Below are 114,572 nucleotides of genomic sequence, written 5' to 3' on the forward strand. Positions count from 1 at the left end.
TCCGCTTACTTGAACGCCAAATTTATACATGAAAAAAAACAAAGAACATGAGAACAAAACTTAAATACGAACTCCAACCCATCCGAGTACCAAGCGGATGGACAATCACAATCAACAATCTTTACGAGGTTGATCTCACTCCCGAAACTGCAGAGTGGTTTAGCAGTTCAGTTTTACTAGGTGGTGCACGACAAACTACGGGACACTGCTTTGACTCCAGAGTTGAACCAGAAGGAGACCCATCGGGGGAGTTTGTAATTGAATTCCTAACGATCAAGTACGACAATAAAGGGAACCCTTTAAAAAACTCTGAGACACTCCTAGGGAAATTCAAAACAAAAAACAAGATGGAATTTATTAAAAAAATTGAAGATTTTATGCTTGAAGCATAACAAACCAATACAACACGACCAAAAGATAGAAATCTATTTTTTCGTTGAAAAAAATAAACCCGCCCCCTTTTCAACCCATTTCATACATTATGTTCTTGAAGACAATCCACCACTGCCCTCAGATGCGGAATGGAATGAAGAAGATTAAAAATCTTCCATCTCCAACATCTTCTCCAAACCGGTGTATTCAGTTCTCGCTGGAGAGCACGATGATTTTCTCAATTGATGTTACAGAGTGTTTTGGCGCGATCGACTCCGATAACGCAGGTGGACTAATAACTTATATCCGCATTCTACCCATCGAAAACCCTCAGAAAAAATTTAGCCTTACATTATCAAACTTCGTACTAAACTTAATCGACGAGCCCGTTATCTCCTCGATCAACAGACAAAACTCAACTTTTCTGGAAAACATGACCGATGACGGTTTTCTCATAATAAAGCATGCCAGCATTTCCTTTGAATCAATAAAGGGCTACGAAAAGCTTTTGCGCTCATCAAATCGAGATGACGAATATATAATCCACGAGCAATATGGCCAGGATTTAAGTACAGGAGATAAAATTTACGATATCAGCGGAAGACTTTTCTCGGCTCCAGACATTTCTATCAATCTCGCCTTAATTTCGCCAAAAAATATATCACTTGAATTCAACTCATCAGAATACATATACATAGAAAGCTATCCAAAACTTCAAAAATCTTTAGAAAAATTAAATTCAAGAGAAAAATTTTCTCAACCACCTCTTACAGGTCTATTTGATTCCACATATAGCAACACTCACACCACCAGTAACTTTGATACCGGATATCGCATTTACAAATAGCAAATTACTTTATAACCATAAATCGAAAAACATTACAGCATTGACCTTCACCTCAACCAACGATTAAAAATCATGATCTTCAAATCAGAAAACAAAATCATCGACCCAACCTCGGTAACCTATCGCAGCCTTGGCTTCGGTGAACCTCTCTCTAACAATGCAAAAAAATATGCTTTATCAATAAAAATTCACGAACTACCAGAGCAATTCTACGAGCTAACAAATGCATTCATCGCCGAATGTATACAAGACGATAACAAACAAGGCTACGCCGATATCCCTGAATTACGAGATTGCAATTACCCGCCATTTTCAACCCTTATAAAAAGCCATCCAGACGTAGCAGCGACCCTCATCAAGGACCATTTATTCTTTGAGTTGTTCTATTTGCTCTTCCCATCAAAGGGAAAGCTGGAACTTGTAATAAACTCGATTTCCGGAGTTTATTATCTGGACGATACCTTTCACCTATGCGGCGAAACGTATCCCTACCGAAACCTGTAATTTCGTTATTTCCGTCACCCGCTCAAAACCTAAGAAAAAAACACAACTTACTGCTGCCTTTCAATGATTTGCTCCTCCACCGCATACTTAACCACCACCCGATTCCCATACAACTTCTCCCTCACCACCAACGCCCCCACCTGCCCCTTCTCCCGCACCTCCCGCCAGATCTCGTTCTCCCGAAACACCCGCTCCCCCTCCCGCACAAACCGGTGCCCCACCTCAAACACGTGGTACCGAAACTCCCGTTCCCGGTCGCTCAACAATTCCCCCTCCAGTTGCGTTTCCCCGACTTTCAACTTCAGCTGAAAGCTCCGGTCCGTCGGGTTGTGCAGTACCAGGTCGATGTAGTTGTAGAAGATCGCCGCGCCCGAGCCGAATGGCAGGACGCGGCCATCGTCCGGGAAGGGGTCGAAGCTGTGGTTGGCGCGTTCGATGACGTCCAGGGATGAGTGAATGGCCATCCAGTGGATGAGGTTGCTGAGTTGGCAGATGCCGCCGCCGATGCCGGTGCGGGCCTGGCCGAAGGACAGTTCCATGCCTTCGACGTAGCCGCGTTTTCGGGTCGGGCGGCCGACAAGGCGGCAGAAGGAGAAATATTCGCCGGGGGCGATGGTGACGCCGTCGAGGGCGGCGACCGCGAGTTTTAGGTTGATGACTTTGTTGTGTTGCAGCGCAAGGTCGGAATCGCCGAGTTTGCGGATCAGTTTTGAGGTGTGTTTGAGGTAGCGATACGGCAAGCGTTCAGCCGTCGCGGCAGGCCGTGCGTAGCGTTTGCCCGAGCAGTGCCAGGCGATGTGGCGGAACAGTCTTTTTTGCCACACGCGCAGCCAGTACAGCGCCGGGTGGTAGAGGGAAGTGGTTTCATCCGTGGCGAACGGCGCAGGCCGTTGTCTTCCTTGATCCGAACAGGGCGGCGCATCTTAACCGAAATTAAGCTTGAACTAAGGTTGCGTCCCTACCATCCGGGCCACATCGCAGCGGGTTCTGTGTGTTGATCACCGCCTGCGAAACCATTCGATCCGATGTGAGCCCTGACCATGAGAGCGTTTGAATTCCCCTCGGAAAAACAGCCCACATTCAGTCTGGTATTGGTCAATTACAAGACACCGGACATGACCCGGATGTGCCTGGAGTTTCTCGAACGATACGTGAAGGACAACCGGATCCCGGTATGGGTCGTGGACAACGATTCTGCCGATGAAAGTCTGGCTTACTTGCGCACCCTGGACTGGATCAACTTGATCGAGCGACCTTCTCCCGGCAAAGAAGCCGGTCATATCGCTCACGGCAAGGCGCTTGATCTGGCACTTGAAAAGCTTGAAACCGATTATCTTTTTTTGCTGCACACCGACACTTTCGTTTACGACGGCCGTGTCTTTTCAATGATGATGAAAGAGTGCATGCAATCTTTGGATACAGCGGCAGTCGGTTGTGTCGAACAGCTTGACCGGGGTGTTTTAAGAGAGGCCTGGCGCTTGTCTTCACGTTACTTCAAACACTATTTCCGGCGGGCGAAACTGCAGTTGGGCCTGCGCTCCCGGGAGCCAAAGCCGTATCGTGAAACCCACCTCAAAAGCTTCTGCACCTTGTGGAATGCCCGGTTGATCAAGGCCCATGGCCTGCATTTCTCGATGGATGACCGGGTCCCGGGATACACGCTGCAGGATCGGTTAAGCAGCCTTGGTTACGGCATCAGGTTTCTGTCGCCGCGTACGATTTTCCGTTACCTGGATCACATCCAGGCCGGCACCGTCGCGGCTGCCGGTGGCTACGCGAAAAACCATCGCCGCACCACGATGTATCAGCAGACACTCAGGCGTATTCAGATACAGCAAGGCATGTGAGCGGCGAAATTCCGCAGACAATAAAAAAGGGCGACTTTACAGTCGCCCTTTTTTATTCGAATTCTTTGGTCCTCTGTTCTGAGGAGGTGTCCGCCCAGTGTAATGGCCTGGCAATCCATGCACCGGTAAAGAGCCCTGACACTGGGCGAACGGGAAGGATTTTAATGGAAGTTGGCAGATATGTCGTGCTAATTGAAAATGAATTTTATGTACTAAAACGTTAACAACCACTGATCATCGATATTTCCCGACAAACTTCGCGAATACCCCGCTCGGGAACACTTTATATGACTGTTTTCATACCACTATTTGTACAAGAACAGTCACTCTGTAGAGTTAATACTCAGCCTTGATGCTCACTGGTCACTTTTAATACATCCTTGGAAGTGCCTGAAGGGTTTCCAGCCTGACCCGTTTTTTCATTGAATCAATTCTGGTGATTTTCAGTTGTACCTGACTCTGGCGAAACAACTCGCCACCCGGGTTGCTGCCGCCCACGGCGTTACGCAACTCACCGATCCCCTCGGCTGAGCCAGGCAGACCTTTATCCACATCGGTGTCGAGACACTTGGCGACGGAATGCACGACCTGGTGGCGCCTCCCCTCCTTCCCTCTCAAGCCGCCAAGGAACCTGGATGCCGCTTAGCGCTGTTTCGCGGTTTCTTGGGCTGTCGATTCGCCGCTCGGGGTGCCTTTGCCGCTGTCCTTGCGACGGGTGGGATCGGTCGGACGCAGGGCATCGTTATCCCGTTCGGTTTCGCCCGGTGGCCGGGGCTCGTCCGGGTGAGAATGGTCGGTTTTGCTGTTCATGGCTGACTCCTCAGGCTTCAGGGTCGTCGAGTTCCCGGGCGACGTTGGCTTCAGGCGAATGCTTGTGCCGCGCCCTGGCCTTGTCCGTCAGGTCCTGCCATTGATCCAGGTCGATGGCGCCCTGACCGAACAGGTCATCGGCCAGACGCTGCAAGTCCAGAAAATACGCATCGGGAGATTGTTGCCAATAGGCTTCATCGTCGAACAGACGCTGCCAGGTGGCGAGGTCAGGGGGCTTAAGGTCGTCGCTCATGGGAGTCCTCGACTCGGTCGCGGGTCAAAAGTCGCGCCGCGTTCCCGATAGAGAACGGCAAAGGCCGCAGAGTTCCGACGTATTTCAAAGGGATCAATACCCGGTCATCTCCAGATACCCGCGCCCGCCTTGGCTGCCGCTCAAGCGCACCGGACCTTCCCAGTACGGAATGCGCAGTCCCATCCAGGCATCGTGATTGATTGCATCGAGGGTAATGTCCAGGTGTTTGTCCGGGATGCCGATCGACCAGCGCACCGGCATCGAACGGCCGGCGATATTCGCATTGTCTTGCGCAGTCAGTTTGATCTGCCCGGCGCGCAGCGTTTCGGTCTGGCCATCGGCGCCAATCCAGGTGCCGGTGAGGTACGGCGCGCCCTCCTTCTGGCGCATGCGATAGAGCATGACGTGGGCGCCGTCGTCCAGATGCAGGGAGAACCAGTCCCAACCGGTCTGGTTGGCGGTTAGTGGCTGGCTGCTCCATTCGCGGTCGAGCCACGCCGGGCCGCTGACGGTGTAGGTCTTGCCATCGATTTGCAGGGTGCCGCTGGCCTGGAAAAACGGCTGGCTGTAATAGTAAGAGGCCTGACCCTGTTCGGACTTCTGACTGAAGCCATGATCGCCTTGCAGCACCAGCGGACGGCTGGAAGTCAGCCTCAACTGATAGCTGAAATTCTTGTCCTTTGCGCTGAGCTGCATGTCGCCCAGCGGATCGCTTGCCTGGCTGACGAAACGCCAGTCATCGATCCACGCCTCGAAGGGCACCGCACGCACACCGGCCTGGCCGACGCCGCCCCGGGCGTAGCGCTCGGCAGCGTGATGGACGTTGGCCGATGTCACCGCTGCATGACCGAGCCAGATCGTTTGACTGGCCCAGCCCGGCTGTTGCGGCGAAGCGTTCAACGCACTGCGAAACAACGTCCACTGCACGCCGAAATCATTGCCCTGGGTGTCCTTGAGATTGGCGGTGACATACCACCACTCGATGCGAAAACCCTCGTGGGCGCCGTGATCCGCCGGAAAGCTGAATGCCCGCCCCGGCACCACCGGCGTGAAGGCCTCGGCCTGAGCGCCCATCCCGGCGAAGCCTTTCTGCTCCGGTGCCGGGTTGTCACAACCACCGAGCATCAACAGCAGCACCAACGGGACGAATTCAATCCTCATGGGCAAACGTCCTCAGCAGATCCGCCGGTTGTGTACGGTACAGCGAATACAGCGGCCACGCCGAAGCCAGCAACGTCGCCAACAACGCCAGCCCGGTCAGTTGCAGCAACTGCCACGGAAACACCCGCAGCGGCAGGCGCCAGCCGAAGGCCTGCACATTGATCACCGCATCCAGACACCACGCCAGTCCGATGCCCAACGGCAACGCCAACACCAGCGTCAGCACCGCCAGCAACCAGGTCTGGCCGAGGTTGAGCAGCATCAGTTGCCGTCGTGTCACGCCCAGTGCCCACAGTGGTGCCAGTTGGCCGAGGCGGCTCTGGCTCTGGGTTAGCAGGCTGATGAACAGCGCCACTCCGGCGACCGCGAGCGTCAGGCTGTTGAGCGCGGCCGTCGCGGCAAAGGTCCGTTCAAAAACCTGCACCGACCAGCCCTTGAGCCGCGCCTGGTCGACAATGCGGCTGTCGTCGAGCTGGAAACGTGCCTGCAAGGCGCTGAGCAATGCCGGAATCCTTGCCGGCTCGATCCGCAGGTTGAAGCGGTTCGGTGTCAGTTGCGGCCAACTGCGCAACAGGTGATTGCTGTTGACCAGCACATGCCCTTTGGGATTGCCGTAGTCGGCGTAGATCCCGACGACACGAGGCGACCACGACAGGCCCGGCGTGGGAATCGTCAGGTGATCACCCGGCCGCACCTTGAGCCGGCGCGCAAGTTGCTCGCTGAGCATCACCGCGTCATCCGTGGCCAGCAACGCCCATGGATCGGCGCCGCGGGATTCGAGCAGCGGCCAGTGCTGGCGATAGTACGGATGGTCGATGATGCCGAACACATCCGTCGGCCAACCCTGCAATGTCACCGAAATCTGCCAGTTGGGCAGGATCGCCGTGACATCCGACTGTTGCTTGAGCCAACTGTACAGCTCGCGAGACTGCGCCGGATTGTTCGGATTCAAATACAGTTCGGCGGAGAGCCGCTGCTCGAGCCAGTCGTTGAAGGTCTGGCGAAAACCGGCGGTCATGCTGCCGGCACCGATGTTGGCCGCCATCGCCAACAGCAGCGCCATCAACGCCAGACTCAGCGCCGGCAATTGTTGCCGGCAGTCGGCGAGAAACCACTGTCCCAGCACCGAACGGCGGCGCCCGGGCAAGCCGTTCAACAGCGCACTGAGCACCACTGGCAACGCCAGCGCAGCGCCGAGCAGCAACCCGGCCATCAGCGCAAATCCGCTGGCCAGACTGTTGCCCCACACCAGCGCGATCAAGGCAATCACCGCGAACACCCCGGCCACCCGACCCTGACGCCGCAGCCAGCGCGCATGCTGTTCATGCCAGGCCTGCGGATCGGCCACCGCCAGCAATGGCAGCCGCGCCGCCCGCAGCAGGCTGCTGGCGCCAGCCAGCAACGCGCCAAGCAGGCTCAGACCGATACCGCTGAACCACCACCAGGGACTGAGGCGCAACTGCCCCGCCACTTCCGCACCGTACAACCCGCGCAGGCTGGCGGCGACATCCGGCAGCAACACGCTCGCCAGCCAGTAACCGCTGACGACGCCGAACAACCCGCCGATCAACGCCAGCGCACCGAGTTCGACGGTCAGGCAAGCGATCAGCATTCGTGCACTGACACCACAGGCGCGCAAGGTACGCAGCAATCCGCGACGCTGCTCCAGTGCGAGGCCAATGGCGGCATGCACGATGAACAGGCCGACGATGAACGAGAGAAATCCCAGCGCGTCGAGATTCAGGTGAAAGCTTTCGGTCAGCCGCGCCAGGTTGTTTTCTTCACCGCTGCTCTTGAGCTGCAACTGACCCTGGAACGCTGCCGGCAGATCCGCGTGAAAATCCTTGGGCAGCAGCAGGCGCGACAGTTGATCCGGTTGCTCAAGGATTCGCTGGGCCGCGCCGATGTCTACCAGCAACACACCGGGCGCCATGTCCTTTTGCGCCAGCAGCGGTGGCAATGTCTGGCCGGTTACGGTTTGCGGTGTCGCACCTTCGGACAGGTTCAGCGCTTGCAAGGTGTCGGGGGAAATCCAGGTGCTGCCCGGCGGGCTGAAAAATTCGACGATGCGTTCGATCGGCATCGCCTGCCCTGCCACCGCGCTGTCGGCGGGCAGGGATACCGGTTCGATGCCCATCAGTTGCAGGCGTTGGGATTCGTGCCCCTTGAGAATCAAACGCCCTTGCAGCACCGGCGAAACCGGCCAGCCCTGACGGCGCAGATCGACAAACCACTGCTGGGAAAACGTCGCGCCATTTGGCGTGCCGAGGCTGGCCTGGGGTTCGCCGCCGATCATCTGGCTGGCGCGGGCGTAACTGCCCCGGGCCTGACTGTTGAGCGCTTCGACACCGGTCAGCAGGCTGGTGGCCAGCCACAACCCGGTCAGCACGCTGAAAAATTGCACCGGATGTCGTCGCCAATGACTGAACAAGGCGATCAGGGTCTGCCGCAAAACCCTCACGTCAGACGCCCGCTGGACAGCACCACGCGCGCAGCCAGCCGAGCGGCCACGCGCCGACTGTGCGTGACCATCAACAACGTGGTCGGCGTGTCGTCGAGCAGTTCCAGCAACAGCCGCAGCACTTCATCGCTGGTCGCTTCGTCGAGACTTCCGGTGGGTTCGTCCGCCAGCAACAATGCAGGCCGCGACGCCAGTGCCCGGCCGAGCGCGACCCTTTGCTGCTGGCCGCCGGAAAGCTGTTCGGGATATCGCTTGAGCAAGTCTTTCAGCCCCAGACGCTGCACCAGATGATGCTGCCAGCGCGGGTCATGCCGCCCGGCGAGTCGCGCCTGAAACGCCAGGTTGTCCTCGATCCGCAAACTGCCGATCAGGTTGTACTGCTGGAACACCAGACCGATTTCCGTACGGCGCCAACCGGCCAGTTGCGCTTCACTCATTTCGTCGAGTCGAAATTCGCCGCTGCGTATGCTGCCGCTGTCGGCCTTGTCCAGACCGGCGATCAGATGCAGCAATGTGCTTTTGCCGCTGCCCGACTCGCCCATCAGCGCCAGACTGCTGCCGGGTTCGAGCGTCAGGTCGATGCCTTGCAGCACCGGCAACGGGCCTTGCGGAGTGAGATAGCTTTTGAAGACGTTTTGAACCTGCAGCATGCCGCCATCCGATCGTTGCGTGTCGGGCAAGGATAGCGGATCGCGATGAGTTACTGCCCTGCTGCAACACTGGTCGACGCCTCACCCGGCGTCACAATGCTGTTCAGGTCGATGTGCTTCCACTCGGGCCTGGCCCCCAGTCGCGCATTGAAGCGGTAGTTGAAGGTGAAGTCGTCCGCCGTCGGCACGCTCAGCGGTTTGCCGTAGATCGGCTCGATCCCCGCCAGGTCATAGCCCATCAACTGCAACAGTGTCGGGAAGATGTTGTAGTGACTGGAGCGATCCTTGTTCGCCGCCAGTTGTGCCGACCAGTCCAGCGTGTGCAATTGATCGCCCTGAATCACCACCAGTGGCACCAGCCCTTCCTCTTCTACCGGGTCGCCGCCGCAATGGGTGTTGAGCCCCGGGTTGCCGCGTTCGTGCAGATCCTGGCCGTGATCCGAGGTGTAGATCAGCAGCGCGTTGCTCAGGTTGGCCTGGGCGAACACCCGCGAAAAAAACTCGCCGACGTTCCACAACACGGTGTTCTTGTAGGCGTTGCGGTAAAGCACCCAGTCATCCGGCTGGCCGTTGAAACCGTCGCGTTTGCCGGTGTCGGCGATTTCAGTGAATTGGCCGCGCGGCAAGGTCGGACGGTAAGCCATGAAGGCGTCCGGGTATTTGTCGTGCACCGGGAAGTGCGCGCCGACCTTGTTGATCACCACCAGCTCCGGTCTGTCGTCGTTGAGCAGCTCGATCAGTTTGGCAGCGGCGGCCATGTCGCGATCGCGGACACTGGTCTGGTCGAATTGCACGAATTCGTCGATGTCCTTTTTCTCGCTGTCGGTCATCAGGTTCTGCAGGTTGCCGCCGGTGCGCTGGGCATCGATGTAGACCGTGCGCAGGCCGGCCTTTTTCGCGTACTGCCAGATCGACGGTTTGGTGCTGTTGATACGCATGTAATCGCCACGGGTGCCGCCGTAGCGCAGCGTGACGTTGGTGTCGGCGCTGCAGTTGGCGATGGACGCGGCGTAGCCGTAATTGAAAATGTCCACGCCGGGATGCGCTTGCTTGAGGCTGCTGTGCACGCCGAACGGCGTGTTGATGTCCAGGTAATTGCCGGAAATGCTTTCGTCGATGATCAGCACGATGTCGTGACTCACTGCGGGGCCGATGCGCGCCAGTGTCACCGGTTCACGGGGCCCGACAGTATTGTGCAGCGCCTCGTAACCGAACAGGTTGAGGTAGGCCAGCGGTGTGTACATGATCGGCAAGCCCCGCGCCCCTTCTCCGGCCCGCACGAACAGCACGGCGCTGAGCAGCAACACACCCATAATCGGCGCCGCGACTCGCAATGGGCCGGGAACCGGAATCGAATGACGCGGCCGCAGGCCGATACCGAGCAGCAGCAACAGACCGTTGAGCACACCATGAACGATCGCGTCGCGGTACTGGTAAGCCGCTTCCTGAATGAAGCCGCCCGAGTACACCAGCGAGACAAAACTGCTGTACGTCAGGTAGTCGGCAGTCACCCGTGTATACACATCAAAGAACACCGCCGAGACAAACATCGCCAATGCGAACAAGTGCCGGATGAAAGTCTGCCTTATATAGGCCGTTAGTAATAATGCGAAAGTCAGCGCCAAAAACATCGCGCCAAAAAGCAGTACTGCCGAACCGATTCCTATGGCGTTTAAACGTTCAAGGTAATAATCGGAATAAAGCAGTAGATAGATAATTAAAAGCAGTTCTTTCAAATATCGAAACATGGCGATTCCAGGCACTGGCAGCAGGTATTGTCAATCGCTTGTCGGTCAATTTCTGACACTAGCAGCGAGCCTTCAAAGCGCAAGAATTGTCGGACTTTGGCCAAAAGCGTCAAAAAAACATTGACTCAAAACTGACACACCCAAGTCGCTACAGGCCTTGAATTTTGTGGCCTACGACCGTTTATCGCTTTCTTGGAATTGTGAAAAACATGTCAAGGACGGGACAAATCCAGATACAGCAAGTACTTGATGGCTATTAGCCCAAAAAAACGGGGGTGTTATACACATGCAACATGTCATTTTGCTGACACGCTTTTCCCACCCTGCGCTATACCCCTTTTGACAGTTCCAATTCGATCTTCCTCCACCGTCTTGCGAGGCACGCCAATATGGACGTGAGCGTATTTGGTACGGGCTATGTTGGCCTGATACAAGCTGCGGCACTTGCCGATGTCGGACATCGAGTACTGTGTGTCGATATAGACCCGAACAAGATTAAACAACTGCAACAGGCGGTTCCGCCTATCAGTGAACCGGGGCTGTCGGCCACTCTGGAAGAAAACATCAAGGCCGGGCGCCTGTTGTTCACCACCCAGGCCAGCGATGCCGTCGAACATGCCGAACTGATCTTCATTGCGGTGGGTACACCGGCTGACGAGGACGGTTCCGCCGACCTCAGCCACGTGCTCAATGTGGCGCAGCAAATCGCAAGCTTCATGGAGGCCGATCGCACCTTGATCATCAAGTCCACGGTGCCGGTCGGCACGGCGGATCAGGTGCTGGACACTGCCCGCAACGAATTGCGCCGGCGCGACAAAAGCGGCGTGAACGTGCGGATCGTGTCCAACCCCGAATTTCTCAAGGAAGGCAGCGCCCTCGCCGACTGCATGCGCCCGGACCGGATCATCGTCGGCACCCTTGACCCCGAGGCCCGTGCACAGTTGAGCGAGCTGTACGCGCCGTTCTGCCGCAACCACGAAAAACTGATGTTCATGGACAACCGCAGCGCCGAGCTGACCAAGTACGCGGCCAACGCGATGCTCGCCACCCGTATCAGCTTCATGAACGAACTGGCCAACCTCACCGAACGGCTGGGCGCCGACATTGAGGCGGTGCGCAAGGGTATCGGTTCCGACCCGCGCATCGGTTATCACTTCATCTACCCTGGCTGCGGTTTTGGTGGCTCGTGCTTCCCCAAGGATCTGCGCGCCCTGCTGCACACCGCCGAGCACAACGGCATGCCGCTGAAACTGCTGCGCAGTGTCACCGAGGTCAATGACAGTCAGCGGCACATCCTGTTCAGCAAACTCAAGGCACAGTTCCCGCAGGGGCTGGCCGGCAAATCCATCGCCATCTGGGGCCTGGCGTTCAAGCCCAACACCGATGACATGCGCGAAGCCCCCAGCCGATATCTGATGGATGCGCTGTGGGCCGAAGGTGCGAGCGTGCAGGCCTACGATCCGGAAGCGATGTCCGAGTGCCGGCGCATTTACGGCTACCGCGATGACCTGCACCTGTGCGCCACCCGCGACGACACCCTGGAAGACGCCGATGCGCTGGTGATCTGCACCGAATGGAAGAACTTTCGCGTGGTGGACTTCGAGCTGCTGGCCGAAAAACTGCGCTCCAAAGTGATCATCGACGGACGCAACCTCTACAACCCGGAACAAGTGGCCGCCGCCGGCCTGCACTACAGCGGCATCGGCCTGCGGCATATCGCGCCTGACGGGTTGCGGCCATGAAGATCCTGGTCACCGGTGCGGCCGGCTTCATTGGCGCTCATTGCGTGTTGCGCTTGATGCGCGACGGGCATCAGGTCGTCGGCCTGGACAATTTCAACGCCTACTACGACCCGCAGCTCAAGCATGACCGCGTGCGCTGGGTGCGCGGTCAGGTCGGTGAATTCCAGATCGCCCGAGTCGATCTGGCCGACGCCGCCGCCGTCGATGCGCTGTTTGTCCGCGAATGCCCGCAAGTGGTGATCCACCTGGCGGCGCAGGCCGGGGTGCGTTATTCGCTGGAAAACCCGCAGGCCTACCTGAACAGCAACCTCAGCGGTTTCCTGAACATTCTGGAAAGTTGCCGGCACCACCCGGTCGAGCATTTGATCTATGCCTCGTCGAGTTCGGTGTACGGCGCCAACCAGCACACGCCTTACACGGTGCATGACGACGTCAATCATCCGCTGTCGCTGTACGCCGCGACCAAAAAGGCCAATGAGCTGATGGCCCACAGCTACAGCTACCTGTTCGGCATTCCCTGCACCGGGCTGCGCTTTTTCACGGTGTACGGACCCTGGGGCCGGCCGGACATGTCGCCGATCCAGTTCGCCCGGGCCATCACCGAAGGCCTGCCGCTGAAGCTGTTCAACTACGGCCTGCACCAGCGGGACTTCACCTATATCGACGACATCGTCGAGAGCATCGCCCGCCTGACGACGCACCCGCCGCATACCCGTCCGGAATGGGACCGCGAACACCCGGACGCGGGCAGCAGCATGGCGCCGTGGTGCCTGTTCAACATCGGCGGCCACCATCCGGTGGAGCTGAAAACCTACCTGGCCCTGATGGAAAAACACCTCGGCCAGAAAGCCATCGTCGAGCTGCTGCCCCTGCAACCGGGCGATGTGCTCAACACCTGTGCCGACACCGACGATCTGGCCCAGGCCACCGGGTTCCAGCCCCGGATAGAGCTGGATGAAGGCCTCGGGCGTTTCATCGCCTGGTATCGCGATTACTACCCGACAGCCTGTCGCCCACGCGCCGTTCGCGGCTGAGCACCAGCGGAGGACTCCATGACTGGACATGAGAAAGGCGTACCGATCCAACACCTGGTTCGCGACAAACGCATGGATCCGGAACATCGAATGCGCCTCGACGCGGCCATCCACCGCCAGGGGCAAGGCTGGGTGACCGGACGCGAGGGTGGCCGCCCCTGGCAGCTGTCGCGCACCAACCGGGTCCTGGCCTGCATTGGCGCGCTGGTCATTCTGCTGATGCTTTCGCCACTGCTGATCGGCCTGGCCATCGCCATCAAGCTCACCAGCAAAGGCCCGGTGATGTTCGTGCAGAAACGCACCGGTTATCGCGGACGCAAGTTCGGCATGTTCAAGTTCCGCACCATGGTCGCCAACGCCGAAGAACTCAAAGAGTCGCTGCGCCACCTCAACAAGCACGGCGCCGACGCGATCGACTTCAAGATCGATCAGGACCCGCGCATCACCCGCATCGGCGGTTTCCTGCGGCGCACCAGCCTCGACGAACTGCCCAACCTGATCAACGTAGTGACCGGTGACATGCGCCTGGTCGGCCCTCGCCCGACCTCGTTCAACGCCTATCGCTACAAGGACAAGCACCTCGCCCGTCTGGCGATCTACCCCGGCATGACCGGCCTGTGGCAGATCTCCGGACGCAGCAACATCGACTTCGACCAGCGCGTTGAGTTGGACCTCAGCTATATCGCCGAGCAGAGCCTGTTGCTTGATTTGAAGATCCTGTTGAAAACCCCTTTCAAAGTATTCAGCGGCCACGGAGCAAGCTAATGGACGGTTCAACCAACAAAAGCCTGAGCATTGCCAGCCCCAGCGAGTCGAACCTGGCGTCGACCGTGCTGGACCTGGATCTGCGGATCCTGTTCCTGACCGCCGCCAACCCCGGCGCCGGCACCACCACCAGCGCCCTGGCCATGGCCAGCCAACTGGCGCAGATGAGCAGCGGTCTGGTGCTGTACGTCGACGCCAGCCAGTCGGCGAACAACCTCACCCAGCAATTGAACCTGAGCAAGGAGCGCGGTCTGCGCGACCTGCTGTTCAACGCCGAGAACCCGCCATTGTTGCAGGACTGCGTGGTGCAGGTGTCGAGCCTGCCCTTCCACGTCCTGCCCAACGGCCGGCCGATCCGCACCATGGAACACCTGACCGCCGAACGCCTGAGCCCGTTGCTCGACCAGTTGGGCAGCCAGTACCGCTTCGTGGTGATCGACGGCGATGCCGTGTACTCCGCCGCCGACACCCTGGTGCTCAGCACTCAGGCCGATGGCGTGGTGTTCGTGGTGCGCGCCGAGGACACCCGCTGGGAAGTCGCCCAGGCCGCCGTGCAACGGCTGACCCAGGCCGGGGCGAAAGTGGTCGGCAGCGTGTTCAACCGGCGCAAGTACTACATGCCCAAGTGGCTGTACAAAAACCTGTAAGCAACGCGAGGGATGACGCAATGAACGCCAAGATACTGGTTCTGCTGATGCTGCCGCTTGCAGGTTGCTCCAGCAATTCGGAAACCCAGACCATGCCGGTGAACATCCTCACCGCCACACCGGCCAACGCCCAGGCCACCGACATGCCGAGGATCGAGCAGACCCTGCGCCCGCAGGATGTGCTGGATGTGATCTTCCACATCAGCACCAGCGGCTCGGACGCTTACCGCGTGCAGTCGGGTGACCAGATCGGCCTGAACTTCACCGCTGCCAGCCAGCTCAACGGCAACCAACTGGTGTTGCCGGACGGCACCATCAATCTGCCGGGCGCCAACACCTCGGTGAAGATCGCCGGACTGACCAGCGACGAGGCACGGGACGAGATCCAGCGCGCCTATCAGCGCAAACAGTTGTTCCAGCCCAACCGCAATCAGTTGACCGTGCAGGTCATCAGTCCGCTGACCAACGAGCAGAACCTCAAAAGCGCCCTCAACCATCCGGCCACCGGCATGAGCCGCGAGATCACCGTGGGTAACGACGGCTACGCAAGCTTCCCGGAAATCGGTGCCGTGCCGCTGCAGGGCATGACAATCAATCAACTGGAAACCTTCCTCAACAAACGCTACGCGCAACTGCCAGGAAGAATGACCGTGGACGTCATGCTCAAGTCCACCTCCGGCAACGAAATCTACGTGCTCGGAGAAGTCGGCCAGCCTGGCTCCTACCCGATCCGCCGGCCGGTCTCGGTGCTTGAGGCGCTGACCCTGGCCCGGGGCACCAACGTCAAGGCGCGGCTGGACTCGGTGATGATCATGCGCCGCAACGGCAATCAGGTGCAGGCCGTGCGCTATGACGTCGAGAAGGCACTGGCCGGTGACGCCTCGCAAATCGCCTACCTGCAACCGGACGACATGCTTTACGTGCCGAAGACCAAACTGGCGAGCGCCGGTGATCTGGCCCGGCAACTGGCCGACGTCGTGCTGTTCCAGGGCGTGGGGTTCAGCTTCGGCTACCGCGTCGACAACAAAGGCAGCAACAACAACTGACTCTCGGGTGACCTGACATGAATCCAAAGGAAAACTACCTGCATGAGTTCTTCAGGATCTTCTTCGCCAACAAACGGCTGGTGAAGCGTGTCTTCCTGATCTTTGCAGTGATCGCGCTGGTGCTGCCGCTGGTGCTCAAACAGAGCTTCGATATCACCGCCCAGGTGATCGTGCAGTCGAAAAAACTCTCCCAGGGCGACGCCACCACGTCGCTGACCGTGGACAACGCCACCTTCATCCCGCCGTCGCTGGCGGACATGGAAACCGAAAGCAACATCCTGCGTTCGCCGGCGCTGATCCGTCAGACCATCAGCGAGCTGCGGGACAAGGGTGAATACACCCCGCCACCCGGGATGTTCGCCAGGCTGATCGGCGATCCGTTCCGGCGCTTCATCACCTCGCCCCTGCGCCAGTACCTGATCAACCCGCTGCGCAACCTGCTGGGCCTGGAGACCGATCCGGTGCGTGACACCGTGCTCGACGGCCTGACGCAACAGGCCATCGACAGCCTGAAGATCGAGACCCTGCCCGGCTCCAACGTGATCTCGATCATCTACAGCTTCCCCGATCCGCATCAAGGCACGACCTTCGTCGCCGCCCTGCTGCAAAACTACCTGGTGAGCCGTCAGGCCCTGCAATCGATCGACCTGCCGCAGTCTTTCTACGAGAGCAAAAAGCACTTGTATCAAGTGCGTCTCGACGGGCTGGAAGCCAATCGCCAGGCCTTGCTCGAGAGTGTCGGCGCAGCGGATCCGAAGGAGGAAATCACCTTCCGCCTGAACGCGATCAACACCGAAGAACAGGCGCTGAACCTGTATCAGGATCGCCTGTTGCAAAGCCAGCGCTGGCTGGAGTACCTGAGAACCAGCCTGGCCGCCGCTGCCAACAACAAGCTGAACGACTACACCTTTCCCTACACCTTCACCACCACCGTCGACAACGTGGCGTTCGAAGACCGCGAGATCAAACAGCTGGGCGAGCAACTGACCACCCAGGTCAGCCGCTACATGAATGATCTGGCGGTGTTCCAGCCCGGCAGCGAGCCGATGCTGCTGACCCGCGAACAGATCGCCCGGACCCGCCAGCAATTCCTCAAAGTGGTGAGCAACCGCATTCAGGAACGCACCAACGATCTGGCGGTGGTGCAACAGGTGATCGATCAGAAGACTGCGCGCATCGCCGAGTTCAAGGCGCGCATCCGCGATCTGCAGCAGACCCAGAGCAAGCTGCGGCAGATGGACACCGAAATCGATGCCCTGCACGCCGCGTTCTCGACCTACGCCCAGCGCTTCGCCGAAAGCAGCACCACCCGTGCGTTGAACGACGACCTGTCCAACGCCCGGGTCCTGAGCCCGCCGTTCGAGCCGACCGAGGCCGCGTTCCCCAAACCGTTGCTGATCATTCCGTTCGGTCTGTTCACCGGCCTGCTGCTGGCGATTGCCCTGGTCTACGTGCGCGAGTTCTTCGATCACCGCTTCAAACACCCGGCGCAAATCAGTCACGAACTGGGTGTGCCGGTGCTGCTGGTGATCAACGACGAGAGCACCCAACCCGGCAACCCCTACAAGAACTGGACGGTGCCGAGCTTCATGCACTGGGTGCGCAATTGAACACGCCGTCCTCCCCGAACGCCGCGCTGCCGATCATTCATTTGCTCAGCAGCGGCGGCTTCTATGGGGCCGAACGGATGTTGCTGGATCATTGCCTGGCGACACCGGGGCAGCATCAGGTGCTGTTTCTCGATGCGCCAGCGGAGTTGATCGAGCGTTTTCGCGAAGCCGGCGTCGATGCACAGGGTTGCGCCGGTCTCGGCGCCCTGCTCGGGCATCTGCGCCAGCGCCGGGCAGAGCGTCCGTTGATCAACACCCATAACTTCAAGGGCCTGCTGTTCGGCTGGATCGGCGCTTCGCTGTTGCGTCTGCCGCTGGTAATCACGCAGCACGGTTTCACCCCGCGCAGCCGCAAGCAGAAGTTCTACACCTGGCTCAGCCTGCAACTGTGCCGAACGGCGTCGGTGGACCGGGTAGTGTGCGTGGCCGAGAGCATTGCGGTGCTGCACCGCCAGGCCAGCGTGCGGGCGGAGAAGCTGCAAGTGATCCCCAACGGTCTGCCGGCGGCGGTCGCCGAGCGCACCCTGCAAGCCGAAAATCCGCGCTGGCTCGCCGGTTATGTCGGCCGACTGAGCAGCGAGAAAGGCCCGGATCTGTTCCTCGACGCCCTGATCCCGCTGTGTCATCAGCACCCGCAGCTCGACGCGGTGATGCTCGGTGACGGCCCGGAACGCGAGGCGTTGCGGGCACGGATCGACGCCGCGGGACTGCAGCAGCGCATTCGTCTGCCGGGTTATCAGACCGACATGCGCCGCTGGTGGCAGCGACTCGACGCGCTGGTGATCAGCTCGCGCACCGAAGGCACGCCAATGATTCTGCTGGAGGCCATGCAGACCGGGGTGCCGGTGGTGGCCTTCGGTGTCGGCGGGATTCCCGATGTGCTGGAACACCGGCACAACGGCCTGCTGGCCGCGCCCACCGACAGCAGCGCGCTGAGCCGTCAGCTCGACACACTGCTGAGTGACCCAGGGCTGGCGCGCAAACTGCGGGACAACGCAAAACGCACGCAACAGGACCGCTACGACCTCAAGGCCCTGGCTGAACGCTGGTCGCAGCTGTATATCCGCACGGCACGGGAGGCACGCGCATGATTTTCCCGCTCTCGATCGTCAGCTTGCTGGGCCTGGTCTGCATCGCCCTGCTGGCCAGCCCGTGGCCCTATCTTGCGCCGGGTGCGGTGCTCGGCCTGGTGGGGTTCGCCGTGCTGTACCGCAAGCCGACCTGGGGTCTGCTCGGCATCGCCGCGCTGGTGCCGTTCGAGGGTTTCTTCAAGGACAGCTCGCTGTCGGGCAGCAAGCTCATCGGTGCATCGCTGGCGGTGATCCTGATGCTGCAACTGGCGATGCACCAGATTCCCTCGGAACGCCTGCGCAGCAATATCTGGCGCTACCTGGTCTGGTTCATGGTGCTGTACTTCCTGAGCCTGCTCGACACCGATGATCTGGGCATGTCGCTGGGTCATCTGCGTGAACTCAGCGTCGGTCTGATCCTGTTCGTCATCACCTTGCTGATCGGTCGTGAGCTGAACCTCGACCTGTTCGCCCGCCTGGTGACGCTGGCCGTCAGCGCCACCTGTGCGATGGCGATGTTCTCGACGAAATTCCAGGATCAGGGCCGCGCCGCCGGCCTTCTCGAAGACCCGAACGCCTTCGCCATGCTGATCGCCTTCGCCGTACCGCTGGGCCTGCTGCTGATCATTCGCAGCCCGAACCTGTTGCACCGTTTGTTCTGGGGCGGTTGCTGCCTGTTGCTGCTCGGCGGCATGACCAAGACCGAATCGCGCTCCGGGCTGGTGGTGCTGGCATTGAGTCTGGTGATCGGTTGCTGGCATTACCGGGCGCAACTGACGCGCATCCGGCCCCGGCACCTGGGCTTCGCCATGCTCGGCGCAGCCATCGTGATTCCGCTGGCGATCTACGCCATGCCCGCCGGCTACCTGGCACGAATCCAGTCGCTGAGCGTGTTGAGCGCCGGCGCCCGTGGCCACGATGACGAATCCCTGGGCCGCCGCGCTTCGTACATCGTGGTCGGCAGCCAGATGATCCGCGAAAACCCGCTGCTCGGTTCCGGCCCCGGCACCTTTCCGCTGCATTACGCCACCACCGGCTACGCCAAGACATTCTCTGCCAACCGCAAGATCGGCGACCTGTACCGCCGGGCCCATAACACCTACCTGGAAATCTTCAGCGAACTGGGGATTCCCGCCGGTCTGCTGTTCGTCGGCATGCTCGGGCTGGGCCTGTACAACATGATGCGTGCGCGCCGCGCCTGGATGCTGCGGCGTGACTGGGAGCAGGCCGACATACTGACCCATCTGGGAGTGAGTTACCTGTCCCTGACCCTGTTCCTGATGTTCCTCAGTGCACCGAACCAGAAGTACGTGTGGATCATGCTCGCGCTGACCAGTGTCCTGCGCCTGAAGGCCGAGCAAGCCCCGTTGGTGGAGACCAGGGCATGAGCCGGATCAGTGTCGTCATCCCGATGTACAACGAGGGTCGCCACATCGGCCGTACCCTGCTGGCGGCGCAGAAAGCCGCCCACGCCGCCAATGTCGAGTGCGAACTGATCGTGGTCGATAACGGGTCCAGCGATGACGGCCCGCAGATCGCCCGCCAGTTCGGCGCGCAGGTGCTGGTGGTGCCGGGCGTTTTGATCGGCGCCCTGCGCAATCGCGGCACCGCCATCGCCACCGGTGACTGGCTGGCGTTCATCGATGCCGACATTGAAATGCCCGAAGACTGGCTGACCGGGCTGTTCGCCCTCGAAGCCGAGGGCCACGCCGATGTGTTCGGCCTGGATCTGCACACGCCAGCGAGCGCACCGTGGTACGCCGTGGCCTGGCAACGCCGCACCCTGCGCCCGGTCAGTCATCAGGCCCATGCCGTGGACTGGCTGCCCAGTTCCAACCTGCTGATGCATCGGCGCTGGTTCGACAGGGTCGGTGGCTTCAACGAATCCCTGCGCACCGGCGAAGACAAGGAATTCACCCTGCGCCAGAGCGAACAGGGTGCGCGGTTGCTGTCGGTCAATGAAACCGTGGCCCTGCACTGGGGTTACGAAATGAACTGGCGGGAGTGGATGGGCAAGGAGATGTGGCGTCAGGGCAGCCATTTGCAACTGCTGCGCACCCACGGTTTCAGCCTGCGTCTGCTGCGTTTTCCGCTGTTGTCGCTGTTGGCGTGGCTGCTGGACCTGCTGGCCCTCTCTGCACTGCTCAACGGTTTTCCCCATCACGCAGCGATCATGGTGACCTTGACCACGATTCCGGCGCTGGTACTGAGCATCCGTCAGAGTCGTCGCCAGCACGATATCGGCCTGACCCTGCAACTGTGGGGGCTGCATTGGGTACGCCTGCACCTGGCCGGCGCGGCGTTCATTCTCAGTCTGTGTCATTGGAACGCCAGGAGGCCTGCCCGTGGCTGAGTTCATTTTCTGGATGTGCCTGTTGCTCCCGGTGTACGCCTACGTCGGCTACCCGGTGCTGCTGACGTTGCTGGCGCCGTTGTTCCCGGCGTGGCGCCACAGCCCGGCGCCACCGCTGAACATCAGCATCGTGATCGCCGCCCACAACGAAGCGCGACATATCGAGCACAAGCTGCGCTCGTTGCTGTCCCAGGACTACCAGCCGGCTTCCCTGCAAATCATTCTGGCCAGCGACGGTTCCAGCGACGACACCGTGGCCTGCGCGCACAAGGTCGTCGATCCACGGATTACCGTGCTCGATCTGCCGCGTCAGGGCAAAGCCGCGACACTCAATGCCGGCGTGGCCCTGGCCACCGGCGACATTCTGGTGTTCACCGATGCCGACAACCAATGGTCACGGGAAACCCTCGGCTACCTGCTCGCCCCCCTGAGCGATCCGCAGGTCGGCGCCTGCGCCGGGCACATGGTGATTCCCGTCACGGGCGGCGGTTTGAGTGTCGGCGACAGTCTGTACCGGCATTACGAAGGCTGGCTGCGCCGGGTCGAGAATCGTACCGGCTGCATGGTGTCCGCCGATGGCGCGCTGCTCGCCCTGCGCCGCGAACTGTTCGAGAACGTGCCGGCGGAAGTCAACGACGACTTTTTCATCAGCACCTGCGCACCGGCGAAATTCAAACGCATCGTCTATGTGCCTGACGCCCAGGTCATCGATCACGGCGTGGATGAAGCGGACAAACAGTTCCGTCGTCGTCAGCGGGTCACCGTCGGCGGCTTGCAAAGCCTGGCCCAGCGCAGCGAGCTGCTCAATCCGCTCAAGCACGGGTTGTATTCGATTGCGCTGATCAGCCACAAATTGATCCGGCGTCTGGCGCCGATCCTGTTGCTGCCGCTGCTGTTGAGCAATTTCTGGTTGTGGGATGACCACGGTTTCTATCGGCTGAGCCTGATCGTGCAATTGATCGGCTACACCATTGCGATTGCCGGTCTGCTGGATTCGCAGCATCGCCTACCCAAACCGTTCCGTCTGGCGGCATTCCTGCTGGTGACTCTGGCCGGGATGAGCATCGGCCTGTGGCAGTTCCTGCGCGGCCAGCGCTACGCCCAGTGGAATCCTGACCAGAACCGTTGAGAGGGCTCGAGCCATGGCGATCAAACAACTGATAAAACGCACCAGTGGCTGGCTCTATCTCAACTCGCCCGTGGGACGAAACCAGTTGCACGGCGCCGGGGTGATCCTGATGTTGCACCGGGTGCTGTCCAACGACCGCGCCGCCGACCTGCCGCATCGCAATGAACTGTGCGTCGGCCCGAAAGCCTTCGAGCACTTGCTGGTATGGCTGCGCAGGCACTTCGATTGCGTGCCGCTGATGGAAATCCTGCAGCCCAACGCCCTGCGCCGCGAACGCCCGCAAGTGGCGTTGACCTTCGATGACGGCTGGCGCGACAACGCCGCCAACGCCTTCCCGCTTTTGCAGAAACATCAGGTGCCGGCGAGCATTTTTCTGTCCACGGATTTCATCGGCAGCCGCCAGCGCTTCTGGTGGGAAAGCATCGGTGAAACCCTGTGGGGCAGCCACGGTGAAAAGTCACGCATGCATCTGATCGAATGCCTGCAGGCCACGCACCATCCCTTGCCGGTGCTGCTGGATGATATCGACGTGGATCGCCGCAGCCTCACGCTGCTGCACTATCTGCAAGGCCTGAAGAGCTGCGACCCCGCACTGCTCGAACGCCTGACCGGCGAATGCCCGCCAGAGTCTCTGCCCCAGGCGCTGGACTGGCATCAGGTACGGGCAATGGAAGCTTCCGGCCTGGTGAGATTCGGCCCCCACGGTGCCAGCCACGCGATCCTCACCCAACTTGACGATGTGCGCCTGGGCGAAGAAATCAGCCGCAGCCGCACTGCCCTGAACAACGGCTGCAACCGGCCATTGCCGGTTTACTGCTACCCCAACGGCGACAACGACGCACGAGTCCGCGAACAGATTGCCCACCACGATTATCCGTTCGCCCTTGGTACTGCCACCGGTATCTATCGCGGTGCCGGCGATCCGCTGAACCTGCCGCGCTTCGGCGTCAGTCAACGTACCGCGCGCAATCCCGAACTGCTGTCGTGGCGGATCTTTCGCGGGGCGCGGCCATGAGTCGAAGCCGTTACCTCAAGCACCTGGCGCTGAGCATGGGCACCAAACTGGCGATGATCGCCCTGCGCCTGCTGAGGAACGTGTTGCTGGCGCGGATCCTCGGTCCCAGCGAGCGCGGTTTGTTCGCACTGCTCAGCACCCTGCCCGATCTGATCAGCGCAGCCACCAGTGGCGGTTTGAATTCCGCCGTCGGTTATCAGGCCGCCAAGCAGCGGCCGATGGGGTTGTTGCTGGCCCAGGTGCTGGTATTCGGTTGTCTGCTGGCGGGGCTGTTGACCTTGCTGGTGGTGGCGCTGGTGCGTGAGTTCGGCAGTGAACTGGACGTGACCGTACAACTGGGCCTGCTGGCGTGGCTGTTGCTGCTGGCGGTGCCGCTGACCGTACTCAAAAGCGGCTTGCTGACACTGCACAATGCATCCGGCGGTGTGGTCGCCTTCAATGCCTTGCGCCTGGTGGAATCCCTGGCGCCGCTGCTGCTGTTTCTCGCGCTGTTCTGGATGTGGAAAGAAGCAGCACTGGAAGCCGCACTGATCAGTTGGCTGGCCGGGATCAGTCTGGTGGTGCTGGCCGGTTGGGTCTGGCTCAAGCGCGCACAGCCGTTGCAGCTGCAATGGGATCGCGCCAGCCAGCACGAACTGTTGCGCTACAGTGCCCGCAGCCATCCGGATCTGCTGTTCCAGCAAGTCATCCTGCGTTCCGATTACCTGTTCATCGGCGCGCTGCTCGGCAGTGCCGCGCTGGGGCATTACGCCATGGCCAGCGCTGCCGCCGAACTGCTGCTGATCGTCCCCGAAGCGGTGACCACACCGTTGATGAAACGCCTGTTGCAACAGGACGACGGCATGGACAAGGTCACCCCGCTGGCCCTGCGCCTGACCGCCACGGTGATGCTCGGCGCCTGCCTGAGCATGGCGGTGATCGGCGAATGGCTGATCGTCACGTTGTTCGGCATCGCCTACCAACCGGCGTATCCGGCACTGCTGGCGTTGCTGCCGGGCCTGTTGGGCCTGTGTTACGCGAGCATTCTGCGCCTCGACCTGTTGGGCAAGAATCGCCCCGGCACCGTGTCGCTGCTGATGGGTCTCGGCGCCCTGCTCAACCTGGCGCTGAACGTGGTGCTGATCCCGACTTACGGCATCGTCGGCGCCGCGGCGGCATCATCTATTGCCTATCTGGCGGTGACGCTCGCCATGCTGGTGTTGTATTGCCGGTTGAGCGGCGTGCCGTTCTGGCAAACCCTGATCATCGTGCCCAGTGACATCGCACCGATGTGGCTGATGTTGCAGCGTCGCTTTTTACAACGGAAATCCGCATGAAAAGCCTGGCCCTGCTGCTCGGACTCGGCCTGTCGCTGGACGCCTTCGCAGCGTCGATGCGCTGGGGCGACATTCGCGACGGCAGCCTGTACCTGCAAGCGGATCGCCCCGACACCGTGACCATACGCTGGGCGCCGGCGTGGCAGGCGGACGCCAACGAAGAGCATCTGTACCTGCTCGACGGCCAGGGCAGATTGCAGGGCGACCGGTTCATCAAGGCCAGCGAAACCCGTGGCAGCCAGAGCTGGCCTTTGCTGCCGGGGCCGGCGAGTTATCAACTGGAGATTCCCGGCTATAGCTTCCGCAATTACCGGGTCGAACACGACGAAAACACCGTGGCGCTGTTCGCTCCGGCCAAGGTGCATTTCAGCGCTGAAACCCGTGACGGGGATGAGCTGTTTTTCAAGATTGCACCGGGTGAACACGCCGTGCTCGCGGGCAAGTTCCACGGCGGCGTCAGCGCCTTGCAGGCGCAACGGGTCGGCGACGGGCAACAGCTGTCGCTGGCGCTCAAACCTTATCGCGCCTATTGGCAATTCGATCAGGTCGCGCTGCCGGTCAGTGACCGAGAACAAATCTGGCGCCTGCGTCTGCAATGCAGCGGTAAAGCGGCGTTCTGGCTCGACGGCACGGCCAATCTGTTTGCGCAGAACCCGCAACAGCTCAAACCGCTGCGCGAAGACGACGGCCAGACCCGCCTGACCCTGCACGACAAGATCCTTGGCCGCACGCCGGACCTGGGCATCGCCCTGCCCTACGTGATGCCGCCGCCCGCCAGCCATGCCGCCCTCGACGCACTGAAACCGACGGCCGCCAGTTACTACAGTTTCGTGGACGTGACGGCGAGAAAACCGCACTTCGAAGATGCGTTTCGCCAGGTCTATCAGGACCGTTTTGGCATTCATCAGGACATCACTTTGCTCGCCGGCAGTCAGCGTCAGGCCGACTTGCGCGCCGATGGGCAAAGCAACGGTGGCCTCGACGCCTGGCTCGCGAGTACACAACTGCTTGGCGGCAAAGGCACGCACTACATCGGTTTTGCCGACGAGCCCAATCTCAACTATTCGAGTTACGAGCAATACCGTTCGATCTTCACCAGCATGGCCCGTCAGGTGCGCAGCGATCCGGCCAACGCCCGGGCCGGTGTGCGCATCGCGATGCCGGCCAGTTCGCGGCTGGTCAACGGCCCGTTCGCCGACAACGCCGCGGACAAACGCGGCATCGACTGGGCCCGGCGTCTGCTGGGTGAGTACGCCGATCAGGTCGATGCACTGGCCTGGCACGAGTGGATGATCCGCGATCTGCTCGCCACTCGCGTCTACCGCGACAGCGTGCGCCGCGCCGCCGACCTGGTGGGCCTTGATGCCAAGGGGCAGCCGCGCAAGGCCTTGCTGCTGGATCAGACCAATCTGTCCAGCGGCTCGAGCCTGAGCCCCTACGATCAGGAAACCCATTACACCTCGCTGTGGTGGGCCTCGGTGGTGATCAACGCTTCCCAGGACGGCTTGCTGACCATGCTCAACTGGTTCCAGGCCGCCGACGAGCCGGAATACCCCAAAGGCATGTTGCGCGTCTCGGCGGATGAGCAACATTTCGAACTCAAACCCGTGGGCCTGGCCCAGCAGTTCATCCGGCAACACTGGCTGCACAACGTGCTATGGCTGGAAAACGATGCGTTCGAAGTCGATGTGCTGGCGATGGCCGGCGACGAACAGCGCGGCCTGCTGGGAGTGAACAAGGGCACGCGGTTGCAGCGTGTCGATCTGGCGGGTGCCAAGTGCCCGTTGAACAACGGCGCCCTGCGCTATTTCGGCGCCGACAACCGCAGCCGCGACGCGCCCTTCCGTTGTCAGGACGGTCGTGTGCGCTTCGAACTGCCGGGGCAGACCCTGTTTTCCCTGAGCTGGCGCACTGGATGAACCGCCCGTTGATGTCCTGCCGCGCAGGCCACTTGCCGCGCGATGCCACGTCATCAGGAGTACCGACCATGAACGTTGTGAAAAAAATCAGCGAACACATCAAACAAAAAGGCCTGCGGGCCACACTGGCCAAGGTGTGGAAACACTACGTCTTTTCCCATCAGGAACTGCTGTGGATGGAGCGTGACCTTGTCAGCCCGGTGCCGCCCCACAGCCTCAAACCGTATCCGCCGTTGCGCGTGGTGAAGATCACCCCGGACAACGCCAGCGCCTTCGCCCGCTACTTCGGTGACCGCGTCGGTACCATGGCGGAACTGGCCAGCGAAGGCCACACCGGGCACATGCACCTCGACGATCACGGCGATGCGGTGGCCTTCATCTGGGGCAGCGCACGGGACTATTTTGACCGCCACTACTACGGTTGCCTGTTTCCGGTGAAGCCCGGCGAGTTTTTCGAGTTCGGCGGTGAACTGACCCGTTCCTATTGGGGCACCGAGCTGTCGGTGGATCTGCAACTGGAGCTGTGGAAAGCCATGGCCGCCCAGGGCTGCGACAAGGTGGTGGACGTCTGCGAGTTCCACAATATCCCGGCGCTCAAGCTGCACCTGCGCATGGGCTACACCGAGCAGGGCCGGATCATGAACGTGTACACCCTGTTCGCGCGTTGGCGCTTCTATCGCGAAACCCGCTACAGCGGTTCGCGCCTGGATGCATTGCGCAAACCTTCCCGTCCATCCGTTACAGCAACGGCGACCTGAGCTTATGGCGCGATTCGAATGGCGCACCTCGTTGTGCGCGCCTGACTTCCCGGCAGCGGCCTATGAAAGGCTGCGCCTGCGGGTGACGGATCACACGCCGTTCAACAGCCTCGGCTGGCTGATCGCGGCAGAGCAGACACTCGACGCGAGTGAGCATCTGCACATTCTGCTGGGCTGGGAAGCAGACGAATTGCGCCTGTGCCTGCCGTTGGTGGCCGGTCGTGAACGCTTTGGCGGGATACCGTTTGCCGTCGTGCATCACCTCGGCTATCCGCTGGCGGATCGTCTGGCGTTGTTGTCTGTGCTGACAGCCGACGACATGCGTCAGGCGCTGCTGCTGATTCGCCGGCGCATCCCCCACGCGTTGCTGCAACTCAACGAACTGTCAGAGCCTGTGGGCGAAACAAGTGTCCTCGCGCCATGGATGGCCCACAGCTCCAATGCCGAGCGACGCCTGAGCTGTCGGGTGCCGGTGCACTTGATCAGCGAAGCGGACCGTCAGGAAGTCTCCGGCGATCCACGCTACAAACTGCGCCGCGCCCGTAAACGGATTGCCGCCTGTGGTGCGGTGGTGCGGCGTATCACTCCCGATGCGCTGAGCATCGGCCCGCTATTGCAGGCCATCGCTGAAGTCGAAGCGGTGAGCTGGAAAGGCGACGAGGGCGTCGGCATCTTCGCCACCGAACGCAGCCGACGTTGCATCGAACACGCCTTCACCGCCCTCGCCGCCCAGGGTCTGGTTCGGATGGTCACGCTGGAACTGGATGGCCGTTGCATCAGCTACCGGCTTGGATTGCTCGAACAGGGCCGGCTCTATGATTACAACCTGGCTTTCCTGCCACAGTACGCGGATCTGGGCAGCGGCCGGGTGCTGCTGGAGGAATGGATTCGCTGGGGCCTGGACGATCACTGGCACTGGATCGATGCCTCGCGGGTCAGCCTGGAAAACTCCAGTCATCAACTGCACGAACGCATGACCGGACAACGGGAACATTGGCGCTGGAGCTTTTACTCATGGCGACCGAGCGGTCTGTTGCTGGGGCTTGGACTGCGTGTCTGGCAGCGGCTCAAACCGAAACTGCAACAGTGGCGCGCCCAACGCAAAACGGCAATCGCCAAACCTCTCGTCAAACCCGTCGCCATCACCACGGAGGGCGAACATGCCTCGCCAAGTCATAGTCAACGCTGACGATTTCGGCCTGAGCCCGAACGAAAACGCGGTGATTTTCAGCGCGTTCCAGGCCGGGGTCATCAGTTCCGCCACGGCCATGGCCAACATGCCGGCGTTCGAAGCCGCCTGCGCGATGGCTCGTCATCCCTTGCTGGAAGGTCGGGTCGGCCTGCATTTCAACCTGACCTATGGCCGGCCACTGAGCCAGGCAATTCTGGCCCGCCCCAACTTCTGCGACAGCCACGGGGTATTCGATCTGAGCCTTGCGCGGCACAGTCTGTGGCTGGGTCGTGAAGATCGTGAAGCGGTGCAGCAGGAATTGCAGGCGCAGTGGCAGCGTTGTGTCGATCACGGCGTGCGCCCCAGCCATCTCGACTCCCATCAGCACGTGCACAACATCTGGCCGATCGGCGAGATCGTCGCACGCTTCGCCGCCCATCAGGGCGTACCGGTGCGACTGGCGCGCAACCTGGGACAAAACCTGAACCTGCCGAAGCGCCTGTTCAAGGGTTTGCTCAACCGTCGTTTGCAGGGCCTGGCCGGTGCGACGGCAGACTATGTCTGCACCCCGGTGGACCTGCGCAACGAGCCTGCGCCGACCGACGGCGTGCTGGAAATCGTCGCCCATCCGAATCAGCTCGGGCCTGATTTCGGTGATGCCTATCTACAACCCGGAGAGTCCCTGAGCCGCGTGCTAGAGCGCCGGCTGCTGGGGGTTCCACGGGTTTCCTACGCCGACCTGAACAAGGATTTTCTACGGGGTGCCGCGGCACTCGATTGAGTTACACACCTGGCAACACTTTCGGAGATGGCACTTTGAATTGCGCTTGCCAGCGTGATCTATACCCACAAAAGCCAACCACAAAAACACCCGGGCTTCGGCCACGGAGGGCATCATGAGCGTCATCGAAAAGCTGCGCGAACGCATCAAGCAAAAAGGCCTGGGCCGCACCTTTGCAACCTTGTGGAAACGCTACGTGTTCTTCCATTGGGAACTGCTGTGGATGGAGCGCGACCTGATCAGCCCGGTGCCGCCGCACAAGCTGCGCCCCTACGAAGGCCTGCGCAAGGTCGACATCACGCCGCAGAATGCCGGTGCGTTCGGCAAGCATTTCGGTGACCGTGTGCAGACCATGGCCGAACTCGCAGCCGAAGGTCATACCGGGCACATGTACCTGGACGCAGATGGCCACGCAGTGGCTTTCATCTGGGGCAGTGTTCGCGATTACCACGACCGCCACTATTACGGCTGCAACTTCCCGGTCCAGCCTGGCGAGTTTTTCGAATTCGGCGGCGAAATGACCCGCGCCTACTTTGGCAGCAGCCTGTCGGTGGACGTGCAAGTCACCCTCTGGCAAGCCATGGCCGCCCAGGGTTGTCACAAGGTGGTGGACGTCTGCGAAACCCACAACATCCCGGCGCTGAAGCTGCACATTCGCATGGGTTATCACGAGCAGGGGCGCGTGACGCACGTCTATGGACTGTTCGGGCGCTGGCGGTTTTTCCGCGAGACACGCTATGAAGGTTCGCGCCTGGATCCGTTGCGCAAACCGGGGCGGCCGGTGGTGACGGCGGCTGCTCAGGCTTGACAGCTTTTTACTGCGATCTGTAGGAGCTACACCACTGTAAGTTCCTACAAAATCAATTCCCTCTTGCCTACAAACACTGACGACACATCCAAGTCTGAGAAACGAACTGACTGACTGCTCGATCGTATCCAAGTGGATACAGTCGAGCTATGAACTACTTCATACAACAAACAGCAGTCTTCATGGCATGGCACACCTCGATTCGTGATGTGCGAGCCAAGATTGCTATTGCTCGTCGCATTGAACGTGCGTCAGCAGGTAATCTAGGCGACATCAAACCGGTAGGTGACGGCGTATCGGAAATGCGCGTTGATGTCGGGGCCGGGTATCGGATCTACTTTACGATGCGTAGTGGTGTTGTCATTGTTCTGCTGGTCGGTGGAGACAAATCATCACAAGGTGCGGACATCAGACGGGCAAAAAAAATGGCAAAGGAGGTTTAACCATGAGCCGGACTTTGACAACTTTTGATATGGCAGCATTGCTGGACAGCGATGAAGCCATCAGCGAATACCTTTCCCAAGTGCTGGCCGACGGTGACAACGAGGAGTTTCTTCGTGCAATCGGCTATGTGGTCAAGGCACGCGGCATGACTCAAATAGCCAAGGACTCGGGAATGGGTCGTGAAAGCTTGTACAAAGCTTTCGCGCCGGGAGCCAAGCCCCGCTTTGACACTGTGCTCAGAGTTATTCATGCACTTGGCATCGATCTCTGTGCGCAACCAGGGCATGTGCTGAATCATTCAACTACTTGAGAGTTACGCTATTCGCCCTTCCCCCCCACCCACGTAAAACACATCGGCATCTGCGCCTCGCGGTTCAGGTACTGGTCATACGCCTCTTCCCGGTTCGAGTGCGGGTATTCCTTGAAGTGCGCAATGTTCAGCCCGGCTTCGAGGGCCGCGGTGAAGATGGCGCCGAGGGTGTGTATGAACCAGTACGACGGCGCGGCCGGTTGCTCGACCTTGCCGACGTAGACGATCGGTTCCTGCTGCACGAACGGCTCGCGGCGAAAGTACGAGGTCGCCAGGCGAAACGGATCCTCGGCCACGGGATCGACCATTTCCAGAAACGGGTGGGTCTCGTAGATCACCAGTCGTCCGCCCGGTTTCAGGGTCGAGGCGACGTGGCGGAAGAATTCGCCGATGTCGGGCATCCAGTTGAGGACACCGATGGTGATCAGCGCCACGTCGAAACGACCGCGCAGCGCTTCGGGCAAATGGTGAATATCGGCTTCGATGAATTGGGCCTGGTGCGGCGAGCGGCTGTTCAGCGTCCGGGCCTGTTCGAGAAACGCCGCCGACTGATCGACACCGACGACACTTCGCGCCCCCAGCGTAAACAGCGAGAGGCTTTCGCGGCCATTGTTACAACCCAGTTGCACGACGTCCTTGCCATCAATGCCGACCTGCTCCAGCAGCCCGCGCAGGGTGTCGTCGAGGCAGGAAAAACCGGGCTGGGCGACCTCGGCCAGCAAGGCCTGCCAGTCAGGTGAATCCTGATGATGACGGGCCGAATCGTTCCACGCCCGACGATTGCTTTCGATGACGTTCTTGTGGTCTGGCACTTCCATGGCGCGCTCCGCACGAGGCTCTTGATTGAGCGGCCCGAGTCTAGTCGAGCCGGTCGATCCAGGTTGTTGCGAACTTGTAAGCCACCGTCCACCGGTTCAAACCTGCCCCTTATGAAATCCCCTGCGCCTGATCCAGCCGCTCGCGCAAAAACTCGATCAACGCATGCACTGGCCGCGAGGTCTGACGGTGCTGCGGGTACACCGCCGACAGAATCAGCGGCTCCGGACGCAAATCATCCAGCACCGGCACCAGTCGCCCGTCCCTCAGCGCGGCCCCGACAATGAACGTCGGCAGGTAGGTAATCCCCATCCCCGCCACGGCCGCATCCCGGAGCAACTCACCGTTGTTGACCCGCATCCGCCCGGTGACATTCACCAGTTGCGGCTTGCCCTGCCCCGCATTGAAACGCCACTGCACCGAACGCCCGTGCCCGTAGGGCAGACAGTCATGACTGAGCAGATCCTCCGGTTTGACCGGCGTACCACGCTCGGCGAGATAAGCGGGACTGGCACAGTACACCCGCTCGATGGCGGCAATGCGGCGGGCAATCAACGTCGAGTCTTCCAGGACACCGATCCGCAACGCCAGGTCGTAACCCTCGCCAAGCAGATCCACCGGCCGGTCGCTCAGGTCCACCTCCACCGTGACTTCGCGATAACGCTGCAGAAACGGTGGCAGCAAGCAGCCCAGATGCGCCAGTGCAAACGACAGCGGCGCACTCACGCGAATCGCTCCGCGCGGCTCGGCGGTCTGCCCGGCGATGCCCTGCTCCACCTGTTCGACTTCACCCAACAGTCGCAGCGCCGATTCGTAATAGCTCTGTCCCAGCGGCGTCACGTCCAGACGCCGGGTGGAGCGGTTGAGCAAACGCACGCCGAGGCGCTCCTCCAGTTGCATCAACCGACGACTGACGAACTGCTTGGACAGGCCCAACTGATCGGCCGCCGCCGTGAAACTGCCGGAGTCCATCACCTGGCAAAAAATACGCATGTCTTCGAACGGGTTCATTGTCACTCTCTGGTTGACAGTTAAACGCTTTATAGCCGCTTTTTCACTTTCCGGCACCTCATTAATCTGTGCTCACGGTGTTGCTGAGGCCTGAACCCCAGCGCCACAGCAGCCCGATCCCGACGCATACAAAAACTCAAACGACTGAAAAGGAATTGCACATGAACATCAAGAAAACCCTCGCCGCTTCCCTCCTCGCCCTGTCCGTCGGCAACGCATTCGCCGCCGAAGGCGCAGGCGTCGAACACAACACCCAGGCCTTCCTCGATGCCCTCGCCGCCGGCGGCGGCAAACCGCTGGAGCAACTGAGCCCGAAAGACGCCCGTGCGGTGCTGACCGGTGCCCAGGCTTCGGTGAAGGTTGACCTGTCGGGTGTTGACGTCAGCGACAAGGCGATCAAGGTCGATGGCCAGACGATCAACCTGAAAGTGGTGCGTCCGGCCAAGGTCAAGGGCGAACTGCCGGTGTTCATGTTCTTCCACGGTGGCGGCTGGGTGCTGGGTGACTTCCCGACGCACCAACGCCTGATCCGTGATCTGGTGGTGGGCTCTGGCGCGGTTGCGGTGTATGTCGATTACACGCCGTCGCCGGAAGCGCAGTACCCGACTGCGATCAATCAGGCTTACGCGGCAACCAAGTGGGTGGCCGAGCACGGCAAGGACATCGGGGTCGACGGCAAGCGTCTGGCGGTGGCCGGCAACAGCGTCGGCGGCAACATGGCGGCGGTCGTGGCGTTGATGTCCAAGGAACAGAAAACCCCGGCCCTGCGCTTCCAGTTGCTGATGTGGCCGGTAACCAACGCCGGTTTCGATAACGGCTCGTACCAGCAATTCGCCGAGGGCCACTTCCTGACCAAAGGCATGATGCAGTGGTTCTGGGACAACTACACCACCAACCCGGCCGAGCGTGCGCAGATCCATGCCTCGCCGCTCAACGCCAGCGCCGAACAGCTCAAGGGCCTGCCCGCTGCACTGGTGCAGACCGCCGAGTTCGACGTGCTGCGTGACGAAGGCGAAGGCTACGCCCGCCACCTCGACGCCGCCGGTGTGCCGGTGACCTCGGTGCGCTACAACGGGATGATCCACGACTTCGGTCTGCTCAACCCGCTGAACGGGATTCCCGAAGTGAAGGCCGCCGTGCGCCAGGCAGCGGCAGAACTCAAGACCCATCTGAACTGAGTGCAACCTGTGGCGAGGGAGCTCGCTTCCGCTTGAGTGCGCAGCACCCACAAAATCTCCGGTGAGTCGAAGATTTTGGGGCTGCTTCGCAGCCCGGCGGGAGCAAGCTCCCTCGCCGCGTCTGTCATCCAGACCGTGGAGTTCATCATGTCCTTTGTTTCTGCCCACCTGCTGTCCTTGAGCGCCCTGCTGCTGGTACTCGACGCCCTGCTCTGGCACCTCGTCCCGTTCAAGCATCGCGCGCAACGGGTCGGTGTGCGGCTGGTGCTGTTTCTGGCGTTCAGCGCACTGGTCATCAACGCCGGCGTGAGCCCGTTGCAGGCGCCGGTGTTTGCCGATGACCCGGTGGCGCAACTGGGCGCGACGGCCCTGGGAATCCTCTGGTGGCTGTACGCCGCTCGGGCACTGACCGAATTGATCGGTCTGATCCTGATGCGTCGCATCGGCCACAGCGGCCGTCTGCTGCAGGATGTGATCGGCGCACTGGTGTTTCTGGCGGCGATCGTTGCAGCCGCCGGTTATGTGCTGGACCTGCCGGTCAAAGGCCTGCTTGCCACCTCCGGGGTGGTAGCCATCGTGATCGGTCTCGCGCTGCAAAGCACCTTGGCCGACGTGTTTTCCGGCATCGTACTGAACACCACCAAGCCGTATCAGGTGGACGACTTCGTGGTGATCGATGGCGTCGAGGGCAAAGTGCTCGACATCAACTGGCGCGCCACGCACCTGTTGAGCAGCACCGGAACCCTGGCCGTGGTGCCGAACTCGGTAGCGGCCAAGGCCAAGATCGTCAACCTCAGCCGTCCGAACAACCTGCACGGCGTGTCGATCAGTATCAAGGTGCCGAACCATATCCGTCCGCGCCGCGTGCTCGACGCCCTCGAACGCACTCTGCAAGGCAGCAGCAGTCTGCTGCTGACGCCTGCGCCGAAAGCGGTCCTCAAAGAGGCCGGCGAAGAAATGTCGGAATACGTGGCCAGCGGTTTCATCGCCGAACTGGGCAAGAAAAGCGAAGTGCGCAATCAATTGTTCGACCTCGCTCATCGTCATCTCGAAGCCGCCGGCATCTCGCGGCATCCGGACGGCGTGATCGAACCCTCGACCCGCGCCCGGGCCTTGCTCGACGAAGTGAAAATCTTCCGTTCGCTGAGCCATGAAGAACGCGATCGCCTCGCCGAATCGATGGTCGCGCAGCAATACAGTGCCGGGCAGGTGGTGCTCGGTCTGGAAGAAGTCCCCGACAGCCTGTTCGTGATCGCCACCGGTGTGGTCAGCGCCAGCGTGCCGGACGGCAATGGTTTCACCGAAGCCGGACGCATGGGACCGAGTGAAGTCATGGGCGAACAGAGCATTCTGGCCGATACGCCTTCGCAGGCGACATTCACGGCGCTCACGTCTTCGATCATCTACCGTCTCGACAAGAACCTGACCCGCCAGTGCATGGAACAGCGCAGCGAAGTCGGTCAGGCGCTGACCAAGTTGCAAGCGGTACGGCAGCAGAACAGTCGGCTGGCGTTGATGGCCAAGCCTGTGCCGGTTCGCAAGGGCGGGTTTCTGGGGTGGTTGCAAAAGCGTTGAGCCCTTTTCGGCAGACAAAAAAATGCCCGCTCTTCAGCGGGCATTTTTTTTCGGCCAATTACTTGGCAGTGAACTTGGTGTAGCTGTTGATCAGGTTGCGATAGTTCGGCAGACGCTCGGACAGCAGGTTCGCCAGACCTTCCATGTCGTTGCGCCAGTCACCCTGCAGCTCACACGCCACAGCAAACCAGTTCAGCAGGTGTGCACCCGCCGCCGACATGCGCGCCCAGGCCGCTTGCTGCACAGTGGTGTTGAAAGTGCCCGAAGCGTCAGTCACCACAAACACTTCAAAACCTTCAGCGATGGCCGACAGGGTCGGGAACGCTACGCACACGTCAGTCACCACACCGGCAATGATCAGTTGCTTGCGGCCGGTGGCCTTGATCGCCTTGACGAAGTCTTCGTTGTCCCAGGCGTTGATCTGGCCAGGACGGGCAATGAACGGCGCGTCCGGGAACTGAGCTTTCAGCTCAGGCACGATCGGGCCGTTCGGGCCGCTGTCGAAGCTGGTGGTGAGGATGGTCGGCAGGTTGAAGAACTTGGCGATGTCGCCCAGGGCCAGCACGTTGTTCTTGAACTCGTTCGGCGAGAAATCCTGCACCAGCGAGATCAGACCGGTCTGGTGGTCGACCAGCAGGACCACGGCGTCGTCTTTGTTCAGGCGCTTGTAAGGAACGTTGCTCATGTGAAACTCCTCGGGGATGGGTGGTACGTGAAGCGTCGGGCCACTCGGACCGGCGCCGTTCTTTCGAAATCAGAAAGCGAAACAGGAACAGCCGAACGCGCCCCAGAAGCCAGCGAAGTCGCTGACCGGCGCATTCGACATCCGGGCTTTTTCATGGCTGTGGGAATGCACTGCACACGGACCGCTGCACTGGTGCACCTGGGCCTGCAACGGCGAGTTCGGACGCCAGTGGCCTGGCACTTTCACCACCGGCGACCAGTCCGGCAGTACCGGCAAGGCGCGTGGACCGAGGTCTTCGAATTCGCCGGCGGAATAAACGATCTTGCCGCCGACCACGGTCAGTACCGACTCGATCCATTTGATCGCCTCTTCCTCGACATGGAAGAAGTCCGCGCTCAGCGCTGCCAGATCCGCCAGTTGCCCGACCTTGATCTGACCCTTCTTGCCCTGTTCGGACGAGAACCAGGCGCTGCCATGGGTAAACAGCTCCAGCGCGGTGGTGCGTGGCAAACCTTCTTCGTACAGTGCCAGACCGCCAACGGTGCGACCGCTGACCATCCAGTACAGCGAAGTCCATGGGTTGTAGCTGGACACCCGGGTGGCATCGGTGCCTGCACCGACCGGCACGCCTTCGGCAAGCATGCGCTTGATCGGCGGTGTGGCTTCGGCGGCTTTTTTGCCATAACGGTCGACGAAGTATTCACCCTGGAACGCCATGCGATCCTGAATCGCAATGCCGCCGCCCAGCGCCTTCACCCGTTCGATGTTCTGTGGAGTGATGGTTTCGGCGTGATCGAAGAACCAGGGCAAACCGTTGAATGGAATGTCGCGGTTGACCTTCTCGAACACGTCGAGCATGCGGCTGATGGATTCGTTATAAGTGGCGTGCAGACGGAACGGCCAGCGCTGTTCGACCAGGTGGCGCACCACCGGCTCCAGTTCCTGCTCCATGGTCTGCGGCAGGTCCGGGCGCGGTTCGAGGAAGTCTTCGAAGTCCGCTGCCGAGAACACCAGCATTTCGCCGGCGCCGTTGTGGCGCAGGAAGTCATCGCCCTGATGCAACTTGACGCTGCCGGTCCAGTTCTGGAAATCGGTCAGCTCTTCTTTCGGCTTCTGGGTGAACAGGTTGTAGGCGATGCGCACGGTCAACTGGTCGTCTTTGGCCAGTTGTTCGATCACCTGATAATCGTCCGGGTAGTTCTGGAAACCGCCGCCGGCATCGATGGCGCTGGTCAGGCCGAGACGGTTGAGTTCGCGCATGAACTGACGGGTCGAGTTGACCTGATATTCCAGCGGCAGCTTCGGCCCCTTGGCCAGGGTCGAGTACAGAATCATCGCGTTCGGCCGCGCCACCAGCATGCCGGTCGGGTTGCCGTTGGCATCACGCACGATTTCGCCGCCCGGCGGGTTCGGCGTGTCGCGGGTGTAGCCGGCGACGCGCAAGGCAGCGCGGTTGAGCAGTGCGCGGTCATACAGGTGCAGGATGAACACCGGGGTGTCCGGCGCTGCCTGGTTGATCTCTTCGAGGGTCGGCATGCGTTTTTCGGCGAACTGGAATTCGTTCCAGCCACCAACCACGCGCACCCACTGCGGGGTCGGTGTACGGTCGGCCTGATCCTTGAGCATGCGCAGCGCGTCGGCCAGGGACGGCACGCCTTCCCAGCGCAGTTCGAGGTTGTAGTTCAGGCCACCACGGATCAGGTGCAAGTGCGAGTCGTTGAGGCCGGGAATCACGCAGCGGCCCTTGAGATCGACCACTTGCGTGCCGGCGCCGCGCAGGGCCATGGCCTGCGTATCGTTACCGACGACGACAAACCGCCCGTCCTTGATCGCCACCGCACTGGCGAGAGGTTTTTCGCGGTCTACCGTATGAAATTGGCCATTGAACAGAATCAGATCGGCGTTCATCGCAGTTCCTTCGAGATAAGTGAAACGAAGCCCATACCTGCCGGCTCAGCGCGGCGGTTTGGCATTGGATTCCAGGTGTTCATGGGGCTGACTCGCCGTCAGCCAGGGTGCGAACAGACGGGTCGCGGCCGGCATGCACACGTACACCACCGACAGCACGATGGTCAGGGTGATCAGGAACGTGGCCACCACGTAGTTGGAGAGAAATGCATTGAGTCGCAGCAACGGCCCCCAGATCAGCGGCACCAGCAAGGTGTGCGGCAGAATCACGAACAACGTCACAACGGCCTGCTTCCAGCGTGGTGGTGGGGAGGCCGCATCGGCCAGTGGCGTGAACCAGAACTCATTGGCAGCGTTGACTTCGGTCTGGTCGCCGTCGGCGAGCATCGGTGCCGCTTCTTCGATCAGCTTCTGACGCTGCGGCGAATCGAGCCAGAGTTGCATCGCTTCGGTCGAGCAATAACGCAGCACGCAGGTGAACAACGCGAGCCCGCCCTGTTTACTGCGTACCACATCCACGCCCAGATGGCCTTCTTCACGAGCAGCCACACTGACGATATTGCGCAGCCAGGCTTCATAGGGCTGCTCGAAACCGGCCTTGACCCGATGCTTGACGATCAGCGTCACGGTTTCTTCGGTTCCCGGTTTTATCGGGGACTGGGTATCAGACATAACGGAGCACTCCGGGCAATCGAGCATTGAGCGCCAGCCGTCCCGGCCCGGCGATCAGAACAGTGGTGAACAGAATCAACAGCAACCAGCCGAACTGCCCTTCGGCCACACTCCATTGCGGATGCACGAGCAGCAACGCCACCAGCAGCACAAACAGAATAGGCAAGCACGCCAATCTCACCAGTAACCCGGCGACGATCAGCAGCGGACAGAGGACTTCGGCAAAAATCGCCAGAATCAGGGTGATGTGGGCACCGAGGTGAAACGGGTCTTCGATTTGCTGCAGCTGCGCAGTGAAGTCCAGCAGCTTGGGCAAGCCGTGGACGAACAGCAGAAACAACCCGCCGGTAACCCGCAGGAACAACAGGCCGAGGTCTTGCGCCTGGTCATTGCGTTGTGCAGCGTTCATGGTTCCCACCCCCGATCAATCATTGCAGGCAATGGTGCAACGATTGATCGGGGGGAAATTGGATGGGTGTGCTCTCTTGGTCTGGAAACTCTTTTGGTGATCGTTCCCACTGCGTGGGAATGAAGCCCGGGACGCTTTGCGTCCTATCGGTCCAGCGCCGAAGACCTCATTCCCTCCTCCGGTCACCGTGTGTCCACGACGGTGTACCGACGCGGCTCGAAAACCGTGACTGCCGTCGAATTCGCCACTTGGTCCGTTCTCACTGAGAACATGATGCTCAAAAATGTCCCGACTCCAAGCGACAGCAGATAGTCCGCCGGGAGTCTCAAGGTGTAGCCCTGATTCGTGACCCAGGCCAGATGAACCGAATTGCGATCAGGTGTCCAGATACTTCGATTGTTCACGGCACCATTGGCCGTGAAACCCATCAGGGTGAGTTCCAGCCGTTGACCTCTCGCCATGTGTATCCAGCCGCCAAATGTCAGATTCGCTCCAGACACGATGTCCTTCTTGTCCAGTTCGAGAGTGCCTTTCGCCTCGTCGATCACGGGGGACATGAGCAAGTTGCTCGGGATCGGCAGCACGGATAGCGCCAAGGGTTGCAATTGCACCGCGGGTGCACCGCCGCGTACATAGGAGGCGGTGGCTTCAACGGCTTTACCGATGCTGAAGGCCACCAGAGAGACAGGTGCCGATATTTCTCTGGGCGTGGCCCCCACGGCAACCGTCGGCGAGGTATGCGAACCCGCCGCTGGCGTGCCCGGCGCCGCGGTCCAGCTTACGCTGACCTGATCGGCAGGCTGGCTCGGATAATCGAGGACAAATGTCAGTGCGTTAGTCGCTGCAGCCGGATTCAAATGGGTGTTGCCGGTTGATTCCTTGATCCGCACTTCGCGGTTTTCCAGAACGTTGATCGTCCGAGTATTGGATACGCCGCCACCGGAGTATCGACCTGTAAAGACGTGGGGCCCCCGGGTCAATCCGTTAACCGGAAATTCCCATACGCCCGCATTGGCCGGCGCCCTGCCCAGAGGCGCTTGCCCATCAAACACGCTGACCTCTTCGGTCGCGGCGCCGTGCAATGTGACGCGGGTGAAAAGCGTGTCGCCATCTTCGGCGATCTCCTGATCGAGCGGATCAGTGATCCGCTCGATCCTTGGCGCGCTCACGGGGTCAGTCAGGACGATGTAATTTCGATGTGCAAATGCCTGGGCATCGGACAGATCCGGACTGTTCTGCAGCCCGGCCCGGAATTTCATCGTCAGCACACTGCCGTTTTGCAGACCTTGCAGCGGTGCAGCAGGAACCTTTTGTTCGTAATATCCCAGACTGAATCGATTACCGACGACATTCTCCGGTGCTTGCCAATACCAGGCCTCCCAGACACTGCCATCGACCTTCACACCTGTGAGCTGGAGCCAGAAGAACTGCTCGCGTCTGCTCAGCAGCCATGACCGGATACGCAATGTAACCTCCGCCAGACCGCTCACATCCAGGTGAGTGCCCTCACCTTCGCCGCTTGCTTCTTTGATCACCGGCAGGGGCAGATCGGGTTGGTTTATGAGCGCCACGAAAAGCGGTAACGGTTGTGATTCCACGGGCGGCTCATTGCCACGGTAAAGCGTGTAAGTGACGATGACGGTCTGCCCGAGATTGAACGCCACCAGAATATTGTCAATATGGGTCGTGAAAGGGCGTTGAAATCCGCCGATCGGAATGCGCGGCGACGTATAGGAACCGGAACCTGGAGTCCCGGCCCACGTGATGGTAAGGAAGTCTCCCGGCAACCAGGGGAAGTCGATTATTACCGTCAGGTTGTACCGGGCGGCCGCTGGCAACAGGAAACCATTCGAACTTTCTTTAATTGCCAGCGGCGGCAGGTCGTCACTGATAAGCGAAGGAGTCCGCGTGTCCATATTCACTTCCCTTCATAGCAGGCCGTTTCGGGATTGGCCCATCAAACACGGGAAGGCGAGCACGCACCACTGTCAGAACTAACAGGGTCAACGCGGTTTTAGACGAACGGCCATTCACACCGCCGGAATGTCCAGCGACGCCGACATGAACTGACTGATCCGCGACCGCAGCCACTTCTCTGCCGGATCGTTGTCATGCACCCCGCTCCAGGCCATCGACAGTTGCGCCGCATCAATCGGAAACGGCGGATCTTCAGCTCGCAATGCACAACCTTCGACCAGTGCACACGCCGCATAATCCGGCACCGTGGCAATCATCTCGGTGCCCGCCAGCAGCGCGCGCAAGCCACTGAACTGCGGCACGCCAAGCACCACGCGACGACTGCGACCGACCTTGGCCAGGTCCACGTCGATGTTGCCGCTCAAATCGCCGGAGAACGACACCATTGCATGGGGCCGCTCGCAGTATTCGTCGAGGGTCAGCGGGCCCGGGCGGTCATCGCCGCGCAGGACCTTGCAGGGAATGTCGCGCAGTTTCTTGCGCTTGGCGTTGGCCGGCAGATCCGTTGTGTAACTCACACCGACGGAGATTTCCCCGGACGCCAGCAACGTTGGCATCAGCAGATAGTTGGCGCGCCGCACCACGACCACGATCCCCGGCGCCTCTTCCTGCAATTGACGCAGAAGCGGCGGAAACAGACCGAACTCGGCGTCATCCGACAGACCAATGCGGAACACGTCGCAACTGGTGGCCGGGTCGAATTCCTTGGCCCGGCTGACCGCGCCGGAAATCACGTCCATCGCCGGTTGCAGTTCCCGCAGAATCGCCAGCGCCCGTGCAGTAGGTTCCATGCCACGACCGTTGCGCAGCAACAACGGATCGTCGAACAGATCCCGCAGGCGGCCCAGCGCCGCGCTCACTGCGGGTTGGCCCATGAACAGTTTTTCGGCGACGCGGGTCAGGTTCTTTTCGAACATCAAAGCTTCGAAGATCACCAGCAGGTTCATGTCGACGCGGCGCAGATCGTTTCGGTTCATGGGTGTGTTTTCCTTTTGGGCCAGGCGCAAGTGCTACGCACTTTACTTGATCGGCGGCCATTCGAAATCAGCTTTGGAGGCGGAATTAACAACGTTTAACTCGTCAGCCTTCGCCCCTCGCCAAACAATGAATACCTCTGCGCAGCGTTGTTTTATTGACCTGAGGGAAAGCGCTGACCGTGCCTTCCCCCCTCGACACGGACATTGGCCATGGCTCATTCACAGCAAACCGTCGCCCTCGCCCCTGCCAGCGAACCTCGCAAAACCAGCACCGGCGGCCTCAGCCCGCAACGTGAACGGCTGGTGAAACAACTCATTCTCGAACGCCTCGGCGATAGCCTTGAGGTCACCGATCTGGCCAACGCCTGCGCACTGTCACGCAGCCACTTTTCCCGGGCTTTCAAATGCAGCACCGGTTACTCGCCACAAGACTGGATCCGCACCCAGCGCATTGCCCGGGCCAAACTTTTGATTCAGCACACTAACCACAGCCTCACGCAGATCAGCCTGGAATGCGGCTTCTGCGATCAGGCGCACTTTTGCCATATCTTCACTCGCAGCGAAGGGATCAACCCGTTTGCGTGGCGTTGTCGGGTCATGAAAAGCCGCTGAAGCGGCTTCACTCCCGGACCATCCGCTGAGCCAGCCGCGCCACCCGCTCGCCCAGGTGCGAGGCAGTCAGTTGGTCCTCCAGCGGAGGCGCAAGTCCGGGCGGTTGTTCGACAGAGGATTGGGACATGGCACCGAGGGAGCTGCCGAGGCGATTCAATTGGCCGTCAATGCCCCCGTCACCGAAACGCGCCGGCAGCAGATCGAGCCCCACCCAGATCATCGAATGCTGAGCGGCGAACACGGCCATCTGCACTAAGGTATTGAGTTTGTCGCCACACAGGCTGCCGGAGTTGGTGAAGCCTGCCGCGAGTTTGTCGCGCCAGGGTTGTGCGAGGTAAAACGACGCCGTGGCCTCCATGAATTGCTTGAACGCCGCCGACACGCTGCCCATGTAGGTCGGCGAACCGAAAATGATGGCGTCGGCGCGGTGCAGGTCTTCCCAGTGTGCGTCCACCTCCTCCACCGCCAGCAGCAGACAGCGACTGCCCAAGTGACGCTCCACACCTTGGGCCACCGCCCGGGCAATGACGCGGGTGTGCCCGTAGCCACTGTGATAGACCACCACCACCTTGCTCATCGCAGCGTCCTCCAGACGTATGCATTCCGTTGCCTCGGAGTTTTGGCTCTGCAGCGGGTGTGGACGAGTTAATCGTTGTTAATTTTTCCCTTCTGCCGGGCTGGCGGACGAGAATCCAAGCCTTTGGATACGGGAACAATGGCGCCGCTTGCCGATAGATTTCCGGGCGTCAATCCCTTGCGCGCATTGCGCTGACATCCGAACCTGAGGAATATGCTCGGAAAACCCGGAATAGACGGCTTACAGCACCGTCGATTCGCTATCCGCCCTGTCACGTTTTTTTCACCAATGCCCGGGCAGGATCAAAAGAACAACGAAGGAGTATGTGGTTGAGTCTTTCCCCGAATCAGGCCATCGGTTTCGGCCCCTATCGGATCCACCCCGGCCAGCGGCTGGTGCTCGAAGGCGACCAGCCTTTGCGCCTGGGCCGCCGTGCCATGGACATTCTGCTGATCCTGCTGGCCAATGCCGGTGAAGTCGTAAGCAAACAGCAATTGATCGCCGGAGTCTGGCCGGACAGTGTGGTGGAAGACATCAACCTGCGGGTGCACATGGCATCGTTGCGCAAGGCACTGGGCGACGGTCAGGCCGGGCAGCGCTATATCGTCACGGTGGCGCAGCGCGGTTACAGTTTCGTGGCACCGATCCAGCTGCAATCGATCGAGCAGCGACCCGCCGCCGATCACTCGGCCCGGCATAACCTGCCGCTGCGTCGCACGCGGATGATCGGTCGCCAAGCGGTGGTCGACAACCTGATGAGCCAACTGCCGCGCCAGCGCTGCATCACCCTGATCGGCCCCGGCGGCATCGGCAAGACCACGGTGGCGTTGCGTGTCGCCGAGCAACTGATCGGCCGCTATCGCGACGGCATTCGCCTGCTGGATCTGGCTCCGCTCAACGACCCGCGCTCGATCTGCTCGCACCTCGCCGCCCTGCTCGACCTTTCGCTGCATGACAGCGAGCCGATGGCCTGCCTGATCAACAGTCTGCGCGAGCGGCAGATGCTGCTGGTGATCGATAACTGCGAGCATCTGATCGACGCTGTGGCGCTGCTCAGTGAAAGCATTCTGCGTGGCGCGCCGCAGGTGCACATTCTGGCCACCAGTCGAGAAAGTCTGCGCACCGAGGGTGAGTACGTGCAGCGCCTGGAATCGCTCGACTGCCCACCACCGATTGCGGTGCTCGACCGCGATCAGGCGATGGGGTTTTCCGCGCTGCAACTGTTCGTCGAACGGGCGATGGCCGCGCACGAACACTTTGAGCCGAAACAGGCCGACCTGCCCTTGATCATCGAGATCTGTCGACGGCTGGACGGTATCCCGCTGGCACTGGAGCTGGCGGCCGCACAGGTCGCGAGCCTCGGGCTGGACGGTCTGCTGAGGCAGCTTCAGGGACATTTGCCGGCGGGTAATCAGACGCATCTGGGCCGGCATGAAACCCTGCGGGCCACGCTCGATTGGAGCTTCAATCTGCTCAACGGTTGCGAACAGACAGGCCTGCGCCGCTTGGGCGTGTTCCGTGGCGCATTCACTCTGGAGTCTGCCGCAGCGGTCATCGTTGGCCAGCACATCGAGTCTGGCGAGGTGTTTACTTCGATCTCGCAACTGGTTGCCAAGTCATTGCTCAACGTCGAGGTGGGCGATGAAGAGGTGTTCTATCGCCTGCTCGACACCACCCGCCGTTACGCGCTGGAAAAACTCGACCAGGCCGCCGAACTCGGCGAAACCCGTGAACGCCATGCCGAACGCTGCCTGGCGCTGATGCATCAGGCCCAGGCCGACTGGGAAAACACGCCGACCGAAATCTGGATCGACCGCTACGCCCGTGGCCTCGAAGATCTGCGGGCCGCTCTGGAATGGACGCTGAACGATGAAGGCTCGCGTCAACTTGGCGTGCGCCTGACGGCGACCTCGGCGCCGTTGTGGCAGGAGCTGTCCCTGCTCAAGGAGTACGGTGTCCATGTGCGTCGTGCACTCGCGTTGCTGGCGTCGGCGCAAGCACCTTGCCCACGCCTGGAAATCGCCCTGAAACTCGCTCTCGGCAGCGCCTGCTATCACACTTGGGGCGGAACACCGGAAACCATCGAAGCCTTCGTCAGCGCACGTCTGCTGGCACAGAAGCACGACGACATCGCCGGCCAGTTGCGTGCCGTGTCAGGTCACATGGCGGTCAATCTGAGTTGCGGTCATTACCGGATGGCGCTTGAACAAAGCGAGCAATTCGAAAGCCTCGGCCTGCATGGCGATGCGCAGTTGTCCTTGAGCACCCATCGTTTGCGGGTGCTGGCGTTGCATTACGCCGGCGATCAGCATCAGGCGCGGATCCACGCCGAACAGGTGATCCAACGCATGGCCCACAGTGGCCACCTCAACCGTTTCACCCACGGTTTCGGCGTGCAATACGATCAGAGCGTCGCCTCGCTGACTGTCCTCGCACGGGTGTTATGGCTGCAAGGTTTTCCCGAACAGGCCTGGGGCACGGCACGGCAAGCACTGGACATCGCAGTACAGATCAACCATGGCACGTCGATCTGTTACACCCTGGCCCTCGCTTCGTGCCTGATTGCCCATTACAACGGCGACGTGCAGAACGCCCGCGCGCTGCTGCAACTTTTGCTCGAACAGGCGCAGAAACATTCGGTGCTGCTGTTCTACACCTGGGCGCGGCACTATGCGCAGGTGATCGATGCCGACAAAGTCCCTGCAATCCCGCCTGCCGACAGCGGTCTGGTCAGGGAAATCATGGTCACGCTGGATCCGGGTTTCGTGGATGATGACTTGCTGGAGCGGGCCCAGAGCGGCGCGGCCGGCTGGAGCACGGCGGAAATTTTGCGGGCAAAGGCCGAACGATTGCTGACCGCTGCATCGCCCTGCCATCACACGGTCGAAAGTGCCCTGCAGCAATCCCTGGCGGTTGCCCGGACGCAAGGCGCGCTCGCCTGGGAACTGCGCAGCGCGACGTCGCTGGCCCGGTTATGGCAACGCCAGGCGCGTTATCGTGAGGCGCTGGAAATGCTGAACCCGATCTACAGCCGCTTCACCGAAGGCTACGCGACCCCGGACCTGCGAAAGGTGCGCTCATTGCTCGACGAACTGCACGATCAGTCGGTCGCGTGAGTTCGGTCGCGTACGGCCCAGATAGCGTGAATGGCGAAGCTCGACGTCATGCTGTTCACCGCCCAGCTCCAGCTGTTCGCGGGCATAGCGGCGAGTGGTGTTGAGCATTCGATAACGCAATGTTGCGCCGGATCGATCCATCGAAAGCAACGATTTCGACGCCAATTGTTCGACCACTGCCACCAGCGTCGAGGGTGGCAACTGCGCACAACTGATCACGCCAATGGCGGCATCCAGGGTGAACGCTGCCTTGAACACCGACAGGCGCTGCAACGCGCGTTGTTCGTGCTCGCTCAAACGCTGATAACTCCAGTCCAGAGCAGCCTCCATTGACTGATGTCGTGGCACCGCGGTACGGCGACCATGACTCAAAACCTGCAGTCCGTGAGCCAATTGCGCCTGAAGCCCGACCAGGGCCAGTGCATCGATCTTCGCCGCCGCCAGTTCGATCGCCAAAGGCAGACCATCGAGCCGCCCACAAATATCGCGCACCGCCTCGAGGTCCTGCTCACGCAGAGTGAAATCATGCTGGCGGGCACGGGCACGGCTGACAAATAGCTGCACCGCCGAAAAACCCATGGCCTCATCGACACTATTGAGTGCCGAGGGTTTGGGAACGGTGAGCGGCGACAGTGGCTGGAGGCTTTCCGGACCAACACACAACGGAATGCGGCTGGTGGCAAGGATCGACAGCCGGGGGCCCATGTCGAGCAATGTCTGCAGCAGGCTCCGACAGGCTTCGTGCAAGTGCTCGCAATTGTCCAGCACCAGCAAGGCATGACGCGCCGCCAGGGTGGTGATATCAATATCGAGGATTTTCAGCACGTCATTGGCCAGTGGCGCTTCTGCGTCGATCAGCGACAGATCCACATGCCACACACCGTCACGAAAGTGTTGCAGCAGCAGTTCCGCCGCCCGCAACGCCACGGTGCTTTTGCCGACGCCGGCCGGTCCCGTCACCGTTATCAGTCGCGACAGCGGCAACTGCCGCACAAGACTGCCGACCACTGAATCGCGACCCGTGACAGGCGTCAGCCGGGCAGGCAAGTTGTGTTGAGGCGTCTGCAGGCTTTCGAACACCACTTGTGCGACGCCATCGTCCTGCACCGGTGCAACGAAGCTATACCCGCGTTGCGGCACGTTGACGATGTAGCGCTGTCCGTTCTCACCATCGCGCAAAGCCCGGCGCAACGCGGCGATGTGTACCCGCAGGTTGATCTCTTCGACCACCGAAGTCGGCCACACCAACGCGATCAATTGCTCCTTGCTGACCACCCGTCCGGCCCGCTCGACCAGCACCTGCAATATGTCCAGCGCACGACCGCCCATGCGCAGTTGCCGATCCCCTTCGAGGATCAGCCGCTGACGCAAATGGAACGCGTACGGACCGAAGCGCAGGACCGACGCCGCATGCAATTGGTTGAGGCTGTTCATGTCCGTTATCTTGGCAGGCCTGGATGACGGTACAACCGTCACGCGGGGCGCAACACGGACATCCGGGTGCCCGTGACGGACAGAACAGCCCTAGCTGAACTGTTCGCGGTATTGGGTCGGCGTCAGCCCGAGCTTTTCGCCGAACAGGAAACGCATGTGGCGCACGCTGCCGAAACCGCTCTTGTAGGCCACCGTTTTCAATGGCAGATCACCGGTTTCCAGCAGACTGCGCGCGCAATCGATGCGCGCGCTTTGCAGGAACTCCATGGGCGTCATGCCGACCTCACGGGAGAACATCCGCGCGAAATGTCGCGTGCTCATGTTCGCCAGGCTGGCCATGCGCTCTATGGTGAAGACTTCCTCAAGATGTTCCAGAACGTGATTCTGGACCCGCGTAATGGGCGTTTCATGGGGGGCCACGGCTGCCATCAGCGGGCTGAACTGCGCCTGCCCGCCCTGGCGTTTCATGACCACCAGCAGCACTTTGGCCACGTCCTGGGCGATTTTCTTGCCGTGATCGCGGGCCACCACCGCCAGCGCCAGATCGATGCCGGCGGTGACGCCGCCAGAGGTGATCAGGTTGCGGTCTTCGACAAAGATCTGGTCGGTCGCGACATCTGCCTTTGGGAAGCCTTTGATCAGGCGCTCCGTGTAATTCCAGTGAGTGGTCACACGATAACCATCGAGCAGACCGGCGTAACCCAGCACGAACGCTCCCGTGCAAATGGAGCCATAGCGCTCGGCCCGACTCACGGCCCCTTTGAGCCAGTCCAGCAAGGGTGGACACTTTTTGTTGTAGGCACCCGGGCCACCCGGCACCAGCAGCAAGTCATAACGCCCGGCCGCTTCATCGAAGTGCCCGTCGGCGTGTACAAGCACACCATTGGAGGCGCGCAGCGGCCCACGTTCAGTCCCCAAAAGCGTCAGTTGGTAGTGATCGTCTGGCTTGAGATAGCGGTTGGCAACCGAAAACACCTCCATCGGCCCCGCCATATCGAGCAAAAGAAACTCTGGAAACAACACCATTGCCACGGTTTTCATGAGCAGACATCACTGAAATCAATGAACAGTTATAAGTTGCAGCATTATGGCCAAGTACAGGGCAAACGTTGCGAAAGATTGCGTGAACGGGCGCACAAGACTGTCAACTCTAAAGGGACAGTATTTCAATTTACAGCTACTTATTGCATTCCACGGTTACCAGTAACCTTCTCCTCACTTGGACGAATCAACGTCCTGAAAGGAGATTTCATCATGCTGACCCTTCGCAAAGCCTCCGACCGTGGTCTGGCCAATCATGGCTGGTTGAAGTCATTCCACACCTTTTCTTTCGCCAGTTACCGGGATCCGCGTGAACAAGGCTTTTCCGACCTGCTGGTGATCAACGATGACCGCGTCGCCGCCGGTAAAGGCTTCGGCCAGCACCCACACCGCGACATGGAGATTTTCTCCTACGTGCTCGAGGGTGCGCTGGAACACAAGGACACGCTCGGCACCGGCTCGGTGATCCGGCCAGGCGATGTGCAACTGATGAGCGCCGGCAGTGGCGTGGCGCACAGCGAGTTCAACCACTCGCAGACCAGACCTGTGCACTTCCTGCAGATCTGGATCGTACCGGACGTCAGCGGAGCCAAACCACGCTATCAACAGGAACACTTCAGCGAACAGAAAAAACGCGGTCGCCTGCAACTGATCATCTCGCCCGAGGGCAGCAACGGTTCGCTCAAGGTGCGTCAGGATGCACGCGTGTACGCCGGTCTGTTCGATGGCCGGGAAAGCGCCACGCTCGAACTGCCTGCAAACCGCTATGCCTATGTGCACGTGGCTCGCGGCAGCGTTGAACTGAACGGGGTGTCATTGAAAGAAGGCGACGGTGTCCGGGTTCGAGAAGAACAGGCGCTGACCCTGAGCAATGGCCAGGATGCCGAAGTTCTGATGTTCGACTTGCGTCCGCAAGAGCTGCCGGAAATGCCATGAGTCGATAGATTTCATCGTTCGAAAAAACGGCCTTCGTCGAAGGCCGTTTTTCATTCTGCGGAAAAGTCGGCAGCACTGCCGGCGCCGGAATCGATTCTTGTCTCGATAAGGCCTGCACGGCACTCATGGACTATTCATTCTCCAGCGCAAACGCCTCGACAATCTGCTCGATCACCGCCCTGACCCGCGCGGTATGGCGCAAGTCCGCATGGGTCACCAACCACACTTCATAGGGCAACGGACGTGTGCGCTCCGGCCATAGCCTGACCAGACCATCACGTTCGCCCATGTAGACCGGGATTTCTCCGATACCCAGCCCGGCGGCAATCGATCGTCTTATCAGCAGGCTGGAGCTCAGACCGGCGACGATACGCCCGCGAGTCACGGGTTCGCAGACCAGTGTCAGGTCCTGCCTGCCTTGCAGATACGGCTGATATACCACCAGATCGTGGCCCTCGAAGGCACTGCCCGGCGTCGGCACCCCGTGGCTGTCGACATAAGTCTGTGAGGCAAACAACCCCACCGGCCAACGCGCGATGCGCCGTGCGATCAGGTTCGGGTTGTCCGGACGGGTGTTGCGCACGGCGATGTCCGCTTCGCGTTTGGCCAGACTGAGGATCTGCGTGGAGGCGTCCAGATGCACACGCACATCCGGATGCTGTTCGTGCAACCGCGCGATAGCCGGGATCAGGAAATCGATGGCCAGCGAATCCGTGGTGCTGACCCGCACACTGCCGGTCAGGCGATCGTCCAGGCCCTGGATACGCCGTTCCAGCTCCAGCGCCGAATGCTCCATTTTTTCCACCGAGCGGAGCGCGGCTTCGCCGACTGCCGTCAGCGCATAACCCTCGGAGGTACGCAGGAACAAGGTTGCCCCCAGCGACTTTTCCAGTGCCGTGATACGTCGCCCGACCGTCGCCTGGTCCACGCCCAGCACGCGCGCGGCGCCGCGCAATGTCGACTCGCGGCAGACCGCAAGAAACACCCGTGCATCATCCCAGTTCATACCGTTCCCCACTGATGCATAAACGCATCATGATCACGCAAACTCGCTGCATTTCAGCAGCAACGATAGCCGATATGCTGGACGCCATAAACCTTTCACAGGATTGCCGTCATGCGTACTTCAACTGCTTCGCTCGAGCGTCCGGACACGAGCGTCTGGCTGGCGATCTTCGCCGGACTCTGCGCCAGCCTGGTCAGCATCGGTCTGGCGCGTTTTGCCTACACGCCGCTGATCCCCGCGCTGATTCAGGCACAGTGGTTTTCCACCCATGATGTCGTTTATCTCGGCGCGGCCAACCTGGTCGGTTACCTGATCGGCGCCCTTCTGGGCCGTCCGCTTGCACGACGGGTGACTCAGAGAAACGCTCTGCGTCTGATGATGCTGGCGGTAACCGTGGCGTTTTTTGCTTGTGCTTACCCCGTATCGGTGAGCTGGTATTTCGGCTGGCGCCTGCTGTCCGGAATCGCAGGTGGGGCCATCATGGTGCTGGTGGCCGCGACCGTATTGCCTCATGTACCGGCCGCGCGCAAAGGCCTGGCCAGCGGAGCGATTTTCCTCGGCATCGGACTGGGCATTGCCGGCTCGGGCACGCTTGTTCCGTTGCTGTTGAACCTGGGCCTGCAAGCGACCTGGCTGGGACTGGGCACCTTGTCGCTGGCACTGACGGCTATGAGCTGGTTCGGCTGGCCATCGGAACTTCCCCATGCAACCGCCACAACGACTCAGGCGGAACCGGTCGAGCCGACACCGCCTGCTGTTTATCTGCTGTTTGCCCAGTATGCGTTCATGGCTGCCGGGCTGGTGCCGGCCATGGTTTTCCTGGTGGATTACGTCGCCCGTGGACTGGGCGCCGGCGCGCACGTCGGCGCGCTGGTCTGGATCATGTACGGTCTGGGCGCCATCGTCGGCCCGGTGAGTCATGGCTTTCTCGCCGATCAACTCGGCGCGCGGACCGGCATTCGTCTGGTGCTGGTGGTGCAGGCGATCACCCTTGGCTTGCTGGCCATTTCGCATTCGTTCCTGGCGCTGGCACTGCTGGCAGTGATCCTCGGCTCGTTTCCGCCGGGCATCGTTCCGCTGGCGTTGGCCCGGGTGCATGAGCTGGTGCCGGATCACCATCGCCAACAGGTGGCGTGGAGCCGGGCCACCGTGTCGTTCGCCACGTTTCAGGCGCTGGCCGGCTTCGCCTACTCGGCGCTGTTCAACGCCACGGGCGGACAGCATGTATTGCTCTTCGTGATTGCGGGCGGTGCCATCGTGATCGCGCTGATACTTGAGCACGCCATGAAACTGCTGCCCTACTGCGGCAAACAACGCTGCTGCGCCCAATGACGGGAATCATTTGATCCTGACTGCGCTCCCATCTACTGATCATTTGTTTTATGAGGACTCGAAAATGACGTTGCCCACTGAAATGACCCGAATCGAAATCACCGAACCGGGCGGACCCGAGGTTCTGCAACCACGACGCGTCCCGCTGCCGGTCGCCGCACAAGGTGAAATACTGATCCGCGTACACGCCGCCGGCATCAATCGCCCCGATGCCCTGCAACGCGCCGGCAAGTACCCGATGAAGCCTGGCATGAACCCGATTCCGGGCCTTGAAGTGGCCGGCGAAGTTGTGGCGATTGGCAGCGGTGTCAGCACATTCGCGATCGGTGATCGGGTCTGCGCGCTGACCAATGGCGGAGGTTACGCCGAGTACTGCACAGTCCCGGCTGGCCAGGCCCTGCCGATCCCCGACGGGCTGGACTGGATTCAGGCAGCGGCAATTCCGGAAACCTTTTTCACCGTGTGGGCCAACCTGTTCGGCCTCGGCGGCGCCAACCGTGGTCAGCACGCCCTGATCCACGGCGGCACCAGCGGCATCGGCACCACCGCGTTGATGCTGTGCCACGAGTTTGGCATCGAAGCTTTCGCCACGGCAGGCAGCCCCGACAAATGTGAAGCCATCCATGAACTGGGCGGTAAACCGATCAACTATCGCGAGCAGGATTTCGCGGCCGTGATCGCCGAACAAACCAACGGCCAGGGCGTCAATGTGATCCTCGACATCATGGGTGGCTCGTATCTGAACTCCAACCTCAAGGCCCTGGCGATGGATGGACGCCTGGTCATGCTTGGTTTTCTCGGCGGCGCCCGTGCCAACGATGTCGATCTGCTGACCATTCTCGGTAAACGTGCCGTGGTCACAGGTTCTTTGTTGCGTGCTCGCACAAGCTCGGAAAAAGCCGACATTGCTGCGCAATTGCGTGAACACGTCTGGCCGGTACTGGTGGCCGGGCGTTGCCTGCCGATCATTGACAAGGTCTACCCGCTTATCGACGCGGCCCAGGCTCACGCGCACATGGAGGCGGGTGACCATATCGGCAAGATCGTGTTGAACGTGGCCTGAGCCACAGCATCGTTTTGTAATGATTGCAGGCGGGCGACGATCGAAATTGTCACGCGGGGATAGGCGCTTCTGGTAAAAAGCTTCTTTGTCCGTGCTCTGGTGAACCGTTTAATGTTTCTCGCCTTCATGACCCGGCTTCGACGCCGCCGCCTGGCGTTCGCGTGCATGGCCGCCCTGATCATCGGCCTGCCAGCCAGTTGCGCCGTACTGGAGCATACCGAACGCAAGCTGCTGTTTCGCATCGAACCGGGTACGGCGGGCTGGTATCACGGATTACCCAATACCGTTCAGGAACTCGACCTGCAACCCAAAACCTTCAAGGCCGGGCAAAACATTCACGCCTGGTGGTGGCCTGCGGAGCGAGCCAATGCGCCAGCCATCCTCTACCTGCACGGCGTGCGCTGGAACCTGACCGGGCAGTTGTTTCGCATCGAACAATTGCGCGCAGCGGGGTATTCGGTGCTGGCCATCGACTATCGTGGTTTTGGACAAAGCCGAGGCGACCTGCCTTCGGAAAGCACCGTCTATGAAGACGCCCGGGTGGCCTGGGAACGCTTTCAGCTGTTGCAGCCAGATCCGGACAAGCGCCTGATCTACGGGCACTCCCTCGGTGGTGCGGTCGCCATCGATCTGGCTGCCGAACTGGGCCGGGATGCGGCCGGCAACCACATGCGCCTGCCCGTCCGTGGCCTGATCATTGAATCCACCTTTACATCACTGGCCGACGTTGCCGCCGCCGTAGCCGATACCTCCCTTCCCGTTCGCTGGTTGCTGTCGCAGAAGTTCGATTCCATCGACAAGATCGCCGACATCCATATGCCGTTGCTGGTGGTGCATGGCCTGGCCGATACATTTGTGCCATCGCGTTTCAGCGAGCAACTGTTCGCCGCTGCCAGACAGCCCAAAAAACTGCTGCTTGTTCCCGGCGGAACACACAACAACAGCATGGCACTGGGCGGGCAAAACTATCGCAAGGCCATAGACACCTTGATGCAGACCAGGCCTGACGGGCACGTGGCAAGGGCAACGCTGCCCAGCAGCCCGGGCGACTCCTGAAGATAGAGACCATCGGTCATCCCGAAGAAAAATATTGCTGCATCCGCTGGTAATTCTTCTATCTGACGCTTTGCTGGATGAGGTCAATCCTTCACGTGGCTTCGGCACACCCGGCCGCGCCACGTTTCACAGCCTGCCCGGGAGCACAAACATGAAAATCAACCCATACCTGATCTTCAACGGCGATTGCCGTGCGGCCTTCACGTTTTACGAACAATGCCTGCAAGGCAAACTCGAAGCGATGATGACTTTCGGCGAAACACCCGCGGCAGAGCATGTGCCGAAAGAACATCACAATCTGATCATTCATACCTGCCTGAAGGTCGGCGATCAGATGATCATGGCTTCAGACACCACACCTGACCGCCCGACCCAGGGCATGAGCGGTTGTTCGATTTCCCTGAACGTCGACACCATCGCCGAAGCCGAAAGGGTCTTCACCGCCCTGGCCAAAGACGGGCGAGTGGACATGCCGCTGGAAGCCACCTTCTGGGCCGCACGCTTCGGCATGCTGGTGGACAAGTTTGGTGTCGCGTGGATGGTCAATTGCGAAAGCGACAAGTAGCGCCACATTTGCGCGAGGCATGAAAAAGCCCAACCTTCATCAGGTTGGGCCTGTGCTTATCGCTGAGCCAGTTCATGTCTCACGCATTGCTCATAGTAGGTTTGCTTGACAGCGGAGGGCTTGAGCCGAGAAGTGCTGTTGTAGGTCTGCTCAGTTATCCCCATCGCCGTCATCCGCATCCACGGCTGTTGAAACTTGCGTACCTGTAGGCGCTTTCGGGCGCCATAAAGGGAAATCCCCGACAGCTTCGATTGCTGCGCGCCAGCCGCGATGTCCGAACCCCAGGTACAAGCAAAACGATGGCTCTTGCTCAGCTCTCTCGCTTGCGCGTCCAGCGCGACCAGGGCCAGGGCCAGGGAAATCACTGCAACAGTGATGACAATCGTCCGCATATGGTCAACCTAACCTTTTGAAAAAAGGCGAGTTTGCCGGTATCGAACACAATCGGGGGCCAGCAGTTTGCCGCCTGTTGGTCTAAGCTGCTGACTTCAATTATCAACCAGAGGAAACCGGGATGATCCCCGTAAAAGTCCCTGCGCATGAAAAAGCCCAACTGGCTAAAGTTGGGCTAAGTCATTGAATTATATGGTCGGGACGGAGTGATTCGAACACTCGACCCCTAGCACCCCATGCTAGTGCGCTACCGGACTGCGCTACGCCCCGACTAGGCGTTGAATCTGTTCTCCATGTCGAAGAACGCTCAAGAATATATCGCAAGCTTTTGAAAACTGGAAGTATTTAAAAGCAGGAAATTATTTCTTGAGAACCACCAGAACATCTTCGAGCTCGGCGATCATCTGACGGATCATTTGTTTGTATTGGGTTGTGTCATCTTTGGCTTCATCTCCGGACAACCGCAGACGTGCGCCACCGATGGTGAACCCTTGATCGTAAAGGAGCGCCCGGATCTGCCGGATCATCAGCACGTCCTGGCGCTGATAATACCGGCGGTTTCCGCGGCGTTTGACGGGGTTGAGCTGAGGAAACTCCTGCTCCCAGTAGCGCAATACGTGTGGTTTTACCGCACACAGTTCGCTGACTTCACCAATGGTGAAGTAGCGTTTGCCCGGGATGACGGGTAGTTCGTCGTTATGACTTGGTTCCAGCATAAGCCTCAACTCGGGCCTTCAACTTCTGCCCTGGACGAAAGGTGACCACACGGCGAGCCGTGATCGGGATTTCTTCCCCCGTTTTCGGGTTGCGGCCAGGCCGCTGGCGTTTGTCCCGAAGGTCGAAATTGCCGAAACCCGACAATTTGACCTGCTCGTTGTCTTCAAGAGCGTGCCTGATTTCCTCGAAAAACAGTTCGACCAGTTCCTTGGCTTCCCGCTTGTTCAGGCCCAGCTCTTCATACAGACGTTCCGCCATCTCAGCTTTCGTCAAAGCCCCCATACGTCACTTCCTTAACGTGGCGTTCAACCTTTGTTCGAGCGAGGTGAGGATATTTTGCGTCGTCGAATTCACCTCATCGTCATTAAGAGTGCGCGATGGATGCTGCCAGGTCAAGCCGACTGCAAGGCTTTTTCTATCAGGATCAATGCCTTTACCCTGATACACGTCAAACAGCCTGAGATCCGTGAGCCATTCGCCTGCATTTTCACGGATTACACCCAGTACAGCCGAGGCTGCAACGTCTTTGTGGGCAATCAGTGCAAGGTCACGACGTACTTCAGGAAAGCGCGACAACTCGTGGAATTCAGGCATTTTGCCCACCGCCACTTCCGCCAGAACCAGCTCGAAAACAAAGACCGGACGGTCGAGACCGAGGGATTTTGCCAGTTCAGGATGAATTGCACCGATAAAGCCGACTTCACGCCCTTCACGCTCGATGCGCGCGGTTTGACCCGGATGCAGCGCCGGATGCTTGCCTGGAGCGAAAGTGAACGACTCCAGCGCACCGGCGAAGCCCAGAACAGCTTCCACATCCGCCTTCACGTCGAAGAAGTCCACGGTTTCGCGACCTTGCGCCCAGCCTTCCGGCAGACGGCTACCGCAGACAACACCTGCCAGCATCGGCTCTTGCTTGAGACCTTCCAGCTGACCGACGAAGCGCAGACCGCTCTCGAACAGACGGACACGATCCTGCTGACGGTTGAGGTTGTGCTGCAGCACCTTGACCAGACCCGGCCACAGCGACGAACGCATGGCGGCCATGTCATTGGAGATCGGGTTTGCCAGCAGCAGGGGCTCTACACCAGGATTGAACAGCTCGAATTGCTTTGGATCGATGAAGCTATAGGTGATCGCTTCCTGATAACCGCGAGCGACCAGCAGACGACGCAGCTCCGGCAGATCGCTGCGCGCTTCGGCCTTGGCTTGCGGTGCCAGACGAGCTTGCGGGTAACGAACCGGCAGGCGGTTGTAACCATACAGACGTGCCAGTTCTTCGATCAGATCGACTTCCAGGCTGATATCGAAGCGATGGCTTGGCACTTCTACGCGCCACTGCCCTGCTCCGTCGGCAGAAACGTTCAGCCCCAAAGCGTTGAGCAGCCGCTCGACTTCGGCCGAATCCATTTCCATGCCGAGCATTTGAGTGATGCGCTGAGCGCGCAGCGTGATCGGTGCGATCGACGGCAAGTGCTGCTCGCTGACGGTTTCAATGACTGGGCCGGCTTCGCCCCCGGTGATTTCCAGCAGCAGGCCAGTGGCGCGCTCCATGGCTTCCCGGGCCAGTTGCCAGTCCACGCCACGCTCGTAGCGGTGCGAGGCATCAGTGTGCAGACCATAGGAGCGAGCCTTGCCCGCCACAGCGATCTGATCGAAGAACGCACTTTCGAGGAACACGTCACGAGTGGTTGCGGACACGCCGCTGTGCTCGCCACCCATCACGCCAGCAATGGCCAGAGCGCGAGTGTGATCGGCGATCACCAAAGTATCGCTACGCAGGCTGACTTCCTGACCGTCGAGCAGAACGAGCTTCTCGCCCTCTTCCGCCATGCGCACACGAATACCGCCGTTGATTTCGGCGAGATCGAAAGCGTGCAGCGGCTGGCCCAGCTCAAGCATCACGTAGTTGGTGATATCGACGGCCGCGTCGATGCTGCGGACTTCGGCGCGACGCAGGCGCTCAACCATCCACAGCGGCGTCGGCTTCGACAGATCAACATTACGAATGACGCGGCCCAGATAACGCGGGCACGCGGCAGGAGCAAGGACTTCTACCGAACGCACTTCGTCATGCACTGCGGGAACAGTCATCACTGCTGGGCGAGTGACCGGGACGTCATAAAGCGCGCCGACTTCACGCGCCAGTCCAGCCAGGGACAGGCAGTCGCCACGGTTCGGGGTCAGGTCGACCTCGATGCTGGCGTCCTCCAGATCCAGATAAACGCGGAAATCCTCGCCCACCGGCGCATCGGCTGGCAGTTCCATCAGACCGTCATTGCCTTCGCCGACCTGCAATTCGGCTTGCGAGCACAGCATGCCATTGGACTCGATGCCACGCAGCTTGGCCTTCTTGATCTTGAAGTCGCCCGGCAGCTCGGCACCGATCATGGCGAATGGAATCTTCAGGCCCGGACGCACGTTTGGCGCACCGCACACGACCTGGAAGGTTTCCACGCCATTGCTGACCTGGCATACGCGCAGCTTGTCGGCATCCGGGTGCTGCTCGGTGCTCAACACCTCGCCCACCACCACGCCGCTGAATACACCGGCAGCCGGGGTCACGCTATCGACCTCCAGACCTGCCATCGACAGACGAGCAACCAGCTCGTCGCGACCTACCTGCGGGCTGACCCAGCCACGCAGCCATTGTTCACTGAATTTCATCCTGCTCTCCTAAGAATTCGTTACGACTAGCGAAATTGCGCGAGGAACCGCAAGTCGTTGTCGAAGAACAGACGCAAGTCGTTCACGCCGTAACGGAGCATGGCCAGACGTTCGACGCCCATGCCAAAGGCGAAGCCCGAGAACTCTTCCGGGTCGATACCGGACATGCGCAGCACGTTCGGGTGAACCATGCCGCAGCCCATCACTTCCAGCCAGCCTGTCTGCTTGCAGACGCGGCAGCCTTTACCACTGCACATCACGCATTCCATGTCGACTTCAGCGGACGGCTCGGTGAACGGAAAATACGAAGGACGGAAGCGTACCGCCAGTTCCTTTTCAAAGAACACCCGCAGAAATTCTTCGATCGTGCCCTTCAAATCGGCAAAATTGATATCGCGATCAACCAGCAGGCCTTCGACCTGGTGGAACATCGGCGAATGGGTGATATCGGAGTCGCTACGGTAAACGCGGCCTGGGCAGACGATGCGGATCGGCGGCTTTTTCGACTCCATGGTGCGGACCTGTACCGGCGAGGTATGGGTACGCAACAGCATGTTGGCATTGAAATAGAAGGTGTCATGCATCGATCGGGCCGGGTGATGGCCTGGGATGTTGAGTGCTTCGAAGTTGTGGTAGTCGTCTTCGACCTCAGGACCTTCGGCAATACCGTAGCCGATTCGGGTGAAGAACTGCTCGACTCGTTCCAGAGTCCGGGTAACCGGATGCAGACCACCGGAGGTCTGACCGCGGCCCGGCAACGTCACGTCAATGGATTCGGCAGACAGTTTGGCAGCCAGTTCGGCTTCTTCAAACAGAGCCATACGCGCATTGAGAACGCCTGTTACACGCTCCTTGGCAACGTTGATCAGGGCGCCGACTTGCGGACGCTCCTCTGCCGGCAAATTCCCCAGGGTCTTCATCACCTGAGTCAATTCACCTTTTTTGCCAAGGTATTGAACCCGGATTTGCTCCAGGGCATTGATATCTTCAGCGCTTTGCACAGCCTCTAGTGCTTGAGAGACCAGCGCATCCAGGTTTTCCATGTACAGACTCCAGATACAAAATAGGGGAAGAGCTTGAAGGCTCTTCCCCTATTTATGACGTTTAACACCTGGCCCCACAGAAATGAGGCCGGGTGACTGTCGGGGGTACTTAAGCCAAGGTGGCTTTAGCTTTCTCGACAATCGCAGCAAACGCCGCTTTTTCGTTCACTGCCAGATCAGCCAGAACCTTACGGTCGATCTCGATGGACGCTTTTTTCAGGCCAGCGATGAAACGGCTGTAGGACAGACCGTTGATACGAGCACCAGCGTTGATACGAGCAATCCACAGAGCGCGGAACTGACGTTTTTTCTGACGACGGTCACGGTAGGCGTATTGGCCTGCCTTGATTACCGCTTGCTTGGCAACACGGAATACGCGGGAGCGTGCGCCGTAGTAGCCTTTAGCAAGTTTCAGAATTTTTTTGTGACGTTTACGGGCAATGACGCCACGCTTTACACGAGCCATGAGTTACTTCCTCTATTCTTGATCCAAAAATTAACGAAGGCGCAGCATGCGCTCGACTTTTGCCACGTCAGACGGATGCAGCAAGCTGCTACCGCGCAGTTGACGCTTACGCTTGGTCGACATTTTGGTCAGGATGTGGCTCTTGAAAGCGTGCTTGTGCTTGATACCGTTAGCAGTTTTCAGAAACCGCTTGGCGGCACCACTTTTGGTTTTCATCTTTGGCATGTTCGGATACTCCGCATTCAGTTGATAAACATAATCAGAAGGCCTGCCGTGCCCTGTTGATTACTTCTTCTTTTTCGGGGCGATGACCATGATCAGCTGGCGTCCTTCCATCTTAGGATGCTGTTCGACCGAACCGTACTCGAGCAGGTCTTGTTCAACCCGCTTGAGGAGTTCCATCCCCAGCTCCTGGTGGGCCATCTCACGGCCGCGGAATCGCAAGGATACCTTGGCCCTGTCCCCGTCACTCAGGAAACGTACCAGGTTGCGCAGTTTTACCTGGTAATCCCCTTCCTCCGTCCCTGGACGAAACTTGATTTCTTTTACCTGAATCTGCTTCTGATTTTTCTTCGCCGCGGCAATCTGCTTCTTCTTTTCGAAGATCGATTTGCCGTAGTCCATCACACGGCAAACCGGTGGGACTGCGTCTGCAGAGATTTCTACCAGATCAAGCTTTGCTTCTTCAGCGATACGAAGCGCTTCATCAATCGAGACGATGCCAATCTGCTCGCCGTCAGCGCCAATTAACCGAACCTCGCGTGCCGAGATATTCTCGTTGATCGGGGCTTTCGGTGCAGTTCGTTTATCCTGTCTCATTTCACGCTTAATAATAATTACTCCGAATCTGGGCGACCACGCCGGGAAACCGCTTGCGCGAGAAACTCAGCGAACTGGGCGACGGGCATCGAGCCCAGGTCAGCACCTTCACGAGTACGCACAGCGACAGTCTGCATCTCGACTTCCTTATCCCCAATAACCAGGAGATATGGAACCTTGAGCAAAGTATGCTCGCGGATTTTAAAGCCGATCTTTTCATTTCTCAAGTCAGACTTGGCACGAAACCCGCTTTCGTTGAGAGTTTTTTCCACCTGGGCGACAAAATCTGCCTGTTTATCAGTGATATTCATGATCACTGCCTGGGTCGGCGCCAGCCACGCAGGGAATGCACCTTCATAGTGCTCGATCAGAATCCCGACGAAACGCTCGAACGAGCCGAGGATCGCACGGTGCAACATGACCGGATGCTTGCGGCTGTTGTCTTCGGAGACGTATTCGGCACCAAGACGCACTGGCAGGTTGAAATCGAGCTGCAAAGTACCACATTGCCACACGCGACCCAGGCAATCTTTCAGCGAGAATTCGATTTTCGGACCATAGAAAGCGCCCTCGCCCGGCTGCAGATCGTAAGGAAGGCCTGCGCTATCAAGGGCTGCGGCCAAGGCCGCTTCGGCGCGATCCCACAGCTCGTCGGAACCGACGCGCTTTTCCGGACGAGTGGACAGCTTCATCTCGACATCGGTAAAGCCGAAGTCGCGGTAAACATCCATGGTCAGCTTGATGAACGCGGCGGATTCGGCTTGCATCTGCTCTTCGGTGCAGAAAATGTGGGCGTCATCCTGGGTGAATGCACGCACACGCATGATGCCGTGCAGTGCACCCGACGGCTCGTTACGATGGCAGGCACCGAATTCGGCCAGACGCATCGGCAGTTCGCGGTAGCTCTTCAGACCCTGATTGAACACTTGTACGTGGCAAGGGCAGTTCATCGGCTTGATCGCGTAGTCGCGACTTTCCGACTCGGTGGTGAACATGTTGTCGGCGTAGTTGGCCCAGTGTCCGGACTTTTCCCACAGGCTGCGATCAACAACTTGCGGCGTCTTGATCTCGAGGTAGCCGTTGTCACGCTGCACCTTGCGCATGTATTGCTCAAGCACCTGATACAGAGTCCAGCCATTCGGGTGCCAGAACACCATGCCCGGGGCTTCTTCCTGAGTGTGGAACAGGCCCAGGCGCTTGCCGATCTTGCGGTGATCGCGCTTTTCAGCCTCTTCGATACGCTGGATATAAGCCGCCAGTTGCTTTTTGTCGGCCCACGCAGTGCCGTAAACGCGCTGCAATTGCTCGTTCTTGGCATCACCGCGCCAGTAGGCACCGGAGAGCTTGGTCAGCTTGAAGGACTTCAGGAAACGAGTGTTCGGCACGTGCGGGCCACGGCACATGTCGACGTACTCTTCGTGATAGTACAGACCCATGGCCTGCTCGTTCGGCATGTCCTCGACCAAGCGCAGCTTGTAGTCTTCGCCGCGAGCCTTGAACACTTCGATCACTTCGGCACGCGGAGTGACTTTCTTGATGACGTCGTATTCGGTATCGATCAGCTGCTGCATGCGCTGTTCGATGGCGGCCATGTCTTCCGGAGTGAAAGGACGTTCGAAGGCGATGTCGTAATAGAAGCCTTCATCAATGACCGGACCGATGACCATTTTGGCCGTCGGGTACAACTGCTTGACCGCATGGCCAACCAGGTGAGCGCAAGAGTGGCGAATGATTTCCAGCCCCTCTTCATCCTTTGGCGTGATGATTTGCAGCGTTGCGTCGCTGTCGATGATGTCGCTGGCGTCGACCAGCTTGCCGTTCACCTTGCCGGCCAGAGTAGCCTTGGCCAGGCCTGCACCAATGGATGCGGCGACCTCGGCTACGGAAACCGGGTGATCGAATGAACGTTGACTGCCGTCGGGAAGAGTAATAGTTGGCATGGCGCCTCCTCTCCTAGTGGTGACCCCTACCAAAGGTCACGTGGGTTGGGATGAGCCAGTACAAGATCCGATCCAGGCCATTCAATGACGAACGCCTGCCTTACAGCGGCAGGAGCCTTGCGGCCAACCGGAAAACCGAACCAGAGTGACTGGGATTCAAATCTGAGTATTCGTACGCCGCCACTGCCGGGACTGAAGATCCACAGCCTGCAAACGCTCGAGTCAGCCATGCTAGCACAGATGAACGGTCATACATGCACACTGGTTACATCGGCAGGCAAATCGTCTGTTTTGTGCCAGAGTGATGAACTTGATCGGCCCCTCAGCCATCAGATACAAAGACATCGACCCACAAGGAGCATCCTCGCATGCGTCTGAACACCCTATTCGCCGCAGCAATCCCTTTAGTTCTGCTGTTGCCTCTGAGCGCGCAGGCCGCCTGGCCGAAAGGCGTCAAAGAGCAATACATGAACGACTGCACCAAAGCGGCGAGCCAAAGCGTCAACCCGACGGTGGCCAAACAACACTGCACCTGTGGCGCGGACGTCCTGGAAAAGAAATTCACCACGCAGGAAATCGCACAGTTGATGGACAAGAACACACCGCCGAGCGGTGAGCTGGGTCAGCGCGCACTGAAAGAAATCTCGGTTTGCCGGGTGCAGAAATAGTCCTGACGAGCGGATTTACTGGCATTCGACAGGTGCGAATCAGCCGAAATGCCCCTGAATTCGATATTTTATGCAGGTTTTATAGCTTTTTTTACACCCCTTCGGATTGGCTGAAAGCCTCTGAAACCGGGGGTTACAGACATTCAAACTGTCGAAGCGTCTGCAATATGAAAGCAAACAGCACGTCCGGGGGGCTACCAAAGCGAACATTTCGACTATGATACCCGGGTGTGCCCAGTTGGCCTGAGCAGCACAGCACTACTGAAAATATATGTTTCTTGGAGATACACCATGTCTAATCGCCAAACCGGCACCGTTAAATGGTTCAACGATGAAAAAGGCTTCGGCTTCATCACTCCTCAAGGTGGCGGTGACGACCTGTTCGTACACTTCAAAGCTATCGAATCCGACGGTTTCAAAAGCCTGAAAGAAGGCCAGACCGTTTCCTTCGTGGCTGAGAAAGGCCAAAAGGGTATGCAAGCTGCACAAGTTCGCCCAGAGTAATTTCCCGGCGCACTAAAAAAACCCCGTCCATGTGACGGGGTTTTTTATGCCTGTCGATCAACCGCAGCTGGTGCTGACGACTACCAGATTTTTGTCGGTGTTCAGATTCAAGCGATCGGAGCGGTACTCGAGTGTAATCATGTCCGTCGGCTTGAGAAAACGGGCATTTTGCGAACCGGACTTTGCACGGGCTTGCTCCAGCAGTTCCGGCGAAGCTTTTTTACCGATGGCAAATTCCGCCGCCTTTGCTTCACAGCGGCCATGGCCGATTTCGGCCGCCACAGGATCCTTTGCCGACTCGCTGGAGGTTGTGCTGCAACCGGCCAACATGGCAACGGCCATAAATGCACCCAGAGACGCGAACTTCAAAGGCATGAAGCCTCCTTCTTTCAAATGGTTAAGCTGAGATCGTGCGACCGCCAATCCGGTATTTGGTTTCAAATCGAGTGCTACCACTCTGCCTACTACCCAAAAAAACGCCGAGTCTGCCTGAAGATCGCACACTACAAGCTCATACAATCGTCACCAAATATTAACGACACATCAGTAGATGTCGATGTAGTCGAACGGAGGGTTCGGCCAATTGTCCTTCAGGGCATTGAAAATCTGCATGACCCAGACCTCATCACTCGCTGCGACATTACCCACATAACCCGAACCCTTTGCCCAGGTTTCCAGGCGAAATGCCAGCCCATCAATTTCCTGACCGCCCGTGATCCCGCTCGAAATATAGGCAATACCGTTCTTGGTCACCCGCAGTTGAGTGTGCTCATCATCACTGGCCGAAGCCAATAACTGGCGCACCGACTCAAGCGTCAGGCCATCGGGAGAGTTCAAATTGATCTGCACAGCTCGGCACCTGTTTTTTTAAAGACGACCAAGTGTCGCATAGCCCCGGGTTCATGCCTAAGTCGCAGTGCCAAACGTTGGGCAAAGTGGTTAACTCAAGTCTTCGATCCAGCGAACTTTCGAGCGCCTCATGACGACCGTAAACATCTCCGCCGATATCAAGGCTCACTGGCCGCAAGGGCACAGCTCGTACAGCCCGGGCAGCCCTGAGGAGTTGGCACTGATCAGCATCGATCTGCTGGTCAAGGCGCTCGGGACACAAGCTGCGCAATCGTTCATCGCCCAGCTGTTCGAGAAATATCCGGACGGCTTCAAAGGCACGCCGGACTCAGGGAATGAATGAGCCCGCAGGCTGGCAACTGCGGGCGTAACACTTATTTCAAACGTTTCAGACGCTCGGTCAACAGATCGAAGAAGCCCTGGGCATCGCCGTTTTCTACCCAGAAGGCATTTTTGGGCGCCTTGAGGCCGTCATACCAGTCGACGATGGTTTGCCCGAATGTCGGACCTTCGCGACTGTCGATCACTACGTTCACCGAACGACCGGTGAACAGTTCCGGTTTGAGCAGATAAGCGATGACCGTGGCGTCATGCAACGGGCCACCCGGGATGCCGTAATGCTCCATGTCACCCTTGATGTACTCATTGAGGATATCGCCGACAATTTTGCTCGCATTGTTGTTCAGCGCCGCGATCTGCTTCAGGCGCGCGTCGCTGGTGAGCACTTTGTGAGTGACGTCCAGCGGCAGGTAGGTCAGTTTCACTCCACTCTTGAGCACGACCTCGGCCGCTTGCGGATCGGCAAACAGGTTGAACTCGGCCACCGGCGTAATGTTGCCGCCGTTGAAGTGGGCGCCGCCCATGATCACCACTTCCTTGATGCCCTGAACGATCTCCGGCTCCTGAATCAGTGCCAGCGCCAGATTGGTTTGCGGGCCGAGCATGGCAATGGTGATGCTGTGGGGCCTGGCTTTTTTCAGCGTATCGATCAGGTAGTTGACCGCGTTACCTTCAGCCAGTCCCTTTTTCGGCTCATGCACGGCGACACCCGACAGGCCTTCCTTGCCATGGATATTCTCGGCGTAGATCGGCGTGCGCATCAGCGGTTTTGGCGCACCAGCATAAACCGGTACGTCTTCTCGCCCCGCCCACTCACGGGCCAGCCGAGCATTGCGGGAGGTCTTGTCAAGACGCACATTGCCTGCCACGGTGGTCAGCGCGCGAATATTCAGTTCTTCGGGCGATGCCAGCGCAAACAGCAGAGCAACTACATCATCGGCCCCCGGGTCAGTGTCGATGATCAGGTCGATCTTTTCCGCCGCCTGAGCGCCGGTCACGGTTATCAGGGACAAAAGCAGCAGACTCCGGATCAGTTGATGCATTTTTTGAGCATAGCGGTGCATGGCGCATTCCTTGTGCTGATGAAATTGAATGGGTCCTGGACCCGTTAAAACGTAACCCCGGCCACAAGCACGATATTGCAGTACGGTTGACATTCACCGGTCCTAACGACTGCTCGCGCCTGCCGGCTGAGAACCTTGAATTGTTCGTGGCTGAGCAGATCGCGCCGTCCCAGGGAGCCTTCGCCATTCAAGGTATCCAGCACGGCGAGCGCAGTAGGTCGCTTGTCGAGGATTTCCTGGGCGAGCACATGACTCTCTACCTGCATTTCGCTGAGCACGACTTTCAACGTGCTGGCGAAATCGGGGACACCATGGGTCAGCGCGAGATCGATCAGTTCGACTCCGGGGGGAACAGGCAACCCGGCATCACCGATCACGACCATGTCGCCATGACCAAGGGAGGCGATCAGCCGTGACAGCGCGACGTTGAGCAGAGGAGTCTTTTTCATGGAGCTTTGAATGCCTGTACATCAGAGATAGAGGGAATGGACGGCTGGGCGCCCTCCCGGGTAACCGAGAGTGCTGCAGCAATCTGACCAAAACGGATAGCCTCGATTTCGGTATTGCCCGTCGCCAGCGCAGCCGCAAAACCACCGACGAAGGTATCCCCGGCCGCCGTGGTATCGACTGCCTTGACTTTGGGTGCGGGAAAATGCTGATAACGATTGCCGTCGGCAAACAATGAGCCCAGAGCGCCGAGGGTGATGATCACTTTGCCTGCGCCCATGGAAATCAATCGAGAGGCGGCTTTTTCGGCGCTGTCCAGCGAGTCTACCGGCAAGCCGCTGAGGGCTGCGGCTTCGCTTTCATTGGGAATCAGATAGTCAATTGAGGCAAACCAGTCCGCTGGCAGCGGTCGACTGGCCGGGGCCGGATTCAAGATGACAGTCTTGCCCAGCTCGCGACCGCGCTTGAGCGCATGTCCGACAGTAGCGTCCGGAATTTCCAGCTGACAGATGATGACATCCGCGGCCTGCAATACTGCGTCGAATCGGTCGATCACTGCCGGCGTCATGGAGCCGTTGGCCCCGGCGACGATGACGATCGCGTTCTGACTATTGTCATCGACCACGATCAACGCCACCCCACTGGAACTCTCGACCACACTGACCGCCTGGCAGTTGATCTGCTCAGCCAGCAATGCCTCGCGCAATTGCACACCATAGTCGTCATCGCCGACACAACCGACCATCGATACCTGCGCGCCCAGTCGGGCGGAGGCCACCGCCTGGTTTGCACCTTTGCCACCCGACACGGTGGCGAACGAATGGCCGATCAGTGTTTCGCCACCCTTGGGCAAGCGTGGCGCCCGGGTGACCAGGTCCATGTTCAGGCTGCCTATTACCACTACATTTGCGGGCATACATCACTACTCATCAATTCGTTTTCAGCGATACTCGGTGAACACGCCAACCAGCGGCGCAGTCGATTCTCGCAAGACAATGCTCGGGGTCACAATGCGCTGATCGGTCGCCAGCTCAGGGGCGGCAATTCTGCGCAACAGCACTTCCGCCGCCATTTCGCCCAGTTGCAGGATCGACTGGCCGACAGTGGTCAGCGCCGGATATACGTAGCGACTCATCTGGATATCGTCAAAGCCGATCACCGACAGCTCGCTCGGCACGCGAACATTTCGTTCGGCGGCAGCGCGCAACACGCCGATGCCGATCATGTCGTTGCCGGCGAAGATGGCGCTCGGAGGATTGCTCTCCAGCAGCACTGCCGCTGCGTTGTAACCACCAGTGCTGGTGAAATCGCTTTCCAGCACACGCGCGGGTGACACCTCTACACCCGCTTCTTTCAAAGCGCGGCGAAACCCGGCCTGACGCATCTGCGCAACGCTGGTGCTTGCCGGACCACCGATGGTTGCGATGTCGCGGTGGCCGAGCTCAAGCAAGTGCCTTGTCGCCAGGTAGGCACCATATTCATGATCGATCCGCACGAGATCGGCGTCCACACCTTCCAGTCCCCGGTCGACGATGACCATCGGTGTTTTCACTCCGGCCAGCCCCTGCACCAGGCCGCTGTCACCTCCTGCGGAAGCGACAATCAGACCATCGATGCGTTTTTCCAGCAGAACCCGCAAGTAGCTGCGCTGCTTGTCCGGGTTATCGTCGGAGTTGCAGAGAATCACGCAGTAGCCATTACGCTCGCAGTAATCCTCGATCCCCCGTGCCAGCTCGGCAAAGTACGGATTGAGACTGTTGGGCACCAGCAAGCCGATGGTGGCGGTGGTTTTGGCCTTCAACGAACGCGCCACAGCACTCGGTACGTAATCGAGGCTCTTGATCGCCGCCTCGACTTTCAAGCGCACTTCCTGGCTCACTGGCCGGGTATTGTTCACGACATGAGAAACCGTCGTGTAGGAAATTCCCGCGAGTGCCGCCACATCCTTGATCGTCGCCATCTCTCAGCCCCGCCGGCTTGCACGGTGACTGCGATACGTATCGAGTACCACAGCGATGACGATCACCGCACCGGTGATGATGCGCTTGGTCGGCTCAGTCGCACCAATCTGCGCCAGACCTGCCGCCAGCACTGAAATGATCAGCACACCAAAAAAGGTGCTGATGACCGAACCACGACCGCCCATCAGGCTGGTGCCACCGATTACCACAGCCGCGATCACTTGCAGCTCAAGGCCTGAACCGGCGTTTGGATCGGCCGCCTCCAGACGGGAAATCTGGAACAGCGCCGCGATACCGGCCAACAACCCCATCAGACTGAATACCAGAATCTTGTATGGCTTGGGGTTGATGCCTGCGAGCCGCACCGCCTCTTCGTTGGTACCGATACCGATCAGGTAGCGACCGAACACAGTACGGGTCAGCACGGCCTGAGCGATGAAGATAACCAGCAAGGCGATGATAAATGACGGCGAAATGCCGAAAGCGATCGGATTGGACAGCCAGGCAAATGAATCACCGATGTAGGCTGTTCGCGAGCCTGTCATTTGATACGCCAGGCCACGGGCCATCTCGAGCACACCGAGCGAGACGATGAATGACGGGATTTTCCAGGCGACCGTGATCGAACCCGTAACCGTCCCCGCCAGAGCGGCCACGGCCATGCCAAGCAATGCCGATGGCAAGACGCTCCAGCCCCAGCCGAGGATTGCCACACTGACAGTGGAAGCCGCGAGCGCCAGCACCGAACCCACCGACAGATCGATACCGCCGATGATCAGGACGAAGGTCATGCCCACCGCCAGCACCATCAGGTCGGGAATCTGATTGGCCAGTGTGCTGAAGGTGTTGTACGACAGAAAGTGGCTGCTCATGACCGAGAACAGCGCAACCATCGCCAGCAAGGCGCCGGCCAGGCCCAGATAAGTGCCCAGACCGTAGAAATTGCCACTACGTTTGCCGGCAGAAGATGCAGTTTTCATGGGAGGTCCCTAGGCGCTGCTTCGTTGAGCAGCGCATCACGTTTTTGGTAGCCGGCGAATGCCGCGGCAAGCAAGTCATCCTGTGTCCAGCTGTCACGCTCGAAGGTATCGATCAGGCGCCCCGCCGACAGCACACCGATACGGTCGCAGATCAACATCAATTCACGCAGGTCACTGGACACCACGACCAGCGCCTTGCCCTGCCGGGTCAGTTCGCCGAGCAGGTTATAAATGTCGAACTTGGCCCCCACGTCGATGCCACGGGTCGGCTCATCGAACAACAAAACCGAACAGTCGCGCTCCAGCCAGCGGCCGATCACCACTTTCTGCTGGTTGCCGCCGGACAGTTCGGACACCAGTTGGGTCGGACTCGAACTGCGGATGCGCATGGCTTCGATCTGCCGCTTTGCCAGAGAGATTTCATCGCCATTGTTGACGAAGCCACCGCTGGAAATTTCCGGCATGTTGCCCAGGGCGATATTGGCGCTGATCGACTGACTCAACAGCAGCCCCTCGCCTTTGCGGTCTTCAGTGATCAAGGCGATACCATTGCGCACTGCGTCGACCGGCGAGCGAATGCTTACTGCCCGAGCTGGTGAACCCAGAGCAACGCTGCCGCTGTCGGCAGGATCGGCACCAAAGATCAGACGCAGCAACTCAGTGCGTCCCGCTCCGATCAGTCCGGATATGCCGAAAATCTCACCGGCACGCACTTCGAAGGACACATCACGGACCTTGTCCGAGCGGCTCAGGCCCTTGACCGTCAGCGCGGGAGCGCCAATGTTGCGCGGCCCCATATCCATATGTTCGCCAAGCTCGCGACCGACCATCAACGTAACCAGCTGCTCGCTGTTGTAATTGGCCATCGGCTCGACACACACCAGATTGCCGTCACGCAGCACGGCAATCCGCTGCGCCACTCGCGCCAGCTCTTCGAGACGGTGGGAGATATAGATGATCGCAACACCACGGGCCTGCAACCGAGTGATCTGCTCGAAAAGCATTTCGACTTCGCGAGCCGTAAGCATTGCCGTCGGTTCGTCGAGAATCAGCACATGGCAATCGCCGATCAGGTTGCGTGCGATCTCGACCATTTGCTGGTGCCCGATGCCCAGTTCGCCGACCAGGGTATCCGGGTCGATGGCATCCAGGCCGACCTGAGCCATGGCTTCGATTGCGGCTTTGCGCAGCTGTTTGCGACTGATCCAGCCGCCGTTACTCGGCAGGTTGTCGAGAAACAGGTTTTCCGCCACCGAGAGGGTCGGCAGCAGATTGAGTTCTTGCATGACCATGCGCACGCCAAGCTCTTCAGCCTGGGTGCGACTGCCCGGACGATAGTCCTTGCCCTGGAACTGCATCTGCCCGGTAGTCGGTGCGACCAGACCACCAATGATCTTCGACAGGGTACTTTTACCGGCGCCGTTCTCGCCGGTCAGCGCCAGCACTTCACCGCGCATCAGCGTCAGGTCGATACCGGTGAGCACCGGCTGCGCGTAGGTCTTGCCGATACCGCTGACCGTGAGGACAGCGTTCGGGGCGGAAACTGACATAAAAAATCTCCGTGCGCCCGCCCGGGCGGGCGAGCGCCATTGCGTCGCGAAGGACTACTTGGTAACCAGCTCGACCGGCGTTTCGATCACGCCATTGGCACCGCTGTCGACTTTCTCGCCTTTGAGAATCTTCAATGCAGTCTCGATACCGAATACGGCCTGTTTGGCAGCGAACTGGTCGGCAGTCGCCAGAACACGGCCGTCCTTGAGCATTGGCTTGATCGCATTGATGTTGTCGTAACCCACCACTTGCACCTGCCCGGCCTTGCCTGCAGCACGCACAGCGGAAACGGCACCGACAGCCATACTGTCGTTACCGGCCAGCAATGCCTTTACATCCGGGTACTCGCTGAGAATCGAAGCGGCTACCTTGTTGCCCTTGTCGATTTCCCAATCGCCGGACTGCAGCGACACCACTTTGATCTGTGCAGCTTCCATCGCGTCCTTGAAGCCTGCCGTACGCTGTTGGGCGTTGGTCGTCGTAGAGACGCCTTCGATGATGCCGACTTCGTCACCGGCCTTCAGTTGCCTGGCCAGGTACTCGCCAACCAGACGTGCGCCCTTGCGGTTGTCCGGTCCCACGAAAGGTACGCTGATGTTTTTGCTCTTGATGACCGCAGGATCGAGCTGATTGTCGATGTTGATCACCGTGATGCCGGCATCGACGGCTTTCTTGATCACTGGCACCATGGCCTTGGAGTCGGACGGCGCGATGACCAGCGCATTGACCTTCGCCAGAATCATCTGCTCGACGATGCGGGTCTGGCCGGCAGTATCGGTTTCATCCTTGATCCCGTTGGAGATCAGGTCGAAATCGGCGGAGTGTTCTTTCTGATAAGCCTTGGCGCCGTCTTCCATGGTGAGGAAGAACTCGTTGGCCAGGGACTTCATGACCAGTGCGACCTTGGGTTTTTCCGGGGATTCGGCGAAAGCCGAAGAGACAGGCAGTGCGGCGGATGCGGCAGCCAGCATGGCGACAGCGAGAAGACGTCCAGCGAATGGCAGCTTCATGGGTTCACTCCGATCTTATGATTATTGTGAGCAACGCTTGCGCTGGCGTAAGCTTTGTCGGCATTTCCAGACAACAGTGTCCTGAAACTGTCGCGCAAACGTTTGCGTAGAGCGAACTATGCGAATGCGGCCAACGTTTGTCAACAATCAGAGATCGGTATTGATTACAGGGCGAATCGGCAGACTCGCCCTTGGAGGCTCAAGCGGTGGTGTTGACCAGGTTACCGCCGGACGAGCCCTTGGACATTTCCTTGAGCAGTGCCGCCGAGACTTCCAGCAGTGCGCCGCTGGTTTGAGCTATTTCACCCTGAACAGCCATGACCGCCTGCGATTTCGCCTCGGGCGTCGGGTAACTGGCAGCTTGTGCCGCAGCCAGACGTTGCTGCTGCTCCTGCAGCTGCTTCTGCAGCTCCTGCATCCGCTTGAGCAACATCTTGACGGTGAAGCTCAGGTTGTCACCGCTTTTCGCCTGGCTGCCTTCTTGCGCGGCACCGCCGGCCCTGACTTCGTTGCTCTCGGCTTTTTCAACACCCAGCGCTTCGCCAGAAGCATCGGCTTGCGCATCATTCATGGCATTGATCGTCGCCGCGGTTTTGCCGCCGATGGTGACAGCACCGGGATTTGTAAAACCGATGGTCAGTGACATGTGAACTCCCTAATTTTCAGTTTCCTTGAACACCCATCGGCCTGCGAGACATTTTCTTTAGCAAAGGATCCAAATTCGGCAAACACAGTTTTCCAGCAAAAATCGTAGTCCTTTTCGGAGAGCCGAACACGAAAGCAGCCACCATTCGGAATACCGGATAAACGATTCACCCCAAGAATCAACGATCAAAAAATTGTTGATATAAATCATCAGGTTAAACATTTCTCTAGAGCACAGTACGGCTGGTACGGATCCTGCTCCCCCCACAGCACCCCTGGCATTACAGATCGGCCCGGGGCGCATCTAGATGAACCTGCACCAGCACCGTCTCACTACTAGAGAGAAAAATAATGAAATCTGCTTTCAAGACACTGTTTCCGGGCGCTCTGGCCCTGATGCTGCTTCTGCCCTCCGCCCTTCAGGCAAAAGAAGTCGAAACCCAGACCAAACTGGCAAACGTGGTGGTTCTCGCAACAGGCGGCACCATTGCCGGCGCAGGCGCCAGCGCCGCCAACAGCGCGACCTATCAGGCCGCCAAGGTTGGTATCGAACAATTGATCGCCGGCATCCCTGAACTGAGCAAACTGGCGAATGTGCGTGGCGAACAAGTCATGCAGATCGCCTCTGAAAGCATCACCAATGAAAACCTGCTGCAATTGGGTCGCCGTGTATCCGAACTGGCTGACAGCAAGGACGTCGACGGAATCGTCATCACCCACGGCACCGACACTCTGGAAGAAACCGCCTACTTTCTGAACCTGGTGGAAAAGACCGACAAACCGATCATCGTTGTGGGTTCCATGCGCCCCGGCACCGCCATGTCGGCGGACGGCATGCTCAACCTCTACAACGCGGTAGCGGTGGCCGGCAGCAAGGAAGCGCACGGCAAGGGTGTACTGGTGACCATGAATGACGAAATCCAGTCTGGCCGCGATGTCAGCAAAATGATCAACATCAAGACCGAAGCGTTCAAGAGCCCATGGGGTCCGCTGGGCATGGTGGTCGAGGGCAAGTCCTACTGGTTCCGCTTGCCAGCCAAGCGCCACACCATGGATTCCGAATTTGATATCAAGAACATCAAAAGCCTTCCTGACGTGGAAATCGCTTATTCCTACGGCAATGTCGGCGACACAGCCTACAAAGCCCTGGCCCAGTCCGGCGCCAAAGCCATCATCCACGCCGGTACCGGCAATGGCTCGGTGTCTTCCCGCGTAGTCCCCGCCCTGCAAGCGCTGCGCAAGGATGGTGTACACATCATTCGCTCCTCCCACGTCAATGCCGGTGGCTTCGTGCTGCGCAACGCCGAACAGCCCGACGACAAATATGACTGGGTCGTGGCTCATGACCTGAACCCACAAAAAGCCCGCATCCTGGCGATGGTCGCCCTGACCAAAACCAACGACAGCAAAGAATTGCAGCGGATGTTCTGGGAGTACTGATTCAGCCTCGCCCGGTCCTGTCTCGACCGGGCACTTGCTCCACCACTCGACATACAGGCGGGTGGTGCAGCCTCCTAAACGTAACTCTTGCGCACAAAAATTTCGGATAACCCACATCAAAACCGGAAAACCGCTGTCAGAGGATTTTCTTGAATTTTAAGCAGTTGCGAAAATGCCTACAGTTAAATACTGTATGCACGTACAGCTTAATAAGGATAATCTCGTGGCCACTTCCTCCGACGCTCCTGATGCCTATGAACGCATGGGCATGCGTGTTCAAAAGATCATCAACTCCCCCACCGCACAAAAAGCCAAAGCCGCTCTGCTCTTCCGCCTCCCGGATGAACCGATGGATGCATGGGAGCGCCTGCTGGAAGAAATCGACGAGAACGACAATGTCACCCTCGCCTATCGCGATGATGGTGGCGTGCAGATTTTCTGGGTTGTACCGAAGGAAGATTGACTCAATGTTTGTCCGTTTGCTTGCTGTGTTTTTGCTGTTCATTTCACTTGGCGCCCAGGCCGGCGCACCCCGCACGTTTACCGAGGCCAAAAAGGTCGCCTGGAAGCTGTACGCCCCACAATCCACCGAGTTCTATTGCGGCTGCAAATACACCGGCAACAAGGTCGACCTGGCGGCTTGCGGTTACGTGCCGCGGAAAAATGCCAAACGTGCCTCCCGGATTGAATGGGAACACATCGTCCCGGCCTGGGAGTTTGGCCATCAGCGCCAATGTTGGCAGGAAGGAGGACGCAAGAATTGCACGCGCTACGATCCGAGCTACCAAAAAGCCGAGGCCGACCTGCACAACCTGGTACCGAGCATTGGCGAGGTCAACGGTGATCGCAGCAACTTCAGCTATGGCTGGCTACCGGTAGAAAAAGGTCAATATGGCGCGTGCCTGACCCAGATCGATTTCAAGGCGAAAAAGGTCATGCCCCGCCCTTCGATTCGCGGCATGATTGCCCGCACCTATTTCTATATGAGCAAGCAGTATGGCTTGCGCCTGTCGAAGCAGGATCGGCAGCTGTATGAAGCGTGGGACAAGACGTACCCGGTTCAGGATTGGGAACGTCAGCGCAATCAAAGCGTGGCGTGTGTAATGGGACGAGGCAACGAGTTCGTCGGACCGGTCAACCTGAAAGCCTGCGGCTGAAAGCATGCATATAAAGAAAAGGCCTCGCGCTTCAAGCTCGAGGCCTTTTTTATGGTTAGCTGCCGGACTTGTTGTAACGCCAATAGCCCATCAGATTGAGCGATTCGCGAGAAATGCCGCGCTCTTGGATCAGGTATCTGCGCAGATTCATGACAGCGGCCGATTCACCCGCGATCCATCCATAAAATCCTTCCGCAGCGCTTTCAGCGATTTCCCAGAGGATCTCCTGATCAATATCGACATCGGCCAACTCTACCGCTCGATTAACCATCGTTACGTCAACAGGCAGCGCAGCCTTTCGCACAGCGTCTACCATCAGCGACCCGGCAGCCGCCGCTCCCGCCTGCTCTCGAATCAACCACTGCACCGACAGACCCGGCCAATCCGGCAACTCGAGTCTGTCCGCCACACTGTCGACCTCCAGGAATACTTGAGCCTGAGGCGGGTCCGAAAGCATCGATAGCTCATCGAGGATCCCCATCGCGGCCGGCAATGCTGTCGAGTCGGCGACCAGCAAGAGATGCTTGAGAGATCGCGGAGGCTTCCATTCAAAACCACCCGCCTCGCTCGCCAGGTATCGACGATCAGGCGCCAGGATCTGCATCGGCTCACCCGGTCGTGCTCGCAAGGCCCATCGGGAAGCAGGGCCGGTTTCGCCATGCAGCACAAAGTCGATATCGACCTCGCCCTGATCGGCACGCAAATGGCGGATCGTGTATGTACGCATCGCAGGGCGCCGGTCTGCCAGCATTGAGCGGAAACGGGCGTACCATCCTTCTTCCTGAGAAAGCCTGGCGGGTGAGCCGTCCGCTGCCGGGAAAAACAGCTTGACTCGCTGATCAGGCGCCCAGGTAGCCATCTCGTTGACTGCCGGACCGGCAAGAGTGATCCGCATGAGATGCGGACTGAGTGACTGCTTGCGACGCAACACAACGTCGAACAACTTGTAAGGACTGGAGGCCATGCGGAGCTCCTTCTGAGAATCTTCAGTGACTCCAGTAAAACGAATCACGCCGGACACCCTTTAGTCAGCTCCGCAGAAAGGCATGTTTACTGTGCGAAAGCGCGCTCGATCACCAATGTCTCGATGTTCTGCTTTTTCGCTTTGACAAGCGCTGCGTTGACATCGGCCTGCTTCGCTTCGGCTTCGGTTCTGGAACTGAACGGCCCCAGCAGAATCCGGGTCTTCCCGTCGGCATCCCTGATGACATTGGCAACGAACGCATGTTCGATCAACCATCCGCTCAGATCACTGACAGCCTGAGGAGTTTCGCCACGCACTTCCACATCCCACTGAGGTCCGGACACTGTCGCAGGCGCTTCCACCGCTACCGTTTTCGGCTTCGGCGCATCAACACGCTTGCCCTCACCACACCCTGCCAATGCCAGTGCCGCGACTACCCAGACCAATTTGCGCACAACGCTTCCCTCTGATTTTTTGAAACGGCGATCTTAACATCCACAATTACTTTCAGAGCCCTGCAAAATGGGCACAAAACTACGAGATTGATGATCGAAGCACCTGTATAGTTACGCGCTGGGAATTAATGTCGCTTCTGCGCATCAGAAAGAGGCACCCAAACCGTGAGACTTCGCACTAATCTATACGTACCACCGACCTCTGCACTGTCTGAATCAGGTGCCCTACAAAGCAATCAAGGAGAAGACCATGCTGATACTCACCCGCAAAGTCGGTGAAAGCATAAACATCGGTGATGACATTACGATCACCATTCTCGGCGTAAGCGGCCAACAGGTTCGTATCGGCATCAACGCTCCAAAGAACGTTGCCGTACACCGTGAAGAAATTTATCAACGCATTCAGGCCGGCCTGACCGCTCCGGACAAGCCGCAAACTCCCTGAGCCCTGTCGCAGTCAGTAGCCAGTCCGTTCACCCTCGCGTAATGACTGGCTAAAGATCCAAGCGCCGTTTTGCCACCCCCCACCGCTCTGGTGACGGCGCAGGCGATAAGCGCTCCCTTCCTGCGACCGTCCCTTCTTGGCTACCGATACTAACCATCATCGCAATGGCTGACTGTCAGACATTTCTGAACAGAAGCAGGGAATCGTGCCGACCTAGCTGAACGTCACGCCTCGCGCCATTCCGCTAGCCGCCATCACCATCAGGACAAGCAACAGCGCTTCGGCATGACTGATTCGCGCAAAGACTCCTGCTCGCCCGCTATCGATCGATGCGCCACCAGCCCGAGCCATGCGCCACCGGATCAGCGCAATCATCGGAGCCAGCTCCAAAAGCAGAATCAGTACAAGCAGTGTCATCTTCACGTGAAACAGCGGCTGATGCAGATAATAGTCGGCACCTTTCTCATATCCGCCAAAAGCCCGCACACCCCCAGTGATCAGCAACACCAACGCCGCCATCCCCCACAGATTGTCCGCGAGCAATACCCGTCCGACCTCGCCAGCCCCGGCAGCCAGCTGTCTGAACGCCGCACCTCGGGTCAACACCGCCCAGAACCCCAAGGCAAATGCCAACAGATGAAGCGCTGCAAGAAACCAATGTATGAGCATTGCGGAACTCCTGTCGGGAGTGAGTTTGATCTCGGCCAGACAGTAGTAGTCGAAAATGTACGGAATTGCTCGATGCGGTCAAAGGCCGGCAACAATCGCTGTGCGCGATTTCGGGCGAGGCGCGGGGAAGAGGGAAGGCAAACTGCGGGCAAAAAAAATCCCAAGCAGCTGATGGAAGCTTGGGATTTAAAAATGCATAAACCGTGGTGGTGAACGCGGGGCGGATATTACTGATTTTCGCAGCGCGTAACAACGTATTTTTGATAACCATTCGGTTAAAAAAAATCGTAACCCATTAAATATCCACACTATTTAAATGGAGGCTGACATTTTTGCGACGAACGGGAGATGATCATCACGGAATGGAATTGACGCTCCGGGATGGGAGTTTTGCAAATCGCAGAAAGCAAAAAGGGGTTACCGTTTCCGGTAACCCCTTCAGACCGCCCAGCAGAGCGGATTTTGTTTGGTAGGCGCGATTGGACTCGAACCAACGACCCCCACCATGTCAAGGTGGTGCTCTAACCAACTGAGCTACGTGCCTGCTGTGAGGCGGCATTCTACGGAATTCCGGAGGGGTGTCAACACCTTTTTTTCACCTAACCCTATGAATATGCAAAATATTTAATTTCGCCCTCCGCCAGGAAGATTTCCCGGTGGCTGGCGGAGGTTTTTCAACTCGGGTAGGATCGCCTCACTCGTAAAATATATTAAACAGAGGCTGCAGGATGGCAAACACCCCTTACCCAGAGTCTTATTACGCTGCGTCGGCCAACGCCGTACCACCGCGCCCTGCGCTGCAGGATGACGTGGAGACGGATGTCTGTGTGATTGGTGCTGGTTACACGGGACTTTCCTCGGCCCTGTTCCTGCTGGAGAACGGTTTTCGAGTAACCGTGCTGGAAGCCGCGAAGGTCGGATTCGGCGCGTCAGGCCGCAATGGCGGGCAAATAGTCAACAGCTACAGTCGCGACATTGATGTCATCGAGCGCAGCGTCGGTCCGAAACAGGCCCAACTGCTCGGACAAATGGCGTTCGAGGGCGGTCGGATCATTCGTGATCGCGTCAGCCAATACAACATCCAGTGCGATCTGAAGGACGGCGGCGTATTCGCCGCCCTGTCGGCCAAGCAGATGAGCCATCTGGAATCGCAGAAGCGCTTGTGGGAACGCTTCGGGCACACTCAACTTGAACTGCTGGATCAGCGGCGCATTCGCGAAGTGGTCGCCTGCGATCAATACGTCGGTGGCATGCTCGACATGAGCGGCGGACACATCCACCCACTCAACCTGGCACTGGGCGAGGCCGCAGCGGTGGAATCCCTGGGTGGAGCAATCTACGAACAGTCGCCGGCCCTGCGCATCGAACGCGGAGCCAACCCGATCGTGCATACGCCACAGGGCAAGGTCAGGGCCAAATTCATCATCGTTGCCGGCAACGCCTACTTGGGCAATCTGGTGCCAGAGCTGGCAGCCAAATCGATGCCGTGCGGCACTCAGGTCATCACTACCGAGCCTCTGGGCGATGATCTGGCAAAATCCCTGCTGCCGCAGGACTACTGCGTCGAAGACTGCAATTATCTGCTCGACTACTACCGCCTGACCGCTGATAAACGCCTGATATTCGGTGGCGGCGTGGTCTACGGCGCCCGGGATCCGGCGAATATCGAGGCGATCATCCGGCCGAAAATGCTCAAGGCCTTCCCGCAACTCAAGAATGTGAAAATCGATTACGCCTGGACCGGCAATTTCCTGCTGACCCTGTCGCGTCTGCCTCAGGTCGGTCGCCTGGGCGACAACATCTATTATTCTCAAGGCTGCAGCGGCCACGGTGTGACTTACACCCACCTGGCCGGCAAGGTATTGGCCGAGGCGCTGCGCGGGCAAGCCGAGCGCTTCGACGCGTTTGCCGATCTGCCGCACTACCCGTTCCCGGGTGGGCAACTGCTACGCACACCGTTTGCCGCACTCGGCGCGTGGTATTACGGATTGCGCGACAAGCTCGGTTTTTGACGCGCAAAAAAAGGGCCGCTGGAAAGCGGCCTTTTTTTCATTCTGCACCTATCACAACTGATCTCGTGCAATCCCGCTACGAATCCGCAGGATATCTGCCAACACCGCCAAGGCAATTTCCGCCGGCGTCTTGCTACCGAGATTGAGACCGATCGGCGCATGAATCCGCGCCAACTCGCTCTCCCCCAACCCGCCAATCCGGCGCAAGCGCTCGAAGCGTTTCTGCGACGTCTGCTGCGAGCCCATCACACCGATGTAGAAAGCTTCGGTGCGTACAGCCTCCATCATCGCCAGATCGTCGATGCGCGGATCGTGGGTCAATGCCACAACCGCCGTATCACGGTGGCAACCGCCATCGGCAATAAACACCGACGGCAACTGCCGACGAATCTCCACGCCATCGAGCATCACGCCGTCGAGCACTTCATCACGCGGATCGCACAGAATCACTTCGAAGCCGAGACCGACGGCGAACTCCGCACAGGCCTGCGCCACGCTGGAATAGCCGGCCAGCAGCAAACGCTGGGCAGCCCCGATGCGAATCCGTACCCGGTCGATTTCTCGCTCGATTCGCGCCCCTTGCTCACGATCCGCAAACACCGTACGCGCGCCCGTCGCCAGATCGACCTCACGAATCAACCGGCGCTGCCCAAGCAATGCCGATTCGAGCTCACGCAGATGCGCCTGCACATTGCAGTCAGCGTCAAATTTCTCTACCAGCACATCGAGAATGCCGCCGCATGGCAGACTGACCCGCGAGCGCGGATCATCGCCTTCGCCATAACGCACCACATTGATCGCATCGAGGAACGCGCCTTCGGCGACGCGTTCGAGAAAATCTTCCTCGACGCAACCTCCGGACAGCGACCCGATCCACTGCCCGCCGTCGTTCACTGCCAGCAGCGAACCCGGCGCGCGCGGCGCCGAACCGTAGGTCGTCAGTACGGTGCAGAACCAGATGCGCTGCCCCGCCGTCGACCATTCCAGCGCCCGACGCACAACCTGCAGATCGAGATGCTGCATGATCAGTGCGCCTTGTGCTCGGTGGATGGTGCGTCAGCCTGCAGCTTCTGCACATCACCCACCGCCAACTCGGCCGACTGACCACCCCAACCCTGACGCAGGTAGTTCAGCAGGTCGGTCAGTTGTTCGGCACTGAGCTTGTCGGCAAAACCCGGCATCGGCTGCATGTGTTCGAACCCGGCGAATTTCTGTTCGCCGATACCATCCTCGATCACTCGCAAGAGGTTGCGCGGGTCTTCCAGACGCAACGTGGTGTTGCCGCGCATGGCCACCGCAATATGCGGCTTGCCTTCGCCACCGGCAGCGTGACAGCCGGCGCAGATGTTCAAGTATTCCTGACGACCGCGTTGAGCGCTGGCACCGAGTTTTTCCACCGGCACTTCAACCAGCTCTTTTACCGCCGGTGGCTTGTCGCCGAGCAGGAAGGTTGCCATCGCCGCCAGATCCGGATCATTCAGACCCTGGGTGCTGTTGTGGAACACGGGGAACATCTCGTTGAACATCGTGCCCTGGGCACTCATGCCGTGCTTGAGGAACGTGCTCAGGTCCTGATGGTTCCAGCCGCGGGCCGCCAGATCCGTCGCCAGCAGGCTGGGAGCCAGATAACCGTTGAGGATGCCGCCAGTCAGGCGCTTGTCCAGCTGCATGGCGCCGGGAAGGCCGCGTGGCGTATGACATTCGCCACAGTGACCAAGCACCTCGACCATGTACTGGCCGCGCTTCCAGGCTTCGCTTTTGCCTTCTACCGGCTCCAGTTTCAAGGCTTTGCCGTACATCATGTTCCAGCCCATCAGGCCCGGACGCACGTTGAATGGGAAGCTCAGGCTCGTCACCGGCGCGGCGCGCTCGATCGGCTCGATGGTTTTCAGATACGCATGAATCGCATCCGAATCCGCACGCGGCATCAAATGATACGAGGTATACGGCATCGCCGGGTACAGGTTGGCGCCATCACGACGTTTGCCTTCGGTGAGTGCCGCGAAGAACTCGTCATCGCTGTAAAGGCCGATGCCATGCTCCTTGCTCGGGGTGATGTTGGTGCCGTAGATCGTGCCGAACGGTGAAACGATCGGCAGCCCACCGGCAAACGGCGCCCCACCCGGTGCCGTGTGGCAAGCCATGCAGTCAGCAGCGCGGGCGAGGTATTCGCCGCGCTTGACCTGATCATCCGCATGGGCCGCCAGCACAGGCACGGCAAGCCCGACCGCCAGGGTCAGGCGGGTCAGTAAACGCATCATGCTTAACCCTCCTTGACCAGGCCGAGATCCGTCAGCACGTTGCGGGTAGCGTTGTAGTAACGCACATACCCGGTGCAACGGCAGATGTGATGGCCGAGGCTGTCCTCGATGACTTGTTCCAGCTTGCTTTTGACGATTGGCTGGCGTTGCAGCTTTTCCACCAGCACGGTCGCGGCGTTGACGAAGCCCGGTGCGCAGTAACTGCACTGGAAGGCGAACTCATCGACAAAACGCTGCTGGATCGGGTTCAGCTCAGTGACCTGACCCTGCTCGTCACGCTTGGCATGGCCCTCGATGGTGCGGACCTTCTTGCCCTCGAAATAATGCGCGCCAGTGATGCAGGTGCGCACTTCTTCGCTGGTACCGTCCGGGTTATCGACGATCACCACACAGGCGTGGCAGATGCCCTGGCCGCAGCCCAGACGCGAGCCGGTGAGGTTCTTGTATTCGTGCAGGTAATCGATCATCGGCAGGTCATCAGGGATGTCCACCGGGCCGACGGATTGACCGTTGAGGGTCAGTTGAAGCGGACGGTTAGCCATTGAGGGCCTCCTTGATGCGCGCAGCAGTGATTGGAAGGTCGCGGACACGTTTGCCGATGGCGTGGGCCACGGCGTTACCGATGGCGCCGACCACCGGGATCATCACCACTTCGGCGATGCCTTTGGACGGGTCGCTTGGCGACAGCGGCGGCAGGATCTCCGATGTCTGCTTCCATACCGCCACATGGCGCGCCATCGGCAGACGGTAACGGTTGAAGTTCCAGTCACCCTCCCCTGGCCCGCCTTCGTACAGTGGCATTTCTTCCATCAAGGCGTGACCGATGCCCATGGCGATGCCGCCTTCGAGCTGGCCACGAACCAGTTCTTCGACCAGCACCCGGCCGCACTCCAGCCACGAGTGATGGTTGAGCACTTCGACTTCTGCCGAACCTTTGTTGACTTTCAATTCGACCAGCGTCGCCACCGGGCTGTAGTAGGTGACGGCAGCGTTGTTCAGTTGAACCACCGGATAGGCGACATTCTGCCGATCCAGCAAATGGAAACCGTCGCTGGTCATCTGCGCCTTCTTGGCTTTCGGAGCGCCATCACCGTACTTCACCGCCAGACCGTCCAGCGGCAGACGCTCGCGCACGCCGTCAATGCTGTATTCGGCTTCGGCCCAGCTCCAGCGGTTGAAACCGTGAACCGTGGCGGCGGTCACCAGACCACGCTCGTGGGCGCGCTTGGCCAGCTCTTCGAAGCTCAACGGCTGCATGCCGTTGGCAGTCAGTTTGCCGTCGACCCAATGCGCATCTTCGCGGCGCACGACGTAAGGGTTGGCCTGGCCGCCGTATGGGCCCTGACGCCAGATCTCCAGCGCCGCCGGCCACAGACCATGATTGAACAGCACGCGCGCCGCTTCACGGGTGGCGTGGCTGAAGTAGTAGGCAGAGTTGGTCGCGGACGAGGCCGACGCCAGCTTGCCGACCCAGCGCGGGTTGCGCAGAAAGTTGTCCTGCTCGGCCTGACTCATGATGTAAGGGTTGCCGGCAGTGACCAGCTGCATTTCCTTCCATTCGGTCTCGCCGGTCTTCACGTCGTGCGCCGGGCTGCCGAGGAAATCAGCGACCACCATGGCTTGCGAGGTAGACATGCCGGTGCCGATCTCGATACCGATGTGACGCAGGGAAATGCGCCCTTCAGCGGTGAACTCAATGCTGGCCATCGGTGCTTCGGAGCCGGTGCCGAAGTCCTTCTGGCAAATGGCAAAACCGACGCCGTACCAGTTGTCCGGGTCTGCCGCTTCACGCCGCTTCTTGATGGCGTCGCGATTTTTCCAGACTTCGTGCAGCGACGCCTTGTCGAGAATCTCGTGCAGGCGCAGCGCACCGGCAGGGATCGCGCCCTGGGTGTTTTTCATCCCCGAACGCAATGCGTTCTTGCGACGCAGATCGATGGCATCGACACCAAGACGATCGGCAATTTCGTCGACCATCATTTCGGTGGAAGCCATGCTTTGCAGGGTGCCGTAACCCCGCATCGAACCCGCCTCAACACCACGGGAGTGGTAGGCAGTCACCTGAAGGTCGTTCTGCGGCATGTAGTAGATCGACTGAGCCGCGGTAGCGCCAACGGCGGCCACTGACGGGCTGTAGTTGATCCGGCCGCCGCCATCGACGCTCATTTCGGCGCGGAAAATCTTGAAGCTGTGATCGGTCTTGTCCACCGCCAACTGGTAACGAATATCGAACGGGTGACGCTTGATACCGCTCTGGAACTGCTCGTAGCGGTCGTTAGCCAGGCGAATCGGTACCCCTGCTCCGTACAGCGCCGCCAAGGCTGCGTAGTAAACGAAGATATTGTGGTCCTTGGAACCGTAACCCACGGTGTAACCCGGGTGCATGTTCAGGTGGGCAAGACCGAAACGCGACGGCGAAATCATCTTCGCAGTCTCGGTTGCCGCTTCCAGCGGACACTGGGTGGCGACAACGAAATGCAGGGTCCTGGTCGCCGGGTCGTACCAGCCGTTGCCGTTGTCCGGCTCCATGGCTGCCGGTTCGATGGACGGTGTTTTGTAGCGCTCGTCGAACACCAGCCAGTTGTCCGGCGGGGTGTCGATCTCTTTCTTCATGCGGTCGGCGTAAAACAGACCGCGTTCGGTCAGGTTGCCGTGCAGGTTCGGCTGGGAATTCCACACCGGGCGACGGTTCTTGAGCATCGGGAACAGGATCGAGTCCTTGAGGCTGGCGAACTCGTCTTCGTCTGCCGAGGTCGGGCCACCGACGCGCACGTAGCGGAAACTGCCATAGGGATCGCCTTCGTAGAACGGCACTTTTGCACCGTAACGAATCGCTTTGTCATTGAATTTGAGTTTGTTCTTGGCCTGACGGAAACGCTCGAAATCGTTCCAGATCAGGATCGCCACCGGATGACCGATGAACATCGGTACCTTGCCCTCAGGCAACAATGGATCCGGAGCATGCTCTTCCGGGAATACGATGCCGTCCTTGTCCAGGTCGGCCGCGGTGACGATACGGTCAGGCTGCAGATCGGCGCCGAGCCACGACAGGTCATAGCCGTCGTAGATACGGTCGGCCTTGATGGTTTTCAGCAACATGGCGTGGCCTTGCTGCTGCGGCCAGCCCGGCATGTCCTTGGAGCGGATGTCACGGGCAAACACTTTGCTGCCGCAGACCTTGGACAAGGCATCGTTACGCTGGCGCGCCTTGCCGTTATTGCCGAGCCACTGCTCGGACGGCACGGTCACGCTGTTTTCCATCAAGGCAGCCAGCGCCTGGCTGCTGAGCGGCGTGAGCGTAACGCTCACTCCCGCCACCAGCCCGCCCTGAAGGAACGAGCGCCGGGATATTTCACGGTTGGACATGGATCATCCTCTGGGCGGTTATGGATCCGCCCTTCTGGTTATCTACTGGGAATCTCGAGTCTTGCAGAAGCCCTTTTGGCTAAACAAAGGGCGTGATGACAGTGCAAAGCTGACCGAAAGGTTAACTTTATAGGTTTCCGCGCTCGCAGCAAATAACCAGTTACAAAAAACTGACTAAAAAATCAAAAATCAATGTGGCAATGCATCGCAGTGACCCGATGACGCAGAAGACATTGTCGCGCGGACAACGTGCAGTCGTCGCGCGGCAACTGGAGGAGGAATTTGGGACAGGTCAAATTTCAGACACAAAAAACCCCGGTCTTTCGACCAGGGTCTTTGCTATCGATTCCAAATCAACCAGAGGTTGATTTCGGCGCTTCAAGGCGTTCAGTGGTCCTCGAAACAGATATGGCGCAGCGGACGGGACTCGAACCCGCGACCCCCGGCGTGACAGGCCGGTATTCTAACCGACTGAACTACCGCTGCGTATCGCTTTGAGCTTGCGCTCAAGTAACTCGTTTGACTGAAAGCTTCAGTGCTTTTCAATCGCGAACCAGGTACTGCCTGACTCGTTAAATATGGCGCAGCGGACGGGACTCGAACCCGCGACCCCCGGCGTGACAGGCCGGTATTCTAACCGACTGAACTACCGCTGCGCGTCGGTGGAGGCACTTTCAGCCTACCTCTTGCTTTCGCAAGTATCTCGGGACTGGTGGGTGATGACGGGATCGAACCGCCGACATTCTGCTTGTAAGGCAGACGCTCTCCCAGCTGAGCTAATCACCCGTTTGCATCTCCGAGGCCGCGAAATTTACGCAGGTAGCGAACCTAAGTCAATAGCAGGATTGAAGTTTTTCTCAAAAAGACAAAAACATGTCATTCCGAGTAGATCATTTTCTTGGTCATGCCGCCGTCGACCACGAATTCCTGCCCCGTCACGAACCCGGCATTCTTCGACAGCAGCCATGCCACCATTGCCGCCACATCCTCGACCGTCCCTACCCTGCCTGCCGGGTGCTGGGCATGATCTGTATCTGTCAACGGCTCAGCACGACGCGCGGAGGGATCCCGCGCATCGATCCAGCCCGGGCTGACCGCATTGACGCGAATCTCCGGTCCAAGACTGATTGCCAGTGCATGAGTCAACGCCAGCAATCCACCCTTGCTTGCGGCATAGGCTTCGGTATCGGGCTCCGACTGCGCTGCACGGGTCGAGGCCAGATTGACGATTGCCCCGTTATGCGCCCGCAGATACGGTGCACAATGCTTGGCCAACAGCATCGGCCCACTGAGATTCACCGCCAGAACCCGATTCCAGTACGCGAGATCGAGGCTTTCCAGAACAATATTGTGCGGATCCGCCACCGCCGCGTTGCACACCAAGGCATCCAGCCGACCGAACTGCCCCAGCACCTCAGCGACGCCACGTGACACCTGACCTTCATCCGCCACATCCATGGCGATGAAGCAGGCATTTTCGCCAAGCACACTCGCCACCCTGGAGCCTCGCGCGCGGTCCAGATCCGTCAGCACCACCTGCCAGCCTTCACTGATCAGCCACGCCGCGATACCCAGTCCGATACCGCGGGCGGCTCCCGTGACCAGCGCCACGCGGCCATGGGTACCCGTCGTCAGGGAAGACAACTCGATCACAACGCCGCCAGACCGCGCGCCAGATCGGCTTGCAGATCCGCGACGTCCTCCAGCCCCACCGCAATGCGGATCAGGCTGTCACGAATCCCCGCTGCTTCACGCTCCTGCGGCGCCAGACGGCCGTGCGACGTGGTGCTCGGATGAGTGATGGTGGTTTTGCTGTCACCCAGGTTGGCGGTAATCGAGATCAACCGGGTCGCATCAATGAAACGCCAGGCGCCGTCTTTGCCGCCCTTGACCTCGAAGCTGACCACCGCACCAAAGCCCTTCTGCTGACGCCTGGCCAGTTCGTGCTGCGGGTGGCTCTCGAGGCCGGCGTAATGCACCTTCTCGATACCATCCTGCTGCTCCAGCCATTCAGCCAGTTGCTGCGCGTTGGCACAGTGCGCCTTCATCCGCAGATTGAGGGTTTCCAGGCCCTTGAGGAAGATCCAGGCGTTGAACGGGCTCAAGGTCGGGCCAGCGGTTCGCAGGAAACCCACGACTTCTTTCATCTGCTCACTGCGCCCGGCGACCACACCGCCCATGCAACGACCCTGGCCATCGATGAACTTGGTGGCCGAATGCACGACGATATCTGCGCCGAGTTTCAACGGCTGTTGCAATGCCGGTGTACAGAAGCAGTTGTCGACCACCAGCATGGCGCCCTTGGCGTGAGCGATTTCTGCCAGCGCGGTGATATCCACCAGTTCAGCCAGCGGATTGGATGGCGACTCGACGAACAGCAATTTGGTGTTGGACTTGATCGCCGCATCCCAGGCCGACAGATCCGCCAGCGGCACGTAATCGACTTCCACGCCGAAGCGCTTGAAGTATTTCTCGAACAGACTGATGGTCGAACCGAACACGCTGCGCGACACCAGTACATGATCGCCGGCACTGCACAGGCTCATCACCACCGCCATGATCGCGGCCATGCCGGTTGCCGTGGCAACGGCTTGTTCGGCGCCTTCCAGCGCGGCAATACGCTCTTCGAACGAGCGAACCGTCGGGTTGGTATAACGCGAGTAAACGTTGCCCGGCACTTCCCCGGCAAACCGTGCAGCGGCATCGGCGGCGGTACGGAAAACGTAGCTGGAAGTGAAGAACATCGGATCACCGTGCTCGCCTTCCGGCGTACGGTGCTGACCGGCACGTACGGCCAGGGTATCGAACGCTACGCCTTCGAGGTCGCTGTCCAGCCGACCGGCATCCCATTCCTGACTCATGCTGTCACTCCTTGCCCTGTTCTCGGTAAATAAAAGTCTTTTGCCAGATACAAAACCGGCCCCTAAGGGCCGGTTGAAACTCAGTTGTTGTACAGATCGATGATCGCGCTGACCGCCTGGGTCTTGGCCTTCGAGGCATCGTTGCGTGCCTGTTCGATCTTGTTCAGATAGGCCTCATCGACGTCACCGGTAACATACTTGCCGTCGAACACTGCACAATCGAAGTTTTCGATCTTGATCTTGCCGCCACCGACCGCTTCGATCAAGTCAGGCAGGTCCTGATAGATCAGCCAGTCAGCGCCGATCAGGTCAGCCACATCCTGGGTCGAACGATTGTGTGCGATCAGCTCATGGGCGCTTGGCATGTCGATGCCATAAACGTTCGGGAAGCGCACGGCCGGGGCCGCCGAGCAGAAGTAGACGTTTTTCGCGCCGGCTTCACGGGCCATCTGGATGATTTGCTTGCAGGTGGTACCGCGAACGATCGAGTCGTCCACCAGCATCACGTTCTTGCCGCGGAATTCCAGCTCGATGGCGTTGAGCTTCTGGCGTACCGATTTCTTGCGCGCGGCCTGGCCAGGCATGATGAAGGTACGGCCGATGTAACGGTTCTTGACGAAACCTTCGCGAAATTTCACGCCCAGATGATTCGCCAGCTCCAGCGCGGCAGTGCGGCTGGTGTCCGGAATCGGGATGACCACGTCGATGTCGTGCTCGGGACGCTCACGCAGGATTTTCTCGGCCAGTTTCTCACCCATGCGCAGACGAGCCTTGTAGACCGACACGCCGTCGATGATCGAATCCGGACGCGCCAGGTAGACGTGTTCGAAAATGCACGGAGTCAGGGACGGATTGGTCGCGCATTGACGGGTGTGCAGCTTGCCGTCTTCAGTGATGTACACCGCCTCGCCCGGCGCCAGGTCGCGAATCAGGGTGAAACCGAGTACGTCGAGCGAAACGCTTTCGGAGGCGATCATGTACTCGACGCCTTCGTCGGTGTGACGCTGACCGAACACGATCGGACGAATGCCGTGCGGATCACGGAAACCGACGATGCCGTAACCGGTCACCATCGCCACGACGGCGTAACCACCGACGCAACGGTTGTGCACGTCGGTCACAGCGGCAAACACGTCTTCTTCAGTCGGTTGCAGCTTGCCGCGCTGGGCCAGCTCGTGGGCGAACACGTTGAGCAACACTTCCGAGTCGGAACTGGTGTTGACGTGACGCAGATCGGATTCGTAAATCTCTTTGGCCAACTGCTCAACGTTGGTCAGATTGCCGTTGTGCGCCAGGGTAATGCCGTACGGCGAGTTGACGTAGAACGGCTGAGCCTCGGCCGACGTCGAGCTGCCGGCGGTCGGGTAACGGACGTGACCGATACCCATGTGGCCGACCAGGCGCTGCATGTGACGCTGCTGAAACACGTCGCGCACCAGACCATTGTCCTTGCGCAAGAACAACCGGCCATCATGGCTGGTCACGATACCGGCAGCGTCCTGGCCGCGGTGCTGGAGCACGGTTAGCGCGTCATACAGCGCCTGATTGACGTTCGACTTACCGACGATACCGACGATGCCACACATGCGACGCAACCCCTACTTAATGGATCTGAACTGAACAACACTCACTGAGGCGTTTTGGCCGAAGGCAAGAGTTGCTCCTTGAACGGAATATCAGCGGGTACGCTGATTCCGCTGGCAAGCCACTGACTGCTCCACCCGAGAATCAGGTTTTTGGACCAGTCTGCGACCAATAGAAACTTTGGCACGAGCTGTGATTCTTTCCACCACCCGTCCTGCTGTACCGGCCCCAGGCTCAACAGCCCGACCGCCACGACCACCAGCAACACGCCACGCGCAGCGCCGAAGGCCATGCCGAGAAACCTGTCGGTCCCGGACAATCCGGTGACGCGAACCAGTTCGCCGATAAGATAATTGATCATTGCGCCCACGATGAGTGTGGCGACAAACATGATGGCACAGCCCGTGATCACACGAGCTGATGGCGTTTGAATGTATCCGGCGAGGTACTCGGACAGTGAGCCACCGAACATCCAGGCAACCGCTCCTGCGATGATCCAGGTCACCAGCGATAGTGCTTCCTTGACGAAGCCGCGGCTCAAACTGATCAAAGCGGAGATGGCGATGATTGCAACGATCGCCCAGTCAACCCAGGTAAATGGCACAGTGCAGCCTACAGACGGATAAGGCGGCGCATTTTAGCAGAGCGCATGGCTGTCGGTAAGCTGCGATTGTCAGTGCATTTCAATCGAGGTGATAGATTTCAGCCACGCTCGGGCTGAAAGCGCACCACAAACCCCTTGAGATTCTGCTGGCGGCTCAACAGATCACGCAGACGGTCGGCTTCGGCACGCTCGATCAGCGGACCGACGAACACCCGATTCTTGCCGTCGGCGGAGCGGATATAAGCGTTGTAGCCCTGACTGCGCAGGGTTTTCTGCAGGCTTTCGGCACTGGCGCGGCTCGACAGACTGGCCAGTTGCACCGACCAGCTCACCGACAGGCCATTGGCATCGACGCGGCTCTGGGTGGTATCCGGCTTGGCAGACAGCGCGGCGATCGGCTGGGCCGGAGCAACAGCTGGCTTGCTCACGGGCGCAGCCGCTGGCGCTGGAGCAACTGCAACCGGTTTGGCTACGGGTGCCGAGGCCGGAGCCGCAGGCACAACCGGTGCGACCGGCGCGGTCTGTTCGGCGACCTCATCATCACTCGGCACCGGCTCTTGCGGCAGGACTTGCGGCTCAGGCACCGCCACGGTTTCCATCTGGATCTGCGCCACGGCAGGCGCCTTCGGCGCAGCGGGCGCCTCTACGGTTACCTGACGCTGCTCGTCCTGACGGGAAAACAGCATGGGCAGGAAAATCACCGCCAGCGCCACCAGCACCAGGGCACCGACCATGCGCTGCTTGTACGCTTTATCCAGCAAAGCCATTTGCCGCTTCCTCCGTGGAGCGCCGGGCCAGCCACTCAAGGGCCTCGGCGACACAATAAAATGATCCGAACAACAAGATCTCGTCGTCACTGGTGGCCGCTGCACATTGCCCCTCCAGAGCAGCCGCCACGCTGTCATAAGACGCGACCGACGCGCCAAGGTTCTGCAATGCCGCATTCAACTCAGCGACAGGGCGCGCTCGCGGCGAATCCAGCGGCGCCACCGCCCAATGCTGGACACTGGCATTCAACTCACCGACCACGCCATCCAGATCCTTGTCCGCCAGCAGGCCGAACACGGCCAGACGCTTGCCGACCGGTGGACGGGCAGCCAGACGCCGGGCCAGATACTCCGCCGCGTGCGGGTTATGACCCACGTCCAGCAGCAGGTTCAGGCGCTTGCCGTTCCATTCGAACGAGCGACGATCAAGGCGACCGACCACGCGAGTGGCCTGCAAAGCCGCAACAATCTGTCGAGCATCCCAAGGCAAGCCCAGCAGCAGATAAGCCTGCAATGCCAGTGCAGCGTTTTCCATCGGCAAGTCGAGCAGCGGCAAATCGCGCAATTCAACGGCCTGGCCGTCTGCGTCGGTACCGCGCCACTGCCAGAATTGGTCAGTGATGCCGAGATCGAAATCGCGCCCGCGCAGAAAAAACGGGCAAGCAAGCTCACGCGCCTTGTCCAGCAGGGGTTGTGGGGGATTCAGATCGCCGCACAGCGCGGGTTTGCCCTGACGGAAAATACCGGCCTTCTCGAAAGCCACGGACTCGCGAGTATTGCCCAGGTAATCCGCATGATCGACACCAATGCTGGTGACCAGCGCAATATCCGCGTCGACCACGTTGACTGTGTCCAGACGCCCGCCCAGGCCGACTTCAAGTACCACCGCGTCAAGCCCGGCCTGTTGAAACAGCCAGAACGCCGCGAGGGTGCCCATTTCGAAGTAAGTCAGGGAAGTCTCGCCACGCCCGGCCTCGACCGCCGCGAAGGCTTCGCACAGCTGTGCATCAGAGGCTTCGATGCCATTGAGCTGCACCCGCTCGTTGTAACGCAGCAGGTGCGGGGAATTGTACACACCGACGCTCAGGCCCTGCGCCCGCAACAATGAAGCCACGAAAGCGCAGGTCGAACCCTTGCCGTTGGTGCCAGTGACCGTAATCACCCGAGGCGCCGGCTGGCCCAGCCCCATGCGGGACGCTACCTGCTGCGAACGCTCCAGCCCCATGTCGATGGCGGAAGGATGCAGCTGTTCAAGGTAGGCGAGCCACTCGCCGAGGGTGCGCTCGGTCATACGTTGGCAGGCACCGGTGGAACGACGATCGGTTCGACAGGCGCAGCAACGTAGGTCGGCGTCGGCTTGCCGGTCAGTTGTGCCAGCAGATTGCCCAGGCGCGGACGCAGTTCACGACGATCAATGATCAGGTCGATTGCACCGTGCTCCAGCAGGAACTCGCTGCGCTGGAAGCCTTCCGGCAGTTTTTCACGCACGGTCTGCTCGATCACGCGCGGGCCGGCGAAGCCGATCAGAGCTTTCGGTTCGCCGACGATCACGTCGCCCAGCATCGCCAGACTGGCGGAAACGCCGCCGTAAACCGGATCGGTCAGCACGGAGATGAACGGAATGCCTTCTTCACGCAGACGCGCCAGCACCGCCGAGGTCTTGGCCATCTGCATCAGAGAGATCAGAGCTTCCTGCATCCGTGCGCCACCGGAGGCGGAGAAGCAGACCATCGGGCAACGGTTTTCCAGAGCGTAGTTGGCAGCGCGCACGAAGCGCTCACCGACGATGGCGCCCATGGAGCCGCCCATGAAGCTGAATTCAAACGCCGAAACCACGACAGGCATGCCCAGCAGGGTGCCGCTCATGGAAACCAGCGCGTCTTTCTCGCCGGTCTGCTTCTGGGCAGCGGTCAGGCGATCCTTGTACTTCTTGCCGTCACGGAATTTCAGACGGTCAACCGGCTCCAGGTCGGCACCCAGCTCAACACGACCTTCTGCATCCAGGAAGATGTCGATGCGCGCACGTGCTCCGATGCGCATGTGGTGGTTGCATTTAGGGCAAACGTCCAGGGTCTTTTCCAGCTCCGGACGATACAGCACGGCCTCGCAGGACGGGCATTTGTGCCACAGACCTTCAGGCACCGAGCTCTTCTTGACCTCCGAACGCATGATCGAAGGGATCAGCTTGTCTACCAACCAGTTGCTCATGCTTTCTTTCTCCAGTACCGGCGGCCCGAACGCTCTGGTTCGCGGCCCCGTGTATGCCCTTCAGCTAAATTCATGTGTGGCGATGATCGATGGAGTTGCCGGATCAGCGGAACTGACCTGCGTACAACCCGAAAAGACCCTCAGCCTCTTTTCTACAGAGCTGTGGACGGCGGCAGTCTGCCAGCCGTCACATCAACCTATGGCCTTGATGAACGCCCGAATCCTTGCGTGATCCTTGATACCCTTGCTCGCCTCTACCCCACCGCTGACGTCAACCGCATAGGGCCGTACCCGGGCGATCGCTTCGGCGACGTTCTCGGGTGTCAACCCGCCGGCAAGAATCAACGGCTTGCTCAAACCTTGCGGAATCAATGACCAGTCGAACGCCTCGCCGGTTCCACCGGGTACGCCTTCAACGTAGGTATCGAGCAGCACGCCACTGGCGCTCGGATAGGCATCGCAGGCAGCGGCGATGTCATCGCCGGCCTTGACCCGCAGGGCCTTGATATAAGGCCGGTGCCAGCCTTCGCACTCGGCAGCGGTCTCGTCGCCGTGAAATTGCAGCAGATCCAGCGGCACCGCATCGAGGATTTCCCCGAGCTCGCAGCGACTGGCGTTGACAAAAAGCCCCACCGTGGTCACGAACGGCGGCAACGCGGCGATGATCGCCCGCGCCTGCTGCACGGTCACCGCCCGAGGGCTTTTGGCGTAGAAGACGAACCCGATGGCATCGGCCCCGGCCTCGACGGCTGCCAACGCATCCTCTATGCGGGTAATCCCGCAAATCTTGCTGCGAACGGCCGACATGTCGATAAAACCTCAAGGCAAATCCGGGAAAGTCCCGGATGGTAACAAATGCATTCGAGGGCGTCAGCCGTCAAGTTCCGAGAAACCGGTAAGGAAATGTGGCCCGATGAAACGCTCGGGCAACGGGAATTCGTCGTGGTACTCGACCTGCACCAGATACAGCCCGAACGGATGAGCCGTGACTCCGCCGGAACGCCGTTCACGGCTCTCGAGCACTTCTTTCATCCATTCCACCGGTCGTTCACCGGCACCGATCGTCATCAGCACTCCGGCGATGTTGCGCACCATGTGATGCAGAAACGCGTTGGCGCGGATGTCCAGCACGATCATTTTGCCGTGACGGGTCACGCGCAAGTGATGCATCTGCTTGATCGGCGACTTGGCCTGACACTGGCCGGCACGGAAGGCACTGAAGTCATGGGTACCGATCAGGTACTGCGCGGCCTCGGCCATGCGCTCCACATCCAGAGGGCGGTGATTCCAGGTGATTTCTTCATTGAGATGGGCCGGCCGGATCTGATCGTTGTAGATCACGTAACGATAGCGCCGGGCAATGGCCTTGAATCGCGCATGAAAGTGCGCAGGCATGACCTTCGCCCAACTGACACTGATGTCGTGGGGCAAGTTGATGTTGGCACCCATGACCCAGGCTTTCAGTGAGCGGTCGACCTGTGTATCGAAATGCACAACCTGCCCGCAGGCATGCACACCGGCATCGGTGCGCCCGGCGCATTGCAGCGAGATCGGCGAATTGGCGACCTTCGACAAGGCATTTTCCAGGGTTTCCTGCACCGTGAGCACACCGGTGGACTGGCGCTGCCAGCCGCTGTAGCGCGAGCCTTTGTATTCAACGCCCAGAGCGACGCGAAAAAAGCCTTCGGGAGCCATTTCGGCGGCCGGGTTATCTATGTTTGCCAAGTCGGGACAGCCTGCTGATCTACAAAGGCGGGCATTATAAGGCGGCGGGACGGGGAAACCAGACCCCAAAAAAAACGGCAGCCTCATGGGCTGCCGTTTTGTTTAGTGCTGAATACCGACTCAGGCCAGATGCGAGAGCATTTCGCTCGCTTCGCTCTTCTGCTTGTCGTTCCCCTCGCTGATGACTTCATTGAGGATATCCCGCGCACCGTCGTTGTCGCCCATGTCGATGTAGGCCTGAGCCAGATCGAGTTTGGTAGCGGCTTCGTCGGTGCCGGACAGGAAGTCGAAGTCATCCTCACCCAGATCATCGCCCAACGCGGCATCAGCTTCGGTGAAGCTTGGCTCGTTGATGCTGCTCGACAGGCGATCCAGCTCGGCATTCACGTCGTCCAGTTCGGCGGCGAATGCATCCGGTTCAGCCGGGGTCGCATCCATTTCGTCGGCCAGGGACAGATCGAAATCGGCTGGCAGTTCCAGATCGTCCAGAGGCGCTTCAGCGACCACCGGTGGCTCGACCGGCGGCAGATCCTTCACGCCCTCGTCCAGTTCCAGCGGAAAATCCTCGTCAGCCAGATCAACCGGCACCGGCGCAGGGTCGGCACCCAGGTCCAGGTCCAGATCGAAGTCGGACAGATCATCAAGGCTTTCCTTGATCTCTGTCTGCTGCAGCACAGACTCGAAGCTCAGGTCATCATCGGCCGGGAATTCGTCCAGCTCCACCGGTGCCTCAGGCTCGACAGCCGCCACCGGAGCAACCGGATCCAGCGGCTTGATGTTGTCGAGATCATCCAGACTCAGGTCGAAAGCGCTGTCCAGATCGTCTTCGGCCTTGGCGACAGGCGCTTCTGGCTCATCAAGCAGCAGTTCCTTGACGTAATCCTCGTCCAGCTCGGCCGCAATGGCCGCTGCCGCCAGACCGGCAGCCGCAACGACCGCCATGGCCGGGAAGCGTTTTTTCAGCTCTTCGACCTTGGCGAAGTTGTCGCCATTGGCAACCAGTTGGCGTTCCTGACCGACGAAAGCATCACGATCACCCTGGCGACCGTAGACTTCCATCAGCTTCAGGCGCAAGTCGCTACGCTGCGGCTCCAGGCTGACGCCCTCCTCCAGCAACGCTGCCGCCTGATTCAAGCGACCGTTATCGATATGCGACTGCGCCTTGTCCAGCACGTCGTCGGAGCGCTCGGCAGCCGGGGCGACCAGTGGCGCGGCGATCGGCTCGGCCATCACTACCGGAGCCACCACAGGAGCTGGAGCTGGAGCCGGCGCTGGCGTGAGCTTGACGCTTGCCGCCGGCACTTCCAGGCCTTCGAAGCTGTCTTCCGGCAGATCGAGCTCAGGCGAGAACGACTGCTCTTCCAGAGCGCGAGCCATGCGCAGATGCTTCTCGGCCTCCTGTTGCGCCTTGCGGCGACGGGCCAGCAGCAACAGCAGAAGCAGGAACACCACCGCACCACCACCGACCAGCCCCAGCAGGATCGGGTTGGTCAGCAGTTCGTTGAAGGTTTTGTCTTCGTCGGCGACAGGCTTCGGCTCGACCACCGGCTCAACCGGGGTCGGCGCAGCGGCTTCAGGCGCAGGCGCGGCAGGTGCGGCCTCGGCCGGCGTTGCTGGCGGGGTGGCCGCCAGCTCCGCAGTAATGGCCGGAACCGGCGGCACTGCCGGAGCAGCCGCATCAGCCGCAGGTGCCTGGGTCGCGCCCGCGCCTTCAGCCTGCATTTTCGCCAGTTGGTTATTCTTCAGTTCGATCAGGCGTTGCAGCTTGTCCAGCTGACTTTGCAGATCGGCCATGCGGCTTTTCAGTTCCGCATTGTCACGACGGGTCGTGTCGAGACTTTCCTGGGTCACGGCCAGTTTGTTACTCAGAGCCTTGGCATCACCGGCCGGGCCCTTTCCACGAGCCTTGCCGCTTTCGGCGGAAACGAGGCTCAGGTTGTCCTTGGCATTCTGCGCAGCGCCGGCATTGGCGCGACCACGCTTGGTGGCATCGAGCTGTTGCTGACCGGCACCCGGCTTGGCCACATAACGACGACCCTGACGCCAGGCCTCGTTCTGTGCAGCCACTTCGGCAATCGCTTTCGACTGCGGCAACGCGGTACTTTGCACCTGATCCGGCAGACGCAGCACCTGACCGGTTTTCAGGCGGTTGATGTTGCCGTCGATGAATGCGTCAGGGTTCAGCGCCTGAATCGCCAGCATGGTCTGCTGGATCGATCCGCCAGTGCGCGCCTTCGCCGCGATTTCCCACAGGGTGTCGCGTGGCGTGGTGGTATGCGTCGAATGCGTTGCACCCGTGGTCGGCGCGGTGATGGTCTGTGCCGGCGCAGCTTGAGCGGCGGCATCAGCGGTCTGAGGCGAAAACTTAGACGGGTCCAGCAAAACGCTGTAATCGCGCAACAGTCGGCCGTTCGGCCACATCACCTGCACGAGAAATTTCACCATCGGTTCCGACAGCGGCTTGCTCGACGTTACGCGCAGCACACTCTTGCCGCTGGCGTTGAGCACCGGGGTGAAGGTCAGATCATTGAGGAAAGCCTGGCGATCGACGCCGGCCTTGGCGAAATCTTCCGGCGAGGCCAGGCTCGGCACCACTTCGGCAGCGGTGAGATCCTTGACATCGAGCAGTTCGATTTCCGCGACCAGCGGCTGGTTCAGGGTCGACTTCAGGGTCAGCTCCCCGAGCCCGAGGGCATGCGCCATACCGGAGGACAGCGCCGAGGCGGCCGCTATTGCTAACACCAGTTTGCGAACTTGAACCATAGCCTCTTCCTTTGTTTGAACGTTCCTCGGCCAGCGAGAAAATATCGATTGTCGCTGCCGTAAGGCATTGCGCGCGACGACAGCATGCCGCGCGCGATCATTTCTTTGATGCCCCGGAAAGTCCCGGAGGGTATTACGTCATCAAGCCGTCTGGCCAAGCATAGCGCCCGGCTAGAATCAGTCGACAAATTGTTGCCAAGTATCTTTTACAGCAGGTCTTTTATCAACAACTCGGCCACTTGCACCGCGTTGAGCGCCGCGCCTTTGCGTACGTTATCTGACGTCAGCCACAAATTAAGTTCCGACGGCTCGTCGACACCGGCACGCACCCGCCCGACATAGACCACATCCTGCCCCACCGCGTCACCGACGGCAGTCGGATAGTCGCCGGCCTCGACCAGTTCGATGCCCTCTGCCTCTTCAAGGGCGGCATTGACCTTTTCCAGATCGACCGCGCTCGCTGACTGCAAGGTCACGCTAAAGCTATCGCCAAAAAACACCGGGGCTTGAACGCAAGTTGCGGAAATCTTTAATGAAGGTTTGGCCAGCACCTGACGCAGCTCGCGCACCAGGCGTTTTTCCAGCAGCGTGTGGCCGTGGACATCCGGCGTGCCGACCTGAGCCAGCAGATTGAACGCCATCTGCCGATCGAAGAAGGTCAGTTCCAGCGGACGCATGTTCAGCAGTTCCGTCGTCTGCCGCGCCAGCTCGGAAACCGCTTCACGGCCCTGAGCGGAAACCGCCAGATTGGCGGTGACATGCACATATTGCAGATCGACCAGATCAAGCAACGGCGCCAGCACCACCGCCAGTGTGGTGGCCGACGGGCTCGGGCTGCTGACCTGGAACGGCATTTTCATACCCGCGAGTACAGTGGCATTGGCTTCCGGCACCACTTGCGGCGCCTGATCCGCCGGCAAGGCTCCGGACAGGTCCACCAACGAACAACCTGTCGCATGGGCGCGGGCGGCGTAACTCAGGGTGATGGCCGGGCCGGCGGCAAAGAACGCCAGTCTGACCTTGCTGAAATCGAACGCGTCGACTTCGCGCACACGCACGTTCTTGTTGCGAAACAGCACCGAGCTGCCGGCGGATTCGCTGCTGGCCAGCAGGTGCAGGTTGCCGACCGGGAAGTCGCGCTCTTCGAGAATCTGCACAAGGGTTTCGCCGACAATACCGGTGGCGCCGATCACGGCAATATCAATGGGCTGGCTCATGGTGCGACCTCTGGTGGAACGGGGGGAGCGGCACTTTACCGGGTGGCTGCCAGACAGGCAAAAAAAACCCGCGCCTCTTGCAAGGTACGGGTTCTTTCATTGCTTCAAGCGATCAACGCTCCAGCAGGATCCGCAACATGCGGCGCAGCGGCTCGGCCGCGCCCCACAGCAGCTGGTCGCCGACGGTGAACGCGCCAACGAACTGCGACCCCATGTTCAGCTTGCGCAGACGACCGACCGGTACGTTCAGGGTGCCGGTGACTTTCGTCGGGCTCAGCTCCTGCATGCTGATTTCACGGTTGTTCGGCACCAGCTTGACCCAAGGGTTGTGCTGGCTGATCAACCCTTCGATGTCGGCGATCGGCACGTCCTTGTTCAGCTTGATGGTCAGCGCCTGGCTGTGGCAGCGCATGGCGCCGATGCGCACGCAGATGCCGTCGACCGGGATCGGGCTCTTGAAGCGGCCGAGGATCTTGTTGGTCTCGGCCTGGGCCTTCCACTCTTCGCGGCTCTGGCCGTTCGGCAGTTCCTTGTCGATCCACGGGATCAGGCTGCCGGCCAGCGGTACGCCGAAGTTTTCGGTCGGGTACGCGTCGCTGCGCATGGCTTCGGCCACACGACGGTCGATGTCGAGGATCGCGCTGGCCGGATCGGCCAGTTGATCGGCGACAGCCGCGTGGGTCGCGCCCATCTGCTTGATCAGTTCACGCATGTTCTGCGCGCCGGCACCGGAGGCCGCCTGATAGGTCATGGCGCTCATCCACTCGACCAGACCGGCCTCGAACAGACCGCCCAGGCCCATCAGCATCAGGCTGACGGTGCAGTTGCCGCCGATGTAGTTCTTGGTGCCCGCATCGAGCTGCTGGTCGATGACCTTGCGGTTGACCGGGTCGAGAATGATGACGGCGTCGTCGTTCATCCGCAGGCTCGAGGCCGCGTCGATCCAGTAACCCTGCCAGCCGGCTTCGCGCAGCTTGGGGAATACTTCGCTGGTGTAGTCGCCGCCCTGGCAGGTCAGGATCACGTCGAGGGTCTTCAGCTCTTCAATGCTGTAAGCGTCCTTGAGCGGAGCAATGTCCTTGCCCACGGACGGGCCTTGGCCACCGACATTGGAAGTGGTGAAAAACACCGGCTCGATAAGATCGAAGTCCTGCTCTTCCAGCATCCGCTGCATGAGCACGGAACCGACCATGCCGCGCCAACCGATCAGACCTACACGTTTCATCGCAACTACACCTTCTTGAAAAGTGGGCCGCTGCTTTGTATTGAATTTCGCAGCGGGCCCGAGAGATTACAGATTCCGCAGCGCGGCGACTACTGCGTCACCCATTTCCTGCGTACCGACTTTAGTGCAACCGGTCGAAAAGATGTCGCCGGTGCGCAGGCCTTGATCCAGCACCACGCTGACCGCTTTCTCGATGGCATCCGCCGCCTCGTGCAGATTGAAGCTGTAACGCAGCATCATCGACACCGACAGAATGGTCGCCAGCGGGTTGGCGATGCCTTTGCCGGCGATGTCCGGTGCCGAACCGTGGCAAGGCTCGTACATGCCCTTGTTGTTGGCATCCAGCGAAGCCGACGGCAGCATGCCGATGGAACCGGTGAGCATCGACGCTTCGTCGGACAGGATGTCGCCGAACATGTTGTCGGTGACGATCACGTCGAACTGCTTCGGTGCGCGCACCAGTTGCATCGCAGCGTTGTCGACGTACATGTGGCTGAGCTCGACTTCAGGGTAATCCTTGGCCACCTGCTCGACCACTTCACGCCACAACTGACTGGACGCCAGCACGTTGGCCTTGTCCACCGAGCACAGCTTCTTGCCACGAACCATGGCCATGTCGAAACCGACACGGGCGATGCGGCGGATTTCGCTCTCGCTGTACGGCAGCGTGTCGTAGGACTGACGCTCGCCGTTTTCCAGGGTGCGGGTGCCGCGCGGCGTGCCGAAATAGATACCGCCGGTCAGCTCGCGGACGATCAGGATGTCCAGCCCGGAAACGATTTCCGGCTTCAGGCTCGAAGCATCGGCTAGTTGCGGATACAGGATCGCCGGACGCAGGTTGCCGAACAGCCCCAGTTGCGCACGGATTTTCAGCAGACCGCGCTCAGGGCGAATGTCACGCTCGATGGTGTCCCATTTCGGACCGCCCACGGCACCCAGCAGCACAGCGTCGGCGGCACGGGCACGGTCCAGGGTTTCGTCGGCCAGCGGCACGCCGTGCTTGTCGATGGCGGCGCCACCAATCACGTCATGGCTCAGCTCGAAGCCCAGGCTGTACTTGTCGTTGGCCAGCTCCAGCACCTTGACCGCTTCGGCCATGATTTCCGGACCAATACCGTCGCCTGGGAGAATCAGAATCTGCTTGCTCATGCTTTCCTCGTGTCTTCAGTCGGTGCGCCATCGACTGGCGCGCCCGGAAAAATACTTAACGTTCCAAGATTACTTTTCAGCCCAGAGCACCAGTACATCTGTACTGAACGAACCATCGGCCTCAATCTCAAAATATTCACGCACTTCGTTGCCCATCGATTGCTGCAACTGGCGGATCGCGGCGCGCATCACCTCGGGCGTGCGCATGCGCTCGACCCAGCTGTTGTACTCCAGACGCAGGCGCTGACGTGTGGTGCTGCGGGTGTGCAGACCGGCCTCGCTGACTTGGCGCAGCCACTCACCGGCAGAATAATCGCGTACATGGCTGGTGTCGCGCAGCACTTCGACACTCTGCAGATAGGTATCGAACAACGGACTGCCAGGCGACAGCACATCGATGAACGCCGCCACGCCACCCGGCTTCAGCACCCGGCGCACTTCGCGCAGGGCCACGCCAAGATCGCTCCAGTGGTGCGCCGAGTAACGGCTGAACACGAAGTCGAACTCGCCATCGGCAAACGGCAGACGCTCGGCGGCGCCGTTGACCGTGGAAACGTTGCTCAACCCGCGATCAACGGCAGCAGCGGCCACCACGTCGAGCATCTGCTGCGACAGGTCGTAAGCCACCACTTCCTTCACCAACGGGGCGACGTGAAAACTCACGTGTCCGGCGCCGCAACCCAGGTCCAGCACCCGTGCCTCGCCCTGCCCCGCCAGTTCAGCCTGCAGCAGCGCAAATTCAGTGCCTTGAGCGTGAACGGCGCTGCTCAGGTAGGCGGCGGCCTGTTCACCGAATTGCTTTTGTACAACCTGACTGTGGGCGGTGCTGGTCATGGTCACATCCTGATTTCTATGTTGTTTGAACTGCCCTTTTCGCGAGCAAGCTCGCTCCCACAGGGGAATGCACTTCAAATGTGGGAGCGGGCTTGCCCGCGAAGGGTCCAGCCCTGACTACATCAATCTCACGCGTCGCGGAACAACCACGGCTGGCTCGCACGATGCCTGGCTTCGAACGCCGCAATCGCATCGTCGTCCTGCAGGGTCAGGCCGATGTCGTCCAGGCCATTGAGCAGGCAGTGCTTGCGGAATGCGTCGATCTCGAAACGGTAAGTCTTTCCGCTCGGGCTGGTCACGGTCTGCTCGTGCAGGTCGATCTGCAGCTGATAACCCGGCTCGGCTTCCACCTCTTTGAACAGTTCGTCGACTTCTGCGTCGCTCAAGATGATCGGCAGCAGGCCGTTCTTGAAGCTGTTGTTGAAGAAGATGTCGGCATAGCTCGGCGCGATGATGCTGCGGAAACCGTACTCTTCCAGCGCCCACGGCGCGTGTTCACGGCTGGAGCCGCAGCCGAAGTTCTCGCGGGCCAGCAATACACTGGCGCCTTGATAACGCTCGGCGTTGAGCACGAACTCCTTGTTCAGCGGGCGCTTGGAGTTGTCCTGGTACGGCTGCCCCACATCGAGGTAACGCCACTCGTCGAACAGGTTCGGCCCGAAACCGGTGCGCTTGATCGATTTCAAGAACTGCTTCGGGATGATCTGGTCAGTGTCGACGTTGGCACGATCCAAAGGTGCGACAAGGCCGGTGTGCTGGGTAAAAGCTTTCATGCTGCGCTCCTCAGATCAATTCACGAACGTCGATGAAACGACCGTTCACCGCCGCCGCAGCGGCCATGGCCGGGCTGACGAGGTGGGTACGGCCACCGGCGCCCTGACGGCCTTCGAAGTTACGGTTGGACGTCGAAGCGCAATGCTCGCCGGACTCCAGGCGATCCGGGTTCATCGCCAGACACATCGAACAGCCCGGTTCACGCCATTCGAAACCGGCTTCGAGGAAGATCTTGTCCAGACCTTCGGCCTCGGCCTGCGCCTTCACCAGCCCCGAACCCGGTACCACAATGGCCTGCTTGATGGTCGACGCGACCTTGCGGCCTTTGGCGATCGCAGCCGCAGCACGCAAGTCTTCGATCCGCGAATTGGTGCAGGAACCGATGAACACGCGGTCGAGCTGAATGTCGGTGATCGCCTGATTGGCGGTCAGACCCATGTATTTCAAGGCACGGACGATGGAGTCGCGTTTGACCGGGTCCGTTTCCCTTGCCGGGTCCGGCACGTTCTGATCAACGGCCAGGACCATTTCCGGCGAGGTGCCCCAGCTGACTTGCGGTTTGATCTGTGCGGCGTCGAGTTCGACCACGGTGTCGAAATGCGCGTCGGCGTCGGACACCAGGTCTTTCCAGGATTCGACGGCCTGCTCCCACTGGGCGCCCTTCGGTGCGAACGGACGTCCCTTGACATAATCCACAGTCTTCTGGTCTGCCGCCACCAGGCCCACGCGGGCGCCGGCTTCAATGGACATGTTGCAGATGGTCATGCGGCCTTCGATCGACAGGTCGCGAATCGCGCTGCCGGCGAACTCGATGGCATGACCGTTGCCGCCGGCGGTGCCGATCTTGCCGATCACGGCAAGAACGATGTCCTTGGCGGTCACGCCGAACGGCAACCGGCCTTCGACACGCACCAGCATGTTCTTCATTTTCTTGGCGACCAGGCACTGGGTAGCGAGCACGTGCTCGACTTCGGAGGTGCCGATACCGTGAGCCAGGGCACCGAACGCGCCGTGGGTCGAGGTGTGGGAGTCGCCGCAGACCACGGTCATGCCCGGCAAGGTCGCGCCCTGCTCCGGGCTGATCACATGGACGATGCCCTGGCGCACGTCGTTCATCTTGAACTCGACGATGCCGTATTCATCGCAGTTGTCGTCGAGGGTCTGAACCTGCAAACGCGAGACCTGGTCGGCAATGGCGCTGATGCCGCCCTTGCGCTCCGGCGTGGTCGGTACGTTATGGTCCGGGGTCGCGATGTTGGCATCGATGCGCCATGGCTTGCGCCCGGCCAGACGCAGGCCTTCGAAGGCTTGCGGCGAGGTCACTTCGTGGATGATGTGACGATCAATATAGATCAGCGCCGAGCCATCGTCGCGCTGCTTGACCAAATGCGAATCCCAGAGCTTGTCGTAGAGCGTTTTGCCGGCCATCAGACGTTTCCTCATCAGCTTGTTTCTATGCCCTGGGCTTATCAATAACCCTTTGGCTTGTGAGGCCGATCCTATGGGGTTAGATTGAATAACTCAAATTCATATTTTTTATGCTTTGGATAACCAACTGGAATACAGAAATGGATCTGGCCAACCTCAATGCCTTTATCGCGATTGCCGAGTCCGGAAGCTTCTCCGGCGCTGGCGAACGCCTGCACCTGACACAACCGGCGATCAGTAAACGCATCGCCGGGCTGGAGCAGCAATTGAATGTGCGTCTGTTCGACCGTCTGGGCCGTGAAGTGGGTCTGACCGAGGCCGGCCGGGCCCTGCTGCCGCGGGCCTATCAGATTCTCAACGTACTGGACGACACCCGCCGCGCGCTGACCAACCTCACCGGCGAAGTCAGCGGTCGCCTGACGCTGGCCACCAGTCACCATATAGGTCTGCACCGTCTGCCACCCCTGTTGCGCGAATACACCCGCCGCTACCCACAGGTTGCGCTGGATATTCAGTTCCTCGATTCGGAAGTGGCCTACGAGGAAATTCTCCATGGCCGAGCGGAACTGGCGGTCATAACCCTGGCACCGGAGCCGCACACACTGGTCAAGGCCATGCCGGTCTGGGATGACCCACTGGATTTCGTAGTCGCCCCGGAACACTCGCTGATCAGCAACGGCGCCGTCACATTGGCAGACATTGCCGGTCATCCGGCGGTTTTTCCCGGCGGAAACACCTTTACTCACCATATTGTCCAACGCTTGTTCGAGGCACAGGGGCTGACACCGAACATCGCCATGAGCACCAACTACCTGGAAACCATCAAGATGATGGTGTCGATCGGCCTGGCCTGGAGCGTTTTGCCACGCACCATGCTCGATGAACAGGTGGCGCGCATACCTTTGCCGGGCATACAGCTCAGTCGCCAGCTAGGCTATATCCTGCACACCGAACGGACACTGTCGAATGCTGCACGGGCGTTTATGGCCCTGCTGGACGCGCAAATCGATCTGCCAGGGACTCTCGGCTGACTTGTGCTACTCCTATAGAGCTGCCGTCCCTGTGCCTAACGCCCAAATCAGCTCAAGGCCCGTTAACAATGCCGAAATCTGTTGACCGTATTCCGCCGATGCCGCGTATTCAGGCCATTGACCCACGGCGTTCCGAACAGAGCTGGGAGAGCGCGCCACAATTGCTCGCGGCGCTCAACGGTGCCCGTCTCGGTGCCTGGTATTGGGACATCGAACGCGGGCAGATCAGTTGGTCGCGGGGCACCCAGGCCCTGTTCGGCTTCGATCCACGGCAGCCATTGCCCGAAGATCTGGAATACCTCGACCTGCTGCCGCCGGAAGACCGGGCCAAGACCATTCGCGCCTTTCATGCGGTCATTGCCGGCGCGCCGCTGGAACAAGCGATGCACCATCGCATCCGCTGGCCCGACGGCAGCCTGCACTGGTTGGAAATCAATGGCAGTCTGCTGCCGGACAAGCATGGCCGCCCCCGAATGATCGGGGTGATTCGTGAAATCACCCACCAGCGGCAACGGGAACAGGCCCTCAGCAGCTCGGAGAAACGTTTCGCCACACTGTTTCACCTGTGTCCGAACATGGTGCTGCTGACCCGCCAGGAAGACGGCCTCATCAGCGAGGCCAACCAGTATTTCGAGAGCCTGTTCGGCTGGCCGGTGCAGAGCGCCATTGGTCGAACCACTCTGGAACTCGGCTTGTGGGTGCATCCCGAACAACGAGCGGAACTGGTCAGGAAGACCAAGGCCAAGGGCGAGTTGATCAGCATGGAGGTGCAGTTCCGCGCCAGCAACGGCCAGGTTCACGACGGCATTCTCAGCGCTCAAAAGGTTGAACTCGAAGGCCAGCCGTACCTGCTCAGCACCTTTCTCGACACCACCGAACGCAAGGCGGCCGAACACGCACTCAAGGACAGTCAGGAACGCCTCGATCTGGCCCTGGACTCGGCACAGCTCGGCACCTGGGACTGGCACATTCCCAGCGGCATGCTTTACGGCTCGGCGCGAGCCGCGCAATTGCACGGACTTGAACCGATTCCGTTTCACGAATCGTTCGACGAGTTCTTCGAAGGCGTGCCCGGCGAAGAGCGCGACAGCATGCGCGACGCCTACCGCAGCCTGCGCGAAGGTCCGGCAGGCAACTATCAGTTGACGTATCGCGTGCAACTGCCGGACGGTCGATCCCGCTACCTGGAAAGCCGCGCCCGCCTTTATCGCGACGAGAACGGCGTACCACTGCGCATGGCGGGCACTTTGCTGGATATCACCGACCAGGTCGAACGCGAACAGCGCCTGATAGCCTCCGAAGAGAAATTCGCCACGCTGTTCCAGGTCAGTCCCGACCCGATCTGCGTGACACGTCAGGAAACCGGGGAATTCATCGAGATCAATTCAAGCTTTACCCAGACCTTTGGCTGGAGCGCCGCCGATGTCATCGGCCATACCGCCGAGGAAATCGGCCTGTGGGATGCTTCCGCCAAGAGCCTGCAACGTATCGAACGGGTGATCCGCGAACAGGGCCTGAGCAACGTCGCGATCATCGTCCAGCACAAGGACGGCCAATCGCTGACCTGCGTGATTTCCAGCCGCCAGATCAGCGTCGGCAACCAGCCGTGCATCGTCACCACGCTGCGCGACATCACTCAGCAACAGCGCTCGGAAGCGGCACTCAAGGCCAGCGAAGAGAAATTTGCCAAAGCGTTTCACTCCAGCCCCGACGCCATCACCATTACCGAGCGCGATACAGGGCGCTACCTGGAGGTCAACGACGGCTTCTGTCGCCTGACCGGTTATCGTGCCGACGAAGTGGTGGGCAAGACCGTGTATCAGGTCGGCATCTGGGCCGAGGAAAAACAACGCTCGGCACTGCTCGCCGAGTTGCAGATCAAGGGCCGCGTGCATCATCAGGAAATGCTCGGGCGCAACAAACGCGGGGAATTGTTGACCGTGGAAGTCTCCGTAGAGCCGATCACCCTCAACGAAACCGCCTGCCTGTTGTTGACCGCCCGGGACGTCAGCCTGCTGAAAAATGCCGAGGCACAGATCCGTCATCTGGCCTATCACGACCCGCTGACCAACCTGCCCAACCGCGCACTGCTGATGGATCGCCTGAGCCAGCAGATCGCCTTGCTCAAACGCCACAATTTGCGCGGCGCGCTGCTGTTTCTCGATCTCGATCACTTCAAGCACATCAACGACTCGCTCGGCCATCCGGTCGGCGACACGGTGCTGAAGATCATCACCGCGCGCCTCGAGGCCAGTGTGCGCATGGAAGACACCGTCGCCCGGCTCGGTGGCGATGAATTCGTGGTGCTGCTCAGTGGCCTGGAAGGCACGCGCAACGAGGTCAGCGTGCAGGTGCGTGAACTGGCCGACACCATTCGCGAACTGCTGTCGGAGCCAATGTTCCTCGACGGTCAGCGCCTGCAAGTGACGCCGAGCATCGGCGTGGCGCTGATTCCCGACCACGGCTCGACCCCGACCGACCTGCTCAAACGCGCGGATATCGCGCTGTACCGGGCCAAGGATTCAGGCCGCAACACCACACAGATGTATCACAACACCATGCAGAAAGCGGCCAGCGAACGGCTGCGCATGGAGACCGACTTGCGCCTGGCATTGTCCCGAGGCGAATTCAACGTGCATTTCCAGCCGCAAGTGGACGCCCGGGACAACCGCATCATCGGCGCCGAGGCGCTGGTACGCTGGAACCACCCGGAACTCGGCGCGCAATCGCCTGCCGAGTTCATCAAGGTACTGGAAGACAGCGGGCTGATCCTCGAAGTCGGCACCTGGATTCTCGACGAGGCCTGTGATGCTTTCAAACAACTGATTGCCGACGGCTTGATCGATCCGCTGGCGTTCAGCCTGTGCGTGAACATCAGCCCCCGGCAGTTCCGCCAGAACGACTTCGTCGAACGTATCGAACACAGCATGACCAGCCATGGCCTGCCCTGCTCGCTGCTGAAACTGGAAATCACCGAAGGCATCGTGATCCAGAACCTGGAAGACACCATCAGCAAGATGCGCCGCCTGAAAAAGCTCGGCGTGAGTTTTGCCATGGACGATTTCGGCACCGGCTATTCATCGCTGACCTACCTCAAGCGCCTGCCGGTGGACACCCTGAAAATCGATCAGTCCTTCATCCGCGACGCTACCAGCGACCCCAACGACGCCGAGATCATCCGCGCCATCGTCGCCATGGCCCGCAGCCTGGAACTGGAAGTGATCGCCGAAGGCGTGGAATCCCCGGAGCAGCTTGAATTCCTGCAAGGACTCGGCTGCCACTTGTATCAGGGGTATCTGCACAGCCGGCCGGTGGCGCTGGAGGGATTGAAAGGGTTGCTGGAGTGACCGGTAACCTGCAGTCGCTTGCCACTGGTATTGATGCAAGACCGGTAATTGCCAGGGTTGGCGGCAACCTGTAGGGTCGCGTTTTTTCGCGCCGTTTCGAGATCAATCATGCAGGATGCAACCCTCTCCCGCCCGGCCCTGCTGGGCATAGACCTTGGTACTACCAACAGTTTGATCGCCGTCTGGCAGGACGGGCAGGCCCGATTGATCCCGAATGCCCTCGGCGAGGTATTGACCCCTTCAGTGGTCAGCCTTGATGAAGACGACACCATTCTGGTCGGCAAGGCCGCCCGCGCCCGGTTGACCACCCACCCGGAGCGCACGGCAGCGGCATTCAAACGATTCATGGGCAGTGAAAAAAGTCTGGAATTGGGCGAGCGTTCATTCAGCCCGGAAGAGCTCTCGGCACTGGTGATCGGTTCGCTCAAACAGGATGCCGAGGCCTTTCTGGGGCACCCGGTCCAGGCGGCGGTGATTTCAGTGCCTGCCTATTTCAGTGACGAACAACGTAAACGCACACTTTTCGCCGCCGAACTGGCAGGCCTAAAAGTCTCACGACTGATCAACGAACCGACCGCCGCAGCCATGGCCTATGGGCTGCATGAGCAGAAATTCGAACGCACACTGATCTTCGATCTGGGCGGTGGGACTTTCGACGTCACAGTACTGGAATACGCGTTGCCGCTGATCGAGGTGCATGCGTCCACGGGTGACAACTTCCTGGGTGGCGAAGACTTTACCGCCGCACTGTTGAACGCCTGTCTGAAGAACTGGCAACTGACCCCGTCGACGATTGATCCGCAAGGCATGGCCAGCCTGAACGATGCGCTGGAACAGCTCAAATGCAAACTCGGCGAGGGCACTCAATCGCTAAGCTGGCGCCATGCCGACAAGCTGTACGAATGGTCGCTGGACGAAGCCGCTGCCGTGAAGATCTGGGAACCCTTGCTGGCAAAATTGCGTGCGCCGATCGAACAGGCCCTGCGCGATGCGCGCCTGAAGCCACGGGATCTCGATAGCCTGGTGCTGGTGGGTGGCGCGACGCGGATGCCCGCGGTACAACAGTTGGTCGCCACACTGTTCGGGCGCCTGCCTTACCGGCATCTTGATCCCGACACCCTCGTTGCACTGGGAGCGGCCACACAAGCCGCCTGCAAGGCGCGCGACGGTGCGATCGAAGAACTGATCCTCACCGACGTCTGCCCGTATACGCTGGGCATCGAGACAATGCGTGGCAAAGGCATCGAAGGGGCTTTTTCGCCGATCATCGAACGCAACACCATCATTCCAACGTCACGGGTCGAGCGTTACCACACAACCTATCCCCGACAGGAGTTGATCCGCATTGCCGTCTATCAGGGCGAGCGGCCGTGGGTACGTGACAACATCCTTATCGACGCTTTCGATGTCACCTTGACGCCCAGTGACAATATCCAGGAACTGGACGTGCGCTTCAGCTACGACATCAACGGCTTGCTCGAAGTCGACGTCACGCTGCTCGAGACCGGCGAACGCCATAGCCACAGCATCGACCGCAGCCCCACCGGACTGGATGAGCAAGCACGCAGAGACAGCCATGACCGACTGTCAACGCTGAAGGTCCATCCGCGTGACGCATTGCCCAACCGCACACTGCTGGCCCGCCTGGAGCGGGCATGGATGCAGAGTCTGGGCGCACAGCGCGAACACATTGCCGAGTGGCTGCACAACTTCACTACGGTGCTCACCGGTCAAAAACCTGTAGAGATCGCCAGCTACCGCTCAGAAATCAACAAGGCGCTGGACCAACTGCGCCTCTAGCCGTTGAGCCGCCGCAGCGCAGCCTGCAAGCCACCGGACAGCATTTCGTTACCACCGCTGTCCGGCGGCACACCATATCGGTTGGGTAGCCTGTCTCCGGGAAACCCGAACAGCAGTAGTGGCAGAAACGGCAAGATCGGTGACAGTGCCATGAATATCAGCAACGTCGGCAGGCCTCGCCCCATGTCATGCAAACGGCGCAGCGTGGCGCCGAATAACAGCAGAACACTGAGCAACAGAATCAGAATCCCAAAGAGCGTGGTACCACTGAGCAGACCTGCGACCGGCGCAATCACCACACACCCCAGGACCTGAGCGATAAATGCCTTGCGCCCCAACCGCGACCCCAGGCGCCAGATCGCACCCGCCGCTACCGGCTGAATATCACTTTTGGCCAGCATCAAACGCTCCGACCAGGACAGCAAGGCACACAGCGCCAGACGCAAACCGACACTGTTCTGGATGTCATCCTTGCCCTGCTGCAATTGGCGCAACACCCGGGTTTTCGGCACACCTGCAGCGCCATGGCGAACCATGCCCCTGAGCGCATCCAGCGCCTCGTATGCCAAGAGTTTGTCGACACCAAAATCCGTCAGCACCTTGCGCGGCGGCCACACCGGCTCGCCTTTGATCAAGGCGTCGCGAAAACCTTCGAACCAGTCGTCTTCGCAACTGACTGCCGCGATGGATTGCAGCAAGACGCGATGCTGCTCGGCGCTCAGACTCGGGTCGTGGTAGAGCACGCCCCAGAACATCAACAAGCCCAGCAGATCGTCGCCGCATGCAGCGCGGTCGCTTTCGATACAGGTGTAAAGCAGTGTGCTGGCAGGCAATCGGGCGCTGTCGAGGGCCTGCTGCACGCTGAACAATTGCTGCACCAACAAGCCGTGCACCGGATCATTGCCTTGCAGCCAGCCCAACAACCCGTCGCAATTGCCTTGCTCACGTTGCAAACGCCGCAACAGTGGCTGCAATCGACTCACAGGATGAGCCGGATTGAAAGGCAGACGCTCAAGGCACTGCGCATCGATCAGTTGCAGCCAGCGTTCCGGCTGATCCAGCAACGCCAGTAAAAACAAGGTCTGCGCGTGCCACTCCCAGGCAGCCTCACCCAGCCCGACCGGCGGTAACCCTGTCCCACGACGACTCAACTGAAGAATCAGATCGAGCTCGGACAAGTCGCAGTCGTCTCTGACGGCACCCAACCTGAACGCTTCGGCGATGCGCTCAAGGGCGGAGTCACTGTAGGGCCGCAGGCGGCGCAACCATTGACGGCAAACCTTGTGCAGTCCGCCTTTTGTCAGTTCCTGCGGCAACTGCTGTGGCCTTGAATCCGCTTCGCTGAAGGCGTTCATCGCTTGCGCAATCGGCGCATCGCTCAACCAGCGCAGGTGCTGCCCGGCCTGAACCTTGAACCCGCTCAACACCAGGCATTCGAGCGCATCGACCGGGAGCGGCTGGTCCAGAATCCGCTGCAGCAAGACCGCATCACCCCGATGCAGCGCCCACGCATGTCGGTACAGATGCAGCAGTCGGCTGTCGGTATTTTCACCCAGCAACTGCGCCAGTAAAGGGAGTTCATCGCCCGTCATGCGCCAGTCGACAAAACTCTGCGACAGGTTATCAAGCTTCAACCGACCGACACCCAACCAACGGTTCAGCGTCTCGGGGCGTTGTGAGGGACTGCCATACACCTGTGCATCATCCCCAAGATCCGCAGGCCAGCCAGAAAAGTCGCCCAGACAATCGAACGCCTGAATCAGCAGAGGCAGAAAAGTCGATTGCCGCTTGGCACACAACTCCAGAAGACGATTTTCGGCCATCGGATGGCGATGTTCATTCCACAACCGGATCCAGTACGGCAATGCCTTATCGTCATCCCCCAGCAGACTGCTCTGACAAGCCACCAGGTACAGCCAGTCCACATCATCGGGTGATTCAAGTTGCTGTTCGACGCAGCACTGCAAGAACGTCGGCGCCCCCATGCCCGCCTGCGTGAACTGAACCAGCAAACGCTTGATGAACGCAGCATCATCCGGCAAGGGCAGACAGGTGTGCTGGCTGGCGAAGTCGGCGAACTCATGGAGTGGACGCTGGGTGAAGATAAAGTCGAGGCTACGGGCGTACCAGAGTGATTCGATCTGTGCAGGCTCTGACCAGTTGCTCATCAGATCCGTATCAAACGGGTCAGGCGTTCCGATTCGCTGCAGAAAGGCTTCCACTCGATGAGCGTCGTTGAATTCCAGATCCAGCAACTGATGATCCCAGGCCATACGCTTGGCCAACAGATTCGCGCATCGGTAGGACAGCGGACCGGCGTCGGCCATCTGGTGGTAGAGCCTCCAACTGAGTTCATCGAGCTGCTCCAGCGACAGCTCGTCCAGCGCCCGGACAAATGCCAGCCACGCCTGGACATTGAACCGTCGTGCGGGATCATCAAGCAACTCGCAGAAATCCACGAACGCCTGCGGGATCTCGACGACCTCCTGCTCTGAGTCTTCAGCTTCTTCCTCGGGCGTTTCTTCCACGTCCTCACGCGCAAGACGCAAGGCGTTTTCATAGGCCATGCGCAGCGCCTGAAATCCTTCAGGATCGGTTTCCGGATGATGCGACGGCAGACGTGCGCGGTAGGCATCGCGAATCAGGGTTTCATCGGAGGTAGGTTCGATGCCCAGGCGAATCCAGCAACTCATGACCAGTCGAACTCCTTGAGCGATGCCGGACGGGGTAACGAATCGATCTCCATGTGCCAAGGCAAGTCAGCCAGAAAGTGCGGGATGTTCTGGGCGAGGCCACGGGTGATTCGCAGGTTATGAGCGCTGTCCCCTTGTCGTTCCAGCTCGCAAGCCAGTTCGTCGTCGCTTGTGTTCAGGCAACACCAAAACGTGCGGCCCACAACAAAGCCGTTGAAGTAGGACGTCCAGCTGTCGTAGTGAAATTGCGCCCTGACGGCCAAACGGCTGTGCAGCCAGTTGCTTTCGGACAGATCGATCCACTGATTACGTACAGCGCAACGCAAGAGGAAGCCCATCCGCCCATAGTCCCAGGACAAAATGCCTCCCGGACCGCAACTGCCAAAAGTTCGGCTCGCGAACTCGTGCAGTACACGCTCACGGGGACTCAGCTCTTCAAGCAAGGCCCGCCATTGACTTGGCAGGCAACGCTGCCATGCCAGATAGGCTCCCTTCAGGTGTTTGGCATGACCGTCGTCCGTCATCCATTGGAGCATGTCGAACAACTGGCGCCGGTCATCGATGCCCCAGCTGTCTTTCAGATCGATGTAATGGTCATCGCAGAATGCGGGGTCGTCGTACCCGGCACCGGTGTTGAGCGCGGCCATGGGCGCAGAGAGGGCGCACAGCCAGCGCTGTTGAATATCGTCCATGAAAAAGGGCTCCAGGCCGACCGGTAAGGATGGGGGTCGGCAAAACTTCGGCGGATTGTAGAGAAACCGCCGCTGGTGGCAAAGCCGAACTGGAGTTTTCTTGCACCCACAAAAAAGGCCCCGACGTATCGGGGCCTTCATTCATCGGCTCATCGCCCGTTCAGACGATGTGTTTCTGCAAGTGAATCAGTGTTGCAGAACCGGCTTCTCCGTCCCGTTGATCGGGATGCGCTTGGCCTTCGCCTCTTCCGGGATCACTCGCAGCAGGTCAATGCTCAACAGACCGTTACGCAGGTCGGCAGCCTTGATCTCGATGTGATCGGCCAGACGGAAGGACAGCTTGAATGCACGCTGGGCGATGCCCTGGTGCAGGAAAGTGACGCCTTCGTTCGCGTCACGCTTGCCGCCACTGATGGTCAACACGCCTTTCTCGACTTGCAGTTCCAGGTCTTCTTCCTGGAAACCGGCCGCCGCCACGACGATGCGGTATTGATCGTCACCGTGTTTTTCGACGTTGTAAGGCG

General features: G+C 59.7%; 107 protein-coding genes and 5 tRNA genes (1 of these 112 running past the window's edge). 43 read left to right on the forward strand and 69 right to left on the reverse strand.

Annotation, left to right across the window (positions count from 1 at the left end):
- Positions 1–47: 47 nt before the first annotated feature.
- The 3 genes from ACK6BI_RS09570 to ACK6BI_RS09580 all read left to right on the forward strand — a co-directional run bounded on the left by ACK6BI_RS09570 (position 48) and on the right by ACK6BI_RS09580 (position 1,723).
- Positions 48–392 (forward strand): hypothetical protein, encoded by a 345-nt coding sequence (locus tag ACK6BI_RS09570; RefSeq protein ID WP_409316891.1) that lies wholly within the window; start codon positions 48–50, stop codon positions 390–392.
- Positions 393–601: 209 nt separating this feature from the next.
- On the forward strand, positions 602–1,219 hold the full coding sequence (locus ACK6BI_RS09575) for a hypothetical protein (protein WP_409316892.1): 618 nt from the start codon (positions 602–604) through the stop codon (positions 1,217–1,219).
- Between the two features lie 72 nt (positions 1,220–1,291).
- A complete protein-coding gene (locus ACK6BI_RS09580) occupies positions 1,292–1,723 on the forward strand; it encodes a hypothetical protein (protein WP_409316893.1) in 432 nt (143 codons plus the stop codon).
- A gap of 47 nt (positions 1,724–1,770) precedes the next feature.
- On the opposite strand, the gene ACK6BI_RS09585 is transcribed toward ACK6BI_RS09580, so the two are convergent.
- On the reverse strand, positions 1,771–2,562 hold the full coding sequence (locus ACK6BI_RS09585) for a VanW family protein (RefSeq protein ID WP_409317027.1): 792 nt from the start codon (positions 2,560–2,562) through the stop codon (positions 1,771–1,773).
- Positions 2,563–2,763: 201 nt separating this feature from the next.
- On the opposite strand from ACK6BI_RS09585, the gene ACK6BI_RS09590 reads away from it, so the two are divergent.
- On the forward strand, positions 2,764–3,570 hold the full coding sequence (locus tag ACK6BI_RS09590) for a glycosyltransferase family 2 protein (RefSeq protein ID WP_409316894.1): 807 nt from the start codon (positions 2,764–2,766) through the stop codon (positions 3,568–3,570).
- Positions 3,571–4,212: 642 nt separating this feature from the next.
- On the opposite strand, the gene ACK6BI_RS09595 is transcribed toward ACK6BI_RS09590, so the two are convergent.
- The 6 genes from ACK6BI_RS09595 to ACK6BI_RS09620 all read right to left on the reverse strand — a co-directional run bounded on the left by ACK6BI_RS09595 (position 4,213) and on the right by ACK6BI_RS09620 (position 10,653).
- Positions 4,213–4,380, reverse strand: coding sequence for a hypothetical protein (locus tag ACK6BI_RS09595; RefSeq protein ID WP_176704500.1), 168 nt, complete (start codon positions 4,378–4,380; stop codon positions 4,213–4,215).
- A gap of 10 nt (positions 4,381–4,390) precedes the next feature.
- The gene (locus tag ACK6BI_RS09600) at positions 4,391–4,633 is read right to left on the reverse strand and encodes a hypothetical protein (RefSeq protein WP_409316895.1); all 243 of its coding nucleotides are present in this window, start codon (positions 4,631–4,633) and stop codon (positions 4,391–4,393) included.
- A gap of 93 nt (positions 4,634–4,726) precedes the next feature.
- Positions 4,727–5,794, reverse strand: a complete 1,068-nt coding sequence (locus ACK6BI_RS09605) for a lipocalin-like domain-containing protein (protein ID WP_409316896.1) — start codon at positions 5,792–5,794, stop codon at positions 4,727–4,729.
- Positions 5,784–8,255 carry an FtsX-like permease family protein gene (locus ACK6BI_RS09610; protein ID WP_409316897.1) on the reverse strand — a complete coding sequence of 824 codons (2,472 nt, stop codon included), beginning with the start codon at positions 8,253–8,255 and terminating at the stop codon, positions 5,784–5,786. The genes ACK6BI_RS09605 and ACK6BI_RS09610 overlap by 11 nt, the downstream gene beginning before the upstream one ends.
- Positions 8,252–8,905: an ABC transporter ATP-binding protein gene (locus tag ACK6BI_RS09615; RefSeq protein WP_409316898.1), complete on the reverse strand. Its 654-nt coding sequence runs from the start codon at positions 8,903–8,905 to the stop codon at positions 8,252–8,254. The genes ACK6BI_RS09610 and ACK6BI_RS09615 overlap by 4 nt, the downstream gene beginning before the upstream one ends.
- Before the next feature lie 50 nt (positions 8,906–8,955).
- Positions 8,956–10,653, reverse strand: coding sequence for a sulfatase-like hydrolase/transferase (locus ACK6BI_RS09620; RefSeq protein ID WP_409316899.1), 1,698 nt, complete (start codon positions 10,651–10,653; stop codon positions 8,956–8,958).
- A 389-nt stretch (positions 10,654–11,042) separates the two neighbouring features.
- Here ACK6BI_RS09620 and ACK6BI_RS09625 point away from each other — a divergent pair, with 389 nt between their 5' ends.
- From ACK6BI_RS09625 to ACK6BI_RS09715, 19 genes are all read left to right on the forward strand, one after another.
- Positions 11,043–12,395, forward strand: coding sequence for a UDP-glucose dehydrogenase family protein (locus ACK6BI_RS09625; RefSeq protein WP_409316900.1), 1,353 nt, complete (start codon positions 11,043–11,045; stop codon positions 12,393–12,395).
- Positions 12,392–13,429 carry an NAD-dependent epimerase/dehydratase family protein gene (locus ACK6BI_RS09630; RefSeq protein WP_409316901.1) on the forward strand — a complete coding sequence of 346 codons (1,038 nt, stop codon included), beginning with the start codon at positions 12,392–12,394 and terminating at the stop codon, positions 13,427–13,429. The genes ACK6BI_RS09625 and ACK6BI_RS09630 overlap by 4 nt, the downstream gene beginning before the upstream one ends.
- Before the next feature lie 18 nt (positions 13,430–13,447).
- Positions 13,448–14,194, forward strand: a complete 747-nt coding sequence (locus ACK6BI_RS09635; protein WP_409316902.1) for a sugar transferase — start codon at positions 13,448–13,450, stop codon at positions 14,192–14,194.
- A complete protein-coding gene (locus ACK6BI_RS09640) occupies positions 14,194–14,841 on the forward strand; it encodes a CpsD/CapB family tyrosine-protein kinase (protein ID WP_065261825.1) in 648 nt (215 codons plus the stop codon). The genes ACK6BI_RS09635 and ACK6BI_RS09640 overlap by 1 nt, the downstream gene beginning before the upstream one ends.
- A gap of 20 nt (positions 14,842–14,861) precedes the next feature.
- Entirely contained in the window at positions 14,862–15,887 is a 1,026-nt protein-coding gene (locus ACK6BI_RS09645; protein WP_065261824.1) for a polysaccharide biosynthesis/export family protein, read from the forward strand.
- Positions 15,888–15,904: 17 nt separating this feature from the next.
- The gene (locus ACK6BI_RS09650; protein WP_065261823.1) at positions 15,905–17,497 is read left to right on the forward strand and encodes a Wzz/FepE/Etk N-terminal domain-containing protein; all 1,593 of its coding nucleotides are present in this window, start codon (positions 15,905–15,907) and stop codon (positions 17,495–17,497) included.
- Positions 17,482–18,588: a glycosyltransferase family 4 protein gene (locus ACK6BI_RS09655; protein ID WP_409317028.1), complete on the forward strand. Its 1,107-nt coding sequence runs from the start codon at positions 17,482–17,484 to the stop codon at positions 18,586–18,588. Before ACK6BI_RS09650 ends, ACK6BI_RS09655 begins: the two co-directional genes overlap by 16 nt.
- Entirely contained in the window at positions 18,585–19,955 is a 1,371-nt protein-coding gene (locus ACK6BI_RS09660; protein WP_409316903.1) for an O-antigen ligase family protein, read from the forward strand. The genes ACK6BI_RS09655 and ACK6BI_RS09660 overlap by 4 nt, the downstream gene beginning before the upstream one ends.
- On the forward strand, positions 19,952–20,920 hold the full coding sequence (locus ACK6BI_RS09665; RefSeq protein WP_409316904.1) for a glycosyltransferase: 969 nt from the start codon (positions 19,952–19,954) through the stop codon (positions 20,918–20,920). The genes ACK6BI_RS09660 and ACK6BI_RS09665 overlap by 4 nt, the downstream gene beginning before the upstream one ends.
- Positions 20,913–22,049 carry a glycosyltransferase family 2 protein gene (locus ACK6BI_RS09670; RefSeq protein ID WP_409316905.1) on the forward strand — a complete coding sequence of 379 codons (1,137 nt, stop codon included), beginning with the start codon at positions 20,913–20,915 and terminating at the stop codon, positions 22,047–22,049. Before ACK6BI_RS09665 ends, ACK6BI_RS09670 begins: the two co-directional genes overlap by 8 nt.
- 13 nt (positions 22,050–22,062) lie before the next feature.
- Positions 22,063–23,064: a polysaccharide deacetylase family protein gene (locus ACK6BI_RS09675; protein WP_409316906.1), complete on the forward strand. Its 1,002-nt coding sequence runs from the start codon at positions 22,063–22,065 to the stop codon at positions 23,062–23,064.
- Entirely contained in the window at positions 23,061–24,380 is a 1,320-nt protein-coding gene (locus tag ACK6BI_RS09680) for a lipopolysaccharide biosynthesis protein (RefSeq protein ID WP_409316907.1), read from the forward strand. The genes ACK6BI_RS09675 and ACK6BI_RS09680 overlap by 4 nt, the downstream gene beginning before the upstream one ends.
- Positions 24,377–26,299 (forward strand): hypothetical protein, encoded by a 1,923-nt coding sequence (locus tag ACK6BI_RS09685; protein ID WP_409316908.1) that lies wholly within the window; start codon positions 24,377–24,379, stop codon positions 26,297–26,299. Before ACK6BI_RS09680 ends, ACK6BI_RS09685 begins: the two co-directional genes overlap by 4 nt.
- A gap of 68 nt (positions 26,300–26,367) precedes the next feature.
- Complete coding sequence (locus ACK6BI_RS09690; RefSeq protein WP_409316909.1) at positions 26,368–27,057, forward strand: N-acetyltransferase; 690 nt, start codon at positions 26,368–26,370, stop codon at positions 27,055–27,057.
- A gap of 4 nt (positions 27,058–27,061) precedes the next feature.
- A complete protein-coding gene (locus tag ACK6BI_RS09695) occupies positions 27,062–28,246 on the forward strand; it encodes a GNAT family N-acetyltransferase (RefSeq protein WP_409316910.1) in 1,185 nt (394 codons plus the stop codon).
- A complete protein-coding gene (locus ACK6BI_RS09700; RefSeq protein WP_409316911.1) occupies positions 28,218–29,009 on the forward strand; it encodes a ChbG/HpnK family deacetylase in 792 nt (263 codons plus the stop codon). The genes ACK6BI_RS09695 and ACK6BI_RS09700 overlap by 29 nt, the downstream gene beginning before the upstream one ends.
- 115 nt (positions 29,010–29,124) lie before the next feature.
- Positions 29,125–29,817 (forward strand): GNAT family N-acetyltransferase, encoded by a 693-nt coding sequence (locus ACK6BI_RS09705; protein WP_065261813.1) that lies wholly within the window; start codon positions 29,125–29,127, stop codon positions 29,815–29,817.
- 149 nt (positions 29,818–29,966) lie between these two features.
- A complete protein-coding gene (locus tag ACK6BI_RS09710) occupies positions 29,967–30,260 on the forward strand; it encodes a type II toxin-antitoxin system RelE/ParE family toxin (RefSeq protein ID WP_409316912.1) in 294 nt (97 codons plus the stop codon).
- A 2-nt stretch (positions 30,261–30,262) separates the two neighbouring features.
- The gene (locus tag ACK6BI_RS09715; RefSeq protein ID WP_409316913.1) at positions 30,263–30,571 is read left to right on the forward strand and encodes an addiction module antidote protein; all 309 of its coding nucleotides are present in this window, start codon (positions 30,263–30,265) and stop codon (positions 30,569–30,571) included.
- A gap of 8 nt (positions 30,572–30,579) precedes the next feature.
- Here ACK6BI_RS09715 and ACK6BI_RS09720 read toward each other — a convergent pair whose 3' ends face one another.
- Positions 30,580–31,389, reverse strand: a complete 810-nt coding sequence (locus tag ACK6BI_RS09720; protein WP_409316914.1) for a class I SAM-dependent methyltransferase — start codon at positions 31,387–31,389, stop codon at positions 30,580–30,582.
- Between the two features lie 109 nt (positions 31,390–31,498).
- The gene (locus ACK6BI_RS09725) at positions 31,499–32,398 is read right to left on the reverse strand and encodes a LysR family transcriptional regulator (RefSeq protein ID WP_409316915.1); all 900 of its coding nucleotides are present in this window, start codon (positions 32,396–32,398) and stop codon (positions 31,499–31,501) included.
- Between the two features lie 161 nt (positions 32,399–32,559).
- Here ACK6BI_RS09725 and ACK6BI_RS09730 point away from each other — a divergent pair, with 161 nt between their 5' ends.
- Together ACK6BI_RS09730 and ACK6BI_RS09735 are read left to right on the forward strand one after the other, a co-directional pair.
- Positions 32,560–33,576: an alpha/beta hydrolase gene (locus ACK6BI_RS09730; RefSeq protein WP_409316916.1), complete on the forward strand. Its 1,017-nt coding sequence runs from the start codon at positions 32,560–32,562 to the stop codon at positions 33,574–33,576.
- A gap of 147 nt (positions 33,577–33,723) precedes the next feature.
- A complete protein-coding gene (locus ACK6BI_RS09735) occupies positions 33,724–35,151 on the forward strand; it encodes a mechanosensitive ion channel domain-containing protein (protein ID WP_409316917.1) in 1,428 nt (475 codons plus the stop codon).
- A 58-nt stretch (positions 35,152–35,209) separates the two neighbouring features.
- On the opposite strand, the gene ycaC is transcribed toward ACK6BI_RS09735, so the two are convergent.
- The 6 genes from ycaC to ACK6BI_RS09765 form a co-directional block, all read right to left on the reverse strand.
- Positions 35,210–35,836, reverse strand: a complete 627-nt coding sequence (gene ycaC, locus ACK6BI_RS09740) for an isochorismate family cysteine hydrolase YcaC (protein WP_310064884.1) — start codon at positions 35,834–35,836, stop codon at positions 35,210–35,212.
- Between the two features lie 69 nt (positions 35,837–35,905).
- Entirely contained in the window at positions 35,906–37,744 is a 1,839-nt protein-coding gene (locus tag ACK6BI_RS09745) for an amidohydrolase (RefSeq protein ID WP_409316918.1), read from the reverse strand.
- Between the two features lie 45 nt (positions 37,745–37,789).
- The gene (locus ACK6BI_RS09750; RefSeq protein WP_409316919.1) at positions 37,790–38,416 is read right to left on the reverse strand and encodes an antibiotic biosynthesis monooxygenase; all 627 of its coding nucleotides are present in this window, start codon (positions 38,414–38,416) and stop codon (positions 37,790–37,792) included.
- Positions 38,409–38,825: a DoxX family protein gene (locus tag ACK6BI_RS09755; RefSeq protein ID WP_409316920.1), complete on the reverse strand. Its 417-nt coding sequence runs from the start codon at positions 38,823–38,825 to the stop codon at positions 38,409–38,411. Before ACK6BI_RS09755 ends, ACK6BI_RS09750 begins: the two co-directional genes overlap by 8 nt.
- A 182-nt stretch (positions 38,826–39,007) precedes the next feature.
- A complete protein-coding gene (locus tag ACK6BI_RS09760) occupies positions 39,008–40,741 on the reverse strand; it encodes a hypothetical protein (RefSeq protein ID WP_409316921.1) in 1,734 nt (577 codons plus the stop codon).
- Between the two features lie 114 nt (positions 40,742–40,855).
- Positions 40,856–41,779 (reverse strand): LysR family transcriptional regulator, encoded by a 924-nt coding sequence (locus ACK6BI_RS09765; protein WP_065261404.1) that lies wholly within the window; start codon positions 41,777–41,779, stop codon positions 40,856–40,858.
- A gap of 210 nt (positions 41,780–41,989) precedes the next feature.
- Between ACK6BI_RS09765 and ACK6BI_RS09770 the strand changes: the two genes are divergently transcribed.
- Positions 41,990–42,391, forward strand: a complete 402-nt coding sequence (locus ACK6BI_RS09770; RefSeq protein ID WP_409316922.1) for a helix-turn-helix domain-containing protein — start codon at positions 41,990–41,992, stop codon at positions 42,389–42,391.
- A 7-nt stretch (positions 42,392–42,398) separates the two neighbouring features.
- On the opposite strand, the gene ACK6BI_RS09775 is transcribed toward ACK6BI_RS09770, so the two are convergent.
- Positions 42,399–42,968: a flavodoxin family protein gene (locus tag ACK6BI_RS09775; RefSeq protein WP_409316923.1), complete on the reverse strand. Its 570-nt coding sequence runs from the start codon at positions 42,966–42,968 to the stop codon at positions 42,399–42,401.
- A 329-nt stretch (positions 42,969–43,297) separates the two neighbouring features.
- Here ACK6BI_RS09775 and ACK6BI_RS09780 point away from each other — a divergent pair, with 329 nt between their 5' ends.
- Positions 43,298–46,084, forward strand: a complete 2,787-nt coding sequence (locus ACK6BI_RS09780; protein WP_409316924.1) for an ATP-binding protein — start codon at positions 43,298–43,300, stop codon at positions 46,082–46,084.
- Here ACK6BI_RS09780 and ACK6BI_RS09785 read toward each other — a convergent pair.
- Complete coding sequence (locus ACK6BI_RS09785; RefSeq protein ID WP_409316925.1) at positions 46,046–47,518, reverse strand: ATP-binding protein; 1,473 nt, start codon at positions 47,516–47,518, stop codon at positions 46,046–46,048. The two genes, ACK6BI_RS09780 and ACK6BI_RS09785, sit on opposite strands and share 39 nt — an antisense overlap.
- A 90-nt stretch (positions 47,519–47,608) precedes the next feature.
- Positions 47,609–48,559 carry a GlxA family transcriptional regulator gene (locus ACK6BI_RS09790; RefSeq protein WP_409316926.1) on the reverse strand — a complete coding sequence of 317 codons (951 nt, stop codon included), beginning with the start codon at positions 48,557–48,559 and terminating at the stop codon, positions 47,609–47,611.
- Between the two features lie 213 nt (positions 48,560–48,772).
- On the opposite strand from ACK6BI_RS09790, the gene ACK6BI_RS09795 reads away from it, so the two are divergent.
- Entirely contained in the window at positions 48,773–49,495 is a 723-nt protein-coding gene (locus tag ACK6BI_RS09795; protein ID WP_409316927.1) for a pirin family protein, read from the forward strand.
- 130 nt (positions 49,496–49,625) lie between these two features.
- On the opposite strand, the gene ACK6BI_RS09800 is transcribed toward ACK6BI_RS09795, so the two are convergent.
- Entirely contained in the window at positions 49,626–50,501 is an 876-nt protein-coding gene (locus ACK6BI_RS09800) for a LysR family transcriptional regulator (protein WP_409316928.1), read from the reverse strand.
- A gap of 111 nt (positions 50,502–50,612) precedes the next feature.
- On the opposite strand from ACK6BI_RS09800, the gene ACK6BI_RS09805 reads away from it, so the two are divergent.
- The 4 genes from ACK6BI_RS09805 (at position 50,613) to ACK6BI_RS09820 (ending at position 54,517) form a co-directional block, all read left to right on the forward strand.
- On the forward strand, positions 50,613–51,833 hold the full coding sequence (locus ACK6BI_RS09805; protein WP_409316929.1) for a YbfB/YjiJ family MFS transporter: 1,221 nt from the start codon (positions 50,613–50,615) through the stop codon (positions 51,831–51,833).
- 64 nt (positions 51,834–51,897) lie between these two features.
- Entirely contained in the window at positions 51,898–52,896 is a 999-nt protein-coding gene (locus ACK6BI_RS09810) for an NAD(P)H-quinone oxidoreductase (RefSeq protein ID WP_409316930.1), read from the forward strand.
- Positions 52,897–53,007: 111 nt separating this feature from the next.
- Positions 53,008–53,952 carry an alpha/beta hydrolase gene (locus ACK6BI_RS09815; RefSeq protein ID WP_409316931.1) on the forward strand — a complete coding sequence of 315 codons (945 nt, stop codon included), beginning with the start codon at positions 53,008–53,010 and terminating at the stop codon, positions 53,950–53,952.
- Between the two features lie 151 nt (positions 53,953–54,103).
- Positions 54,104–54,517: a VOC family protein gene (locus ACK6BI_RS09820; RefSeq protein ID WP_409316932.1), complete on the forward strand. Its 414-nt coding sequence runs from the start codon at positions 54,104–54,106 to the stop codon at positions 54,515–54,517.
- A gap of 56 nt (positions 54,518–54,573) precedes the next feature.
- Here the strand turns inward: ACK6BI_RS09820 and ACK6BI_RS09825 are convergent, their stop codons facing one another.
- The 10 genes from ACK6BI_RS09825 to thrS form a co-directional block, all read right to left on the reverse strand.
- Positions 54,574–54,909: a hypothetical protein gene (locus ACK6BI_RS09825; RefSeq protein ID WP_409316933.1), complete on the reverse strand. Its 336-nt coding sequence runs from the start codon at positions 54,907–54,909 to the stop codon at positions 54,574–54,576.
- A 194-nt stretch (positions 54,910–55,103) separates the two neighbouring features.
- Positions 55,104–55,180, reverse strand: a tRNA-Pro gene (locus ACK6BI_RS09830).
- A gap of 89 nt (positions 55,181–55,269) precedes the next feature.
- On the reverse strand, positions 55,270–55,626 hold the full coding sequence (locus tag ACK6BI_RS09835) for a MerR family transcriptional regulator (RefSeq protein WP_003179985.1): 357 nt from the start codon (positions 55,624–55,626) through the stop codon (positions 55,270–55,272).
- The gene (gene ihfA, locus ACK6BI_RS09840) at positions 55,607–55,909 is read right to left on the reverse strand and encodes an integration host factor subunit alpha (protein WP_002553164.1); all 303 of its coding nucleotides are present in this window, start codon (positions 55,907–55,909) and stop codon (positions 55,607–55,609) included. Before ihfA ends, ACK6BI_RS09835 begins: the two co-directional genes overlap by 20 nt.
- A gap of 3 nt (positions 55,910–55,912) precedes the next feature.
- On the reverse strand, positions 55,913–58,291 hold the full coding sequence (gene pheT, locus ACK6BI_RS09845) for a phenylalanine--tRNA ligase subunit beta (RefSeq protein WP_409316934.1): 2,379 nt from the start codon (positions 58,289–58,291) through the stop codon (positions 55,913–55,915).
- Positions 58,292–58,317: 26 nt separating this feature from the next.
- Positions 58,318–59,334, reverse strand: a complete 1,017-nt coding sequence (gene pheS, locus ACK6BI_RS09850) for a phenylalanine--tRNA ligase subunit alpha (protein WP_065261418.1) — start codon at positions 59,332–59,334, stop codon at positions 58,318–58,320.
- 109 nt (positions 59,335–59,443) lie between these two features.
- A complete protein-coding gene (rplT, locus tag ACK6BI_RS09855) occupies positions 59,444–59,800 on the reverse strand; it encodes a 50S ribosomal protein L20 (protein ID WP_007905879.1) in 357 nt (118 codons plus the stop codon).
- 30 nt (positions 59,801–59,830) lie between these two features.
- Positions 59,831–60,025 (reverse strand): 50S ribosomal protein L35, encoded by a 195-nt coding sequence (rpmI, locus tag ACK6BI_RS09860; protein ID WP_002553160.1) that lies wholly within the window; start codon positions 60,023–60,025, stop codon positions 59,831–59,833.
- Positions 60,026–60,085: 60 nt separating this feature from the next.
- Entirely contained in the window at positions 60,086–60,637 is a 552-nt protein-coding gene (gene infC / locus ACK6BI_RS09865; protein WP_170929631.1) for a translation initiation factor IF-3, read from the reverse strand.
- Entirely contained in the window at positions 60,637–62,559 is a 1,923-nt protein-coding gene (gene thrS, locus ACK6BI_RS09870) for a threonine--tRNA ligase (RefSeq protein ID WP_065261420.1), read from the reverse strand. Before thrS ends, infC begins: the two co-directional genes overlap by 1 nt.
- A 368-nt stretch (positions 62,560–62,927) precedes the next feature.
- Here thrS and ACK6BI_RS09875 point away from each other — a divergent pair, with 368 nt between their 5' ends.
- Positions 62,928–63,227, forward strand: a complete 300-nt coding sequence (locus tag ACK6BI_RS09875) for a hypothetical protein (protein WP_409316935.1) — start codon at positions 62,928–62,930, stop codon at positions 63,225–63,227.
- A gap of 291 nt (positions 63,228–63,518) precedes the next feature.
- Positions 63,519–63,731: a cold-shock protein gene (locus ACK6BI_RS09880; RefSeq protein WP_003179963.1), complete on the forward strand. Its 213-nt coding sequence runs from the start codon at positions 63,519–63,521 to the stop codon at positions 63,729–63,731.
- Between the two features lie 57 nt (positions 63,732–63,788).
- On the opposite strand, the gene ACK6BI_RS09885 is transcribed toward ACK6BI_RS09880, so the two are convergent.
- Both ACK6BI_RS09885 and ACK6BI_RS09890 read right to left on the reverse strand, forming a co-directional pair.
- Positions 63,789–64,106, reverse strand: coding sequence for an I78 family peptidase inhibitor (locus ACK6BI_RS09885; RefSeq protein ID WP_409317029.1), 318 nt, complete (start codon positions 64,104–64,106; stop codon positions 63,789–63,791).
- Positions 64,107–64,274: 168 nt separating this feature from the next.
- On the reverse strand, positions 64,275–64,580 hold the full coding sequence (locus tag ACK6BI_RS09890; protein WP_409316936.1) for a hypothetical protein: 306 nt from the start codon (positions 64,578–64,580) through the stop codon (positions 64,275–64,277).
- Between the two features lie 130 nt (positions 64,581–64,710).
- Here ACK6BI_RS09890 and ACK6BI_RS09895 point away from each other — a divergent pair, with 130 nt between their 5' ends.
- Positions 64,711–64,923 (forward strand): hypothetical protein, encoded by a 213-nt coding sequence (locus ACK6BI_RS09895; RefSeq protein ID WP_409316937.1) that lies wholly within the window; start codon positions 64,711–64,713, stop codon positions 64,921–64,923.
- Between the two features lie 31 nt (positions 64,924–64,954).
- Here the strand turns inward: ACK6BI_RS09895 and ACK6BI_RS09900 are convergent, their stop codons facing one another.
- The 8 genes from ACK6BI_RS09900 to ACK6BI_RS09935 form a co-directional block, all read right to left on the reverse strand.
- Positions 64,955–65,983 carry a nucleoside hydrolase gene (locus tag ACK6BI_RS09900; protein WP_409316938.1) on the reverse strand — a complete coding sequence of 343 codons (1,029 nt, stop codon included), beginning with the start codon at positions 65,981–65,983 and terminating at the stop codon, positions 64,955–64,957.
- 44 nt (positions 65,984–66,027) lie between these two features.
- Positions 66,028–66,432, reverse strand: a complete 405-nt coding sequence (rbsD, locus tag ACK6BI_RS09905; protein ID WP_409316939.1) for a D-ribose pyranase — start codon at positions 66,430–66,432, stop codon at positions 66,028–66,030.
- Positions 66,429–67,346, reverse strand: a complete 918-nt coding sequence (rbsK, locus tag ACK6BI_RS09910) for a ribokinase (protein WP_409316940.1) — start codon at positions 67,344–67,346, stop codon at positions 66,429–66,431. The genes rbsD and rbsK overlap by 4 nt, the downstream gene beginning before the upstream one ends.
- Positions 67,347–67,370: 24 nt before the next feature.
- Complete coding sequence (locus ACK6BI_RS09915; RefSeq protein ID WP_409316941.1) at positions 67,371–68,390, reverse strand: LacI family DNA-binding transcriptional regulator; 1,020 nt, start codon at positions 68,388–68,390, stop codon at positions 67,371–67,373.
- 3 nt (positions 68,391–68,393) lie between these two features.
- Positions 68,394–69,371, reverse strand: a complete 978-nt coding sequence (locus tag ACK6BI_RS09920) for an ABC transporter permease (RefSeq protein WP_409316942.1) — start codon at positions 69,369–69,371, stop codon at positions 68,394–68,396.
- Positions 69,368–70,921, reverse strand: a complete 1,554-nt coding sequence (locus tag ACK6BI_RS09925; protein WP_409316943.1) for a sugar ABC transporter ATP-binding protein — start codon at positions 70,919–70,921, stop codon at positions 69,368–69,370. The genes ACK6BI_RS09920 and ACK6BI_RS09925 overlap by 4 nt, the downstream gene beginning before the upstream one ends.
- A 54-nt stretch (positions 70,922–70,975) precedes the next feature.
- Entirely contained in the window at positions 70,976–71,932 is a 957-nt protein-coding gene (locus ACK6BI_RS09930; protein WP_409316944.1) for a sugar ABC transporter substrate-binding protein, read from the reverse strand.
- A gap of 199 nt (positions 71,933–72,131) precedes the next feature.
- Positions 72,132–72,578 carry a hypothetical protein gene (locus ACK6BI_RS09935; RefSeq protein ID WP_409316945.1) on the reverse strand — a complete coding sequence of 149 codons (447 nt, stop codon included), beginning with the start codon at positions 72,576–72,578 and terminating at the stop codon, positions 72,132–72,134.
- A 350-nt stretch (positions 72,579–72,928) separates the two neighbouring features.
- On the opposite strand from ACK6BI_RS09935, the gene ACK6BI_RS09940 reads away from it, so the two are divergent.
- The 3 genes from ACK6BI_RS09940 (at position 72,929) to ACK6BI_RS09950 (ending at position 75,174) form a co-directional block, all read left to right on the forward strand.
- Positions 72,929–74,017 carry an asparaginase gene (locus tag ACK6BI_RS09940; protein ID WP_409316946.1) on the forward strand — a complete coding sequence of 363 codons (1,089 nt, stop codon included), beginning with the start codon at positions 72,929–72,931 and terminating at the stop codon, positions 74,015–74,017.
- A gap of 172 nt (positions 74,018–74,189) precedes the next feature.
- Complete coding sequence (locus ACK6BI_RS09945; protein ID WP_065261434.1) at positions 74,190–74,480, forward strand: DUF1654 domain-containing protein; 291 nt, start codon at positions 74,190–74,192, stop codon at positions 74,478–74,480.
- Between the two features lie 4 nt (positions 74,481–74,484).
- Positions 74,485–75,174 carry an endonuclease gene (locus ACK6BI_RS09950; protein WP_409316947.1) on the forward strand — a complete coding sequence of 230 codons (690 nt, stop codon included), beginning with the start codon at positions 74,485–74,487 and terminating at the stop codon, positions 75,172–75,174.
- 55 nt (positions 75,175–75,229) lie between these two features.
- Here ACK6BI_RS09950 and ACK6BI_RS09955 read toward each other — a convergent pair whose 3' ends face one another.
- The gene (locus tag ACK6BI_RS09955; protein ID WP_409316948.1) at positions 75,230–76,138 is read right to left on the reverse strand and encodes a siderophore-interacting protein; all 909 of its coding nucleotides are present in this window, start codon (positions 76,136–76,138) and stop codon (positions 75,230–75,232) included.
- Between the two features lie 86 nt (positions 76,139–76,224).
- A complete protein-coding gene (locus tag ACK6BI_RS09960; protein WP_409316949.1) occupies positions 76,225–76,593 on the reverse strand; it encodes an SPOR domain-containing protein in 369 nt (122 codons plus the stop codon).
- 250 nt (positions 76,594–76,843) lie between these two features.
- Between ACK6BI_RS09960 and csrA the strand changes: the two genes are divergently transcribed.
- Positions 76,844–77,038 carry a carbon storage regulator CsrA gene (csrA, locus tag ACK6BI_RS09965; RefSeq protein WP_003179932.1) on the forward strand — a complete coding sequence of 65 codons (195 nt, stop codon included), beginning with the start codon at positions 76,844–76,846 and terminating at the stop codon, positions 77,036–77,038.
- A gap of 213 nt (positions 77,039–77,251) precedes the next feature.
- On the opposite strand, the gene ACK6BI_RS09970 is transcribed toward csrA, so the two are convergent.
- Both ACK6BI_RS09970 and ACK6BI_RS09975 read right to left on the reverse strand, forming a co-directional pair.
- A complete protein-coding gene (locus ACK6BI_RS09970) occupies positions 77,252–77,707 on the reverse strand; it encodes a DUF2214 family protein (RefSeq protein ID WP_409316950.1) in 456 nt (151 codons plus the stop codon).
- Positions 77,708–78,174: 467 nt separating this feature from the next.
- Positions 78,175–78,251 (reverse strand) — tRNA-Val (locus tag ACK6BI_RS09975).
- A 184-nt stretch (positions 78,252–78,435) separates the two neighbouring features.
- Between ACK6BI_RS09975 and ACK6BI_RS09980 the strand changes: the two genes are divergently transcribed.
- Positions 78,436–79,719, forward strand: coding sequence for an NAD(P)/FAD-dependent oxidoreductase (locus ACK6BI_RS09980; RefSeq protein ID WP_409316951.1), 1,284 nt, complete (start codon positions 78,436–78,438; stop codon positions 79,717–79,719).
- Positions 79,720–79,770: 51 nt separating this feature from the next.
- On the opposite strand, the gene ACK6BI_RS09985 is transcribed toward ACK6BI_RS09980, so the two are convergent.
- From ACK6BI_RS09985 to leuC, 23 genes are all read right to left on the reverse strand, one after another.
- Positions 79,771–80,742 (reverse strand): XdhC family protein, encoded by a 972-nt coding sequence (locus tag ACK6BI_RS09985; RefSeq protein ID WP_409316952.1) that lies wholly within the window; start codon positions 80,740–80,742, stop codon positions 79,771–79,773.
- 2 nt (positions 80,743–80,744) lie between these two features.
- The gene (locus tag ACK6BI_RS09990) at positions 80,745–81,980 is read right to left on the reverse strand and encodes a c-type cytochrome (protein WP_409316953.1); all 1,236 of its coding nucleotides are present in this window, start codon (positions 81,978–81,980) and stop codon (positions 80,745–80,747) included.
- Between the two features lie 2 nt (positions 81,981–81,982).
- Complete coding sequence (locus ACK6BI_RS09995; RefSeq protein WP_039771584.1) at positions 81,983–82,522, reverse strand: (2Fe-2S)-binding protein; 540 nt, start codon at positions 82,520–82,522, stop codon at positions 81,983–81,985.
- The gene (locus ACK6BI_RS10000) at positions 82,515–85,346 is read right to left on the reverse strand and encodes a xanthine dehydrogenase family protein molybdopterin-binding subunit (protein WP_409316954.1); all 2,832 of its coding nucleotides are present in this window, start codon (positions 85,344–85,346) and stop codon (positions 82,515–82,517) included. The genes ACK6BI_RS09995 and ACK6BI_RS10000 overlap by 8 nt, the downstream gene beginning before the upstream one ends.
- 409 nt (positions 85,347–85,755) lie before the next feature.
- Positions 85,756–85,832, reverse strand: a tRNA-Asp gene (locus tag ACK6BI_RS10005).
- A 93-nt stretch (positions 85,833–85,925) separates the two neighbouring features.
- A tRNA-Asp gene (locus ACK6BI_RS10010) sits at positions 85,926–86,002 on the reverse strand.
- A 54-nt stretch (positions 86,003–86,056) separates the two neighbouring features.
- Positions 86,057–86,132 (reverse strand) — tRNA-Val (locus ACK6BI_RS10015).
- Between the two features lie 90 nt (positions 86,133–86,222).
- Positions 86,223–86,999: an SDR family oxidoreductase gene (locus tag ACK6BI_RS10020; protein WP_409316955.1), complete on the reverse strand. Its 777-nt coding sequence runs from the start codon at positions 86,997–86,999 to the stop codon at positions 86,223–86,225.
- Positions 86,996–88,207, reverse strand: coding sequence for an O-succinylhomoserine sulfhydrylase (locus ACK6BI_RS10025; RefSeq protein ID WP_409316956.1), 1,212 nt, complete (start codon positions 88,205–88,207; stop codon positions 86,996–86,998). Before ACK6BI_RS10025 ends, ACK6BI_RS10020 begins: the two co-directional genes overlap by 4 nt.
- 80 nt (positions 88,208–88,287) lie before the next feature.
- Complete coding sequence (gene purF, locus ACK6BI_RS10030) at positions 88,288–89,793, reverse strand: amidophosphoribosyltransferase (RefSeq protein WP_260522928.1); 1,506 nt, start codon at positions 89,791–89,793, stop codon at positions 88,288–88,290.
- A 41-nt stretch (positions 89,794–89,834) separates the two neighbouring features.
- A complete protein-coding gene (locus tag ACK6BI_RS10035; protein ID WP_007956464.1) occupies positions 89,835–90,395 on the reverse strand; it encodes a CvpA family protein in 561 nt (186 codons plus the stop codon).
- A 98-nt stretch (positions 90,396–90,493) separates the two neighbouring features.
- The gene (locus ACK6BI_RS10040; RefSeq protein ID WP_409316957.1) at positions 90,494–91,162 is read right to left on the reverse strand and encodes an SPOR domain-containing protein; all 669 of its coding nucleotides are present in this window, start codon (positions 91,160–91,162) and stop codon (positions 90,494–90,496) included.
- Positions 91,146–92,453: a bifunctional tetrahydrofolate synthase/dihydrofolate synthase gene (gene folC, locus ACK6BI_RS10045; RefSeq protein ID WP_409316958.1), complete on the reverse strand. Its 1,308-nt coding sequence runs from the start codon at positions 92,451–92,453 to the stop codon at positions 91,146–91,148. Before folC ends, ACK6BI_RS10040 begins: the two co-directional genes overlap by 17 nt.
- Positions 92,450–93,370 (reverse strand): acetyl-CoA carboxylase, carboxyltransferase subunit beta, encoded by a 921-nt coding sequence (gene accD, locus ACK6BI_RS10050; protein WP_260522925.1) that lies wholly within the window; start codon positions 93,368–93,370, stop codon positions 92,450–92,452. The genes folC and accD overlap by 4 nt, the downstream gene beginning before the upstream one ends.
- A gap of 192 nt (positions 93,371–93,562) precedes the next feature.
- Entirely contained in the window at positions 93,563–94,177 is a 615-nt protein-coding gene (locus ACK6BI_RS10055) for a phosphoribosylanthranilate isomerase (protein ID WP_409316959.1), read from the reverse strand.
- Between the two features lie 63 nt (positions 94,178–94,240).
- The gene (gene truA, locus ACK6BI_RS10060) at positions 94,241–95,065 is read right to left on the reverse strand and encodes a tRNA pseudouridine(38-40) synthase TruA (protein ID WP_065261450.1); all 825 of its coding nucleotides are present in this window, start codon (positions 95,063–95,065) and stop codon (positions 94,241–94,243) included.
- 150 nt (positions 95,066–95,215) lie between these two features.
- A complete protein-coding gene (locus ACK6BI_RS10065) occupies positions 95,216–97,858 on the reverse strand; it encodes a FimV/HubP family polar landmark protein (RefSeq protein WP_409316960.1) in 2,643 nt (880 codons plus the stop codon).
- Between the two features lie 206 nt (positions 97,859–98,064).
- Complete coding sequence (locus ACK6BI_RS10070) at positions 98,065–99,075, reverse strand: aspartate-semialdehyde dehydrogenase (RefSeq protein ID WP_409316961.1); 1,011 nt, start codon at positions 99,073–99,075, stop codon at positions 98,065–98,067.
- A gap of 112 nt (positions 99,076–99,187) precedes the next feature.
- Positions 99,188–100,300: an aspartate-semialdehyde dehydrogenase gene (gene asd / locus ACK6BI_RS10075; RefSeq protein WP_011333354.1), complete on the reverse strand. Its 1,113-nt coding sequence runs from the start codon at positions 100,298–100,300 to the stop codon at positions 99,188–99,190.
- Between the two features lie 66 nt (positions 100,301–100,366).
- The gene (gene leuB / locus ACK6BI_RS10080) at positions 100,367–101,449 is read right to left on the reverse strand and encodes a 3-isopropylmalate dehydrogenase (RefSeq protein WP_065261395.1); all 1,083 of its coding nucleotides are present in this window, start codon (positions 101,447–101,449) and stop codon (positions 100,367–100,369) included.
- Between the two features lie 69 nt (positions 101,450–101,518).
- The gene (locus ACK6BI_RS10085) at positions 101,519–102,283 is read right to left on the reverse strand and encodes a class I SAM-dependent methyltransferase (RefSeq protein ID WP_007956447.1); all 765 of its coding nucleotides are present in this window, start codon (positions 102,281–102,283) and stop codon (positions 101,519–101,521) included.
- Between the two features lie 128 nt (positions 102,284–102,411).
- Positions 102,412–103,056: a 3-isopropylmalate dehydratase small subunit gene (leuD, locus tag ACK6BI_RS10090; protein WP_409316962.1), complete on the reverse strand. Its 645-nt coding sequence runs from the start codon at positions 103,054–103,056 to the stop codon at positions 102,412–102,414.
- 10 nt (positions 103,057–103,066) lie between these two features.
- Positions 103,067–104,485: a 3-isopropylmalate dehydratase large subunit gene (leuC, locus tag ACK6BI_RS10095; RefSeq protein ID WP_409316963.1), complete on the reverse strand. Its 1,419-nt coding sequence runs from the start codon at positions 104,483–104,485 to the stop codon at positions 103,067–103,069.
- A 140-nt stretch (positions 104,486–104,625) separates the two neighbouring features.
- On the opposite strand from leuC, the gene ACK6BI_RS10100 reads away from it, so the two are divergent.
- The 3 genes from ACK6BI_RS10100 to ACK6BI_RS10110 all read left to right on the forward strand — a co-directional run bounded on the left by ACK6BI_RS10100 (position 104,626) and on the right by ACK6BI_RS10110 (position 110,663).
- Complete coding sequence (locus ACK6BI_RS10100) at positions 104,626–105,516, forward strand: LysR family transcriptional regulator (protein WP_065261391.1); 891 nt, start codon at positions 104,626–104,628, stop codon at positions 105,514–105,516.
- A gap of 68 nt (positions 105,517–105,584) precedes the next feature.
- Positions 105,585–108,863, forward strand: coding sequence for a PAS domain S-box protein (locus tag ACK6BI_RS10105; RefSeq protein ID WP_409316964.1), 3,279 nt, complete (start codon positions 105,585–105,587; stop codon positions 108,861–108,863).
- A gap of 108 nt (positions 108,864–108,971) precedes the next feature.
- Entirely contained in the window at positions 108,972–110,663 is a 1,692-nt protein-coding gene (locus ACK6BI_RS10110; RefSeq protein ID WP_409316965.1) for an Hsp70 family protein, read from the forward strand.
- Here ACK6BI_RS10110 and ACK6BI_RS10115 read toward each other — a convergent pair.
- From ACK6BI_RS10115 to ACK6BI_RS10125, 3 genes are all read right to left on the reverse strand, one after another.
- Positions 110,660–113,356, reverse strand: coding sequence for a DUF805 domain-containing protein (locus ACK6BI_RS10115; protein ID WP_409316966.1), 2,697 nt, complete (start codon positions 113,354–113,356; stop codon positions 110,660–110,662). The two genes, ACK6BI_RS10110 and ACK6BI_RS10115, sit on opposite strands and share 4 nt — an antisense overlap.
- Positions 113,353–114,048: a DUF1266 domain-containing protein gene (locus ACK6BI_RS10120; RefSeq protein ID WP_409316967.1), complete on the reverse strand. Its 696-nt coding sequence runs from the start codon at positions 114,046–114,048 to the stop codon at positions 113,353–113,355. The genes ACK6BI_RS10115 and ACK6BI_RS10120 overlap by 4 nt, the downstream gene beginning before the upstream one ends.
- A 186-nt stretch (positions 114,049–114,234) precedes the next feature.
- Positions 114,235–114,572 carry the 3' portion of an Hsp20 family protein gene (locus tag ACK6BI_RS10125; protein WP_409316968.1) on the reverse strand. Its footprint extends 109 nt past the window's final position, so only the last 338 of its 447 coding nucleotides appear in the window; its start codon lies off the right edge, out of view; it ends in the stop codon at positions 114,235–114,237.

It is taken from the genome of Pseudomonas sp. KCJK9016 (assembly GCF_046231795.1).
GTDB classification, from domain to species: Bacteria; Pseudomonadota; Gammaproteobacteria; order Pseudomonadales; family Pseudomonadaceae; genus Aquipseudomonas; species Aquipseudomonas bananamidigenes.

Bases quoted from the DNA above. Each gene is read 5' to 3' on its own strand.
- ACK6BI_RS10100 (WP_065261391.1), top strand. From the start codon at position 104,626: ATGGATCTGGCCAACCTCAATGCCTTTATCGCGATTGCCGAGTCCGGA.
- ycaC (WP_310064884.1), bottom strand. From the start codon at position 35,836: ATGAGCAACGTTCCTTACAAGCGCCTGAACAAAGACGACGCCGTGGTC.
- ACK6BI_RS10065 (WP_409316960.1), bottom strand. From the start codon at position 97,858: ATGGTTCAAGTTCGCAAACTGGTGTTAGCAATAGCGGCCGCCTCGGCG.
- ACK6BI_RS09595 (WP_176704500.1), bottom strand. From the start codon at position 4,380: ATGAACAGCAAAACCGACCATTCTCACCCGGACGAGCCCCGGCCACCG.
- ACK6BI_RS09895 (WP_409316937.1), top strand. From the start codon at position 64,711: ATGACGACCGTAAACATCTCCGCCGATATCAAGGCTCACTGGCCGCAA.
- ACK6BI_RS09800 (WP_409316928.1), bottom strand. From the start codon at position 50,501: ATGAACTGGGATGATGCACGGGTGTTTCTTGCGGTCTGCCGCGAGTCG.
- ACK6BI_RS10040 (WP_409316957.1), bottom strand. From the start codon at position 91,162: ATGGCTTTGCTGGATAAAGCGTACAAGCAGCGCATGGTCGGTGCCCTG.
- ACK6BI_RS09970 (WP_409316950.1), bottom strand. From the start codon at position 77,707: ATGCTCATACATTGGTTTCTTGCAGCGCTTCATCTGTTGGCATTTGCC.
- ACK6BI_RS09945 (WP_065261434.1), top strand. From the start codon at position 74,190: ATGCCTACAGTTAAATACTGTATGCACGTACAGCTTAATAAGGATAAT.
- ACK6BI_RS09650 (WP_065261823.1), top strand. From the start codon at position 15,905: ATGAATCCAAAGGAAAACTACCTGCATGAGTTCTTCAGGATCTTCTTC.
- ACK6BI_RS09940 (WP_409316946.1), top strand. From the start codon at position 72,929: ATGAAATCTGCTTTCAAGACACTGTTTCCGGGCGCTCTGGCCCTGATG.
- ACK6BI_RS09785 (WP_409316925.1), bottom strand. From the start codon at position 47,518: ATGAACAGCCTCAACCAATTGCATGCGGCGTCGGTCCTGCGCTTCGGT.
- ACK6BI_RS09755 (WP_409316920.1), bottom strand. From the start codon at position 38,825: ATGAACGCTGCACAACGCAATGACCAGGCGCAAGACCTCGGCCTGTTG.
- ACK6BI_RS09705 (WP_065261813.1), top strand. From the start codon at position 29,125: ATGAGCGTCATCGAAAAGCTGCGCGAACGCATCAAGCAAAAAGGCCTG.
- ACK6BI_RS09640 (WP_065261825.1), top strand. From the start codon at position 14,194: ATGGACGGTTCAACCAACAAAAGCCTGAGCATTGCCAGCCCCAGCGAG.
- ACK6BI_RS09725 (WP_409316915.1), bottom strand. From the start codon at position 32,398: ATGAACCCGTTCGAAGACATGCGTATTTTTTGCCAGGTGATGGACTCC.
- leuC (WP_409316963.1), bottom strand. From the start codon at position 104,485: ATGGCCGGCAAAACGCTCTACGACAAGCTCTGGGATTCGCATTTGGTC.
- pheT (WP_409316934.1), bottom strand. From the start codon at position 58,291: ATGAAATTCAGTGAACAATGGCTGCGTGGCTGGGTCAGCCCGCAGGTA.
- ACK6BI_RS09590 (WP_409316894.1), top strand. From the start codon at position 2,764: ATGAGAGCGTTTGAATTCCCCTCGGAAAAACAGCCCACATTCAGTCTG.
- ACK6BI_RS09920 (WP_409316942.1), bottom strand. From the start codon at position 69,371: ATGAAAACTGCATCTTCTGCCGGCAAACGTAGTGGCAATTTCTACGGT.
- ACK6BI_RS10105 (WP_409316964.1), top strand. From the start codon at position 105,585: ATGCCGAAATCTGTTGACCGTATTCCGCCGATGCCGCGTATTCAGGCC.
- ACK6BI_RS09880 (WP_003179963.1), top strand. From the start codon at position 63,519: ATGTCTAATCGCCAAACCGGCACCGTTAAATGGTTCAACGATGAAAAA.
- ACK6BI_RS10025 (WP_409316956.1), bottom strand. From the start codon at position 88,207: ATGAGTCAGGAATGGGATGCCGGTCGGCTGGACAGCGACCTCGAAGGC.
- purF (WP_260522928.1), bottom strand. From the start codon at position 89,793: ATGTGTGGCATCGTCGGTATCGTCGGTAAGTCGAACGTCAATCAGGCG.
- ACK6BI_RS09575 (WP_409316892.1), top strand. From the start codon at position 602: ATGATTTTCTCAATTGATGTTACAGAGTGTTTTGGCGCGATCGACTCC.
- ACK6BI_RS09620 (WP_409316899.1), bottom strand. From the start codon at position 10,653: ATGTTTCGATATTTGAAAGAACTGCTTTTAATTATCTATCTACTGCTT.
- rplT (WP_007905879.1), bottom strand. From the start codon at position 59,800: ATGGCTCGTGTAAAGCGTGGCGTCATTGCCCGTAAACGTCACAAAAAA.
- ACK6BI_RS10115 (WP_409316966.1), bottom strand. From the start codon at position 113,356: ATGAGTTGCTGGATTCGCCTGGGCATCGAACCTACCTCCGATGAAACC.
- ACK6BI_RS09680 (WP_409316907.1), top strand. From the start codon at position 23,061: ATGAGTCGAAGCCGTTACCTCAAGCACCTGGCGCTGAGCATGGGCACC.
- ACK6BI_RS09735 (WP_409316917.1), top strand. From the start codon at position 33,724: ATGTCCTTTGTTTCTGCCCACCTGCTGTCCTTGAGCGCCCTGCTGCTG.
- asd (WP_011333354.1), bottom strand. From the start codon at position 100,300: ATGAAACGTGTAGGTCTGATCGGTTGGCGCGGCATGGTCGGTTCCGTG.
- ACK6BI_RS09665 (WP_409316904.1), top strand. From the start codon at position 19,952: ATGAGCCGGATCAGTGTCGTCATCCCGATGTACAACGAGGGTCGCCAC.
- folC (WP_409316958.1), bottom strand. From the start codon at position 92,453: ATGACCGAGCGCACCCTCGGCGAGTGGCTCGCCTACCTTGAACAGCTG.
- ACK6BI_RS09600 (WP_409316895.1), bottom strand. From the start codon at position 4,633: ATGAGCGACGACCTTAAGCCCCCTGACCTCGCCACCTGGCAGCGTCTG.
- ACK6BI_RS10120 (WP_409316967.1), bottom strand. From the start codon at position 114,048: ATGGACGATATTCAACAGCGCTGGCTGTGCGCCCTCTCTGCGCCCATG.
- leuD (WP_409316962.1), bottom strand. From the start codon at position 103,056: ATGAAAGCTTTTACCCAGCACACCGGCCTTGTCGCACCTTTGGATCGT.
- ACK6BI_RS09745 (WP_409316918.1), bottom strand. From the start codon at position 37,744: ATGAACGCCGATCTGATTCTGTTCAATGGCCAATTTCATACGGTAGAC.
- rbsK (WP_409316940.1), bottom strand. From the start codon at position 67,346: ATGCCCGCAAATGTAGTGGTAATAGGCAGCCTGAACATGGACCTGGTC.
- ACK6BI_RS09750 (WP_409316919.1), bottom strand. From the start codon at position 38,416: ATGTCTGATACCCAGTCCCCGATAAAACCGGGAACCGAAGAAACCGTG.
- ACK6BI_RS09715 (WP_409316913.1), top strand. From the start codon at position 30,263: ATGAGCCGGACTTTGACAACTTTTGATATGGCAGCATTGCTGGACAGC.
- ACK6BI_RS09950 (WP_409316947.1), top strand. From the start codon at position 74,485: ATGTTTGTCCGTTTGCTTGCTGTGTTTTTGCTGTTCATTTCACTTGGC.
- ACK6BI_RS09790 (WP_409316926.1), bottom strand. From the start codon at position 48,559: ATGAAAACCGTGGCAATGGTGTTGTTTCCAGAGTTTCTTTTGCTCGAT.
- ACK6BI_RS09625 (WP_409316900.1), top strand. From the start codon at position 11,043: ATGGACGTGAGCGTATTTGGTACGGGCTATGTTGGCCTGATACAAGCT.
- ihfA (WP_002553164.1), bottom strand. From the start codon at position 55,909: ATGGGGGCTTTGACGAAAGCTGAGATGGCGGAACGTCTGTATGAAGAG.
- ACK6BI_RS09700 (WP_409316911.1), top strand. From the start codon at position 28,218: ATGCCTCGCCAAGTCATAGTCAACGCTGACGATTTCGGCCTGAGCCCG.
- ACK6BI_RS09570 (WP_409316891.1), top strand. From the start codon at position 48: ATGAGAACAAAACTTAAATACGAACTCCAACCCATCCGAGTACCAAGC.
- ACK6BI_RS09630 (WP_409316901.1), top strand. From the start codon at position 12,392: ATGAAGATCCTGGTCACCGGTGCGGCCGGCTTCATTGGCGCTCATTGC.
- ACK6BI_RS09955 (WP_409316948.1), bottom strand. From the start codon at position 76,138: ATGGCCTCCAGTCCTTACAAGTTGTTCGACGTTGTGTTGCGTCGCAAG.
- ACK6BI_RS09925 (WP_409316943.1), bottom strand. From the start codon at position 70,921: ATGTCAGTTTCCGCCCCGAACGCTGTCCTCACGGTCAGCGGTATCGGC.
- ACK6BI_RS09915 (WP_409316941.1), bottom strand. From the start codon at position 68,390: ATGGCGACGATCAAGGATGTGGCGGCACTCGCGGGAATTTCCTACACG.
- ACK6BI_RS09730 (WP_409316916.1), top strand. From the start codon at position 32,560: ATGAACATCAAGAAAACCCTCGCCGCTTCCCTCCTCGCCCTGTCCGTC.
- ACK6BI_RS09580 (WP_409316893.1), top strand. From the start codon at position 1,292: ATGATCTTCAAATCAGAAAACAAAATCATCGACCCAACCTCGGTAACC.
- ACK6BI_RS09645 (WP_065261824.1), top strand. From the start codon at position 14,862: ATGAACGCCAAGATACTGGTTCTGCTGATGCTGCCGCTTGCAGGTTGC.
- ACK6BI_RS09835 (WP_003179985.1), bottom strand. From the start codon at position 55,626: ATGCTGGAACCAAGTCATAACGACGAACTACCCGTCATCCCGGGCAAA.
- ACK6BI_RS09930 (WP_409316944.1), bottom strand. From the start codon at position 71,932: ATGAAGCTGCCATTCGCTGGACGTCTTCTCGCTGTCGCCATGCTGGCT.
- ACK6BI_RS09805 (WP_409316929.1), top strand. From the start codon at position 50,613: ATGCGTACTTCAACTGCTTCGCTCGAGCGTCCGGACACGAGCGTCTGG.
- ACK6BI_RS09935 (WP_409316945.1), bottom strand. From the start codon at position 72,578: ATGTCACTGACCATCGGTTTTACAAATCCCGGTGCTGTCACCATCGGC.
- ACK6BI_RS09690 (WP_409316909.1), top strand. From the start codon at position 26,368: ATGAACGTTGTGAAAAAAATCAGCGAACACATCAAACAAAAAGGCCTG.
- ACK6BI_RS10110 (WP_409316965.1), top strand. From the start codon at position 108,972: ATGCAGGATGCAACCCTCTCCCGCCCGGCCCTGCTGGGCATAGACCTT.
- thrS (WP_065261420.1), bottom strand. From the start codon at position 62,559: ATGCCAACTATTACTCTTCCCGACGGCAGTCAACGTTCATTCGATCAC.
- ACK6BI_RS09820 (WP_409316932.1), top strand. From the start codon at position 54,104: ATGAAAATCAACCCATACCTGATCTTCAACGGCGATTGCCGTGCGGCC.
- ACK6BI_RS09675 (WP_409316906.1), top strand. From the start codon at position 22,063: ATGGCGATCAAACAACTGATAAAACGCACCAGTGGCTGGCTCTATCTC.
- ACK6BI_RS09885 (WP_409317029.1), bottom strand. From the start codon at position 64,106: ATGCCTTTGAAGTTCGCGTCTCTGGGTGCATTTATGGCCGTTGCCATG.
- csrA (WP_003179932.1), top strand. From the start codon at position 76,844: ATGCTGATACTCACCCGCAAAGTCGGTGAAAGCATAAACATCGGTGAT.
- ACK6BI_RS09900 (WP_409316938.1), bottom strand. From the start codon at position 65,983: ATGCACCGCTATGCTCAAAAAATGCATCAACTGATCCGGAGTCTGCTG.
- ACK6BI_RS10055 (WP_409316959.1), bottom strand. From the start codon at position 94,177: ATGTCGGCCGTTCGCAGCAAGATTTGCGGGATTACCCGCATAGAGGAT.
- rpmI (WP_002553160.1), bottom strand. From the start codon at position 60,025: ATGCCAAAGATGAAAACCAAAAGTGGTGCCGCCAAGCGGTTTCTGAAA.
- ACK6BI_RS09685 (WP_409316908.1), top strand. From the start codon at position 24,377: ATGAAAAGCCTGGCCCTGCTGCTCGGACTCGGCCTGTCGCTGGACGCC.
- ACK6BI_RS09990 (WP_409316953.1), bottom strand. From the start codon at position 81,980: ATGATGCGTTTACTGACCCGCCTGACCCTGGCGGTCGGGCTTGCCGTG.
- pheS (WP_065261418.1), bottom strand. From the start codon at position 59,334: ATGGAAAACCTGGATGCGCTGGTCTCTCAAGCACTAGAGGCTGTGCAA.
- ACK6BI_RS09875 (WP_409316935.1), top strand. From the start codon at position 62,928: ATGCGTCTGAACACCCTATTCGCCGCAGCAATCCCTTTAGTTCTGCTG.
- ACK6BI_RS09660 (WP_409316903.1), top strand. From the start codon at position 18,585: ATGATTTTCCCGCTCTCGATCGTCAGCTTGCTGGGCCTGGTCTGCATC.
- ACK6BI_RS09985 (WP_409316952.1), bottom strand. From the start codon at position 80,742: ATGCAGCATCTCGATCTGCAGGTTGTGCGTCGGGCGCTGGAATGGTCG.
- ACK6BI_RS09995 (WP_039771584.1), bottom strand. From the start codon at position 82,522: ATGGCTAACCGTCCGCTTCAACTGACCCTCAACGGTCAATCCGTCGGC.
- ACK6BI_RS09760 (WP_409316921.1), bottom strand. From the start codon at position 40,741: ATGGACACGCGGACTCCTTCGCTTATCAGTGACGACCTGCCGCCGCTG.
- ACK6BI_RS09605 (WP_409316896.1), bottom strand. From the start codon at position 5,794: ATGAGGATTGAATTCGTCCCGTTGGTGCTGCTGTTGATGCTCGGTGGT.
- ACK6BI_RS09720 (WP_409316914.1), bottom strand. From the start codon at position 31,389: ATGGAAGTGCCAGACCACAAGAACGTCATCGAAAGCAATCGTCGGGCG.
- ACK6BI_RS10070 (WP_409316961.1), bottom strand. From the start codon at position 99,075: ATGAGCCAGCCCATTGATATTGCCGTGATCGGCGCCACCGGTATTGTC.
- ACK6BI_RS09615 (WP_409316898.1), bottom strand. From the start codon at position 8,905: ATGCTGCAGGTTCAAAACGTCTTCAAAAGCTATCTCACTCCGCAAGGC.
- ACK6BI_RS09815 (WP_409316931.1), top strand. From the start codon at position 53,008: ATGTTTCTCGCCTTCATGACCCGGCTTCGACGCCGCCGCCTGGCGTTC.
- ACK6BI_RS09795 (WP_409316927.1), top strand. From the start codon at position 48,773: ATGCTGACCCTTCGCAAAGCCTCCGACCGTGGTCTGGCCAATCATGGC.
- ACK6BI_RS09980 (WP_409316951.1), top strand. From the start codon at position 78,436: ATGGCAAACACCCCTTACCCAGAGTCTTATTACGCTGCGTCGGCCAAC.
- accD (WP_260522925.1), bottom strand. From the start codon at position 93,370: ATGAGCAACTGGTTGGTAGACAAGCTGATCCCTTCGATCATGCGTTCG.
- ACK6BI_RS09765 (WP_065261404.1), bottom strand. From the start codon at position 41,779: ATGAACCGAAACGATCTGCGCCGCGTCGACATGAACCTGCTGGTGATC.
- leuB (WP_065261395.1), bottom strand. From the start codon at position 101,449: ATGAGCAAGCAGATTCTGATTCTCCCAGGCGACGGTATTGGTCCGGAA.
- truA (WP_065261450.1), bottom strand. From the start codon at position 95,065: ATGGCTCCCGAAGGCTTTTTTCGCGTCGCTCTGGGCGTTGAATACAAA.
- ACK6BI_RS09635 (WP_409316902.1), top strand. From the start codon at position 13,448: ATGACTGGACATGAGAAAGGCGTACCGATCCAACACCTGGTTCGCGAC.
- ACK6BI_RS09810 (WP_409316930.1), top strand. From the start codon at position 51,898: ATGACGTTGCCCACTGAAATGACCCGAATCGAAATCACCGAACCGGGC.
- ACK6BI_RS09695 (WP_409316910.1), top strand. From the start codon at position 27,062: ATGGCGCGATTCGAATGGCGCACCTCGTTGTGCGCGCCTGACTTCCCG.
- ACK6BI_RS10085 (WP_007956447.1), bottom strand. From the start codon at position 102,283: ATGACCAGCACCGCCCACAGTCAGGTTGTACAAAAGCAATTCGGTGAA.
- ACK6BI_RS09770 (WP_409316922.1), top strand. From the start codon at position 41,990: ATGGCTCATTCACAGCAAACCGTCGCCCTCGCCCCTGCCAGCGAACCT.
- ACK6BI_RS09710 (WP_409316912.1), top strand. From the start codon at position 29,967: ATGAACTACTTCATACAACAAACAGCAGTCTTCATGGCATGGCACACC.
- ACK6BI_RS09825 (WP_409316933.1), bottom strand. From the start codon at position 54,909: ATGCGGACGATTGTCATCACTGTTGCAGTGATTTCCCTGGCCCTGGCC.
- rbsD (WP_409316939.1), bottom strand. From the start codon at position 66,432: ATGAAAAAGACTCCTCTGCTCAACGTCGCGCTGTCACGGCTGATCGCC.
- ACK6BI_RS09775 (WP_409316923.1), bottom strand. From the start codon at position 42,968: ATGAGCAAGGTGGTGGTGGTCTATCACAGTGGCTACGGGCACACCCGC.
- ACK6BI_RS10000 (WP_409316954.1), bottom strand. From the start codon at position 85,346: ATGTCCAACCGTGAAATATCCCGGCGCTCGTTCCTTCAGGGCGGGCTG.